Origin of the sequence: Aeromonas sobria, assembly GCF_050266975.1 — a bacterium.
GTDB classification, from domain to species: Bacteria; Pseudomonadota; Gammaproteobacteria; order Enterobacterales; family Aeromonadaceae; genus Aeromonas; species Aeromonas sobria_B.
In genome coordinates, this window is sequence record NZ_JBKISU010000006.1 from 1 (window position 1) to 113,360 (window position 113,360).

The following is a 113,360-nucleotide window of genomic DNA, read 5'->3' on the forward strand; positions in this document are numbered from 1 at the left end:
TGAAGTTTTTTGCCTGGCGGCCATAGCGCCGTGGAACCACCTGATCCCATGCCGAACTCAGAAGTGAAACGCGGTAGCGCCGATGGTAGTGTGGCATTCGCCATGCGAGAGTAGGACACTGCCAGGCTTCAATTAAGCAATCACAGCGATGTGGTTGGTCGCGATACGACGTCAGGTCGTGTTGGACAGAAGATTTAGATAGCGCACACAGTGCGGTCTTTACCGGTTAGTGTGCTGATATGGCTCAGTTGGTAGAGCGCATCCTTGGTAAGGATGAGGTCCCCAGTTCGACTCTGGGTATCAGCACCATTATTAAGTAATACAGCTTTTGCCTGACGGCAATAGCGCCGTGGAACCACCTGATCCCATACCGAACTCAGAAGTGAAACGCGGTAGCGCCGATGGTAGTGTGGCATTCGCCATGCGAGAGTAGGACACTGTCAGGCACCTATTTAGAAGAGGCCTCCCATACGGGAGGCCTTTTTGCTTTCTGCCCCTTGGCCCCTCATTCGGACTGCGTTTTCCTCCTCCCTTTTCCAGCCTTGCCGGGTGGAGTAAGCTGAGCCCTTCTCAATCCGGGCCATGCCCCTGCGTTCTCGCTTCATTCGGGATGAAGCGACTCTGATGGAGACTGTTTGTGCGTCTTGATCCCTTTACCTGTGTGCTGATCCTGGTGGTTGCCCTGGCCTCCCTCTTTCCTTGTGAAGGTGAGGCGGCCGTCTGGTTTGGCCTGCTGACCAAGCTGGCGGTGGCGCTGCTGTTCTTCATGCACGGCGCCAAGCTGTCGCGCCAGAATCTGCTCTCTGGCCTGGGCCACTGGCGCCTGCATCTGGTGGTGATGGCCAGTACCTTCCTGCTGTTTCCGCTACTGGGGTTGTTGCTTACCCCCTTGGTCCCCCAATGGCTGAGCCCAGCCATCTACCTCGGTTTTCTTTATCTCTGTGCGCTGCCGGCAACGGTGCAATCGGCGATTGCCTTCACCTCGATGGCGGGAGGCAATGTCTCGGCCGCTGTGTGCAGTGCCTCGGCGTCCAGCATACTTGGCATCTTCCTCTCCCCCATACTGGTTGGCCTGATGATCGATGTGCAAGGTGCCGAGGTGGACACCTGGCACTCCATCCAGTCCATCATGGTGCAACTGATGCTGCCCTTCGTGGTAGGCCACCTTTCCCGCCCCCTGATCGGGCGCTGGGTCGACAGCCACAGGCCGCTCATCGGCAAGCTGGATCAGAGCTCCATCCTGTTGGTGGTCTATGTGGCCTTCAGCGAGGCTGTGGTGCAGGGGATCTGGCATCAGGTAGGTTGGTATGACTTGGGCAGCATAGTGCTGTTGAGCTGCCTCTTGTTGGCCCTGATACTGGCCTGGAACGTCTGGATCAGTCGGCGTCTCGGTTTTTGCCGGGCAGACGAGATCACCATCGTCTTCTGCGGCTCCAAGAAGAGCCTGGCCAATGGCGTGCCCATGGCCAACGTCATGTTTCCGGCCGCCAGCGTCGGCGTCATGGTGCTGCCGCTGATGATCTTCCACCAGATCCAGCTGATGGTGTGCGCCGTGCTGGCGCGGCGTTACCGCGAGCAGGAGGCCGTGCCCCAGGTCTTGAGCCAGAAGGAGTAAGACGCCCGGATAAAACAGAGGGAGGCCATGGGCCTCCCTCTTTCGTTTACCGCCCGGTCAGCGCTTGCGCCAGACGGTCAGCTGGGCCAGGGTGTGCTGATGTTTGCGGGCCGTCTCGCGGATGACGAAGGGGACATCCCTAGGTGGGACCAGCTCCTCGAACTCGGCCGCCAGCAGTCGCTGCAGCGCCTGGTAGGTGGTCAGGGCCTCGCCATTCTCCCGTACGCCCCCGAGCCAGTTGGCCTTGGGGGTGTACTCCTCGAGCCAGGTGTAAGGGCTGGTGAGCAGCAGCAGACCGCCGGATCGCAATCTGGGTGCGATGTCGCGCAGGAAGCGGGCCGGCTCTCGCAACCGGTCGACAAGGTTGGAGGCGAGCACCAGATCGTAATGGTCGTACTTGGGCTTGAGATTGCAGGCATCCCCCTGACTGAAATGGATGCGCGCCGCCTGGGCTGGGCCCAGATCGTGATGGGAGAGCCGCGCCTCGCAATACTCCATCAGATCACCCTCCAGCGTCATGGCGTAGCGGAAGCTGTCCTGTTTCGCGAGGCTTAAGGCGACATCGATGAAGCGGGCCGAGTAGTCCACCCCGTCCACATGCTGGAAGTGGCGGGCCAGCTCGAAGCTGGCGCAGCCTATGTCGAGCGCCCTCTGGCGGTTGCTGCACAGTTCGCTGGCGATATCGGCCAGGGTCTTGGCGTAGTTGGCCACGCCAAAATGGCTGGGACCGTACTGGAAATCCAGATATTGGGCGACTAAGGCATCGGTTTCGTAAGGGTTCACTATGACGGGTTCCTGATGGCGGGAGACCAGGTAGCGGAAACCCGCATGCTGGAAGAAGTGGCGACGAAAGGCATAGCGAGCCGATTTGAGCGCCTCGTTGCCGGTGGAGATCCAGCTTCCCCCCTTGATCAGGGTGTGCTTGCCGTCGAAGGTGGGGGTGGAGAAATCATCGTAGAGGGGGTGCACCCGAAAACCTTCGAAGCCATCGATGGCGCTGCTGGTCCACTGCCAGACGTTGCCGACCAGATCGCAGAACTCGCCCTGGGGGAAGAGATCCACCGGGCAGGGGGAAGCGAAGCCGGCCAGGTTGATGTTGCCAGGTGCCCTGTGCCAGTCGGGCTGATCCCCCGGCACCCCTTCCCTGAGCAGAGCCCACTGGGCCTCGCTCGGCAGCTGGATGGGCAGCCCGGTCTTGGCCGATTTCCAGCGACAGAAGGCGGCGGCCTCGAGCTGGTTCACCTCGACGGGCCAGTCCCAGGGCATGGCCACAACCTCCGTCATCAGCCTCAGTTGCAGCCGGTCTGGATCGGCGGGGCCGCCGAGCCAGAAGCTGGGCATCTGGGCCCCGGCGTATTGGCGCCAGCCCCAACCCTCCTGATCCCACCAGGCTTGCGTCTGATAACCGCCATCCTGCACGAAGGCAAGGTATTCGCCATTGCTCACCAGCAGGCGGCTGGCCTGGAAGGCCTCGATGTCGAGGCTGCGAGTGCCATATTCGTTGTCCCAGCCATAGGTATCATCGCGCTTGCCGAGTTCGACCGTGCCTCCCGCCACCGGCTGCAGCGGATTGGCTGGCACCTGGTCTCGTTGGTGACGCGCCTGCCGGCAGGGGGGCCAGTGAGGCTGGTCGCGTACCCAGGCCAGGGGCAGCTGGCGGATCAGCACGCTCGAGGTCTCGAGATGGATCCGCTCGTGCTCTACCCCCATCAGGATGACCCAGGCCGGGCTCTGCCAGTCGATGGGCAGGGTGACGGGCATGTGGGTGATGACCTCGATGACGCGGCTGCGCACCTTGGCGCGGTAGGCTCGCAGGCGTTCGACCGAGGGCCAGTCATAGTGCGCCTCGTCCAGGTCGTCCCAGCTCATCTCATCGACGCCGATGGCGACCATGGCCTCGATCTGGGGGTCGATGCGCTGGTCGATGAGGCGGGCCGCCAGCAGCTTGTTGATGAAGAAGGCCGCCGTGTGGCCGTAGTAGAAGATGAGGGGGTGGCGCAGGGAGATGGCCTTGTTGAACCAGGCTCTGGGATCGGCCAGGCAATCAAACAGGCTGTCGTAGAGATCGAAGGTCTGGCAGAAATAGCCGAGAAGTTCGCGGCGCTTGGCTTCCGGATCCGTTCCGCTCAACAGCGGGGTGCGGGTCGGTTCGGGCAGCTCGCTGGCGGCGGTGCTGAGGCTGGCTGGGATCACGCTCTGACTCCTTGTCTGGATTGGCTTCTCGAAAGAGAGCTATATACGTATCAGATGTCAGTAATGGGTCAATCGACTGAGCAAGGTCACCACAGGGGTGGTGTCGGCCCTTGAGCATAGTCAATGGGTGACGGGGCCGGCGCCCACCCGGGCCCACAGTGCCTGACTCAGCTCAGCTCGGTGGGGTCGATATCCAGGCTCCAGCGCACCTTCTTGGTCTCGGGCCAGCCATCCAGCTCCTTGACTGCCCAATCCAGCAGCTGGGCCAACGGCGCCCGGCTGGGCCCCTGCACCAACAGTTGCATGCGAAACTTGCCCGCCTTGCGCTCCATGAAGCCGCTGATGGGCCCCAGCACCTGCACCTGGGGATAACGGGCGCTGCGCAGGGTATCGGCGAGACGGGTGAGGAACAGTTGCACCTCGTCCCGGCCGTTGGCCTCGGCCCGAAACAGCCCCTGGTAACTGAAGGGCGGCAGCCCCAGCAGGCGGCGCTCCTTGAGCGCCGTGTCGGCGAAGTGGCCGTAACCGTTCTGGGTCAAGTCCTGCAGCAGGGCGTGCTCCGGGTGGTGGCTCTGCAACACCACCAGCCCGGGCTTGCTGGCGCGGCCTGCCCGGCCCGCCACCTGGGTGTAGAGCTGGGCCAGCTTCTCGGCGGCCCGAAAATCGGCACTGAATAGCGCGCCATCCACATCCAGCAGACCCACCAGGGTGACATCCGGGAAGTGGTGGCCCTTGGCCAGCATCTGGGTGCCGATCAGGATCTTGTACTTGCCCGCCTTGATGTCGCCGAGATGGGTCTCCAGCTCCCCCTTGCGGCGGGTGTTGTCCCGATCGATACGCACCACCGGATATTGCGGGAAAACCGTGGTGAGCAGCTGCTCCAGCTGCTCGGTGCCCACTCCCGAGCCGATGAGCTCACTGCTGCCGCACTCGGGGCAGCTATGAGGCAGCGGGCGCACGCTGTCGCAGTGATGACAGTGCAGCCGTCGCCCGGCCTGATGCCAGGTGTACCAGGCATCACAGCGTTCACAGGCGGCGCTCCAGCCGCACTGGTGGCAGATGAGGGCCGGGGCATAGCCGCGGCGGTTGAGAAACAGCATCACCTGATTGCCCGCCACCAAGTGCTCTGCCATCAGCTGCTCCAGCTGGGGGGAGAGTCCGGCCTGCAGCCGCACGCTCTTGATGTCCAGGATCACCTGACGAGCGGTCTGGGCGTTGCCGGCGCGCCGGGTCAGGCTGAGGTGGTGGTACTTGCCGGTGCGGGCGTTGTGCAGCGTCTCCAGCGACGGGGTGGCAGAGCCAAGCAGTATGGGAATGCCGGCACGATGGGCCCGCATCACCGCCAGATCCCGCGCGTGATAGCGAAAACCGTCCTGCTGCTTGAAAGAGCCGTCGTGCTCCTCGTCGATGATGATGATGCCGAGGTTCTTGAAGGGGGTGAAGACCGCGGAGCGGGTGCCGATCAGGATGGCGGCGCCGCCGTCGCGGCAGGCCAGCCAGGCATCGAGCCGCTCCCTGTCGTTCATGGCGGAGTTCATCGCCACCACGGGCACCTTGAAGCGGCGGCGGAAGCGGTTGATGGTCTGGGGGGTGAGGCCGATCTCCGGCACCATCACCAGGGCCTGCCTGCCCGCCTTGAGCAGGGGCTCGAGTATGCTCAGGTACACCTCGGTCTTGCCGGATCCCGTGATACCGTCCAGCAGAAAGGCGCCGAATCTGTCGCTCTGGCTGGTGACGGCAGAGACCGCCAGCGCCTGCTCGCCGTTGAGGCGCAGTCCTTCTCCTGGCTCAAAATGGGTTGCCCAGTCGCCGTCATGGCTCGGCTCCAGGCTGCGCTTCTCCAGCAGGCCCTTCTTCTCCAGGGCGGTGAGGGCGGCGCTCGAGATCTCCTCCTGCTTGAGGGCGGAGGGGGTCTGGGGTCCCTTGCGCAGCAGGGCGAGGGCCTGCTGCTGCTTGGCGGCCCGCTTGAGCTCGTTGAGATCGATGGCCATGCCCGCCTCGATGGCGAACCAGAACTCCAGCTCCCGGTAGGCGGCGGGCTCCCCCTTGCGCACCAGTACCGGCAGGGCATGGGGCAGCACTTCCCCGAGCGGATGCTGGTAGTAGCCGGCGCTCCAGGCCATCAGCGCCAGTATGTCGGGCCCCAGCACGGGGGCGCTGTCGAGCACCCTCTTCAAGGGCTTTAATTTGTTGCGGGGCACCTGGCTCTCGGCCGGGTGATCCACCACCAGGCCGACCAGGGTCTGGGGGCCGAACGGGATCTCGACCCGGCAGCCGGGGGCGGGCAGGGGGAGGGGGGAGAGATAATCGAAATGGCGGCGGAGGGGAACCGGCACTGCGACACGAACCAGATCAAGCGTTTGCGATGAATCCACCAAAGATTGCCTATTTTTTCTGCGAAGCCACTTGCCTGCCATCAGGCATTTCCTATATTATTCGCAGCCTTTGAAACTGTGTTCAACAATCGTGTGGTGTCCGACAGAAGATCGGATAGCGACACGGCCTGATAATTGAGGTTGTCCATGAAAGCTGGTATCCATCCCGAGTACGTAGCCATCACCGCCAAGTGCTCTTGCGGTAACGTCATCAACACTTTCTCTACCCTGGGTAAAGATCTGAACTTGGACGTGTGCTCCGCGTGCCACCCCTTCTATACCGGCAAGCAGAAAGAAGTGTCTAGCGGCGGCCGTGTAGACAAGTTCAACAAGCGTTTCGGTGGCCTGACTGCCAAGAAGTAATGCTACTTCTGACGAATTCTGAAAAAGGTGCCCATCGGGCACCTTTTTTGTTGCCTGGCGTTCTGTATCGGGTCGGATTGCCCTAAGGTGGTGGCTCAGCCAAGGGGAGAAGCACGCATGCGTACATGTCTGGTCATGGGGGCCGCCGGGTATATTGGTTCCCACCTGGTGCCCTATTTGCAGGGGTTGGGTCACAGGGTGATTGCCGGGGCGCGCCACCCCTGCCGCCTGCCCGCCGGGGTCGAATTTCGCCTGGCCGACGTGCTCGAGCCAGGCAGCCTGCCCGCGGCCCTGACCGGGGTGGATACCGTTTTCTATCTGGTTCATGCCATGGGGGCGGGCGCCAACTTCCATCGCCTCGAGCAACAGGGGGTGAAGAACTTCGCCGCCGCCGCCCGCGCCGCCGGGGTGCGCCGCATCATCTACCTGGGGGCCATTCAGCCCAGGCAGTGCAACAGCCGCCACCTCAACTCCCGCCGCCACTGTGGCGAGCTGTTTCGCAGCGCAGGGGTGCCCACCGTGGAACTGAGATCCGGCATCATCATAGGTCCGGGCTCTGCCGCGTTCGAGGTGATGCGGGATCTGGTGTTCAACCTGCCGATGATGGTGACCCCCAAGTGGGTACGCTCCCGCACTCCCCCCATTGCGCTGTCCAATCTGCTCCACTATCTGGGCGGGTTGGTGGAGCTCGACGGGGTGGATGGTCAGGTGTTCAACGCCGTGGGGCCCGAGCTGCTCAGCTACCAGCAGCAACTGCAGACGTTCGCCGCCCATATCGGCAAGCGCTGCCCCATCATCCCCATCCCCTTGCTGACGCCGCGCCTCTCCGCCTGGTGGTTGCAGTTTGCCACCTCTGTGCCCCAGCCCATCGCCAAGGCGCTGGTAGGGGGACTCAAGCATGATATCCCCGCCGAAGATGGCCCCTTGCGGGCCCTGTTGCCCCAAAAGTTGCTCGGCTTCGACGAGGCGCTGACGGAGAGCCTGGCCCTGGAGCAGCGACTCGGTGCCGAGCAGCAGGGGGAGGAGACGCCCCTGGGGCTGCGCTGGCGCCATCCCGAGTATGGCTTCTATGACAGGGTCGCCTCTGGCAGCGCGCTCTCTCTGGCGCCGCCAGAGGCGCTCTGGCAGGTGTTGCAAGGACTGGGAGGGGAGCAGCGTTACTTCTACATGAACAGCCTCTGGGCCATCCGGGAGTGGATGGACGCCGCGGTGGGCGGCCCGGCCCTGACCCGGGGGCGCACCAACCCGGACCGCTTCGTGAAGGGGGACATGCTCGACTCCTGGCAGATCATCGGGGTCGAAGAGGGGAGCCGCCTGGCCTTGCTGTTCAACATGAGGGCGCCAGGGGTGGGGCGGCTCGAGTTCATCATTGCGCCGGAGCCCTCAGGCCTGACCCGGGTGACGATCAGGGCCCACTGGCATCCCCAAGGCGCCTGGGGGCTGGCTTACTGGCTCGCCATGCTGCCGTTCCACCTCTTCATCTTCCAGGGGATGACGGAGGCGCTGGCCCGCCAGGGGGAGGCGCTGGTCGGCATTCCCGTGATGGACTGAAACCGCATCTACCACCAAGGGGTTAGTTTTCGTCAGCACACTACTCTGTTGAGTGGCCACTTAACAGCGGGTTGGCGATATTTTCTGCTGGGAAAGCCCGGAGCTTTTCTTTATGATCCTAGCCCCTCGCCTCAGGCGAGCCACCCTTTCCCTACTTATTCAAATATTGCCTCGGGGTCCCCATGTCCGATCTGCGTCAGCAAGCGCTCGATTATCACGCCCAACCCATTCCCGGCAAGATTGCCATCGCCCTCACCAAGCCCGCCGAGACCGCCCGCGATCTGGCGCTGGCCTACAGCCCGGGCGTGGCCGAGCCGGTGCGCGAGATCGCCGCCAACCCGGATGATGCCTACCGTTACACCGGCAAGGGCAACCTGGTGGCCGTCATCTCCAACGGCACCGCCATTCTGGGGCTGGGCAACCTGGGGCCGCTGGCCTCCAAGCCGGTGATGGAGGGCAAGGCCCTGCTGTTCAAGCGCTTCGCCGGCATCGACGCCATCGACATCGAGGTCAAGCACGAGACCAGCGCCCAGTTCATCGACACGGTCGCCGCCATCGCCGACACCTTCGGTGGCATCAACCTGGAAGACATCAAGGCCCCCGAGTGCTTCGAGATAGAGCGGGCGCTGATCGAGCGCTGCGACATTCCCGTGTTCCACGATGACCAGCACGGTACCGCCATCGTCACCGCCGCCGGCCTGCTCAATGCCCTGGAAGTACAGGGCAAGCTGATCGGCGACAGCCGCATCGTCTGCATGGGGGCGGGGGCCGCCGCCACCGCCTGCATGGACTTGCTGATCACCTGCGGGGCCAAGCCGCACAACATCTTCATGCTGGACCGCCAGGGGGTGATCCACAGCGGTCGCACCGATCTCAACCCGTACAAGCAGCGTTTCGCCAACGACACCCCGCTGCGCACCCTGATGGAGGTCATCGACGGGGCGGACGTGTTCGTCGGCGTCTCCGGCCCGGACGTGCTGCCCGCCGAGGCGGTGGCCCTGATGGCCTCCAATCCGGTGATCTTCGCCTGCTCCAACCCGGACCCCGAGATCAAGCCCGCCCTGGCCCACGGGGTGCGCAGCGATCTCATCATGGGCACGGGCCGCTCCGACTATCCGAACCAGATCAACAACGTCATCTGCTTCCCCTTCATCTTCCGCGGCGCCCTGGATGCCCGTGCCAGCCGCATCAACGATGCCATGAAGGTGGCGGCGGTGGAGGCGATCCGCGCCCTGGTCAAGGAGCCGGTGCCGACCGAGGTGCTGACCGCCGCCGGGGTGGAGGCGCTGACCTTCGGCAAGGATTACGTCATTCCCAAGCCGATGGATGCCCGCCTGCTGCCCCGGGTGGCCCGCGCCGTGGCCCTGGCGGCGGTGGAATCCGGTGTGGCCCGCATCGCCCTGCCGGCAGACTATATGCAGGAGTGACAGGACGGGGTCAGGGTGAGTGACCCCCAGATCCGCCGCCGACCGGCATGAAGAAGGGGCCCCGTCATGGGGCCCCTTCTCGTATCTGGATTCGGGTCGTCTGGGGGTCAGCCCTTGCGGCGCAGGTAGACACCCGCCTCCATGTGATGGGTCCAGGGGAACTGGTCGAACAGGGCGAGCCGGGCCACCTCGTGGGTCTGCCCCAGGGCCTGCATGTTGTCGATCAGGGTGTCCGGGTTGCAGGAGATGTAGAGGATGTTGTCGTACTCCTGCACCAGGCGGACCGTGTCCTCATCGAGGCCGGCGCGGGGCGGATCGACGAAGATGGTGTTGCACTGGTAACTGGCGAGGTCTATCCCCTCCAGCCGGTTGAAGCTGCGCTCGCCGCGCATCGCCATGGTGAACTCCTCGGCGGACATGCGCAGTATGATGAGGTTGTCCACCCCGTTGGCGGCGATGTTGTACTGGGCCGAGGCCACGCTCGGCTTGGCGATCTCGGTGGCCAGCACCCTGCGAAAGTTCTGGGCCAGGGCGATGGAGAAGTTGCCGTTGCCGCAGTAGAGCTCCAGCAGATCACCCTCGCTACCTCGGGTCACGTCCAGGGCCCAGCCCAGCATCAGCTGGTTAATCTCGGCATTGGGCTGGGTGAAGCTGTTCTCCACCTGCTGATAGATGAGCTCGCGCCCCTGTACCTTGAGGGTTTCGACCACAAACTCGTCCCCCAGGCAGATCTTCTGCTTGTGGGCGCGGCCAATGATGCGCACGTCGAAGCCCTGGGCCTGCAGCTTGGCCCGCAGCCCTTCGGCCGCGGTCTGCCAGTCGCCATCGAGGCGGCGATGGTAGAGCAGGGTGATGACGAGCTGGCCGGAGAGGGTGGAGAGATAGTCTATCTGGAACAACTTGAAGCGCAGCGCCTTGACCGGCCGCAGCTGGTCCAGCAGGGGCGGCATCACCCGGTTGATCAGGGCGCTGGCGGCCGGGAACTGATCCACCCGGATACGCTGGCGGGTCTCCTGATCGAACATCACATGATAGAGATCGTCATCCTCGTGCCAGAGGCGGAACTCGGCGCGCATCCGGTAGTGCTCGGCGGGAGAGGCGTGGACCTCGATGGCGGGGGGATTGAAGCCGGCAAACAGGGCCTGAAGGCGCTGCGCCTTGGCCGCCAACTGGGCCTGATAGGCGGCCGGGGTTCGCTCGGATGGGGTCATGACATACCTCTGATGCACGCCGGCGGGGCCGGACAGAAACCTGGGGGTGACTCAAGGCCACCCAAAGGGGCCTGATTTTAAAAGTCAGGGGTAGATTGTCCAGTTTTTTATGGTCAAGAAGTCGCCAGCCGGGCCGATAAGCGGCTAACGGGGATTGCACGAGGAGATGGCGATGCGGCTGGATGGCATGGGGGCGGGTCAGCCCAAAGGGGTGAAAGGGGAGGCGCGCAACGACGAGGTGCGCCACGGCAGGGAGAGCGAGGCCAGGGGCAAGCCGGAGCGCGCGCGCGAGACCGGCGGCAAGGGGCTGGACGAGGAGGTGATCCTGAGCCGGGCGCCACGCTGGGCCCAGGCCCTGGTGCAGCAGGCGTTGCAGTTCCATCTGCAGCTCAACGGCAAGGGCTATCAGGCGCCCAGGGCCGAGCCGCCGGAGGAGATCACCCCGCAGACCCTGTTCGACTTCCAGGCGGTGGCGGACAATGTGCTGCAGTTCGTCAGCGGCCGCCTCGGCGCGGCGCGGGCCGACGGCAAGTCCGATGACCAGTTGACCGAGATGATGGCCCAGGCCCGCAAGGGGGTGGAGATGGGCTTCGCCGACGCGCGCAAGCAGCTCGGCGACACGGCGACCGACAACGAGGACGTCAAGACCGGCATCGATCAGAGCTACAAGCTTATCCAGCAGGGGCTGGACGAGTTCGAGCAGACCTTCTTCGGCCAGGTCTCCGACCTGGAGGAGTCGTCGGCGGAGATGGCCAGTCGCCAGCAGGGGATCCTGGAGATAGAGACCAGGGAGGGGGACAAGGTGCTGCTGCGCTTCAACGACAGCTGGCAGCTCAAGTCCCGGGAGCAGGGGGATGCCAGCCAGTTCAGCCTCAAGCTGAGCCAGAGCTTCAGCTTCTCCCTCGAGGGGAACCTGGGAGATGCCGAGCTGGCGGCCATCGGCGATCTGGTCAAGGGGCTCGACTCGCTGGCGGACAGCTTCTTCAATGGCAAGCTGGATCAGAGTCTGGATGCCGGTCAGTTGCCCGGGCTGGACGACGGCCAGCTGGTGGCCTACTCCCTGCGCCTCAAGCAATCGAGCCGGCTGGGTCAGCATTATCAGGGCAACAGCGCCCTGCAGCAGCGCCTGGCGCCCCTGGCGGACTACCTGCCCAGGCTGGCCGACTGGCAGCAGCAGGCCGACGGCGTGCTGGCGCAGAGCCAGCAGCAGGCGCTGACCCCGGCCGTGCTGGCGGCGCGGGGCGATGACGGGGAAGAGGGCGCCCGCTTCGTCGCCACCAATCGCCGCCTGCTCGATGCCTATCGGTTATTGGGAACGGCTTGAGTCCGGATGCCCCCCGTCGCCTGTTTGATATCTGGCGTCAGGCAGGCACGGTAGGGGCCCTGCCTTTGCCGGCCGGGTGCCCCTGTTTGCCTGGGACGCCCCCGGCTGGCACACTGCGGCTTTCCCCGCGAGCGAGAACCCCATGGATCAGCAGCCCGAATCCGGCCCCGACGAGGCGCAGGCCAGCGCCCCTGCCGCGCGTCAGCGCAGCCACAAGCGCCCGAAAGACATACGGGAGCTCTGCTACCCCTTCATCTACGAGACCCAGTTGCAGTGTGACTACGAGATAGCGACCGACGAGCTCTGCTGCCAGGTGGGGGCTGTCATGGCCATGCTGCCGACGCCCCTTGGCGAGGGGGAAGCCGCCATCTTCGCCGATCTCGATACCCTGCAGCGGCTCATCTACAACCTCAACGGCTCGGTGCGCGGCAGGCTCGGCATCTTCGAGGAGGATCTGGACTGGCTCAAGGGGCGCTATGACGCCTACAACGAGGCGAGCCGCGGCCGGGTGACCGGCTTCGTGCTGCCCCGTGGCCCCCAGCCGATCCCGGCCTTGCACCTGTGCCGCTGCGCCAGCAAGAAGGTGGTGCGCCTGCTGGTGCGCCTCGAGGAGAGCGGCGTCGGCCATGATCCCATACTGGCCCGCTTCGCCAACCTGCTGGCCAACTTCTTCTTCGTGCTCACCGTCTACCTCAAGCAGGCATGGGATGTGACCGAGGTCCCCTACGTCAGCATCAACTACTGAGGGGGCCTGCTCGAGCAGGCAAGTGCCGCTCTGCTCCATGCTGACCGTTTACCTCAAGCAGCTGTGGCAGGTGGACGAGGTGCCTTGCGTCAGCATCAACGACTGATGCAGCCGACCCGGATGGGGTGAGCAAACCAAAACCGGAGCCTTGCGCTCCGGTTTTGGTTGTCAGCTCGACAGCAGCACCCGGGCCGAGTTGGCCGGGATGGTGAGTTGCACCTCCCCCTGCACCACCTCGAACTTGTCGCCGTTGAAGGTATCGGTGAAGCGGCTGGCGGGGCTGGCGGTCTGCCACAGGGGGAGGCTGATGGTGCGGGGCTCGGTGGGGTGGCGGTTGCAGGCCACCACCACCTGATCGCTTTGCAGGGTGCGGGCGAACACATAGCTGTGGGCCCCGGCGTAGAGGGTCTGGGCGTCGCCCCGACGCAGGGAGGGACGCTGGCGACGGATCTGGGTCAGGCGGCGATAGTGCTCGTGCAGCACATGGTCCCAGGCCGTGCTGTCCCAGGGGAAGCAGCGGCGGCAGTCCGGGTCGTTGCCACCGGACAGGCCCACCTCGTCGCCGTAGTAGATGCAGGGGGCGCCGATATAGGTGAGCAGCAGGGTGGCGGCCAGCATCATGCGCTGCCTGTCCTCCCCCAGCAGGTGCAGGAAGCGGGCCGTGTCATGGCTGTCCAGCAGGTTGAGCTGGGCCAGCTGGTTCTTGAACGGGATGTGGGCCCGGGCCTGCTTGAGCCAGCCATCGAGCTCGGCGGCGCTGATCCTGATGGGGTGGTAGGCGATGTCCTGACCTGCCAGGAAGGCGCGGATCGGGTGGGCGAAGCCATAGTAGTTCATGGCGCCATCCTCCTGATCCCCCTGCAGCCACTGGCTCGCCTCGAAGAAGTGCTCGCCGAGCACATAGGCCTCCGGGTTCTCCTGCTTGAGGGTGTGGCGAATGGCGCGCACGTGACCAGGATTGCCCTCGGCGGTGCCCCGCTCTCCCAGCATGTGGATGACGTCGAAGCGCCAGCCGTCTATCTGGTAGGGCGGGCGCATCCAGTAACGCAATATGGCGTCCTCGGCGCGGTAGACGGCGTCCTGCACCTGTTCGCTGGCAAAGTCCAGCTTGGGCAGGCTGCGGATCCCCTTCCAGCTCACATAGTCCCCCTCCTGATCGAAGGTATAGAACTTGCGAAACGCCGAATCCGGATTGCCCATGGCGCCCCTGGGCGGGCAGAACCAGGGGTGCTGGGTCGAGGTGTGGTTGACCACGGCGTCCAGGATGATCTTCATGCCGCGCTGGCGCAGGTGGCGGGTCAGCTCGGCCAGCCGATCGTTGCTGCCCAGATGGGGATCTACCCGGTAGTAATCCTGGGTGTCGTACTTGTGATTGCTCGGCGAAGCGAAGATGGGGTTGAGGTAGAGCGCCGTCACCCCGAGGGACTGCAGATAGTGCAGTTTGCCGTCGATGCCGGCCAGATCGCCGCCATAGAACTCGCTGCTGGCGGTGCCTTCCCCCTGCTGGCTGACCGGCTCGCCCCAGGCCTTGCTGATGACGGCCTTGCCGCCGTACTCGTATTCGTGATGGCGCACGCTCAGGGAGGGATCGCCGTTGCAGAAGCGGTCGGGGAAGATCTGGTAGAACACCTGATCCTGCACCCAGGCCGGCGGCTGGTGGCGGGCGTTGAAGCGAAAATGTTGCTCGCGGGGGGGCATGGCGGGGCTGATGCCGGCGCCGTGCAGCCACCACTGGCCCTCATGGGTGAGGCACTTGAAGCAATAGAGTTGCAGATCCTGGCCCGGGGCCAGGGGCAGTCTGGCCTGCCAGATCCCCAGCCGCTCCCGGGTCGCCACCCGGGTCATGGCCAGCAGGTACTCCTCGTTGTCCGGCTCGTGGCGCAGCCAGACCTCGCGGATCCGGGCCCCCTCTTCGCAGAACAGGGTGAGTAGCAGGGAGTCGGACTCCTCCTGGAACCAGGGGGCCGCCTGAGGGTGAAACAGAAACGGGATATCTTGGGTCATGTCGTTCATTGGGTCAGGAGTTCGTCGAGGGGGTTGCCCTGCTCGTGAAGGGTCTCGAGTTGCGCGGCCAGCCGGCTGGTATCCAGCCCCAGGGGCTCGGCCAGGGGCATGGGGAAGCGGGCGATGATGGTCTGGGCCGGAACCCCGGCATGCCAGGCGAAGGAGACGAAAACCGCCAGCCGGATCAGCACGGCATCCCGGCTGACGGGCTGGTGGGCCAGGGGGTCGAGCTGCTGTGCGATGGCGGTGACGAAGGCGGGAGCCAGTTGCCAGCGCCGGGCCAGTTCGGCGCCGAGCTGGGCATAGTCGTAACCCAGCATCTGGCGCTGGGCATCGACCCGGCTGGTCCCCTGCTGCACCGCCAGATGGATGAGCTCGGCCTCGTCGGGCAGGGTGCTCTGGATCAGCAGCTCGCCGATGTTGTGGATGAGGGCGCAGGTGAAGGCGGTCTCGGGATCCATCTCCCTGGCGTGCTGGGCCAGGAGCCGCGCTATGGTGGCGACCCGGAAGGTCTCGGTCCAGAAGGCATGCTTGTCGAAGCTGGGCGGCGCCTTGAAGCTGCCAATGATGCCGGAAGCCACCACCAGGGAGCGCAACCGGTTGAAGCCGAGCCGGATCACCGCCTGTTCGATGGAGGTGATGTCGTGGCCCCGACGCAGGGCGGCGGAGTTGGCCAGCCGCAGCACCTTGGCACTGATCACCTGATCCATGGCGATCCGGGTGGCAATCTTGTCTATCTGGGCGTTCTCGTCGCCGAAGCTCTGCATCAGCTCGTGAAGCAGCTGGGGTATGGTGAGCAGTTGCTTGATCTTGTCAAACAGGTGATCCATCGACATGGGGGCCGCCTCCGTTGCGTGCACTGCCCATATTGTGCCACAGGCAAGGGCCCTGTTCCCGTTTGTGGCGTCCCTTTCGTGCGCCTGGGGCGGTTTAGTAGACCCAGTCCCGCAACTTGTATTCCAAACGGTGCCGTTTTCCCTGCAGGATCAGCCGCTGGGTGTCTCCCGTCAGGGTGGCGCCCTGTTGCAGGGTGTCGAGCACCGCCTGCTCTATGGTGTCGAGGGGGGGCGGGCAGGCCATGCTGGTGCTGCCCAGGTTGGTGACTTTGAGCCTGTCGCCCTTGAGGTGGCCCTGGCCGAAGTAGCGGTTGCACCCTGCGATGCCGTTGACGGTGAAGTGCTCGCCTATCTCGAAATCCGGCCGGTTGCGGGCGGGGAGCGCAATGGCCTCATCATCGAGTCTGTCCAGCACCCAGTGATGGTGCATCAGGTCCTGGCGGCTGAACTGGGGGGCCGAGCTGCAACCGCCGAGCAACAGCAGGGCGAGCACCAGCAGCAAAAATCTGTACATGGGAGGGCTCCGGTAGTGGGAGCCTCAAGGATAGCGCCGCCGGGCCCGGGGCGGCAGGGGCCGGGGGCGCCCCCCCGACCGCTTCTGTCGCCCCGGGGCGTGGGGGGAGTCAGCAGGGTCGGAATATGGGGCAATCTGGCGCCGATGGGGCCTGGTTCTCGGTCAATGACTGCCGGCCCGTGACTTCCGGCCCATGATTTCCGGCCTGTGACCTTCGGCCAAAGAAAAGAGGCGGCGACCCGGGGCCGCCGCCTCTTTTGGATGGGGCTCTGGGCGGTGTCAGCCCCGGGGGGCGCCAAACAGCCGCTCGGCATAACGGGCCAGCCCCGAGGCGACCGAGCCGAAGTCATCGCCGCCATCCACCGGCAGGCTGGGCAGCTTGTCGTTGATATAGGCCTTGATGAGGGGGGAGCGGGCGCTGCCTCCCGTGATGAAGACGCGGTCAGGCGCCACCCCGGCGGCCTGGATGGCGTCATCCATCAGCTCCCCTATCTTCTCCAACAGGGGGGCGGACGCCTGGGCCAGCTGATCGCGGTGCAGCTCGGCATGCAGCCCCCGCTCCAGCTCGGTGAGCGGCTGCTGGCAGCTTTCCTGGTCCGAGAGCTGGATCTTGCCCTGCTCGGCGCGCCAGACCAGCTGGTGGCTGAGCTTGTGGGCTCGTAGCCGGGCGAGGCGGGGCAGCTTGCTGTCGGGGGCGCTGTCGAGCTGCAGATCCTGCAGGGAGCGCGCCGTCTCCAGGCTGTAGAAGCGGCCCTGGGCGCTGACGTCGTTGATGGCGGCCGCGTCCCAGAACAGCGGGTGAGGCAGCGGCTTGCCGGTCTTGAGGGTCTCGTGCATGCCGAGCAGCGGCATCATGCCCTCGACGGTGAGGCGGATGTCGAAGTCGTTGCCGCCGATGCGCTGGCCGCTGTGGCCGAGCAGATCGTCGTCGCGCTCGAGCCGGTGGCGGTGGCTCGGCCCCATCCGCAGCATGGAGCAGTCCGTGGTACCACCGCCGATATCCACCACCAGCACCACGGCATCCTGGGTGAGGCGCGCCTCGAACTCGAAACCGGCCGCCACCGGCTCATAGAGAAACGCCACCCGCTCGAACCCGGCCAGACGGGCCGCCTCGCCGAGGATGGCGATGGCCTGGCGGTTACTCTCCTCCCCGGCCAGCCCCTGGAAGTTGACCGGGCGACCGATCACGGCGCTGCGTACCGGCTGGCCGAGCTGCTGCTCCGCCTGCTGGCGCACATGCAGCATCATGGCGCAGACGATGTCCTCGAACAGGGCGATCTGGGGCGGCTTGAGACCATAGGCGCCGAGGAAGGACTTGGGCGACTTGATGTAGTAACCCTCGTCCGGCGCCTCCAGATAGCGATCCAGGGCGGCGGCGCCGAAGCTGAGCTCGTCGATGAGCCCCTCGTCGCGCATCTGGCGACGGACCGACTGGGCGCGCTGCACCACGGGGCCCCGCAGCTTGAGGTAGCTCTGCTGCTGGGCCGGGCAGAGGCCTTCGGCCAGCAGGCCGGCGATGGCATCCCGGTGCGGGGCGTGCAGGGTGGAGGGCAGATAGTGGGAGGCGCCGAGGGGCAACAGCCTGGGGTTGCCCTGCTCCATCACGGCGACGGCGCAGTTGGATGTGCCGTAATCGAATCCGATAAACATGGGGGGCGGGCTCCTGTGCAAAAAGGGGCCGGACAGCCTAACGAATTGCGCCGACTCTCACAAGTCGGCGCAGGATATTGGGAGGACTGGACTGGGCCAGTGTCAGCGGCTGGATCAGGACTCGACCTCGTTGTCGCTGCTGCCCTGGCTTTCGATTGCCTGGATGTTGCCGAGGGTAGTGTCGGCCACAAGGGACGTGCTCAGGACTCGACCTCGTTGTCGCTGCGTCCATCCTGGCCGATAGCCTGGATGTTGCCCAGGGTGGTGTCGGCGATGGCGTGCAGGGCTTCGCGGGTCAGGAAGGCCTGGTGACCGGTGAACAGTACGTTGTGGCAGGCCGACAGGCGGCGGAAGACATCGTCGGTGATCACCTCGTTGGACTTGTCCTCGAAGAAGAGATCCTCCTCCTCCTCGTAGACGTCCAGCCCCAGGGCGCCGATGCGGGAGGTCTTGAGGGCCTCGATGGCGGCGTTGGCATCGAGCAGGCCGCCCCGGCTGGTGTTGATGATCATCACACCGTCCTTCATCTTGGCGAAGGCCTCCTTGTTCAGCAGGTGGTAGTTCTCCTTGAACAGGGGGCAGTGCAGGCTGATGACGTCGGACTGGCGCAGCAGGGTATCGATGTCCACGTACTCGGCGCCGAGATCGATGGCGGCCTGGTTCGGGTAGGGGTCGCTCACCAGCAGGCGCATGCCGAAGCCCTTGAGGATGCGCAGGGTGGCGATCCCTATCTTGCCGGTGCCTATGATGCCGGCGGTGCGGCCGAACATGTTGAAGCCCACCAGCCCTTCCAGGGAGAAGTTGGCGTCCCGGGTACGCTGATAGGCCTTATGGATGCGGCGGTTGAGGGTCATCATCAGGCCCACAGCGTGCTCGGCGACCGCCTCGGGGGAGTAGGCGGGCACCCGCACCACTTTCAGCCCCAGCTCCCTGGCGGCGACCAGATCCACGTTGTTGTAACCGGCGCAGCGCAGGGCGATGACCTGGGTGCCATGCTGGGCCAGCTCGGTCAGCACCTCCCGGTCGGCGTCATCGTTGACGAACAGGCAGACCACGGGGAAGCCGTGGGCGAGACGGGCGGTCTTGGCCTCCAGCCGCACATCGAAAAATTCCAGGTCGAAGCCGTACTGCTCATTGGCCTGGTGAAAGTGTTCCTTGTCGTAACTCTTGGTACTGAATAGGGCGACGCGCATGGCGGTTCTCCAACAACGTGAGGGTTGTGGTTAATTTACAACAAGGCGGCGGGCGCGGCACCAGAAACCGGCGCCGGACCGCCCCCGGGGCGAGCGGCCATATGCCGGGGGCGGCGGCTGCCCCGACTCACTCCAGCTCCACCGGCGGGCGGAAGGTCATCTCGTGCATCATCACGTCCTCCGGCAGGGTGAGCAGATGGACCAGGGTGCGCGCCACGCTGGCGGGCTGCATGTATTGCGGCCTGGCCTGGGGGCGAAAGCCGGTGTCGGTGCCGCCCGGATAGAGGGTGGTGACCCTGATGCCGTGGGGCTGGGCCTCCTTCATCATCACCTGGCTCAGGCCGGCGAGGCCCTGCTTCATGGCGGTGTAGACCCCCATGGTTTCGCTGCTGCGCTTGGCGACCGTGCTCACCACGTTGATCAGGTAGCCACGGCCACGGGGCTGCATCGACTTGAGGGCCTCCCGGGCCAGCAGATAGGGGGCGCGCAGGTTGATGGCGTACTGCTGGTCGAACTCCTCCAGACTGGTCTCCACCAGGGGGGCTTTGCGGCTGTTCATGCCGGCGTTGTTGATGAGCACGTCGATGGGGCCGAGGGCCTGCTCGGCACTGGCGTAGAGCGCGAGCAGGGCGGCGGGGTCGGCCAGGTCCGCCGTCTCCCCCAGGCAGCCCGTCGCCTGCTTGAGGCGGGTGAGGGCCTCCTGGTTGCGACCGGTGGCAAACACTTGGTAGCCAAGCCGGGTCAGCTCCTCGACCAGGGCATAGCCTATGCCGCTGGTGGCGCCGGTCACCAATATGGTCCGATACATCTGCAACTCCCTCCGTGTGAATGTGACAGGCCCGGTGGCTCAGCCCCAGGGCATGATGGGCACGGCGCTGACCGCGCTCTTGTAGGAGCCATCGATCAGCTTGGTGCTGTAAGTGAGATAGACCAGCCCATTGCGCTTCTCGTCGTAAAAGCGCACCACCTTCTGCTCCTTGAACACCAGGGAAGTGTTGACGTCGAACACCTCCTCCCCCTGCCTGAGCTTGTCCGGCACGGCGATGGGGCCGGTCTGGTGGCACGAGAGGGAGGCGTGGGAGGGGTCTTCGGCCAGGCCGAGGCCGCCCTTGACGCCCCCTGTCTTGGGGCGGGCCAGATAGCAGGTGACGCCGGCGATGTCCGGATCGTCGAAGGCCTCGATCACTATCTTGTGGTTGGGGCCGAGCAGCTTGAAGGCGGTGCTCACCTCGCCGACGGTGTCGGCCTTGCCGTGGGCCAGGGCGGGCAGCAGCAGGGCACAGGCCAGCAGAGTGTTCAGGAAACGCATGGGTCTCTCCATATCGGCATCAATAACGGATGGGCAGCGGTCGTTACTGACCTTGGCTGGGAGGATAGTCCCAGTAGTGGGCCGGTATGCTGCGCAGCAAGGGGGTCATGTCGGGGTTGGCCAGCTGTATGGTGGTGCGACCGGCCAGGTTGGCGTTGGCCAGGGCGGTGCGGATGGCCGGACTCTCCCGAAAGAAGCGCAGGAAGCTGCCGTCGGCATAGGCGGACTCCAGCCCCCGGGTCAGCGCCTTGGCCAGCTTGGGATGGCGAGGGCTGACGAAGAAGAACTCGGCGAAGGGGTAGCGGATCAGCAGGTGCTGCTCCACCACCAGGTTGGGATATTGGCTGGCGAGCTCCCGCTGCTCGGCGAAGATCTCCACCAGGCTGCGGGGGAAGAAGTCGAGCCGGCCGCCATCGTTCATCAGCCGAAACAGGTTGCTGAAGCGGGTCATGTAGGTGGGGATGCCCGCCTCCTGATAGACCCGGTTGTCGGCCCAGCCGATGCCCTGGGCGGCCCGCATCTTCCTGAGCTGCTCCAGGTTCGTTATCTGGCTGAACTTCTCCTGATCCTTCTCGTGGATGAAGGCGATGCGCAAGCCTTCGAGACCGCGAAACAGCGGCACGGGCACGGGCAGCAGGGCCGACTCCAGGGCGCTGGACGTCCCCATCCAGAACACATTGATCTGTTTGCCCTCTCGCAGCTGCTGTTGCAGGGTGAACTGGTTCAGATCCACATCGACCTGCTCTATCCGAAACGCCTGGCCGGAGTGGCGCAGGGCGAGATCCAGCAACTTGAGTTGATAGTCGCCGTCCAGCTGGTTGACGGGGCGTTTGGGGATCTTGACCACGAGGTCTTGCGCCTGCGCCAGCAAGGGCAGGCACAGACACAGGGTGATGAGCCATTTCACTGTCTGCACTCCTGAAACAACCTGAAAATAGTCCGGAGTCTAACAGAATAACGGGTCAGCGCCTCGTGCCAGGGCGGCGGTATGGGGCAAATCGGGAGGGGGTCGGGTGAGGATGGCCAAATGGCCAGGCCCCCGGCGGGCAGCCGGGGGCCTGGCGCGCATCAGGCGACGCGGCGGAACACGTGAGTATCGTTGAACTCCTTGGTGCTCTGGCACTCGAGGCAGTAACGGGACTCCGGGCGAGCCTGCAGACGCTTGAGGGCGATCTGCTCGCCGCAGGACTCGCAGTAGCCGAAGTCACCTTCGTTGATGCGACGCAGCGCCGCCCTCAGCTTGCGCAGGTGCAGCTTGTCGTGCTCGATGCGATTGAGTTCCAGGCGGCGGGCCTCTTCGATGCTGGCCCGGTCAATTTCATCGGCCATCTCGTTGGTATCGGTGGCGATGGCCTGGCTGGCCTGGGAGTTGAGGCGCTCTTCGAGCTCGGCAATGTGCCCCTCTATCTGTCCCGTGTAGTAGGCCAGTTGGTCTTCTGTCATGAAATCACACATAAGGTTTACCAGTCAGTTTCTAACCCAATTTTCCGTAGTTATGGGGGCGGTCTGCATCCAGTCCAAGCCCTGTGTCCTCGATTTACCGCAGATGGCGACGAAAAGCGTGCAAATCAGGGCGGGCCTTGTACCAAAAAAACGCCGGCAAGCAAAGCGCAGTGCGCGAAGAGTGTGCGCCCTTGCAAATAATCGGCGGGGAGAAGACGGGTTCTGACTGAGGATGGCGGGCTGCGACGAGCCGCGTCGGCAGGGAGATGCGCCCCTGTCTGTTCGAGGCTGGGTGTTTAGTATTTTGTATCGATTTGGCCGTTATTCAGACAATGACTTGTGCTTTTTTAAACAGAGCACCTTGACAGGCGCCACAGCGGCGGGCTTTTATGGAGGCGGACATTACATATCTGCAACAGGGGTGTTCCATATATTAGACACCCCTGCCAATGGCAACCGTCAAGTCGGGGTTTAACATGGACAGTATCAAGGGTTGGATGGATGCCAACCGCATCACGGAAGTGGAGTGCCTGATCCCGGATTTCACCGGCAACGCCCGGGGAAAGATCATTCCGGCCAGCAAGTTTCTGCGTGAGGGGGGCATGCGCCTGCCCGAAGTCATCTTCATCCAGACCGTCACCGGCGACTACCCGGACGACGACAGCATGATAGATCCGCTGGAGCGGGACATGCACCTCTTCCCCGACCCCAACACCATTCGCTTCGTGCCCTGGGCGCTGGAACCCACCGCCCAGGTGATCCACGACTGCTTCGACACCAGCGGCAACCTGATCGACATAGCGCCGCGCTCCGTGCTGCGCCGGGTGCTCTCCTGCTTCGACAAGCAGGGCTGGAAGCCGGTGGTGGCCCCCGAACTGGAGTTCTACCTGGTCAAGCGCAACGAGGATGCCGACTATCCCCTGGTGCCGCCCATCGGCCGCAACGGCCGCCCGGAGACGGCGCGCCAGTCGTTCAGCATCGATGCGGTCAACGAGTTCGACCCCATCTTCGAAGACATGTACGACTACTGCGAGGCCCAGAATCTGGAGGTGGACACCCTGGTGCACGAGTCCGGCGCCGCCCAGATGGAGATCAACTTCCTGCACGGGGACGCCATCGATCTCGCCGATCAGGTGTTCCTGTTCAAGCGCACCATGCGCGAGGCCGCCCATCGTCACGGCATCTACGCCACCTTCATGGCCAAGCCCATGAGCGACGAGCCGGGCTCCGCCATGCACATCCATCAGAGCCTGGTGGATGGAGACGGGCGCAACCTGTTTGGCACCGAGGATGGTGGCCACACCGAACTCTTCCTGCATTTCATCGCCGGCTTGCAGAAATACACCCCGGCGGTGACGGCCCTGCTGGCGCCGAACGTCAACTCCTATCGTCGTCTCACCTTCGGCGAGAGCGCCCCGCGCAACGTGCAATGGGGGGTGGAGAACCGCACCTGCGGCCTGCGGGTGCCCTATTCGGATGCCAACGCGCGCCGGGTCGAGAACCGCTTCGCCGGGGCCGACGCCAACCCTTATCTGGCCCTGGCCGCCACCCTGGCCTGCGGCTATCTCGGCATTCAGGAGCGGTTGCAGCCCCTGCCCGAGATGAAGACCAGCGCCTATGACCTGCCCTACAGCCTGCCCCGTACCCTGGAGGAGGCCCTGAGCCATCTGGAACAGTGCGAGCCCATCAAGGAGATGCTGGGGGAGCGTTTCGTCCAGGCTTTCGTCGCGGTCAAGCGCAAGGAGTACGAGACCTACTTCGGGGTGATCAGCCGCTGGGAGCGAGAGTTCCTGCTGCTGAACGTCTGACCCTGCTTTGGGGGAGGCCACGGCTTCCCCTGCTCATATCGAAGGAACCGAGGAGCAATTCATGTCCAATACCAGGGAGTGGCAGCAACAGGATGCCAGCCACCATCTACACCCCTTCACCCATTTCCAGGCCCTGAACCAGAAGGGCAGCCGCATCATCACGGGGGCGCAGGGGGTCTATCTCGAAGACTCCGAAGGGCGCAGGATCCTCGACGGCATGGCAGGCCTGTGGTGCGTCAACCTGGGGTATGGCCGCCAGGAGCTGGTGGACGCCGCCACCCGCCAGATGCAGCAGCTGCCCTATTACAACCTCTTCTTCCAGACCAGCCACCCGCCCGCGGCGCAGCTCGCCACCCTGCTGGCCGAGGTGACACCGGCCCATCTCAACCATGTCTTCTTCACCGGATCGGGCTCGGAGTGCAACGACACCGTACTGCGCATGGTGCGCCATTACTGGGCCTGCCAGGGGCAGCCGGACAAGCAGGTGATCATCAGCCGCCACAACGCCTATCACGGCTCGACGGTGGCGGGGGCCAGCCTGGGGGGCATGAAGGGGATGCATGCCCAGGGCGGCTTGCCGATCCCGGGCATAGAGCACATCGACCAGCCCTATCACTTCGGTGAGGGCCAGGGGATGAGTCCCCACGAATTCGGGCTGGCGCGAGCCCGCCAGCTGGAGGAGAAGATCCTGGCGCTGGGGGTGGACAAGGTGGCGGCCTTCATCGGCGAACCCATCCAGGGTGCTGGCGGCGTCATCATTCCGCCCGACAGCTACTGGCCCGAGATCCAGCGCATCTGTGACCAGTACGGCATCCTGCTCATCGCCGACGAGGTGATCTGCGGTTTCGGCCGCACCGGCCACTGGTTTGCCAGCGAAGGGTTTGGCATCAAACCGGATCTCATGTGTCTGGCCAAGGGGATCACCTCCGGCTATCTGCCGATGGGGGCCGTCATGGTGGGTGACAGGGTCGCCGAGGTGCTGATCGAGCAGGGTGGGGAGTTCAATCACGGCTTCACCTACTCCGGCCATCCGGTCGCCTGCGCCGTGGCCATCGCCAACATTACCCTTATGCAAAACGAGAGCATAGTTAAGCGAGTGCATGATAATATCGGCCCCTATTTGCAGCGGCGCTGGCGCGAGTTGGCCGGTCATCCCATCGTCGGGGAAACCCGGGGCAAGGGCTTGGTTGCCGCGCTGGAAATAGTGCAGGACAAGCAGACGAACACCCGCTTCCCGGCCTCGGCCAATGCGGGGATGACATGTCGAGAGTTCTGCTTTAACAATGGCTTGGTGATGAGGGCAGTCGGCGATACCATGATCATATCGCCCCCCTTGGTCATCACCGAGGAACAGGTTGATGAGTTGATCGATCTGGCCAGGCGCAGTCTGGATCTGACGGCGCAAACGCTGGCAGGCTAGCTTGCCTCTGGCCAGATGGTCGTGCGCATACATTTGCTTAGGAGACAAGGATGATGTCTTTCAAAACGGGAATGCTGGCCGCGTCCATGGCGCTGGGGATGTTCAGTGCCGGGGCCATGGCCGATGACAAGGTTCTGCACGTCTATAACTGGAGCGACTATATCGCGCCGGATACGCTGGAGAACTTCCAGAAGGAGGCGGGCATCAAGGTGGTCTATGACGTCTTCGACAGTAACGAAGTGCTGGAAGCCAAGTTGCTGGCGGGCAGTTCGGGTTATGACATAGTGGTGCCGTCCAACCCCTTCCTGGCCAAGCAAATCAAGGCGGGTGTGTTCCAGAAGCTGGACAAGGCCAAGCTGCCGAACTGGCAGCACCTGGATACCTCCCTGCTCAAGGCGCTCGAGCCGAGCGATCCGGGCAACCAGTACTCCATTCCCTACCTGTGGGGCACCATCGGCTATGCCTACAACATCGACAAGGTGAAGGCGGCCCTGGGGGCGGATGCGCCGGTGGACTCCTGGGATCTGGTGTTCAAGCCCGAGAACATGGCCAAGCTGAAAGAGTGCGGCGTCTCCTTCCTGGATTCACCGACCGAGATGCTGCCGGCTGCCCTGAAATACCTGGGCTTCAAGCCAGACAGCCAGGATCCGAAGGAGCTGAAGCAGGCCGAGGCGTTGTTCCTCTCCATTCGCCCCTATACCGCCTACTTCCACTCCTCCAAGTACATCTCGGATCTGGCCAACGGCAACATCTGCGTGGCCGTCGGCTACTCGGGTGACCTGCAGCAGTCCAAGGCGCGGGCGGTGGAAGCCAACAACGGCGTGAATCTGACCTACACCATCCCGAAAGAGGGGGCGGGCAGCTTCTTCGACATGATCGCCATCCCGGCGGATGCCAAGAACACCGAGGCTGCTCACACCTTCATCAACTACCTGATGAAGCCGGAAGTGATCGCCAACATCACCAACTTTGTGCAGTTCCCGAACGGCAACAAGGCGGCGACGGCACTGGTGGACGAGGCTATCCGCACCGATCCGGGCATCTACCCGAGTGACGAGACCCTGGCGAAGATCTACACCTTCCCGGATCTGCCGGCCAAGGTACAGCGCGTGATGACCCGCAGCTGGACCAAGATCAAGTCCGGCAAGTAACCGCAATGCCCCTCCCGGTCCGCCGTTTGGCCGGGAGGGTACCCACGGGAGTGGGCAGACATAGACGCCGTATGGATGCGGAATCTCAATTTCCAAGGACATAAAGGAGTTAAGACGTGCATATTTCCAAGATGATAACCATGACCCTGACGCTGGGGTTGGCAAACGCGGCACTGGCCCAGCCTGTGGTGCATTTTTACAACTGGTCTGACTATATCGGTGAGACCACCCTCAGTGACTTCCAGAAGGCGACCGGCATCGATACCGTCTATGACGTGTTCGATTCCAACGAGACCCTGGAAGGCAAGCTGCTGACAGGGCGCACCGGTTACGACCTGGTGGTGCCGTCCAACAACTTTCTCGCCAAGCAGATCAAGGCGGGGGCTTTCCAGAAGCTGGACAAGTCCCAGTTGCCCAATATGGTCAACCTGGAGCCGACCCTGATGCGTCAGCTCGACAAGGCGGATCCGGGCAACCAGTATGCGATCCCTTATCTGTGGGGCACCAATGGCATCGGCTATAACGTCGACAAGATCAAGGACGTGCTGGGGGTCGACAAGATAGACTCATGGGCCTTCCTGTTCGAACCGGAGAACATGAAGAAGCTGACCCAGTGCGGGGTGGCCTTCCTGGACTCGGCCGACGAGATGATCCCGGCCGTGCTCAACTACCTGGGCAAGGATGCCAACAGCCATGATCCCGCCGACATCAAGCTGGCGGAACAGAAGCTGCTGGCGGTCAGGCCCTATGTCACCTACTTCCACTCCTCCAAGTACATCTCGGATCTGGCCAACGGCAACATCTGTGTCGCCGCCGGCTTCTCGGGAGACGTGCTGCAGGCGGCCTCCCGGGCCGAGGAAGCGGGCAAGGGGATCCAGATCGCCTACAGCATTCCCAAGGAAGGGGGCAACCTCTGGTTCGATATGCTGGCGATCCCGAGCGATGCCAGCAATGTGAAGGAGGCCCATGCCCTGATCAACTATCTGCTCACCCCGGAGGCGATCGCCAAGGTGAGCGATTATGTGGGCTACGCCAACCCCAATGCCAAGGCGGGACCCTTCATGGATGAGAGCGTGCGTGACAATCCGTCCGTGTACCCGCCCCAGGCGGTGCTGGAGCGGCTCTATGTGCAGGAGGCACATCCCCGCGCCATACAGCGGCTGATGACCCGGAGCTGGACAAAAATCAAGTCCGGCACTTAACCATGGCGCCCGTCCGGGCGCCAATTGCTTTTTGGATCGACCCTCTGGTCACTATTTCAAGTCGGGAGTGAGTGGTAATGGCAATAGCCTCCAGTGCCTATAAGAAAGCCCTCGAGGGCAGCCAGCAACCCAAGGAGGTGCTGGTAAAAATTGACAGGATCAGCAAGCAGTTCGATGAGACCCTGGCGGTCGACAACGTCTCGCTGACCATCAACAAGGGGGAGATCTTCGCTCTGCTCGGCGGATCGGGTTCCGGCAAATCCACCCTGCTGCGGATGCTGGCCGGCTTCGAGCGCCCGACCGAGGGACGGCTCTTTCTCGATGGGGTCGACATCACCGACATGCCGCCCTATGAGCGCCCCATCAACATGATGTTCCAGTCCTACGCCCTGTTCCCTCACATGACGGTGGCCCAGAACATCGCCTTCGGCCTCAAGCAGGATGGCCTGGCCAAGGCGGAGATCGACGCCCGGGTGGAGGAGATGCTCAAGCTGGTACAGATGAACCAGTACGCCAAACGCAAACCGCACCAGCTCTCCGGCGGCCAACGCCAGCGGGTGGCCCTGGCCCGCTCCCTGGCCAAGCGTCCCAAGCTGCTGCTGCTGGACGAACCCATGGGGGCGCTGGACAAGAAGCTGCGCTCCCAGATGCAGCTGGAGCTGGTCGAGATCATCGAGCGGGTCGGGGTGACCTGTGTCATGGTGACCCACGATCAGGAAGAGGCCATGACCATGGCCGAGCGCATCGCCATCATGCACCTGGGCTGCATCGAGCAGATCGGCAGCCCCATGGACATCTACGAGACCCCGGCCAGCCGCCTGGTGTGCGAATTCATCGGCAACGTCAACCTGTTTGACGGTCTGCTGGTGGAGGATGAGCAGGACCATGCCACCATCGCTTGCGCCGATCTGGAGCAGCCCATCTACGTGGGCCACGGCATCAGCTCCCGGGCCGAGAACAAGAAGGTGACCTACGCCCTGCGTCCCGAGAAGCTGCTGATGAGCACCCAGAAACCGGCCGATCTCGAGCATCCCGACTTCAACTGGACCAAGGGGCTGGTCTACGACATCGCCTATCTCGGTGGTCACTCCGTTTATCACATCCAGTTGCCCTCGGGCAAAATCGTGCAGGCCTTCATCGCCAATGCCGAACGCCACGGCAAGCGGCCAACCTGGGATGATCAGGTGTTCCTCTACTGGGAAGATGACAGCGGCGTGGTGCTGCAATCATGATGGCATTGAGACGACTGAAGCGATTGGGGGGGCGCCGGTTGGTGATTGGCATCCCCTTCTTCTGGCTGTTCCTCTTCTTCCTGCTGCCCTTCATCATAGTGGTGAAGATCAGCTTCGCCGAAGCGGACGTGGCCATACCGCCCTACACGGATGTGGTGAGCTGGGCCGATGATCAGCTCACCATCTTGCTCAACCTGGGCAACTATGTGCTGCTCGGCGACGATGAGCTCTACCTGGCCGCCTATCTGGGCTCCCTCAAGATGGCCTTCTTCAGCACCCTCATCTGCCTGCTGATCGGCTATCCCATGGCCTATGCCATCGCCCGGGCCAACAAGGAGAACCAGACGGTCCTGCTGTTGCTGATCATGATGCCGACCTGGACCGCCATCCTGATCCGGGTCTACGCCTGGATGGGCATTCTCAGCAACAACGGGCTGCTCAACGGCTTCCTGCTGAGCATGGGGCTGATCGACGAGCCGTTGCAGATCCTCAACACCAACCTGGCGGTCTATATCGGTGTGGTCTACTCCTATCTGCCCTTCATGATCCTGCCGCTCTACGCCAACCTGGTGAAGCATGACATGAGCCTGCTGGAGGCGGCCTCCGATCTGGGATCCAGCAACATCAACAGCTTCTGGAGGATAACGGTTCCCCTCTCCAAGAACGGCATCATCGCTGGCTGCATGCTGGTGTTCATCCCGGTGGTGGGCGAGTTCGTCATCCCCGAACTGCTGGGAGGCCCCGAGACCCTGATGATCGGCAAGGTGATGTGGCAGGAGTTCTTCAACAACCGCGACTGGCCGGTGGCCTCTGCCCTGGCGGTGGTGATGCTGGCGGTGCTGATCGTCCCCATCATTCTCTTTAACCGCAACCAGGCCAAAGAGCTGGAGGGCAAGGCATGAAACGCATCAATTTTCCCAGCCTGATGCTGGTGGTGGGTCTGCTGTTTATCTACCTGCCCATGGTCATCATGGTGATCTACTCCTTCAACGCCTCCAAGCTGGTGACCGTCTGGGGGGGCTGGTCGCTGAAGTGGTATTTCGGCCTGCTCGACAACACCCAGCTGATGACGGCCGTGATGCGCTCCCTGGAGATCGCCTTCTACACCGCCATCGCCGCCGTGGCACTGGGGACGGTCGCCGCCTTCGTGCTGACCCGGATCCCGAATTTCAAGGGTCGCACCCTGTTTGGCGGCATGGTCACCGCCCCTCTGGTGATGCCGGAGGTGATCACGGGTCTGTCGCTGCTGCTGCTGTTCGTGGCCATGGCCCAGCTGGTGGGCTGGCCCGCCGAGCGAGGCATGATGACCATCTGGATCGCCCATACCACCTTCTGCACCGCCTATGTGGCCGTGGTGGTATCGGCGCGGTTGCGGGAGCTGGATCTCTCCATCGAGGAGGCGGCCATGGATCTGGGGGCCAAGCCGTGGAAGGTGTTCTTCCTGATCACCATCCCCATGATAGCCCCCTCCCTGGCGGCGGGCGGCATGATGTCCTTCGCCCTGTCGCTGGATGATCTGGTGCTGGCGAGCTTTGTCTCAGGCCCCGGTTCCACCACGCTGCCGATGGAGGTGTTCTCCGCGGTGCGTCTGGGGGTCAAGCCCGAGATCAACGCGGTGGCCAGCCTCATCCTGCTGTCGGTGTCGCTGTTCACCTTCACCAGCTGGTTCTTGATGGCCCGCGCCGAGAAGCGGCGCCGGGCGGAAATCTCCCAGATGCTGCAGATGCAGTCGGTGACCTGAGTCTGATAATATCCGCATTCTCTCGTCAATCAGGAGGATGAGAATGCGGATATCCCTCTTTCGCGGCCATGGCTCGGAGCTGGCCCCGACCCTCACCAGCGCCATCCACAAGTCCATCATCACGGATCCCGTTTTCTGCTCCTTTTTGGGGCTGGACGGAGACGAGCAGAGCGACCAACGCCACCACGGCGGCATCGAACGCGCCCTGCACTATTACCCTGCGGAACACTATCTCTGGTGGCAGACCTGGCAGCAGGCCATGGCGCTGCCCGAACCCGCCATCGCCTGGCAGCCGGCCGCCTTTGGCGAGAACCTGTCCGGTCTCGGCCTGACCGAGGAACAGGCCTGCATCGGCGATGTCTACCGGCTTGGCGAGGCGCTGATCCAGATCAGCCAGCCAAGATCCCCCTGTTTCAAACTCAATCTGCGCTTTGGCTATGGCCAGCTATCCCAGGTGATGCAGCTCAGCGGTCGCTGTGGCTGGCTGCTGCGGGTGCTGGAGGAGGGCAGGGTGGCGCCCGATGCCGATCTGACCCTGGTCGATCGTCCCTATCCTGGCTTGAGTGTGAAACGCTGTGCCGACATCCTGTTCAACGGGGTGCGCAACGAAGACGATCTGCTGCTGCTGACCGACACCCAGGCCCTGTCGCCGGGCTGGCGGCAGCATGCGGCCCACTGGCTGGAGCACGGCCGGGTGGCGGATTGGAGCCGCCGACTGCTGGGGCCGGCCGAGTTCCGTCTGCCGCAATGAGGCAGCGCCAAGTTGCGGAGCGGACAGGTTTTTCCCCTCAATGGCCAGGATCGCCCAATAGTTGAGCGAATGGCGCTTTTTTTGCGGCTTAACTGAAAAAAGACTTGTGCCGAGTGCGGGGTTTAGGTAAATTCTCGCCCCGCAGACATCGGTGTGTAGCGCAGCTTGGTAGCGCACTTCGTTCGGGACGAAGGGGTCGGAGGTTCGAATCCTCTCACACCGACCATATTAGAAAAGGCCGCTCAACAGAGCGGCCTTTTCGCATTCAGACATCCGGCGCGGCCCGGTTCTGGGTCGCCGTCTGCTTCCTTTGTAGGCGGGGCGGCTAGCCACAAAAAAGCGGGCCACCGCTCGGTGGCCCTGGGTGAGATCTGTTGCTGATCCCGTGATCTTTCAGATTGTCACTAGCTCGCTATGGGTCTTGTCTATGGTGCCCTCCTTGCGCGCCGGGCGCTCTCTCAGATATGCCAATGACTGTGCTGCAACGCCTTGAAGCTATGTTGTGGTTGCAGAGCCGCGTGTTTGGGATACTCGTTGATGAACTGTTCAATACCCTCCATCAAGCGTAACCGCAAGGAAGAGACGGGCTCGTGCCAGGCTTGCAGACAGAGGTAGCCAGGGATCAGCAAGGCCTGGTATTGCTCCTTGAGATCGTCGGGCCAAGGCTCGATATCGGAACTGGGGTGCAACAGGTAGTGAGCGGCAGGGGCGCGGGCATAGATGAACTGAATATGGGCCAAATCGCGTTGGCACAGCGTTTGACTGCCGATATGGCAAGTCAGATAGCGTCCTGTGTTCAGATCCAAGAAGTGACCACGTTGCCGGCAGGCGATGATGCGGTACCAGGGCAGTTGAGCGTCCGGGGCATAACCCTCGAGCTCCTGTTCAAGCCAGTGACGACATTCGGGTGTCTGCACCTCGTTGCGCATGGATTCAAGTTGCTGCAACAAGACACTGGGTGAAGCGACCGCCAGACTCGCACTCATCAATCTCTCTCCCTATCTGCATCACAATCCCGACCTCCAGTATGGACCGGATGATGGCGAGGGGGTAATTAATCCAATGATTAAAGATTGATTAAAAGCTCGGTTTTTATGCAGTCTCGGCGTTTAGCCCACCAGGTAGGTGCCGGTACCGAAGGCGATGTGGGTGCCCGCTTCGTTGTGCAGCTCCATGCGGGCGACGGCCACCTTGCTGCCGGCGCGGATGATGTGGGCGGTGGCGATGAACTCGCTGCCGCGGCCGGGTCGCAGGTAGTCGACCCTGAGGTCTATGGTGCCGAGGCGGGAGAAGCGCTCCTTGAGGTAGCTGGGGGAGAACTCCTCCAGCTCGTCGATGCAGGAGGCGGCGACTATCATGCCCCCCGCCACGTCCAGCAGCGTGGCGGTCACGCCGCCGTGCAGTATGCGGTGAAAGGGGTTGCCGACCAGCTTGTCATCCATCTTGATGCGCAGCTCGACCCTGTCGAAATCGTAGTGGGTCACCTCCATGCCGATCAGCTTGTTGAACGGCATCCGTTCGGCAAACAGGTTGGCAATGCCACTGAGCGCCATCTTCTTCATCATCTGCTTCATCGATCCATCCCTGGTCAAGCCGAGTAAAAACTCCAACCAGTCTGCAACACATTGTTAACAGTCGCAATGGCAGGTTTATTGTGGGCGGCGGCTGCTTTAGAATGGCGACCCCAAAGGAGAGCCCATGACCGTCATCGCCGACACCTTGCCCGACCCTCAGCCAGAGAATCCCCTTGCCCTGCTGCAGGCGGTGTTCGGCTATCAGCAGTTTCGGCCGGGTCAGCTGGAGATCATCGAACAGATAGTGGCGGGGCGCGATGGCCTGGTGCTCAAGCCGACCGGCGGCGGCAAATCCCTCTGCTACCAGATCCCGGCCCTGTTGCGACCCGGTCTGGGGGTGGTGGTCTCCCCTCTCATCTCCCTGATGAAGGATCAGGTCGATACCCTGCGGGCCAACGGGGTGGCGGCGGCCTACATCAACTCGGCCCTGAGCCGGGAGGAGCTGATCCAGCACTTTGCCGCCATGCGCCGGGGCGAGATCAAGATTGTCTATGTCTCCCCCGAGCGGCTGCTGCAACACGAGTTCATGGACAGGCTGGCCGAGCAGCCCCTCGGCCTGTTTGCCATCGACGAGGCCCACTGCGTCTCCCAATGGGGTCATGATTTTCGCCCCGAATATGCGGCCCTGGGCCGGCTCAAGCAGTGGTTCCCCCAGGTGCCCGTGGTGGCCCTCACCGCCACCGCCGACGAGGCAACCCGGCGCGATATCCTGCATCGCCTCGAGCTGCAGGATCCCTTCGTCCACACCGCCAGCTTCGACCGACCCAATATCCGCTATAGCCTGGTGGAGAAGTTCAAGGCGGCGGAGCAGCTGCTGCGCTATGTCCAGGGCCAGAAGGGCAACTGCGGCATCGTCTATTGCTCCAGCCGCAACCGGGTGGAGGAGGTGGCCGAGCGCCTGGTTCGCCACGGCAGCAAGGCGGCTCCGTACCATGCCGGTCTGCCCCTCGAGCAGCGCCAGCGTACCCAGGAAGATTTCCTCAAGGATGACGTCGAGATAGTGGTGGCGACGGTGGCGTTCGGCATGGGGATAGACAAGCCCAACGTGCGCTTCGTGGTGCACTATGACGTGCCCAAGAATATCGAATCCTACTACCAGGAGACGGGCCGGGCCGGGCGCGACGGTACCCCGGCCGAGGCGCTGCTGCTCTATGATCCCGCCGACATCGGCCGGGTGCGCCGCCTGCTCGACAACATCGAAAACCCCCAGCAGCTGCAGGTGGAGCAGTACAAGCTCAACGTGATGGCGGCCTTCGCCGAGGCGCAGACCTGCCGCCGCCAGGTGCTGCTCAACTACTTCGGCGAGTACAACGACAAGCCGTGCGGCAACTGCGACATCTGCCTGGATCCCCCCAAGAGCTATGACGGCACCGAAGACGCCCAGAAGGCGCTCTCCTGCGTCTGGCGGGTGGGGCAGGCCTTCGGGGTAGGCTATGTGGTGGAAGTGCTGCGCGGGTCGCTGAACCAGCGTATCAAGGACCACGGCCACGACAAGCTGTCCACCTATGGCATCGGCAAGGATCAGAGCCACGAATACTGGATGAGCGTCATTCGTCAGCTGATCCACAAGGGGCTGCTGACCCAGAACATCACCCGCAATCTGGTGTTGCAGCTGACGGAGGCGTCCCGCCCCGTGCTGCGCGGCGAGGTGACGCTGGCCCTGGCGGTGCCGCGCCTGCAGCCTATCTCCAGCCGCAAGGAGAAGCGCAGCGGCCTGTTGGACAACGCCAACTACGACAAGCGGCTGTTCAAGGAGCTGCGGGCCCTGCGCAAGCAGATCGCCGAGGAGGAGGAGGTGCCTCCCTATGTGGTGTTCAACGACGCCACCCTGGTGGAGATGGCCCAGCTGATGCCCATGACCGAGGCTGAAATGCTGGCAGTCAACGGCGTCGGCCAGCGCAAGCTGGAGCGTTTTGGCGAAGCCTTTATGGATCTGATCATCGACTACTACCGCCGCTAGGGGGTCAGTTGGGGATGGTTGGGTCAAGAGGAATGCCGATGACACAGAGCGAGCTGCAGGCCCTCGCTGGCGTCGGCCAGCGCAAGCTGAAGCGTTTCGGCGAAGCCTTTATGGATCTGATCATCGACGGCTGCCGTCGGTAGGAAGAGTCAGTGCGCCCGGCAGTCGGGCGCACGCTTCACTTCAAGCTGGCGTAATAGGCCGCCAGATTCTCCATGTCCGCCTCGTTCAGCATCGCCATGAAGGGGACCATCAGCGGTTCCTGACGGCTGCCATCCTTGAAGGCCTTCAGTTGCTTGAGCAGATAGGCCGAGTGCTGGCCGGCCAGATGGGGATAGACGGGGACGCTGGCCCTGCCATCCGCCCCGTGACAGGCGGCGCAGACCGCCGCCTTGGCCTTGCCCGCCTCGATATCGGCCGCCCTGGCATGCTGCCCCCACGCCAGTGCCAGCAAGGGCAGGGCATATACCCATCTTTGCATCTTCTTCTCCTTGATATGAAATAGAACCATCGCCCGTTAGCCGGAACCGGCCGACGGCGGTATAACAGAGTGACACGAGCATACGCAGGGACGAATCGCACCACCATGAAGCTGATCAATAGTTTTGCCACCGAATTGCCCTGGGCCTGCGAGCCGGTGGCGCCCCAGCCCCTGGCCAACGCCCGCCTGCTGCACCTCAACCGCCCGTTGCTCGGCGAACTGGGGCTTGACGAGGTGAGCGATGAACAGTGGCTGGCCTGCTGCGGCCAGGCCAGGCCCCTGCCGGGCATGCAGCCGGTGGCCCAGGTCTATGCGGGCCATCAGTTCGGCGGCTACAGCCCGCGCCTGGGAGATGGCCGCGCCCTGCTGCTGGCAGAGCAGCAGGGCCCCGATGGCCAGCGCTGGGATCTGCACCTGAAAGGGGCGGGCAAGACGCCGTTCTCCCGCTTCGGCGACGGCCGCGCCGTGCTGAGATCCAGCATTCGCGAATACCTGGCCTCCGAGGCGCTCCATGCCCTCGGCATCCCCACCACCCGCGCCCTGGTGCTGGTGGGCAGCGACGAGCCCGTCTATCGCGAGACGGTGGAGACGGGGGCGACCGTGCTGCGCACCGCGCCGAGCCACCTGCGCTTCGGCCAGTTCGAATACTTCGCCTGGAGCGGCCAGGGGGAGAAGATCCCCTTGCTGATCGACTATCTGCTGCGCCACCACTTCCCCGAACTGGAGAGTGGCGCCGAGCTGTTTGCCGAGGTGGTGCGCCGCACCGCGCGGCTCATCGCCAAGTGGCAGGCGGCCGGGTTTACCCATGGGGTGATGAACACGGACAACATGTCCATTCTGGGGCTGACCCTGGATTACGGCCCTTACGGCTTCATCGACGGTTACGAGCCCGATTTCGTCTGCAACCATACCGACAGCGGTGGCCGCTATGCCCTCAGCCAGCAGCCGGCCGTGGGCTACTGGAATCTGCAGAAGCTGGCCCAGGCCCTGGCGGATCATGTGGACGGGGAGGCCCTGGCAGCGGCCCTCGGCCAGTACGAGCATCAGCTGATGCTGCACTACTCCGAGCTGATGCGCGCCAGGCTGGGGCTGCTGACCTGGGAGGACGAGGATCCCGCCCTGTTCCGTCAGATGTTCCAGCAGCTGGCGGCGGGCAAGATTGATTACCACCTCTTCCTGCGTCGCCTCGCCCTGGTCGAGGCGAGTGGGCCCTGGCCTGTCTCCCTGCTGGCGTTGCTGCCGGATGCCGCCTCCTGGCAGGGCTGGCTCGACGCCTATCGGGCGCGCCTGGCCCGGGAGGGGAGCGAGGATGCGGCCCGCAAGGGGCGGATGAATGCCGTCAATCCCAAGTACGTGCTGCGCAATGCCCTGGCCCGGCAGGTGATCGAGGCCGCCGAGGGGGGCGACATGGCGCCGTTTGAGCGGCTTTATGCGGCGTTGCAGCATCCCTATGACGATCAGCCCGAGTTCGAGGCGTTCGCCACCCCGCATCCTGACTGGTATCTGGGGGAAGCACTCTCATGCAGCAGCTGAGCCCGGGGCGGACAAGAGGAGGAGAGCCATGTCAGTGCACTGGCAGGTGACGGGCAGGGATGAGGAGGCCGGCATACTGCTGCTGGGCCATCCTGCTCTGGATTGGGACAGCTTCCCCGTCCTGGCACAGGAGTTGCTGGCCGAGTGGGAACTGATCCCCTTGCAGCGGGACAGCGGCGCCGATCGCCACTGTTGGCAGCTGGCGTTCGAGGCGTGCCGCCTCTGGCTGCACTTCGAGCATCACAGCGACTGCTGGCTGAGTGCCGACGACGAGGAGGGGAGGGCGACCCTGAGCTGGTTGGCCAGACAGCACAAGGATTGAACTATGGCGTTGGGGGCGTATAATGCCGCCCCTCAATTAGCGCCATGGTGGCGCTATGGGTTCCCTAACCCCATTAACCAAAAAGGTCACAATATGAATCTGACCCCTGCTCAGCACCAGACGGCGCTGACGCGCCTCGCCTTGTTCCACATCCTGATCATCGCCAGCAGCAACTATCTGGTGCAGCTGCCGATCACCCTCTTTGGCTTTCACACCACCTGGGGGGCGTTCAGTTTCCCCTTCATCTTCCTGGCGACCGATCTGACGGTACGGATATTCGGCCCGGACCTGGCCCGCGCCATCATCCGCAGGGTGATGCTGCCGGCGCTGGCGGTCTCCTATGTGCTCTCGGTGCTGTTCTTCGAGGGCAGCTATCAGGGGATGGGTCAGCTGGCGGAGTTCAACCTCTTCGTTGCCCGGATAGCGTTGGCCAGCTTTATGGCCTATCTGGTGGGCCAGTTCATGGACGTGGTGGTGTTCAACCGGCTGCGGCAGCGCGGGGCCTGGTGGGTGGCACCGGCCGCCTCGACCCTGATCGGCAACCTGGTCGATACCCTGGCCTTCTTCAGCATCGCCTTCTGGCGCAGCACGGATCCCTTTATGGCCGAGCACTGGGTCGAGATAGCGACCGTGGACTATGTCTTCAAGCTGCTGATAAGCCTCGGCCTGTTCGTGCCCCTCTATGGCGTCCTGTTGCGCTATCTCAGTCGCAAGCTGGTGGGCCCTGCCCATGGGGAGGGGTTGTCGGCAACCTCCGGCATCTGATCGTCGACTGACGACTCAGGCATGGATATTGACCACCCCCAGGGTGGTCAATTTTTTTGCAAGATTGGAAAATAAGAGTTGCCAATTTAAATGAGAATGATTATTGTTAACTTGCGTTCCGGGATAGGCCCCATTCGTTCCAACATGGTGACTTCTTGTGAAAGCACGACATTGCTCACATTGCTTCCAGTTATAGGGCCAGTATTTCTGGCCCTCTTTTTTTGCCCCACTTTTGCTGTTTCTCCCTCTTTTTCCGCCGTCTTCCCATAAAAAATGGGAGCCAGCGGCTCCCATCTCTTCCGGCCGGACAAGGCCTATTCGATATCCAGCGGATCCGGGGAGAGGATCACCCCAGTGGTATCTGCGTAGAGGTGGTCATCCGGCAGGAAGGTGACGCCGCCGAAGTTGACCGGCAGATCCGTTTCACCCACTTCCTTGCGATCGGCACCGACCGGGATGGCGGCCAGGGCCTGGATGCCGATATCCAGATCTTCCAGCACGTCCACCTCGCGCACGCAGCCGTAGCAGACGATCCCTTCCCACTCGTTTTCCGCCGCCGTGGTGGCGATTTCGCCGTCGATCAGCGCCCGGCGCATGGAGCCGCCGCCATCGATCAGCAGCACGCGGCCGACGCCGTTTTCCTTGACCATCTCACGGATCAGGCCGTTGGATTCGAAGCATTTGACCGTGGTGATGACACCACCGAAGGAGGCGCGTCCGCCGAAGGAGCAGAGCATGGGCTCGAGTACATCGACCATGTCCTGATAGATGTCGCAAAGTTCTGAAGTGTTGTATTCCATTGTGTCAGTCCACCGCTGGAAACAGGTGGATCCAGTATAAGGACTGAGCCTGGCATTTCAATGAATATTCCTTGAACAACAAGTGGCTGGCGCGCACGCCACCCGGATGCTGGCGCCGCGCCTTGCCTCTATCGAGGCCTCATCAGGCCGATGCCCTCCGCCCCGGGGCCACTTCCCCAAACCAGGCGAGCTGGTCGGCCAGGGTCACCACCGAGCCCACCATGATGAGGGCCGGGCTCTCGACGCCTTGCGCCAGCGCGGGCAGCTCATCGAGGGTGCCGCGAATGACCCGCTGGCTGGGCTGGGTGCCGCGCTCGATGAGGGCCACCGGGGTGTCGCCCCCCTTGCCGTGGGCCATCAGTTGCTCGCGGATAGTGGCGCAAGAGGAAAGCCCCATATAGAACACCAGTGTCTGTTTGTCTCTGGCCAGCAGCGGCCAGTCGAGATCCTGGGCGCCCCCCTTGCCGTGGGCGGTGACGAAGCGCACGCTCTGGGCGTGATCGCGGTGGGTCAGGGGAATGCCGGCATACGCCGCGCAGCCGCTGGCCGCGGTGATCCCCGGCACCACCTGAAAGCCGATGCCGCTGCCGACCAGCGTCTCCAGCTCCTCGCCGCCCCGGCCGAAGATGAAGGGGTCGCCACCCTTGAGGCGCACCACTCGCTGCCCCTTCTTCGCCTCGTCCAGCAAGAGCTGGTTGATCCCCTCCTGCGGCACGCAGTGGTTGCCCGCCTGCTTGCCGACGAAGATACGCCTGGCATCCCGGCGCACCAGCGCCATCACCTCATCCGAGACCAGCCGGTCATAGACCACCACGTCCGCCTGCTGCATCTGGCGCAGGGCGTGCAGGGTGAGCAGGCCGGGATCGCCGGGGCCAGCCCCGACCAGGATCACTTCCCCCTTGGCACCGGCATCCTCGGCAAACAGAGCGTCGGCCAGCTGGTTGGCCGATGCCTTGTCACCCCGTGCCAGCGCCTGACCGAGGCGGTCGGCGCCAAGCAGCCGCTCCCAGAACTGGCGCCGCTCCCCCATGGTGGCGAAGCGGGCCTTGACCCTGTCTCTCAGGCCGCCGGCAAAGGCCGCCACGGCGCCGAGATGCTGGGGCAGCAGGGCCTCCAGCTTCTCCCGCAGCAAACGAGCCAGCACCGGGGCCTTGCCGCCGGAGGAGATGGCCACCATCAGCGGCGAGCGGTCGATGATCGACGGCATGATGAAGCTGGAGCGCTTGGGGTCATCCACCACGTTGGCAAAGATCCGCGCCTGATTGGCACTCTGGTAGATCAGGGCGTTCACCTCGCGCCGATCGGTGGCGGCCACCACCAGCCACTTGCCCGCCAGTTGTTCCGGCACAAATTCACCGGCCAGCCACTCGATGCTGCCGTCGGCAGCCAGTTCCGCCAGCTCGGGAGCGAGCTCGGGCGCCACTACTGTGAGCTGGGCACCGGCATCCAGCAGCAGGCGCGCCTTGCGCTCAGCCACCTCGCCGCCACCGACCAGCAGCACGGGTTTGTTGTCGAGTCGGCAAAAGATGGGCAAGTAGTCCATGGGGCCTCCTGATCAGGCGGTTTGGGTCTGGCTGGCTGTGGTGCTGGCGTCGCTTACCGCGACCGGGCGCTCAGCCTTGGGGGTGGCATACCAGTAGCCGAGGCCCATGAAGAGGGCGCCGGAGACTGTGTTGCCGAGGGTCACCCACAGCAGGTTGTGGCCTATGCCCCCCAGGGTGTAGGCCTCGGAATGGGCGCCGAACCAGGAGAGGGCGAACAGGGTCATGTTGGCGACCGAGTGCTCGTAGCCGGAGGCGATGAAGGCCAGCAGGCACCACCAGATGGCGATGAACTTGGCGGCACCCTCGGTGCGCAGCGCCATCCAGATGGCGAGGCAGACCAGCCAGTTGCACAGCACACCCTTCATGAACAGGGTCAACGCCGGTGCCTGGGTCTTGGCCAGCGCCACCTTGTGCGCCAGGCTGCCCGCGTCCGGCAGCAGGCTGCCACCGTAGGAGTAGATGAGCGCCACCGCGATGGAGCCGAGCAGGTTGCCGGCCCAGGTCTGGGGCAGGATGCGCAGCAGGTCGCTCATGGCTATCTTGCCCGCTTTCACCCCGAAGGTGAGGAACATGGTGTGGCCGGTGAACAGCTCGGAGCCGGCGATGATGACCAGGGTCAGGGCGATGCCGAAGGTGGCCCCCATCACCAACGGACGGATGGCCGGATCCACCAGGTTGCCCAGGGTGAAGATGAGGATGATGCCAAGGCCTACATAGGCCCCCGCCATGGCGGAGCTGAGCCAGAAGCCCAGCTTGTCACTGCGCTCGAAGCGGTTGATGCGGGCCGCGTTGGCGGCGCACTTGTTGATGGTTTCCGTATACATCTTTTGAGTCCTTGAAAGGGCTGCCCATGGGCAGCCCGGGCATTTTTTACCCCCTCCCTGCCTCCCCCTTGTTAAGGGGGAGGTGTTTTTTTGGGGTGGGGTCTGATGTTAGACTGCGACCCAGACCTGCTGGTCGCGTACTTCAACGGGATAGCTTTGCACCGACATGGCGGCGTTCTCGAGGCAGTGGCCGTCGCGCAGACGGAAGTGCTGCTTCTTGAGGGGGCTGGCGACCCAGAGCTCACCCTCGTGTTCACCTATGATGCCGCGCGACAGCACGTTGGCGGCGAAGAAGGGATCCCGGTTGTCGATGGCGAACACCTCGGCCGCCGCGCTCGGGCGGAACAGGGCGATCTGGCGGCCCTCAAGGAGGGCACAAACACCGGTTCCCGGCATGATGTCGTTGAGTTGGCAGGCAAGTTTCATCGCTTAATCTCCACGTCGAGTTGGCAGTTAAGTTTCATCATTTGGTTTCCACCTCGATCTGGTAGACGGGGATGCGCTCGGCCGGGGTCGCCGGTCTGTGCTGGTCGCGCTCGCTGACGAACTGGATGTCCGGGTCGCGCTTGTCGCTGTTGATGAAGTGGCTGAAGCGCTTGAGCGCCTCCTCTTCACTGAGGGTGCGCGACCATTCGCACTCGTAGCTGTCGATGAGAGTCTGGATATCGCGCTCCAGCGTGTCGGCCAGCCCCAGCTTGTCGTCGACGATCACCTCGCGCAGGTAGTCGACGCCCCCTTCCAGATTGCCGAGCCAGACCGAGGTGCGCTGCAGTTTGTCGGCGCTGGTGACGTAGAACATCATAAAACGGTCTATCAACCGGACTAACGTCTCGCGGTCCAGGTCGGAGGCCAGCAGATCGGCGTGGCGCGGCTTCATGCCGCCGTTGCCGCCCACATAGAGGTTCCAGCCCGCGTCCGTGGCTATGATGCCGACGTCCTTGCCCTGGGCTTCCGCACATTCGCGGGTACAGCCGGAGACCCCGAACTTCATCTTGTGCGGGGTGCGGATGCCCTTGTAGCGATTCTCGAGGAAGACCCCGAGGCCGACGCTGTCCTGCACGCCGAAGCGGCACCAGGTGCTGCCGACACAGGTCTTGGCCATGCGCAGCGCCTTGGCGTAGGCCTGACCGGTCTCGAAACCGGCCGCCAGCAATTTCCGCCAGATGGCGGGCAGGTCATCCTTCTGGGCACCGAACAGGCCGATGCGCTGGGCACCGGTGATCTTGGTGTAGAGCTTGTAGTCGCGGGCCACTTCGGCCACCGCCAGCAAGCCTTCCGGGGTCACCTCGCCACCGGCCATGCGCGGGATGACGGAGTAGCTGCCGTCTTTTTGCATGTTGCCGAGGAAGATGTCGTTGGTGTCCTGCAGCTGGGTATTGAGCGGGCTCAGCACATAGCCGTTCCAGCAGGAGGCGAGGATGGAGCCGACCGTGGGCTTGCACACCTCGCAGCCATGGCCGTGTCCGTGCTTGGCCAGCAGCTCGTCGAAGCTCTTGATCCCCTCCACCTTGACCAGGTGGAACAGCTCCTGACGGGAATGGGGGAAGTGGGCGCAGAGGTGGTTGTTGACCTCTATGCCCTGCTTCACCAGCTCGGCGTTGAGCACCTGGCTGATGAGCGGCACGCAGCCGCCACAGCCGGTACCGGCCTTGGTGTGCTGCTTGATGGCGGCGAGCGTGGTGTGGCCCTCGGCCACCGCCTGGGCGATGTCGCCCTTGGAGACGTCGAAGCAGGAGCAGATCTGGGCGGTGGACGGCAGGGCATCCACCCCCAGGGTCGGTTTGGCACCGGCGTAGGCGGGCAGGATCAGGGTATCCGGGTGGCTCGGCAGCGGCAGGGCGTTGAGCATCATCTGCAGCAGGTTGCCGTAGTCATCCACGTCACCCACCAGCACGGCGCCGAGCAGGCGGCTGTTGTCTTCGCTCACCACTATCTTCTTGTAGACCCCGGCCTGATCGTCCTGGAACACATAGCTGTGGCTGCCGGGGGGGCGGCCGTGGGCATCGCCGATGGAGCCGACGGAGACGCCGAGCAGCTTGAGCTTGGCGCTCATGTCCGCCCCTTCGAAGCGGCTGTCGCCACCGAGCAGGTGGTCGACGGTGATCTGGGCCATCTTGTAGCCGGGCGCCACCAGGCCGAAGAAGCGACCCTGCCAGGCGGCACACTCGCCGATGGCATAGATGTCGGGATCCGAGGTGAGGCAGTGATCATCGATCAGCACGCCGCCGCGCTCGGCGATGGCCAGTTCGCTATAACGACCCAGGGTGTCTTGCGGGCGTATGCCGGTGGAGAAGACAACCACATCCACGTCAAGGGCGCTGCCATCTGCGAAGGCGAGGCGGTGTTTCGCCTGCTCACCGCCGTGCATCAGGATTTGGCTGGTGCTCTTGCTGGTGTGTACCTGCACCCCCATGGACTCTATCTTGCGGCGCAGCAGCTGGCCGCCCTGACCGTCGAGCTGCTCGGCCATCAGTACCGGAGCGAACTCCACCACATGGGTCTCGAGGCCCAGCGCCTTGAGGGCGCCAGCGGCTTCGAGGCCAAGCAGGCCGCCCCCGATCACCACCCCGCTCTTGCCGCTCCTGGCGGCGCTGCGGATGGCTTTCAGATCTTCGATGGTGCGATAGACGAAGCACTCGTGGTGCTGGCTGCCCTGGATGGGTGGCACCCAGGGGTAGGAGCCGGTGGCCAGCACCAGCTTGTCATAGCCGACCACAGTGCCCTTGTTGGAGTGCACCTCGCGGGCCGCCCTGTCGATTTTTTTCACCGCTTCGCCGAGCAGCAACCGGATGCCGTGCTTCTCGTAGAAACCGGGTTTGACGAGGGAGAGATCTTCGCTGGTGTGGTGGGAGAAGTAGGAGGAGAGATGGACACGATCGTAGGCGGGACGCGGTTCTGCACCGAAGACGGTGATCTCGAACCGGTCCGGATCGGATCGCTCGATCAACTCTTCGATGAAGCGGTGCCCCACCATGCCGTTGCCGATGACGGCCAGCCTGACTTTGCTCATGATTGCCTCTGATTTGGAGTAATAAAACATCATTTTGAAGCTAGGCTACCCAGTCGGCGGGGGCGGTCGATTGATGCAAATCAAGTGTCTATTTATATATCTCGTTAGGGGTAATTTCGATGCAATTCAATACTATATAAAAATAGGTATACCAGTTGATGATTTCTGCACTGGTCTGGGGCGAGGTATGGCGAAGAGAAAGGGCGGTTTACTGAGCGCAGGACAGTGAAAAGGCCTGCCCAAAAAAGACCGGTCTCGTGCTGGCGAGACCGGCATCGGCGAACAAGGGGGCGGTTCAGGCGATATGGCGGCGGAACATGGCCAGCGCCAGGGACAGGGAGACACCGGCGATGGCGAGCAGGGGCCAGAGCAGGGGCCAGGCCGCCGACCAGCCGAGATCCTTGAGGAAGACCCCCTTGAGCAACAGGATGAAGTGACTGAGGGGATCCACGGCCGCCAGCCACTGGAACAACAGCGGCATGTTCTCGATGGGGGAGACATAGCCGGAGAGGATCACCGCCGGCACCATGAAGGAGAAGACCCCGAGAAACGCCTGCTGCTGGGTCGAACAGAGGGACGAGACGAAGAGCCCTATCCCCGCCAGCGCCAAACCGTAGCAGACCATGCCCGCCATCAGCAGCGTAGTGCTGCCGCCAAACGGCACCTGATAGAGGAAGCGGGCCGCCAACGCGACTATGGTGCCCTGGCCCACCGCCACCAGAATGCCTGGCACTGCCTTGCCCGCCATGATCCAGCCCGCGGTGAGGGGGGAGACCAGCAGCTGATCGAAGGTGCCCTCTTCCCGCTCCCGCGCCACCGACAGGGCCGTGACGATGAGGCAGCCTATGGTGGTGATGATGGCCACCAGGGAGGGCAGTATGTGCCAGCTGAACTCGATGTTGGGGTTGTAGAGGTGGCGCACCGTGAGCTCCGGCAGCCCCTTGCCCTCGCTCTGCCAGCGGGCGATCACCTGATTGATGTAGCCCGCCGCCACCTGACCCCCGTTGGAGCGGCGCCCGTCGATGATCAACTGCACCTTGGCGGTGTCGCCGCGCGCCAGGCGGCGGGAGAAATCCTGCGGGATGATGAGACCGATCAGGGCCTGCTGCCCAGTGATGGCATCTGTCATCCCAGCCTCGCCCGCCACCGGCATCACAGTGGTGAAGGCGGGCATGTGGGTGAGGCGCTCGATGAGCTCCCGGCTCTGCGCCCCCCCATCCTGGTCGTAGATGGCCAGGGTGTTGCCGGTCACCTCCAGGGTGGCGGCGAAGGGGAAGAGGGCCGTTTGCAGCAGCACCGGCATGATGAGCAGGAAGCGCCCCTGGGTATTACCCATCAGGGCCTGCAACTCTTTTCGGATCAGCCACCAGAGTCGGATCAGCATGTTTACTCCAGGGTGCGCCGCGTCTTGCGGGCAGTGAGGGCCAGCCAGAAGGCGGCCAGCAGCAACAGGCAGACGCCGTTGACCAGCAGGATGGAGAGCACGTTGCCCGCCTGGTAGAGGGTCTGCAACGAGCTCGCGAAGTAGCGGGCCGGAATGAGGTGGGTGATGGCTCGCAACAGGGGCGGCATGCTGGCGATTTCGAACACGAAGCCCGAGAGCATCATGGCCGGCAGAAACGCAGCCGTCAGCGCGGCCTGGGCGGCGTTGAACTGGCTGCGCATCACGGTGGAGAGAAAGAGCCCGAGCCCGAGGGCGCTGCCGAGAAACAGGGTAGTGAGCACGAACAGGGAGATCAACGAGCCGCGCCAGGGCACCCCCATCACGGCCACCGAGAAGAGCAGGCAGATGAGCATGGCGGCGATGCCGAGCCCGTAGTAGGGCAACAGCTTGGAGAGCAGCAGCTCTGTCTTGGTCACCGGGGTGGCGAGCAGCGCCTCCATGGTGCCGCGCTCCCACTCCCGGGCTACCACCAGGGAGGTGAGCAGGGCGCCTATGATGGTCATCACCACGGCGATGGACCCGGGCACCAGGAAGTTGCGGCTCACCAGGGCCGGGTTGAACCAGGCGCGGCTCTCCACCGCCACCGGCAGGGAGACTCCCTCCCTGACGAGCCACCCCTGCCAGATCCCCTGCACGTAGTTGGTGACGAAGTTCGCCGTGTTGGGTTCGGAGCCGTCGGTGAGCAGCAAGACCCTGGGGGTGGCGCCGCCCTGGCCAACCATGGCGCGGGAGAACCCCTCGTCGATCACCAACAGGCCGCGGATCTCGCCGCGCTCAAGGCTCCCCAGCAGCGCCTCCTTGCTCGGACCGCCCTGCACCTCAAGGGCGTTCGAGCCGCGCAGGGCCTGCTCGAGACGGATGGCCGGTGCGCCGCCGTCGGTGCGCCAGATGCCGAGCCGCAGGTGGTCCACGTCCAGGTTGATGGCGTAGCCCATCACCACCAGCAGCACCACAGGCATGATGAAGGCGATGAGGATGCTGCTGGGGTCGCGCACTATTTGCAGGGACTCCTTGTGGCACAGGGCCAGCAGACGGCGGCGGTTGATGCTCATGCGTCCTCCTCGCTGGCCCGCTCGACTAGGGTGATGAAGGCCTCTTCCATTGTGGGTAACGAAGAGGTTGGCAAGGAGGGGGGGTTGCCTCCGGCGGCACTGGCCTTGAGTTCGTCCGGGGTGCCGAGCGCCAGCAGGCGACCTCGGTAGATGAGGGCGATGCGGTCGCAATACTCCGCCTCGTCCATGAAGTGGGTGGTGACCAGCACTGTGACCCCGTGATCGGCCAGGGCGTTGATGTGGGACCAGAACTCCCGCCGGGTCACAGGATCGACCCCCGAGGTGGGCTCGTCGAGAAACAACAGCGGCGGCTCGTGGAGCAGGGCGCAGGCGAGGGACAGGCGCTGGCGCAGGCCAAGGGGCAGGGATTCCGTCTGCTGGCCGAGCCAGGGGCCGAGGGCGAACGCCTTCACCATGGCGTCGATGCGCGTCTGCTGCTGGCGACCGAACAGGCCGTAGATGCCGGCGAAGAACGACAGGTTCTGGGCCACGGTGAGCTGCTTGTAGAGGGAGAACTTCTGGGCCATGTAGCCGAGGTGCTGACGCGCCGCCGAGGGGCTGCGGGCCAGATCGATGCCGGTCACCAGCGCCTGCCCGCTGCTTGGGCGCAGCAGGCCGCACTCCATCTTGAAGGTGGTGGACTTGCCCGCGCCGTTGGGGCCGAGCAGGCCGAAGATCTCCCCCCGGCGCACCGCGAAGCTGACGTCGTCGGTGGCGGTGAAATCGCCGAAACGCTTGGTGAGGCGGCGGGCCTCGATCACCGCCTCCTGGGAGACCCCCTCGGGCAGGCTGGCCTCGCGCATCAGCTGCGCCAGGCTGGATTCCCCACCGGGGCCGCCCCCCAGCAGATCGATAAAGGCATCCTCGAGCCGGGCAGGGGTCGGTACGAAGGCGCCCTCCGAGAGGCCGAGCTCCGCCAGGGGAGGCGGCATCAAGTCGGGGTACAGCAGCAGACGCACCCGCTCCCCCGCCACAGTGCCGTCCATCACCGCCGGGTGGGCCAGGGCGCGACGCAGCAGGGCGCGCCGCCCACGGCCATCCAGTTCTCCTGCCTCCAGCAGCCAGCAGCGGCTCGCCATGGCCCCCATGAGTGTCGCCGGGGTGCCGCTGGTGCGCACCTCGCCGTCCGCCATCAGCAGCACGTGGTCGCACAGCTCGGCCTCATCGAGGTAGGCTGTGCTCCAGAGCACCGTCATGCCTCCCTGGGCCAGCTCGCGCACCATCTGCCAGAGGGCGCGGCGGGAGATGGGATCGACCCCGACCCCGGGTTCGTCCAGCAGCAGCACATCCGGGGTGCCGAGCAGGGCGCAGGCCAGCCCGAGCTTCTGCTTCATCCCCCCCGACAGCTTGCCCGCCGGCCGTGCGGTGAAGCGGGCGAGATCGGTGAAGGCGAGCAGGCGCTCGAAGGTGGGGCTGCGCTCCGGCTCCAGCACCCCGCGCAAGTCAGCATAGAGGTTGAGGTTCTCCTGCACGCTGAGATCCTCGTAGAGCCCGAACTGCTGGGGCATGTAGCCGAGCCGCTGACGCAGGGCATCCCCCTCGCGTACCGGATCCAGCCCCAGCACCCGAATTTCGCCAGCCTCCGGCACCAGCAGACCGGCCAGCAGGCGCAGCAGTGTGCTCTTGCCAGCGCCGTCGGGGCCCACCAGTCCGGTGATGCCGCCACTGGGAATGGTGGCCGAGATGGCGTTGAGGGCGACCCGATCGCCGAAACGCTTGGTGAGCCCCTCGAGGGAGATGGCGCTGCTCATGGGGCCAGCCTGACGGTGACCGGCATTCCCTGGCGCAGGGCAGAGTCAGGATCCTGCACCACGATGCGCAGCCGGTAGACCAGGTGGGTGCGCAGATCAGGCGTCTCCACCGATTTCGGGGTGAACTCGGCGGTGGGGGAGACAAAGCCCACCACCCCCTGATAGGGCTGGTCCGGCCGCGAGTCGGTGGTGAGGGTCACGTGGGCGCCGCTCGGGAAGTGGCCGAGCCAGGGCTCCTCCACATAGGCGCGTACCCAGACAGGCGCGGTCAGTGAGAGGTTGAAGGCGGTGGCTCCCGGCTGCACCATGCTGCCGGTTTCGACGGCCCGGGTCAGTATGATGCCGTCGCTCGGCGCGATCAGGCTGGCATCCGCCAGCGCCAGTTCGGCACTGGCGAGCGTCGCCTTGGCCCCTTGCAGCTGGGCATCGGACTGGGCTATCTCCTCCGGACGGTAGCCGGTCTCGAGCTGGCCGAGCTGCTCGCGGGCGGCGCGCACCTGGGCCCGGGTCTGATCCCGCTGGGATCGGGCGCTGTCGAGCTGACCGCGGGAGATGGCACCGGTGGCGGCCAATGCGCTCTGGCGGCGCCACTGCTTGTCGGCCTCCAGGGCGGCGGCGTCTGCGGCGGCCAGGGCGGCCCGGGCCCGATCCGTCTCTTCCCTGCGATAGCCTTTGTGGATCAAGGCGTTGGCGGCGGCGATCGCGGCCAGGTTGGCGCGGGCGCTGTCGCGCTCGTGGGTGAGGGGCATGGGGTCGAGACGGGCCAGCGGCTGGCCCGCTGTCACGCTGTCGCCTTCATCCACCAGCACCTGCTCGACGCGGCCCCCGACCCGAAAGGCCAGGTTGACGTCGCGAATATCGACGTTGCCGTAGAGGATGGAGCCGTCGGCCGGGCGGCCCTGCCACCAGAGGTAGCCACCGATGACGGATAGCAGCAGGACCAGGATGGCGATGCGTTGTTTCATGCGGGATCTCCTTCGGGGCGGCCCTGCCACCCGAGGTAGCCACTGAGCAGGGACAGCAGCAGGGCCAGGATGGCGATGCGTTGTTTCATGAGGGATCTCCTTCGGAGCGGCGCAGGCCGTGCAGGGCCCACGTCAGGCGTTGCCGGGCGGCCTCGGGGTTGTCTATCTGGGACAAAAACGGCGCCGCCTCCGGGGGCAGCCAGCCGAGCTGGCGACCGCCGCCGGCGATCACCAGGGGCAGACCGACGGAGCCCATGATGAAGATCATCAGCTGCAACGGATTGCCCGCCACCAGGGATCCTTCCGCCTGCGCCTTCTGGACCTGCTCGAGCAGCAGCAGGGGGTGGCGGCGCGGCAGGCTCAGCAGAAAGCGCTGGGCCGCGCGCTCGCCGGCCAGGGCATCGCCAAACAGGTGGTTGATGAAGCTGCGCTGGCGCGCCACCAGACCGATCAGGGCTTCCATGGTGGTTTCGAACGCCGCCAGGGCGCTGGGGTAAGTGCCTTTGGCCGCCACCGCCTTGAGCTCATCAAAGAGGGGGGCGTACCAGAGCTCCACCAGCTCGTCGATAAAGGCGTCGCGGTGACCGAAGTGATAGACGAAGGTGCCGAGATTGACCTCGGCCGCCGCCGCCAGCTCGCGTACCGTGAGGCCGCGCAGCCCCTTGTCGGTGGCGATAGCCAGGCCCGTATCGAGCAGTTTTTGACGAGTGGGGTGCATCTAACAAGGCTCCTGCTGCACAGATTTTGATCTGAATTATACGCTCGTATAAACCCGAGGGAAGGGGGCGGGTCGATCTTTTTTTGAACAAGGGGCGGGCGGCGCCTCGCGGCTCTGCGTGAAGGAGGGAAAAGGCGGGTGCAGCGGGCCGGAACCCTCGGGATCCCGGGCGGCCGCACCGTGCTCCCCGCCCGGCAGGAGGTGGATTTGCCTGCCGCCGGGGGGCGATCAGCTGTTCCTGGTGTCCTCTCCATAGGGGGCCTGGGTGCAGGTCTCGCGGATGAGGGTGCGCAGCCAGCGGTGAGCCGGATCGGCGTCCTGGCTGGGGTGCCAGATCAGGGCGACCCGGATCCCTGCCAGCGGAAAGGGCAGGGGCAGGGTCACCAGATCGGCGTGCAGGGCGGCGCAGTGTCGCTCGGGCACGGTCGCCACCAGGTCGCTGTCCCGCACCAGGGCCAGGGCAGTGTTAAAGCCGGGGACCAGGGTCGCCGCCGCGCGTGCCAGCCCGAGGTGCGCCAGGGCCTCGTCGATAGGGCCCTGCTCCAGCCCGCGCCGTGACACCAGAATGTGGCGGGCGGCGGCATAACGGGCGGTGGTCAGGGTACCCTCGCACAGGGGGTGGCCCGGCCGCACCACGGCGACGAAGTGGTCCTGAAACAACGCCTGGGTACGTAGCTCGGGCGCAGTCTCAGCACCTATGACGCCGGTTTCGAAATCCAGTTCGCCGCGGCGCAGGGGGCCGCTCTCCTTGTCGGGTTTGGCCAGGAAGTGCAGCCTGACCCCGGGGGCCTCGGCGGCGAGCCGGGCCAGCAGGGCAGGACCGACCGCCTCCACGAAGCCGTCGCTGGACCTCAGACGAAAGGTGCGTTCCAGGCTCGCAGGATCCACCTCCTGCTGGGGGCGCAGCACGGCGTGCGCATCCTGCACCAGCTGGCTGACCTGAGCCCGCAGGGCCAGGGCCCGCGGCGTGGGCACCAGACCCCGACCCGCCCGCACCAGCAGCGGATCCCCCGTGGTCTCCCGCAGCCTGGCCAGGGCCCGGCTCATGGCGGAGGGGCTCAGGGAGAGTCGTCTGGCGGCACCGGCCACGCTGCCCTCGTCCAGCAGGGCATCCAGGGTCAGCAGCAGATTGAAGTCGGGGGTATTCATGGCATAGCCCTCGCCGAGCCGGGATCCCGGGTGATGGACCCATGACGGTCGGTTGGCTTCATCATACGCAAGAATTCCTCTCTTTATATGGCGTCTTGTGCAGCTATAAGTTGCAAGTCGTGCGTCTTCCGCCTGCTCATGCCCCCCGCTAGCCTTGTGGACATCATCCTCTGCCGAAGATCATGCCATGTCATCACTCAATTCTCTCCCGACCCCTGCCACCCGCCGCCTCGGCCTGCTGGCGCTCGGCCTCGCCACCCTGCTGCCCATGCTGGGGGGGAGCCTGGCCAACATGGTACTGCCTGCCCTGGGGCAGGCTTTTGCGGTGCCCTTTGCCAGCTTGCAGTGGGTGCTGGTGGCCTATCTGCTGGGGATCACCTGCCTGACTGTGGTGGCCGGTCGACTGGGGGACAGGTTCGGTCGGCGTCGCCTGCTGCTCCTGGGGCTTGGGCTCTTTGCGCTGGCCTCATTGCTGTGCGCCCTGGCGCCGACCATAGGCTGGCTGATCGCGGCCCGTGCCCTGCAGGGGATCGCTGCGGCCTGCATGCTCTCCCTGGCGCTGGCCATGGTGAGCCAGCTGGTGCCGCCGGCGCGGCGGGGCTGGGGCATGGGGCTGCTCGGTACCCTGTCGGCCTGCGGCACGGCGCTCGGCCCCTCCTTTGGCGGCCTGCTGACGGCCAGCTTTGGTTGGCAGGCCCCCTTCCTCTTGCTGGTGCCCCTCAGCCTGCTGGCACTGGGCTGCGCCCGGCTCGGTCTGCCCCGGGACGACTGCTCGCCACAAGAAGAGGGGATGAACCTCGCGAGCCTGTCACTGCTGGTGGCGGCGCTGCTCTGCTACGGCCTGGCGCTGACCCTGGGGGGTGCCCTGGCCCTCTGGTGGGGGGCGGGGGCCCTGCTGGTCACGGGCTCGTTCGTTCGCCGCGAGCGCCGCGCCCCTGTGCCCCTGCTGCCGCTGGCGTTGCTGGGGGCTCCGGGGCTTAGCAACGGCCTTCTCGCCAGCGCCCTGGTGGCCAGCGTCATGGTGCTGACCCTGCTCATAGGTCCCTTCTACCTGAGGGGGGTCTTCGGCCTTGGTCTCGGGACTGTCGGCCTGATGATATCGGGCGGGCCCCTGCTGGCGGCCCTGACGGGTATGCCCGCCGGCTGGCTGGTAGACAGGCTGGGTGCGCGGCAGGTGGTCCGGCTGGGGCTGGCAGTCATGGGGGCTGCGGCCCTCGGTCTGGCCGGGGCTGCTGGGCAGTTCGGCCCGCTCGGCTATCTGTTGCCCATACTGCTGCTGACCGCCGGTTATGCCCTGTTCCAGACCGCCAACAACAGTGCCGTGGTGGGGGAGGCGAGTGAGCAAACCCGGGGCGCCGTGGCCGGTCTGCTGACCCTGTCGCGCAATCTGGGTCAGCTGACCGGGGTGGCCGGGCTCGGTGGCCTGTTCGCCGCCCTGGCGGGGCAACCCGATCTCGCCTTCGCGACGGCGGACGAGCTGGCGTTCGCGACCCGATCCACCTTCGTCCTGACGGCCCTGCTGCTGATGAGCGCACTCTGGCTGGCCGGTGGTTGGCGAGGCGAGAGGCTGGCCAGGGCCTGAGCCGAAACCCATAAAAAAACGCCTCCGGGAGGGGAGGCGTTTGTCTAACGGGAGGGGGCGAGCTTACAGAATGTAGCGGCTCAGATCCTCGTCCTCGATAAGCGCCCCAAGGTGGGCGTTGACGTAGTCGGTATCGATGACGAAGGTCTCGCCGGATTTTTCGGAGGCGTCGTAGGAGATGTCTTCCATAAGCCGCTCCATCACTGTGTGCAGGCGGCGGGCACCTATGTTCTCGGTGCGCTCGTTGACCTGCCAGGCCGCCTCGGCCAGGCGGCGGATGCCATCCTGGGTGAATTCGATCTTCACCCCTTCGGTAGCCATCAGCGCCTGGTACTGATCGGTCAGGGAGGCGTTCGGCTCGGTCAGGATCCGCTCGAAGTCATGGGTAGTCAGGGCGGTCAGCTCGACCCGGATCGGCAGGCGGCCCTGCAGCTCGGGGATGAGGTCGGACGGACGGGCCACCTGGAAGGCGCCGGAGGCGACGAACAGTATGTGGTCTGTCTTGACCATGCCGTGCTTGGTGTTGACGGTGCAACCCTCGACCAGCGGCAGCAGGTCGCGCTGCACCCCTTCACGGGAGACATCGGGGCCCGAGCTCTCGCCGCGTTTGCAGATCTTGTCGATCTCGTCGAGGAAGACGATGCCGTTGTTCTCGACCGCGGCAATGGCCTTTTGCTTCAGCTCTTCCGGGTTGACCAGACGGGCCGCTTCCTCTTCGATCAGCGCCTTCATGGCCTCTTTGACCTTGATCTTGCGCTTCTTCTTCTGCTGCTGGCCGAGGTTCTGGAACAGCCCCTGCAGCTGGCTGGCCATCTCTTCCATGCCCGGCGGGGTCATGATGTCGACGCCCATGGGGGTGGCGGCCAGATCCAGTTCGATCTCCTTGTCATCGAGCTGACCTTCCCGCAGTTTCTTGCGGAAGATCTGGCGGGTGTTGGAGTTGTCGGCCTTCTCCTCCTCGCCCCAGCTGTTGCGGGGATTGGGCAGCAGGGCGTCGAGGATGCGCTCCTCGGCGGCCTCCTCGGCGCGGTATTTCATCTTCTCCATCTCGGTCTCGCGCACCAGCTTGATGGCGACGTCGGTGAGATCGCGGATGATGCTGTCCACTTCCTTGCCCACATAGCCCACTTCGGTGAACTTGGTCGCCTCCACCTTGATGAAGGGGGCGTTGGCCAGCTTGGCCAGACGACGGGCGATCTCGGTCTTGCCGACCCCGGTCGGGCCTATCATCAGGATGTTCTTCGGGGTCACCTCGTGGCGCATCTCTTCATTGAGCTGCATCCGGCGCCAGCGGTTGCGCAGGGCCACGGCCACCGCGCGCTTGGCATCGGCCTGACCAATGATGTGACGGTCCAGCTCGTGGACGATTTCTCTCGGGGTCATCTCGGACATGATGGAGTTCCTGTATCCGGGGCGGGCAGGGCCCACCCCTTGGAGAATGAGTTGGCTGACGGGCGCCCTTACTTGGCGCTGTAGTCCAGCACTTCGATGGTGTGGTTGCCGTTGGTGAAGACGCAGATGTCGCCCGCAATCTTGAGGGACTTCTCGACGATGGATTTGGCATCCAGCTCGGTGTTTTCCAGCAGGGCGATGGCGGCGGACTGGGCGAAGTTGCCGCCGCTGCCGATGGCGATGAGGTCATGCTCCGGCTGCACCACGTCACCGTTGCCGGTGATGATGAAGGACTTGTGCTCGTCGGCGACCGCCAGCAGGGCTTCGAGGCGGCGCAGGGCGCGATCGGTGCGCCAGTCCTTGGCCAGCGCCACGGCGGCGCGCTCCAGGTTGCCCTGATGGGCCTGCAGCTTGGCCTCGAAGCGCTCGAGCAGGGTGAAGGCGTCGGCGGTGCCGCCGGCAAACCCGGCCAGTACCTTGCCGTTGTAGAGACGATGAACCTTGCGGGCGTTGCCCTTCATGACGGTGTTGCCGAGGGATACCTGGCCATCCCCTCCGATCACGACTTGGCCGTTGCGGCGGACTGAAACTATGGTCGTCACTTTACTTACCTCGCTTGAGCCGATTCACGGCCATGACTGTGCATGAGAAGAGAGATGGGGTTGCCGATTGTGCTTTTCAACCCTGATCCCGTCGGGAGGTGACACCCGGGAGCTGGATCGGCAGGATGGGTTTCAAGAGGGCCGTGGCTGGATAAAAAAAGGCGGCAGTGTGTCGCCACACCGCCGCCTTTCTTGTTGCGAGATCTCAGCCCTTGCGGGAGATGCAGCCGCTGATGCCGGAGCCTTGCAGCTTGCGGTTGGCCGCATCGACGGCGGACTTGCCGTTGAAGGGGCCCACCATCACCTTGTAGACGGCGCCATTGGCGCCATTGACCACCTGCAGGCTGGAGGAGAGGCCGGCGCCGAAGGCGATGCGCGCCTTGAGGGACTCTGCGGAATCCTGTGAGCGCAGGGCGGCGCACTGCATCATGTAACGACCGCCGTCGGCTGCCGCCGTCGTGGCGGGCTGGGCCTTGGCGGCCTGGGCACGCTCCCGCTCCAGTTCGGCGCGCAGTTCCCGCTCCATCCGCTCCCGTTCGGCCTTGCGATCGATCACCTGCACCTGGGCGCTGGCGACCGGCGCACCGGTCGGCTTGGGCTGATAGGGCTGCACCTGGCCGATGGGGGTGCCTGGCTGGGGTATGCTGGTCTCCACCGGCTTGGGCAGCTTGTCCGGTTGCAGCGTCACCGTCTCGGCGGGCGGAGGGGGCAGCACGCCGGGCTGGGGCGGCGGCTCTATGATGTCCACCTGCTTGTTCTCGAGCCGCTCGATATAGCTCCACTTCTCCTGGGGCAGTTCATGTCCCTTGGCCTTGGGCTTGTTGGCGCGCACCTGCTCTTCGATGGTGGGGGCGTCCGCCCCCTTGCCATTGATGAGGTAGAGGAAGGCGCCAAAACCGGCGACCAATACCCCCGCCAGCAGGACGGGGATCAGCGGAAAACGGCGGCGAGGCGGCGCCTTCTTGGCATTGCGACCACCGGCCCGTCTGCGCGAGCCACTCCCGACATAATCCCGTGTCGCCATGAATTACATGCGCTCCAGGGTGTGGATACCCAGCACGCCCAGGCCCAGTTTCAGCACCTTGGCGGTGGCGGCGCACAGCAGCAGACGGCTCTGACGGTCTTGCGGCTCGACCCCGTCCTTGTTGATCGGGCAGGCTTCGTAGAAGGTCATGAAGTTGCCGGACAGCTCGTACAGGTAAGTACAGAGCAGGTGGGGCATGCCGCGCTCGGCCACGCCGTTGACCGCGTCGGAGAACTGGATCAGCTTCTGGGCCAGGGTCAGCTCGGCATCCTCGTTGAGCTGGATGCTGCCGCTGAGCTGGCTGGCATCGACGCCGGCCTTGCGGAAGATGGACTGGATCCGGGTGTAGGCGTACTGCAGATAGGGTGCAGTGTTGCCTTCGAACGACAGCATCAGATCCCAGTCGAAGATGTAGTCCGTGGTGCGGTTCTTGGAGAGATCCGCATACTTGACCGCCCCCATGGCGATGGCGTGGACCACCTCGGCCTTCTCGTCGGCGGACAGATCGCTGTTGCGGCTCTCCAGCAGGGCGCTGGCGCGCTCTTCTGCTTCGTTGAGCAGGTCGACCAGCTTGACGGTGCCGCCGGAGCGGGTCTTGTAGGGACGGCCATCCTTGCCCAGCATCATGCCGAAGGCGTGATGCTCGAGGGGGACGGATTCCGGCACATAGCCCGCCTTGCGGGTGATGGTCCAGGCCTGCATCAGGTGCTGGTGCTGGCGGGAGTCGATGAAGTACATGACTCGATCGGCGCCCAGGGTCTCGTAGCGGTACTTGGCGCAGGCGATGTCAGTGGTGGTGTAGAGGAAACCGCCGTCGCTCTTCTGGATGATGACGCCCATGGGCTCGCCATCCTTGTTCTTGAACTCGTCGAGGAAGACCACGGTGGCCCCCTCGCTCTCGACCGCCAGCCCCTGGGCCTTCAGGTCGGCGACGATCTCCGGCAGCATGTCGTTGTACATGGACTCGCCCATGATGTCCTTGTTGGTCAGGGAGACATTGAGGCGGTCGTAGTTGCGCTGGTTCTGGGCCATGGTCATGTCGACCAGCTTCTTCCACATGGTGCGGCAGTACTCATCACCGCCCTGCAGTTTCACCACATAGTTGCGGGCGCGCTCGGCGAAGGCGTCGTCTTCGTCATACAGGCGCTTGGCCTGGGTGTAGAAGGCTTCCAGATCCTTGAGCTCCATGTCGGAGGCGTGCTCGTTCTCCATCTTCTCCAGATAGGCGATCAACATGCCGAACTGGGTGCCCCAGTCGCCGATGTGGTTGGCGCGGATCACCTTGTGGCCCAGGAACTCCAGGGCGCGGGCCGCCACGTCACCGAGGACTGTGGAGCGGATGTGGTGCACCGCCATCTCCTTGGCCACGTTGGGGGCAGAGTAATCCACCACCACGGTTTGCGGCGTCGGCAGCTTAACGTTGGCGTTGGCGCTGGCCACCATGGCATCGACCTGACCGGCCAGCCACTGCTGGTTGAAGAAGAAGTTGATGAAGCCGGGGCCGGCGATCTCGACCTTGGCGACGAGATCCGAGACGGGCAGGTGCGCTATGATGGCCGCAGCCAGCTCGCGGGGGTTCTTGCCCGCCGGCTTGGCCAGCAGCATGGCGAGGTTGGTGGCCAGGTCGCCGTGAGCCTTGTCCTTGCATCGATCTACCAGCACGCGGGCTTCCAGCTCCGCCGGCAGGATGCCCGCGGATTTGAGATTGGCTACCGTCTGTTCAAGTAGATGATGAATATGCTCTTTCATGACTGACCACCGAGGTTATGCGTCGAAATATGACTGATATATAAGGGCGTGAATTTTACCCGCATCGGGCCGAGAAAACTATAGGAATGACCCTCCACTGCTGGGGCGGCGGATATTTCACTGCGTGGCGCGCAGGTTTGCAGAATATTGCGTTGTCGCCTGCGACTTAACCATTTCTACTGCATATGGAAGCAGCTTGTCCAGGCTATTTTCCCCTAATACCAATGGGGTTTTTTATTCCCACTTGGTCTGAATGATCTGGCCCGTTTCCGTAGTCGTATCAGAAGAAGACACACGAAACTGGATACCGACATGCAACTGGCGCTCTTCCCCCTCTCTGCTCATCTGCTGCCCGGCGGCGTCATGCCCCTGCGCCTCTTCGAGCCCAGATACCTGCGGATGATCGCCGAGGCCCAGGTTCGGGAGTTCGCCCTCTGCATGCTGGACCCCCGCCAGCCCGATGCGCTGCGCAACATGTATCCCATCGCCACCCGGGTGCGGATCATCGACTTCGACCGCCTGCCCGACGGCCTGCTCGGCATCAAGGTGCAGGGGGTGGATCGGCTGCGGATCCGGGATCTCTGGCAGGAGGGGGATGGTCTGAGGGTGTGTGACGCACAGCCGCTGCCGCCCTGGCAGGGTGGCCGCCTGCCCCAGGATCAGCGCAATCTGGCCCAGGCCCTGCGGGAGGTATTCAGCGACTACCCCGAATATGCCGCCCTCTATCACGAGCCGGCCTGGGACGATGCCTGCTGGGTCGCCCAGCGCTGGATCGAGGTGCTGCCCATCCCGGCGGAGCAGAAGCAGTGGCTGATGGCCTGCGAGGATTATCGTCCCGCCCTGCGTCTGCTCAGCAACCTGCTGGTCACCAGTCACTGATCCGGCCCGGTGATCCGGGTCTCGTTTCCGAGCGTATAGCTGGGTACGTTTGCATTCAGGGTTAGGCGCCATGGCATATACTGGCCAATCACAATCGGTTCACAGCAGGATCTCGCCCCAGATGGACACAGCCCCAGGCACCCCGGATCTGAAGACTCAGCTGATCCGGGTCGCCGAGACCGCCGACAAGGTGGCCTTCGCCGCCCTGTTTCACCATTTCGCCCCCCGGATCCGTCACTACGGCCTGCGCCATCTCGGCAGCGAGGCCAATGCCATGGAGCTGGTGCAGGAGACCATGATGCTGGTGTGGCAGAAGGCGCGCCTCTATCACCCGGACAAGGGCGCCCCCAGCACCTGGATCTATACGGTGATGCGCAACCAGTGCTTCGACATGCTGCGCCGCCGTCGCGCCAGCAAGGAGGATCTCTGCGCCGAAGAGCTGTGGCCGCTGCTGGAGTTCAGGGCGCAGGAGGAGTCCCTGAGCGGTGGCGAGGATGCGGTGCTGACCCGCCAGATGGCGCACCATGTCGGCGCACTGCCCGAGCCCCAGCAGCAGGTGGTGCGTGGCATCTATCTGCAGGAGCTCTCCCAGCAGGAGCTGGCGGACAGGCTCGGCGTGCCCCTTGGTACCATCAAGTCCCGCCTGCGGCTGGCATTACAGAAACTGAAAGAGCAAGTGGAGCAAGGCCATGATTAAGATCCATCCGACCGACCCCATGTTGCGTGCCTTCGCCGCCGACGAGCTGCCCTTGCCCCTGGCCGTCGGGGTGGCCGCCCATTGCGAACTCTGTCCCGAATGTGCCCTGCGCCTGCGAGCCCACGAAGAGGAGCTGGCGAACGCATACCTGGCGAACGATTCGTGGGCGAGCGATGCGCCGGCGCCGCCCGCGGCGGCGGACGATCCCGCCGAAGCCGGGTTCGATGCCATGCTGGCGGAGATACTGCAACAGCCGGTGGCGACGGCGACCGAACTCGCCCAGATTGCGCCCCCCCTGCCCGTGTTGCAGGTAGGGGGTCACTCATACCGCCTGCCCCGGGTGCTGGCCCGTCACCATGCGCCCAAGTGGCGCCATGTGGGCGCCATTCGCCAGCACAGCCTGCCGCTGGACGAGATGGGGGCCCGCGCCAGCCTGCTCCATATCGAGGCCGGTGGCCGCATCCCCGAGCATACCCACAAGGGCTATGAGCTGACCCTGCTGCTGGCGGGCACCATCGAAGATGGCGACACCTGCTATCAGGCGGGGGACTTCATCTGGCGCGACGCCCGCCACGCCCACAGCCCGCACACCCCGGATGGCTGCCTCTGCTACACGGTGCAGAATGCCCCGGTACAGTTCACCAAGGGGCTGTCACGGTTGCTCAACGGCATCAGCCAGCACCTCTACTGAGCACCATGACGCCATAGAAAAGGGACCATTTGGTCCCTTTTCTCATTCCATGACGGGCGGCCGGTCAGGCGACAAACACCAGATAGACGACGAAGGCCAGCAGGAAGCGGTAGATGGCGAACGGGATGAAGTCGAGGCGACGGATCAGGGCCAGGAAGGTCTTGATGGCGACCATGGCCACCACGAAGGCGGTGACGAAGCCCACCGCAAACATGGGGAAGTCGGCCATGGAGAGGAAGTCCCGGCTCTTGTAGAGGTCCAGGCCGCTGGCCGCGATCATCATGGGCACCGCCATGATGAAGGAGAATTCGGCCGCCGCGTGGCGGCTGATGCCCATCAGCATGCCGCCGCTGATGGTGGCGCCGGAGCGGGAGAAGCCGGGCCAGAGTGCCAGACACTGGAACAGGCCGATACCGAACGCCTGCTTGTAGCTGATGTCGTCCAGGGTCTCGGCGGTGACGGCGGGGCGGAATTTCTCGGCGATGATCAGCAGGATGCCGCCCGCCACCAGGGCGTACATCACGGTCTCAGGGCCAAACAGATGGGCCTTGATCCAGCCGTGGATGGCGAGCCCGACGACCACGGCGGGCAGCATGCCGAGGATGACGTGCACCAGGGCGAGGGTGGCATGATCCTGGGTTGGTTTCTGACCGAAGTGAATGCCGATGAGCCCGAACAGCCGGCGCCAGAACATGACGACGACCGCCAGGATGGAGCCCAGCTGGATCACCACCTCGAAGGTGGCGGCCTTGGGCCCTTCGAAGCCCAGCAGATGGCCGACGATGATCATGTGGCCGGTGGAGGAAACGGGCAGGAACTCGGTCAGGCCTTCCACTATGCCCAGCACGAAGGCGACAAACAGGGCGTAGGATTCGGTCATGGTACAGATCTCTTGATGGATGGGAGCCGGATAAAATCAGCCCCGAGCAGGGTCGGGGCGGCCAATGATGGCGGAAAATCCCGCGGGCAACCAGAGAATATTGGGGGGACCGCTGCCGTTGACCGCCCTTGTCTGGCGGCCGGCCCCTCTCCATGGTGCAGGGCCAGGCCGCTGCGGCTTGAGTGAAATTGCCCCTGGCCTTGTCGCCGCCCCGTCACCTTCTGACCGGTCAGTCATGCCAGCTGGTCGCAGTTTGAGGATCCTTTCGTGCTGCTAATCCAGCGCAGACAGGATTCTTTGTTGCAGTTCCTCCTCCAGTGGCGGCTGCCCCAGGGCGTCGACGGCGCTCACAATCTGCTGCGGGCGGCTGGCGCCGATCAGGGCGCAGCTCACCACGGGATCGCGCAGCACCCACTGCAATGCCAACTGGGACAGGGACTGGCCCCGCTGCTGCGCCAGGGCGTGCAGGGTGCGGATGCGGGCCAGCCTCTCCGCCGTGAGCTGATCCGGTGTCAGGAAGGGGCTGGCGCTGGCGGCGCGGGAATCCGCCGGGATCCCGCCCAGGTAGCGATCGCTGAGCAGCCCTCCCGCCAGGGGCGAGAAGGCGACCACTCCCATGCCGTGTTCGCGGCAGACCGGCAGCGTCTGCGCCTCTATGTCGCGTTGGAGCAGGGAGTATTTGAGCTGATTGACCAGGCAGGGGGTGCCGAGCTCCGCCAGCCGGGTCGCCGCCTGGGCAGCAAGCGGGGCCGGGTAGTTGGAGAGGCCGACATAGAGCGCCTTGCCCTGGCGCACCATGAGCGCCAAGGCCTGGCAGGTCTCCTCCAGCGGGGTGCGGGGATCCGGCCTGTGGTGATAGAAGATGTCCACATAGTCCAGCCCGAGGCGGCGCAGGCTCTGGTGCAGGCTGGCAAACAGATACTTGGCGCTGCCGCCATCGCCGTAGGGGCCGTCCCACATCAGGTAACCCGCCTTGCTGGCGATGATGAGCTCGTCCCGATAAGGGGCCAGGCTCCCCTTGAGCAGCTTGCCGAAGGTCAGCTCGGCCGATCCCGGCGGCGGCCCGTAGTTGTTGGCGAGATCGAAGTGGGTGATCCCCAGATCGAACGCCTGGTGCACCATGGCCTTCGCCCCGGCGGGATCGCTCCCGGCGCCGAAGTTGTGCCACAGACCCAGGCCGATGCCGGGCAGGCGCAGGCCGTGGCGACCCGCGGGGCGATAGGACTGGCGCTGGTAACGATCCGGCGCGGCCAAGTAGTGCTCATCCATAAAGACTCCTTGCTTGGGGTGGGTTCATGACTCTGCCCGCCTTCCGGCGGGGAAGGGCGGTCTAGTCGGCGGCGATAAAGCGATAGCGAGTCTGATGGCGATAGCGCTGCCCCGGCAGCAGCCAGGGATCGCCGAGCTCGAGCCGGTTCGGGCTGTCAGGCAGCTGCTGGGCCTCCAGACAGAAGCCGTCGTAATCCCGGTAGGGTCGGCCGTGGCGATCCGGCGTGCCGGTCAGCCAGTTGCCGCTGTAGAACTGCAGGGAGGGCTGATTGGTATGGACCTCCATCGCCAGCTGGCGATCCCCTGAGATGACCCGGGCCGCCCATGGCTGCTCCCCCTCGCCCCCATTGAGCAGGAAGGCGTGATCGTACCCCTTGGCCAGCCGCTGCTGGGGGTGGCTCAGCCACTCCTGGCCGATGGGGCGGGGGGCGCGCAGATCGAAGGGGCCCTCCACCGGCGCCATGGCCAGCGGCAGGCTCTGTTCATCCGTGGGCAGGTAGTGGTCTGCGTTCAGGCTGAGGGTGTGATGGCGGATGTCGCCGCCGCCGTCCAGGTTGAAGTAGGCGTGGCTGGTGAGGCTGACCGGGGTCGCAGCGTCCGTGCTGGCGCAGAAGTCGACCACCAGATCCCGCTGCTCCAGCCGGTACTCCAGGGTGACCCTCAGATTGCCGGGAAAGCCCTGATCCCCGGCCCTTGAGAGCAGGGCCAGCCTGATCCTGTCCGCCTCCTGCTCCTTGATCTGCCAGGTGCGGCGGTGAAAGCCGTCGCCCCCGCCGTGCAGGCAGTTGGCCCCCTGATTGGCGTCCAGGACCCAGCATTCGTCCCCTCGCACCAGGCGGGCGCCACCGATGCGGTTGGCAAAGCGCCCCGCCACGGCACCCAGCCACACCTGCTGGGTGAGGTAGGCCTCGTCGGCGCAGCCCAGCAGCACCTCCCGTCGGCCCCCCGCCACCGGCAGGGTGAGGGAGGTGAGGGTGGCGCCAAAATCGAGACCGCGCAGGCGCAGCCCCTCTTCGTTTTCCAGCTCGAATGACGTCATGGGGCTGCTCATCGTCTGCCCGCCCCGGCGCTGGCGGAACAGACGTAGCAAGCCGCCTCCAGCCCCGAGATGGCCGGGTATTGCGCCTCCACGGCGGCGATGACCGCAGGCACCTTCTCCGGGCGCAGCAGGGCCACCACGCAGCCGCCGAAGCCACCGCCCGTCATGCGCACGCCCCCTTCGCGGCCGATCTGCTCCTTGATGATCTGCACCAGGCCGTCGATGGCGGGCACGGTGATTTCGAAGTCATCGCGCATGGCGGCGTGGGACTGGCCCATCAGCTCGCCAAGGCGGACCAGATCCCCTGAGGCAAGCGCCTCGGCGGCGGCCAGGGTGCGGGCGTTTTCTCCCACTATGTGGCGGGCGCGGCGGTAGCAGGCCTCGTCCAACCCGGCCTTGTCTGCCTCCAGGCGGCTGGCGTCGAGGTCGCGCAGTGCCGCAACCCCGTAGTGGTGGGCGGCGGCTTCGCACTGCTGGCGACGCAGGTTGTATTCGCTGTCCACCAGGCCGCGGCGCACGTTGGAGTTGACGATGAGCACGGCGAGATCCATCGGCATGGGGATGAGACGAGTCTCCAGGGAGCGGCAATCGAGCAGCAGGGCATGGTCCGCCTCGCCGCAGGCGGAGATCATCTGATCCATGATGCCGCAGTTGCAGCCGACAAACTGGTTCTCCGCCTGCTGGCCGTTCTGGGCAAGTTCGGCCTGGCTGATGGCAAGCCCCAGGGCCTCCTTGAAGGCTTGGCCTATGGCCACCTCCAGGGAGGCGGACGAGGAGAGCCCGGCCCCCTGGGGCACGTTGCCTGAGACCACGAGATCCAGGCCGCGCAGGACATGGCCGCGCGCCTGCAGGTGCTTGACCACGCCGCGGACGTAGTCGCTCCAGCGCTGGTGGGGGTGATGGGTTATCGGCTCATCCAGGGCGAACGCGTCCTGCTCGCAGCCGTAGTCGGCGGCGATCACCTGCACCAGGTTGTCGCCGCGCAGGCCGATGGCGACACAGGTTTCGTAGTCGATGGCGCAGGGCAGCACGAAGCCGTCGTTGTAGTCGGTGTGCTCGCCGATGAGGTTGACCCGGCCCGGTGCCCGGACGCTGAGATCCTGGGGGCGGCCGTGGTGACGGATGAAAACCTCTGTCACGCGTTCAAACGGGGTCATGGTCATGCTTGGGCACTCTTGTAGTGGAGGGGGCTCAGGGCGCGGAGCCGCTCGGCTGCCTGCTCCGGTGTGAGGTCACGCTGGGTCTCGGCCAGCATCTCGAAGCCGACCATGAACTTGCGCACGCTCGCTGAACGTAACAGGGGCGGGTAGAAGTGAGCGTGCAGCTGCCAGGCCTCGGGGCAATCGGCGCGCGGGGGGGCGAAGTGCCAGCCCATGGAGTAGGGGAAGCTGCACTGGAACAGGTTGTCGTAGCGGCTGGTGAGCTCCTTGAGCGCCACCGCCAGATCCTGTTGCTGCTCCCGGGTGAGATCCAGCAGGGAGGGCACATGGGCCTTGGGCAAGAGCAGGGTTTCGAACGGCCAGGCGGCCCAGAAGGGCACCACCGCCAGCCAGTGGGTCGTCTCCACCACGATGCGGGTTCGGTCCGCCAGCTCCCGCGCCACATAGTCCAGCAGCAGGGGGCGGCCGTGTTCGGCCAGCCAGGCCTGCTGGCGCTCCTGCTCCCTGGCTATCTCGTTGGGCAGGAAGTCGCTGCCCCAGATCTGGCCATGGGGGTGGGGGTTGGAGCAGCCCATGACGGCCCCTTTGTTTTCAAACACCTGCACCCATTCCCACTGGGCAGAGAGTTCGGCCACCTGGCTCATCCAGCGGGTGATCACCCCCTCGATGGCGGGCAGGGGCAGCTCGGGCAGCGTCTTGCCGTGGTCCGGCGAGAAGCAGATGACCCGGCTGGTGCCCCGGGCCGCCTCCAGTTGCAGCAGGGGGTCCGGCGCCGCGTCGGTGGCCGGGGTGTCCTGCATCAGGGCGGCGAAGTCGTTGGTGAAGACGAAGGTGCCCTGGTAGTCAGGGTTGATATCGCCGCTGACCCGGGTGTTGCCGGCACAGAGGAAGCAGTTGGGGTCGTGGGATTGGGTGGGCGCCTCGCTTATCTTCTCCACCTGTCCCTGCCAGGGGCGCTTGGCCCTGTGGGGAGAGACCAGCACGTACTGGCCGGTGAGAGGGTTGAAGCGGCGGTGGGGGTGATCAACCGGATTGAACATCATCACTCCTCATTCGCTGATGACATGTATGGGGTGGTCGGGAAGCGGGCGCGCTCGCGGGCGGCGCCTCTCCTCCCCCGGCAGTGTGAGGTGGGTGATGACCCGGGCTGCCGCGGTCGTCCGTGGTCAGCGTCTTCATCCCTGCCCTGTGCTTGACGGGTGTGAGCAGGAGTCTAGCCGAGCCATCGATGGGCAAACTGTGAGCTGGTTAGCAAATTTGTGTAAACGATTACACTTGTGTTCGGCGAAGCGTCATGAACATGAACCTTGCTTTCCCTGCCATCAAAGGGTTTGGGGGGGATCATGGCCGGCTCGCGCGCAGTGAAAAGCGTGAAACCAGTATGAGTTTCACCCAGGAGCTTGCCCCCTTGGCCTGGTCTCGACCGCCACGGTTTCACGGGGAATGAGCGGCTCCCCAAGGCGAGCGCCCCGTCGCGGGTGCGGCAGGTCATGGTCGCGCCTGGCCATCCCTCCCAGGCCGACGCGCGGGCCCTGATCAGGGGGATTGGTACCCTGGCGGATGCCGGATGGGTGGAGTCGGGCCCGAACGAGGAAGAGGAGGCAGGTGCCACAGTCAACCTGCTCAACCCGATCGCCAACGGGCTGCTCGCCACGGTCGTGCTGGCCTGTGGCGATGGGGCCGTCCTGGTGCTGGCGGGCAACGGCCACAGGATGCCGGAGGCGGTCTCGGTGGCGGGATTCGATGACATCTCTATCTCCATGCCAGATGGCCAAGCTCTACCCCATCGAGCCAATGGCATGCCAGGCGGTCAAGTGGGGGCGGCCACTGGCGGCCGGGGAAGCACAGACGTTGCAGAGCGCAGCTCTGCCTCGGCGCGGATCCATCGTCACTCGACCGCCCCGCCCGGATGGTGCGTCAACACTGGCGCAGACTGCGGCGGGTTCTGCGTCGCCCCCTCGTCTCGCCCTGCTCCGTCGGGGGTCGGGTTCTGCGTCGCCCCCTCGTCTCGCCCTGCTCCGTCGGGGGTCGGGCTCTGCGTCGCCCCCTCGTCTCGCCCTGCTCCGTCGGGGGTCGGGTTCTGCGTCGCCCCCTCGTCTCGCCCTGCTCCGTCGGGGGTCGGGTTCTGCGTCGCCCCCTCGTCTCATCCTGCTCCGTCGGGGGTCGGGTTCTGCGTCGCCCCCTCGCCTCACCCTGCTCCGTCGGGGACAGGGGCGTCTCTCTCCCTTGCCCCGCCTGTGTCCGTGGATGGTTTCCAGGTTCAGGTAACCAAATGTAATCGTTTACATCTTTGTGAGAAAGATCCCCCTTTCCCTCGGACAACTCCACTACACTGCGGCTGTTTTACGAACGATCCAGGGAGAGAGGAAGCATGCTCAGGGAGATATTGGTGCGCCGGGACTGGCAGAACCAGGGTGTCACATCGGTCAACCGACTGGCGGCCCATACCCCCCTCGCCAGCTGGCGTGACGAGGCGGCGGCGCGGGCCGATCTGCCATCTTGCTCCCGTTTGTCCCTCGATGGCGACTGGCGCTTCTCCTGGTTCGAGGCCCCGGAGCGGGTGCCCGAGCAGTGGGTTCATCAGGATCTGGTTGATGCCTGCCTGATCCGGGTGCCGGGCAACTGGCAGCTGGACGGGGCCTATCCGGGCACGCACCCCGTCACCGACGGTCCCATCTACACCAACATCAAGTATCCCTTCCCCTGCGATCCGCCCCGGGTGCCGGCAGAGAACCCCACCGGCTGCTACTCCCGCGAGTTCGAATTGCCTGCCGAGTGGCTGGCCGGTGGCCAGACCCGGATCATCTTCGATGGGGTGAGCAGCGCCTGCCATCTGTTTTGCAACGGCAACTGGGTCGGCTACTCCCAGGACAGCCGATTGCCCGCCGAATTCGATCTGACCCCCTATTTGCACGGCGGTCGCAACCGGCTGGCGGTGCTGGTGTTGCGCTGGTCCGATGGCTCCTATCTGGAGGATCAGGACATGTGGTGGCTGTCGGGGATCTTCCGCTCCGTCAGCCTGCTGCACAAACCGGCCCGTCATCTGATGGACGTCCGGGTCACTCCTGTGCTGGATGCCTGCTATCGGGACACTCGCCTCAAGATTGAGCTGCAGGGGGCCCACGTGGCCGGTCTGTCGGTGACAGCCAACCTCTATGACGGTGACGAGCGGGTGGCGACCCTGTGCCAGCGGATCGGCACCGGTGTCATCGATGAAAAAGGGGCTTACGACGATCGCGCCGAGCTCTGGCTCGAGGTGGCGGCGCCACGCAAATGGAGCGCCGAGACCCCCCACCTCTATCGCCTGACCCTGACCCTGCTGGATGAACAGGGGGAGCCCATCGAGAGCGAGGCCTGCGACGTGGGCTTTCGGGCGGTGGAGATAGAGGGCGGCCTGCTGCGGCTCAACGGCCAGCCTCTGCTCATTCGTGGCGCCAATCGTCATGAGCACCACCCCGCCACCGGGCACGCGGTGACCCCGGCCGACATGGAGCAGGATCTGATCCTGATGAAGCGGCACAACTTCAACGCGGTGCGCTGCGCTCACTACCCGAATCATCCCGCATTCTACCGGCTCTGCGACCGGCTCGGCCTCTATGTGGTGGACGAGGCGAACCTGGAGACCCACGGCATGAGCCCCATGGGACGACTGGCGCGAGATCCCGGCTGGAGCGGCGCCTTCCTGGAGCGGGTGACCCGCCTGGTGGCGCGGGACTTCAACCACCCCAGCGTCATCATCTGGTCGCTGGGCAACGAATCCGGCTATGGCCCGGCCCACGATGCCATGTATGCCTGGGTCAAGGGCACGGATCCGAGCCGCCCGGTGCAGTATGAGGGGGGCGGCGCCGACACGGCGGCCACCGACATCATCTGTCCCATGTATGCCCGCACCCATCAGGATCAACCCTTCCCGGCCGTGCCCAAGTGGGCGCTGGCCAAGTGGATCGGCCTGCCCGGCGAGCAGCGCCCGCTGATCCTGTGCGAATACGCCCATGCCATGGGCAACAGCCTGGGGGGCTTTGCCGAGTATTGGCAGGCGTTTCGCGATCACCCCAGGCTGCAAGGTGGTTTCGTCTGGGATTGGGTCGATCAGGGGCTGGACAAGTTGACCGAGGATGGCCGCCACTTCTGGGCCTATGGCGGCGACTTTGGCGATCGGCAAAACGATCGCCAGTTCTGCATCAATGGCCTGCTGTTCCCCGACCGCAGCCCCCATCCCGCCCTGTTCGAGGCGAAGCGGGCCCAGCAGCCCTTCGTGCTGACTCTGCTCGAACGCCAGCCGCTGACGGTGGCGATCCGCAGCGAATATCTGTTTCGCGAGACGGACAACGAGCGGTTGCGGTGGCGGCTGTGCGAGAACGGCGTGGTGGTCAGCGAGGGGGAGTGCGCGCTCGCCCTGGCGCCCCTGGGCAGCGTGACGCTCACCCTGCTGGAGCACTTGCCCACCTTTGCCGCAGGCACTCTCGCCTGGCTGGATCTGGCCATAGTGCAGAGTGCGGCCACCCCCTGGTCCGAGGCGGGGCACGAGGTGGCGCGCCAGCAATGCATGCTGCCGACGCCCCTGGCACTGCCCCTGACCCGGGCTCCCGCCTCTTTGAGGGAGCAGCCGGATCACTGGCGGGTCCAGACTGCCGCCAGCACCTGGCGGCTGGACAAGGCGAGCGGCCGCATCTGCAGCTGGCAGAAAGCGGGCCGTGAGCGCCTGCTGGGGGCCATGGCAGATCACTTCTATCGGGCGCCGCTCGACAACGACATCGGCACCAGCGAGGCGGATCATCAGGATCCCCACTCCTGGATCGCCCGCTGGCAGGCGGCGGGATTGCCTCATCTGCAACACCGTTGCCTCGGCACGGTGCGGGAGGGGGAGGCCAGCCTGCGGGTGGAGCATGGCTACTTCGTCGGCGAGCAGCTGCTGATCCTGAGCCGCTGGCGCCACAGCTTCAGCCAGGATGGGGCCATGGCGATCGCCATCGAGGTCCAGGTGAGCGAGGCGATCCCCTCCCTGCCTCGCATCGGCGCCCATCTCTGGCTGGCCGATGAGGTCGAACGGGTCGATTGGCTCGGGTGCGGCCCCCATGAAAACTATCCGGATCGCCTGCTTGGCGCCGATCTCGGCCGCTGGCAGCTGCCCCTGGCCGAGCTGCACACCCCCTATATCTTCCCCACGGACAACGGCCTGCGCTGCCAGGTGCGTGATCTGAGACTGGGGGATCTCAGGGTGGAGGGAGAGTTTCACTTCAGCCTCAGCCCCTATCGCCAGGCCCAGCTGGCCGAGGCGCGCCATCAGAGCGATCTGGTGGCGGAGGGTGGGCTTCATCTGTGCCTGGATGGCTTCCACATGGGGGTGGGGGGCGATGACTCCTGGAGCCAGAGCGTGCGCCCGGAATATTGGCTGACGCCAGGGAGATACCATTGGAACTGTGTACTAGGCTGAACGGGGCCATGAATGGCAACAGGCAGGGAGGCGTGCGAGATAAAATAAATATAACTATTTGTTTTATATCAAATAACACCTTGTGTAACAGAGTGTAAACGTTTTCATTTTGTCGTCAGGATCACAGAAAGGATCATAACAACCCGATTACATTAACGTCACACCGGTTCAGTGGGTGTACCGCTTTCCTACAAAACAGATAGACACATCGGAGCATAACAATGAGAAAAATCACGACAGTCGCCGCCCTGCTGATGGGACTGACCGCAGGGACCAGCGCCCAGGCCGACACTCGTCTGGGCGTTACCGTCTACAAGTACGACGACAACTTCATGGCGGTAGTGCGCAAGGCCATCGAGAAGGAGGCGGCAGCCAACCCCGGGGTGGAGCTGCTGATGAACGACTCCCAGAATGACCAGTCCAAGCAGAACGACCAGATCGACGTGCTGCTGGCCAAGGGGGTGAAGGCCCTGGCCATCAACCTGGTGGACCCGGCGGCGGCCCCTGTCGTGATTGAGAAGGCCCGTGCCGACGAGATCCCCGTGGTGTTCTACAACAAGGAGCCGAGCGCCGCCGATCTGGCCAGCTATGACAAGGCTTACTACGTGGGTACCGACTCCAAGGAGTCCGGCATCATCCAGGGTCAGCTGATCGCCAAGCATTGGGCCGCCCATCCCGAGTGGGACCTGAACAAGGATGGCGTCATCCAGTTCGTGCTGCTCAAGGGTGAGCCCGGCCACCCGGATGCGGAAGCCCGCACCTCCTATGTGGTCAAGACCCTGAACGATGGCGGTCTCAAGACAGAGCAGCTGCACATGGATACCGGCATGTGGGATACCGCCATGGCGAAAGACAAGATGGACGCCTGGATCTCCGGCCCCAACGCCAACAAGATCGAAGTGGTCATCGCCAACAACGACGGCATGGCGATGGGCGCGGTCGAGTCACTGAAAGCCCAGGGCAAGACTGCCATCCCCGTGTTCGGCGTCGATGCCCTGCCGGAGGCCCTGGCCATGGTCAAGAGTGGTGCCATGGCGGGTACAGTGCTGAACGATGCGGCCAACCAGGCCAAGGCCACCTTCGATCTGACCAAGAATCTGGGTGAAGGCAAGGCGGCGGGTGAAGGCACCAACTGGAACATCGTCGACAAGGTCGTGCGCGTTGCCTACGTGGGTGTGGATAAAGACAACCTGTCTCAATTCGAGTAATCCCCTCCTCCAGGGCAAGGGCGACCCCCTTGCCCTCTCTTCAACCAGATGTGATGGCTGATATGACAACACAGCAACAATCAGAATGGCTGTTGGAGATGATTGACGTCAGTAAGAGTTTTCCCGGCGTCAAGGCACTCGATAATGTCAATTTACGGGTCCGTCCTCATTCTGTGCATGCGTTGATGGGCGAGAACGGGGCGGGAAAATCCACCTTGCTCAAGTGCCTGTTCGGCATCTATGAGAAGGATCAGGGCAAGATCTTCTTCAAGGGACAGGAGGTCAACTTCACCTCCTCGAAAGAGGCGCTGGAGAACGGCGTCTCCATGGTGCACCAGGAGCTGAACCTGGTGTTGCAGCGCACCGTGATGGACAACATGTGGCTCGGCCGCTACCCCACCAAGGGCTGGTTTGTCGATCACCACAAGATGTATGACGACACCAAGCGCATCTTCGACGAGCTGGACATCGACATCGACCCCAAGGTCAAGGTGGGCACCCTGTCGGTCTCCCAGATGCAGATGATCGAGATCGCCAAGGCGTTCTCCTACGACGCCAAGATCGTCATCATGGACGAACCCACCTCCTCCCTGACCGAGAAGGAGGTCAATCACCTCTTCAAGATCATCAACAAGCTGAAAGAGAAGGGCTGCGGCATCGTCTATATCTCCCACAAGATGGAGGAGATCTTCCAGCTCTGTGACGAGATCACCATATTGCGGGATGGCCAGTGGGTAGCGACCCAGCCGCTTGAGGGCATGACCATGGATCAGATCATCGGCATGATGGTCGGTCGCGAGCTGACCCAGCGCTTCCCGGAAAAAACCAACCAGCCCAAAGAGGTGATCCTCGAAGTCGAGCACCTGACGGCCAAGAACCAGCCCTCCATCCAGGACGTGAGCTTCAACCTGCACAAGGGGGAGATCCTCGGCATCGCCGGTCTGGTGGGGGCCAAGCGTACCGACATCGTCGAGACCCTGTTCGGCATTCGCGACCACAGCGCGGGGATCATCAGGATCCATGGCAAGGTGGTGGCGAACCATACGGCCCACGAGGCCATCCTGAACGGCTTCGCCCTGGTGACCGAGGAGCGTCGCTCCACCGGCATCTATTCCCGGCTCGACATCGCCTTCAACTCCCTGATCGCCAACATGGACAGCTACAAGGGCTCCATGGGGCTGCTCAGCAACAACAAGATGAAGAGCGACACCCAGTGGGTCATCGACGCCATGCGGGTCAAGACCCCGACCCAGCAGACCCAGATTGGCTCCCTCTCCGGCGGCAACCAGCAGAAGGTGATCATCGGCCGCTGGCTGCTGACCCAGCCGGAGATCCTGATGCTGGACGAGCCGACTCGCGGCATCGACGTGGGCGCCAAGTTCGAGATCTACCAGCTCATCCTGGAGCTGGCGAAGAAGGACAAGGGCATCATCATCATCTCGTCCGAGATGCCGGAGCTGCTCGGCATCACCGACCGCATCCTGGTCATGAGCAACGGCCGGGTCGCCGGGATCGTCAACACCAAAGAAACTGACCAGAGCGAGATACTGCGCCTGGCATCTCTGTACCTCTAGAGACAGGAAGACATTTATGGAGTCGGCTAAAAATTTCAATCTGATGCAGGCGCTCAAGGAAAACGCCATCTATTTGGTGCTGCTGGTGCTGCTCATGGTCATCGTGATCCAGGAGCCCTCCTTCCTCAGCCTCACCAACCTCAGCAACATACTGACCCAGTCCTCGGTGCGGGTCATCATCGCCCTCGGGGTGGCGGGCATCATCATCACCCAGGGGACGGATCTCTCGGCCGGGCGCCAGGTCGGCCTGGCGGCCCTGATCGCCGCCACCATGCTGCAGGCGCTGACCAACGTCAACAAGGTGTTCCCCAGCCTGGGGGAGGTGCCGATCCCGGCGGTGATCCTGCTGGTGTGCGCCGTGGGGGCCCTGATTGGCCTGGTCAACGGCCTGATCGTCGCCTACCTGAACGTGACGCCCTTCATCACCACCCTGGGCACCATGATCATCGTCTATGGCATCAACTCCCTCTACTTTGATTCGGTGGGCGCGTCGCCGGTGGCCGGTTTCGATCCCCGCTTCTCCAGCTTCGCCCAGGGCTTCATCCGGATAGGCAGCTTCAAGCTGTCGTACCTGACCTTCTATGCGGCCATCGCCAGCGTCTTCGTCTGGGTGCTGTGGAACAAGACCCGTTTTGGCAAGAACATCTTCGCCATCGGCGGCAACCCGGAAGCGGCCAAGGTCTCCGGCGTCAACGTGGCCGTCAACCTGGTGGTCATCTATGCCCTGGCCGGGGTCTTCTACGCCTTCGGCGGCATGCTGGAGGCGGGCCGGGTCGGCAGTGCCACCAACAACCTGGGCTTCATGTACGAGCTGGACGCCATCGCAGCCTGCGTGGTGGGCGGCGTGTCGTTTGCCGGTGGGGTGGGGACGGTGGCCGGTGTGATCACCGGGGTGCTCATCTTCACCCTGATCAACTATGGCTTGACCTATATCGGGGTCAGCCCTTACTGGCAGTTCATCATCAAGGGCGGCATCATCATTCTGGCGGTGGCGCTGGATTCCATGAAGTACGCCAAGAAGAAGTAAGCATTGGCAGAGAGGGTCGGACATGTTCCGGCCCTTTCTCTTTGGAGGGACCCACCCCATGGCATTCAAAGTCAAAATCTACGTCCTGCTGCTGCTGGCCATTCTGGTCACCATCGGCACCGCCTGGCTCAGTGTGAATCACTTCATCAGTGGTTACATCCGCACCCAGTCCACCCAGAACATCAATGAACAGATAGCCCTGGTCAAAGAGAAGCTGGCGGGGGACATCAACCAGAAAATCCTGCTGGCGGCCAACCTCAACTTCGGGGTGACCAATGTCAAGAAGACCCTGGAGGAGACCGGCTTTCATAACATCGTCAAGGTGATCGGCGACATGGCCTTCGACGTGAACGGCGTCATCGACGACAAGGCCAGGGTCGATGCCCTGCGCAAGCTGATCCCCGAGGCCGGCAACCGGATCACCGTCAGCCCGCTGCAACAGCTGGATGGCAAGCCGGTCATCACCATATTGGTGCCCAGGGGCGCCGATTCCGCCTACCTCTATTACCTCGACATGAGCGAATTCCAGCGTCTGCTGGAGGAGATGAGCGGGGAGGGGCGCTCCTTCGCGCTGGCCGACAGCCAGGGCCAGCTGCTCTACAGCAGCAAGCCTCAGGGGGAGAGCGAGTCTCGCCCCAACCAGCTGGATATCCGCGGCAGCCAGTGGACCCTGACCGGCTATGTGGATCTCGACCATATCCGCGCCATGACCCAGGCCATCAATGGCAAGATCACCCTGGCCCTGCTCGCGGTCGCCCTGGTGGTGATGGTGCTGGCCATGGTGGCGCTCAATCTGGCCTACCGCCCCATCCTCTCCCTCAAGGGGCTGGTGCTGGCCCTCAGTGAGGGAAATGGTGACCTGACTCGCCGCCTGGCGGTGACCAGCAAGGATGATCTCGGCCAGATCTCGGACGGTATCAACCGCTTCATCGCCCAGTTGCAGGAGATGATGCTGGCGGTGAGCCAGGCCAGCGGCCAGCTCCATGACGACATCGGCGGCCTGACCGGCCAGACCCGAACCGCCCAGCAGTTGCTGATGACCCATGTCAACGAGACGGAGCAGGTGGTGACCGCGGTCAACGAGATGAGCGCCACCGCCGTCTCCGTCTCCCGCAGCGCCGCCGACACGGCGCACCTGACCATGCAGAGCGAGCAACTGGCGAACGCGACGCGGGAGGTGGTGGATGGCGCCATGAACAGCGTGATGGCGCTGGTGGCGGAGGTGGAGGCGACGGCAGGATCGGTCCAGGCCATGCAGCAGGAGGTGCAGCAGATAGGCTCGGTGCTGGGGGTCATTGGCAGCATCGCCGAGCAGACCAACCTGCTGGCGCTCAACGCCGCCATCGAGGCGGCCCGGGCCGGTGAACAGGGCCGTGGTTTCGCCGTGGTGGCCGATGAGGTGCGCTCCCTCGCGGGCCGCACCCAGCAGAGCACGGCGGAGATCCAGGCCATGCTGACCAGATTGCAGCGGGGCAGCGCCAGCCTGGTCGATGCCATGTCAATGACGCGTCAGCGTTGCCAGAGTGCCGCGGAGAACACCACCCGGGTCAATGACTCGCTCGATGTGATGATGGGGGAGGTGGTGGAGATAAATGGCCTCACCACCCAGATTGCCACCGCTGCCGAGCAGCAGAGTGCGGTGGCCGAGGAGATCAATCGCAACATGACGGCCATCGCCGAGGTGATCCGCCAGCTCAAGGGCAATGGCGAGGCCACGGTGGCGAGCGCGGGGGCGATGCGGCAGACCTATGACCGACTGGGCCAGATAGTGGCGCATTTTCGACTGGCGTGAGGCAGCAGCCCCCATGGGGCGGGTGTCGGCAACAGGAGACGGGGAGGGCGGCGCAGGCAGCCCTTTTCATTGGCGCCCGCTTTATCGGTATCGCGGCAAGGAGGAGGCGGTAAAAAAGACAAAAAGATGGGGGCGACTCGCGTCGCCCCCGATAGTCTTATCGTTCATATCCGTGAACGAAGTTGCTCCCTGCAATCCCTGACTATACCTCTTCCTTTAGGTTTCCCCTTCCCAATCCTTTGGGGTGTCCTTTAGCCATCATGGCCAGACGAGTCATCCATTCCCGTCGCACTTTCTCCGTCCTGGGAGGTGTCCTTTACCACATCCTGTGGTGAGTCCATTTGCCTAACCCTGGCAGCCAATCTTCCTGATTGACTTCGACTGCGTCCGTGCAGGAGTAACTATAAGGATTTTCGACCCGCCCACAACGCCATACTGAAAAACGTTTTGATGGATTCGTTCTCATTGGTCGAAGAGATGCGCTTTATCGCAACAGTATCATATGGTTAATGATTTAAGCTGGCGCTTTTAACACGCATCAATCCGATTATGACAGGCAAGTGTCAGGGCGATCTCTCTCGTTATTGATGGCGAATATCTCACAAATCCCTCGCCGCCACCCAAGCCGGGTCAGGTTGCCTGGACTCACTCAGGATGGCGCAGAGGCGCCGGGCAAAAGAGGATGGCAGCGATCGGGACAGGGGAAGGGTTGGGGGCATCGCGGCAAGGGGCCGCAGCAGACCGCCAGCATGGTCCGGGTCTGGCGCCGAAACGGCGGAGCGGAGAAAGGGAAAGGGAGGTTGGGGGGCAAGAGAGGAGGCGAACCTCCCCTTGTCTTGGCTAGTAGTGCTGGCGCCCGCCGTGCCAGATGCAGATGTACTCGGGCACCAGCATCTGCGGCTTGTTGTCCACATGGCAGACCACCAGCGGCATGGCCTGGGCGCCATCGGCTCGGGCCAGGGTGGGGGTCATGGGCACAACCAGGGCGACGAGCAGAAGCAGGGGTTTGATGTTCATGGAGCTCTCCTTGATGACATTGATGACGGAAGCGTTAACGTCATATGGATACCGTTGTGATCCGGATCACTTTTTTAGTTAAGTTGAGGCGGCCCTCACCGCAAGGATTTGGCATAAATTCAACTAATGAAAAAAGTTTCAAAATAGTTGAGGGGAGCGTCGCGAAGCGTCGTGCCGGCAAGATGCGTTTTTCTTGCATAGCCAGCCGCGAAGGCCCTTGGTGACTGGGGCGGATACACCCTTCCCCGCTGGCTTGATTCCTTTGCCTTGATCCAGGACAAGAAAATATCTATGCATCAAACCCCATCGGGATGACTTTTTATCCCGGCGTCTTCCTCATGATCCTCAATGAAAAATGCAAAGGCTTGCATATAAAGCTGTGCATCTCGCCAATTGACATCTAATTGATTGTATTTAAAGGAAGATGATATCTTTTGTGGCCTATTGAATACTGGTTTGCCGGAGGGGGATGGCCGCGAAGAAAAGAATAAAATAATGAATAAATGCATATGAATGCGAAGGGGGTGCCGGACGAATTGACAGTTATGTCGGTGGGTTCAAACAAACATACTGCATTTTATTCAGTCTGGACTGAATGTGACCCATCTCTAAGTTTTGGTGTTTTCGCAGGCCTAACCTCTATCTCGAAAGGCATAGGCAGGATAGAACACAAGCCAAGTACCCTATATAAAGAATATCCCGCCTGAGCCATGAGAAAGAATAGAAGGAGTCTATTCAATCACTCGCATGGACCCCAAGAGACGGAATATAACCATGAGCAAATTTTATGTAGGTTCTGAAGTTGGCCAACTGCGCCGTGTCATGTTGCATCGCCCCAATCTCAGTCTCAAGCGCCTGACGCCTTCCAACTGCCAGGATCTGCTGTTCGACGATGTCCTCTCCGTCGAGCGGGCCGGTGAAGAGCATGACAAGTTCGCCCAGGTGCTGCGGGATCAGAATGTCGAAGTCTTCCTGCTGACCAAGCTGCTGGCCGAGACCCTGGATGTGCCGGAAGCCAAGACCTGGCTGCTGCAACATCAGATCTCCGATTATCGTCTCGGGCCTTCCCTTTCCAATGACGTGCGTTGCTTCCTGGCGGACATGCCCCATCACGAGCTGGCCCGCATCCTCTCCGGCGGCCTCACCTACGGCGAGATGCCGTTCAGCGGCATCAACATGGTGGTGGGCATGCACGCCCCGACCGACTTCATCATAGAGCCGCTGCCCAACCACCTGTTCACCCGCGACACCTCCTGCTGGGTCTATGGCGGCGTCTCCATCAACCCCATGGCCAAGGCCGCCCGCCGTCGGGAGACCAACCATGTGAAGGCCATCTACCGCTGGCATCCCCAGTTCGCCGGTCAGGATTTCATCAAGTACTTCGGTGACGAGGATCGCGACTATGACAACGCCACCATCGAAGGGGGCGACGTTCTGGTCATCGGCCGCGGCGCCGTGCTGATCGGCATGTCCGAGCGCACCACGCCGCAAGGGGTCGAACACCTGGCCCGCAGCCTGTTCAAGCATGGCCAGGCCAGGCAGGTCATCGCCATGGAGCTGCCGAAACACCGCAGCTGCATGCACCTGGATACCGTCATGACCCACATGGATATAGACACCTTCTCCGTCTATCCGGAAGTGATCCGCAAGGATGTGAACTGCTGGAGCCTGACCCCGGGCGGCGCCACCGGCATGAAGATCAAGGAGGAGGGCTACTTCGTCACCGCCATCGAGCAGGCGCTGGGGGTGGATCAGCTGAAACTCATCACCACCGGCGGTGACAGCTTCGAGGCCGAGCGCGAGCAGTGGAACGATGCCAACAACGTGCTGACCGTACGCCCCGGTGTGGTGGTGGGTTACGAGGGCAACACCTACACCAACGAGAAGTACGACAAGGCCGGCATCACAGTGCTGCCCATCTCGGGCAACGAGCTGGGCCGTGGCCGCGGCGGTGCCCGCTGCATGAGCTGCCCGATGGAACGTGACGGCATCTGACAAGACGGCGTGGCGCCGGCAGAGGCGGGCGCCACTTCTCCAGCGAAACGAGAACCAGACCATGAAAAAACCAACAGTCGTCGTCGCCCTGGGAGGCAATGCCCTGCTCCGCCGCGGTGAGCCCCTCGAGGCCGACATCCAGCGCAAGAACATAGGGACCGCTGCCAAGACCATCGCCCGCATCGCCGAGCAGTACAATGTGGTGCTGGTGCACGGCAATGGCCCGCAAGTCGGCCTGCTGGCCCTGCAAAACAGCGCCTACACCAAGGTCTCTCCCTATCCCCTGGACGTGCTGGGGGCCGAGTCCCAGGGCATGATCGGCTACATGCTGATCCAGGAGCTGAAAAACCTGATGCCGAGCCGCAACGTCACCGCCCTGCTGACCCAGGTGCAGGTCGATCCTGAGGATCCGGCCTTCGCCAACCCGACCAAGTTTATCGGTCCCGTCTATGAAGAGGCCGAGGCCCGCGCCCTGGCGGCCGAGAAGCAGTGGAGCGTCAAGGCCGACGGCAACTTCTTTCGCCGGGTGGTGCCCTCCCCGCTGCCCCGGCGTATCGTCGAAGGCGATGCCATCGAAACCCTGATCGCCCAGGGCCACCTCATCATCTGTACCGGGGGTGGCGGTATTCCGGTGACCTGGGACGGAGAACGGCTGACCGGTATCGAGGCCGTCATCGACAAGGACATGTCCGCCGCCTACCTGGCCAAGCAGATCAAGGCCGATGCCCTGCTGATCCTGACCGATGCCGATGCCGTCTACCTGGATTGGGGCAAACCGACCCAGCGCCCCCTGCGCACCACCAGCCCGGCCGAGCTGGCCGGCATTCCGTTCGATGCCGGCTCCATGGGGCCCAAGATAGAGGCATCCTGTGAATTCGTGACGGCGACCGGCGGCATGGTCGGCATCGGCTGCCTGGAAGATGGTCTGGCCATCCTCAGGGGGGAGGCCGGCACCAGCATAGTGGCCAATCTTGCCATCCCCGCCTGAGGGGATCGCTGACCCGACATCTGTCGACCTCGAGTGCGCAGCCCAGGCTGCCACCCGGAACAATTTGAATGAATAGAGAGAGAACTCATCATGGCTTTTAATCTGCGTAACCGTAACTTCCTGAAACTGCTGGACTTCACCCCGCGCGAAATCCAATACATGATTGACCTCGCCATCGACCTGAAAAAAGCCAAATACGGCGGCTACGAGCGCAAACACCTGACCGGCAAGAATATCGCCCTCATCTTCGAGAAGACCTCCACCCGTACCCGCTGCGCGTTCGAAGTGGCGGCCTTCGACCAGGGCGCCCAGGTCTCCTACCTCGGCCCAAGCGGTTCCCAGATTGGTCACAAGGAGTCGATGAAGGACACTGCCCGGGTGCTGGGGCGCATGTATGACGGCATCGAATACCGTGGCTACGGCCAGGAGATAGTGGAAGAGCTGGGTGCCCATGCCGGCGTGCCGGTCTGGAACGGCCTGACCAACGAATTCCACCCGACCCAGATCCTGGCGGACTTCATGACCATGCTGGAGCACGGCAAGGGCAAGCGCTTGGATCAAATTAAGTTCGCCTACCTGGGTGATGCCCGCAACAACATGGGCAACTCCCTGATGGTGGGCGCGGCCAAGATGGGCATGGATATCCGTCTGGTGGCACCGAAAGCCTTCTGGCCGCAAGAGGAACTGGTCGCCCAATGCCGCCTGATTGCCGAAGAGACAGGGGCGCGCATTCACCTGACCGAAGACGTGAAGGAGGGGGTGCTGGGGGCCGACTTCCTCTACACAGACGTCTGGGTTTCCATGGGTGAGGCGAAGGAAGCCTGGGATGCCCGGGTGAAACTGATGACCCCCTATCAGGTCAACATGGACGTCATCAACGCCACCAAGAACCCGGATGTGAAGTTCATGCACTGCCTGCCGGCGTTCCACAACGACGAGACCACCATGGGCAAGGAGGTGGCGGACAAATACGGCATGAAAGGCCTGGAGGTGACCGAGGACGTGTTCGAATCCGATCACTCCATCGTCTTCGACGAGGCCGAGAACCGGATGCACACCATCAAGGCCGTGATGGTGGCGACCCTGGGCGACTGAGGCCGCAGTAGTGGTGCCGGGGGGCGACCCCCGGTTTTACAACCATGTGACAGCGGAACTATACCTCTAACCCTACCCGCAGCCTGCATGGATACCACCCCACAGAAGGATGTTGGACCATGACAAAATTCAAGTTCCCGTCAGCCTACACCATATTGTTTGTGCTGATCGCGTTCGTCGCCGCCCTGAGCTGGATAGTGCCGGCCGGCAAATATGAAATGGCCATGAACGAAGCCCTCGGCAAGGAGGTGCCGGTGGCCGGTACCTACCAGCTGGTGGAGGCCAATCCCCAGGGGATCGTCGACGTGCTGCTGGCACCCATCGATGGCCTCTACAATCACGACACCTATGAGGCAGGCGCCATCGACGTCTCCCTCTTCATCCTGATCATCGGCGGCTTCCTTGGCATAGTGACCAAGACAGGGGCCATCGATGCCGGTATCGAACGGGTCACCTACCGCCTGCGTGGCCGCGAGGAGTGGATGATCCCCATACTGATGGCGCTGTTCGCCGCGGGTGGCACCATCTACGGCATGGCCGAAGAGTCGCTGCCGTTTTACACCCTGCTGGTGCCGGTGATGATGGCCGCCCGCTTCGACCCCCTGGTCGCCGCCGCCACCGTGCTGCTGGGCGCCGGGATCGGGACGCTGGGCTCCACCATCAACCCGTTTGCCACCGTGATCGCCGCCAACGCCGCCGGCATCTCCTTCACCGACGGCATCTGGCTGCGGATCGCCATGCTGGTGGCCGGCTGGCTGCTGTGCGTGGCCTATGTGATGCGCTACGCCAAGATGGTGCGAAGCGATCCCAGCAAGTCCCTGGTGGCCGACAAGTGGGAAGAGAACCGCGCCCACTTCCTCGGCAACAAGAGCGACGAGATGCTGGAGTTCACTCTTACTCGCAAAATCGTGCTGGGGATCTTCGTCGCCGCCTTTGCCGTGATGATCTACGGGGTGGCCGTGCTGGGTTGGTGGATGGCCGAGATCTCCGGCGTCTTCCTGGCGTCCGCCATCATAGTGGGCCTCATCGCCCGCATGAGCGAGGAGGAGCTGACCACCAACTTCATCGACGGTGCCCGCGACCTGCTGGGTGTGGCCCTCATCATCGGCATCGCTCGCGGCATAGTGGTGGTGATGGACAACGGCATGATCACCCACACCATATTGCACAGCGCGGAGGGCCTGGTGACCGGCCTCTCCACCGTGGTGTTCATCAACGTCATGTTCGCGCTGGAGGTGGTGCTCTCCTTCCTGGTGCCGTCCTCTTCCGGTCTGGCGGTGCTGACCATGCCGATCATGGCGCCCCTTGCCGACTTCGCCAACGTGGGCCGCGAGCTGGTGGTGACCGCCTATCAGTCTGCCTCCGGCCTGGTGAACCTGGTGACCCCGACCTCAGCCGTGGTCATGGGGGGCCTGGCCATCGCCAAGGTGCCCTATGTGCGCTGGCTCAAGTGGGTAGCGCCGCTGCTCGGCATCCTGACCGTGCTGATCGTGGTCTGCCTGAGCCTGGGGGCCAGTCTCTGACGGCCGCCAGTCATGGAGAAGGGAGCCATAGGTTCCCTTTTTTGTTGCGCCACTGGCGATGCCGGACAACACAGAGGCGACCCTGGGTCGCCTCTGTGTTGTCATGGTGCTGCCTTGGCGGCGCAGGGCCCGGCTAGCGGGCCTGGGCCAGGGTGCGCAGCACGGCCTCGTGGGCCTGACGGGTGCGGCTGACGTGGCGCGGGGCGACCAGCACCACATCGTTGCCGGCCACGGCCCCCAGGATCTCGGGGTTGGCGTGGCGATCCAGCAGGCGCGCCACCACGGTGGCGGCCCCCGGGGTGGTGTGGATCAGCACCAGCTGGCGGTTGTGGTCCACGGAGCGCACCATGTCGTGCACCGAGCGGCGACAGCCAGAGGGCTCCAACTGATCCTCAACCAGGGTGTAGACCTTCTTGCCGCTGGCGTTCTGGGCCTTGGCCACGCCGAGGCGGCGCAGCAGGCGGGAGATGGTGGACTGGCTGATGTCGGCGAACCCCTGCTGAGCCAACTCGGTGCGGATCTCTTCCTGGGTGCTGAAGCAGTGCTGGCCGACGATGCGACGACAGGCATCGAGCTGCGCCGTGTCGGTTTCCTGCTCCGCCGGATGGGGATGGGTCTTGACCAAGGTGGATATCCTTTGGCGTTATCATCAGCGAGATCTGCGAACGGGTGCGGTGACACTGGCGGGATCGACTGACGAGAGCGTATAGGGTAGTGGATCCATGGTGCTAACCATGGCAGAGGTGGCAAATTATAACCAATGGGCCAACGCAGGCTGTGACCCGCATCAAAAATGGGCCCCTCGGGGCCCAATATCAGATCCGTACGTGCTCGCCTCGCAGGCGCCATCAGTAGCGCTCGCTGACGATGTCCTGGGTGAAGGACTTCTCGCAGTATTTGCACTTCATCCGCACAGCCCCTTTCACCTCGCGCACGCTGAAGTAGCTGTCCACCGGCTCGTTGTGGGAGATGCAGTTGGAGTTGGGGCAGTGGAAGACCCCTGCGATGAACTCCGGCAGGGCCAGCTGGTGTTTCTTCACCACATTGAAGTCTTCGATGATGTTGACGGTCGCCTTGGGGGCGAACAGCGCCAGCTGGTTGGCCTGTTGTTCGGTCAGCCGGGTGTTCTCGATCTTGATGAGGTCCTTCTTGCCGAGCGCCCCGGATTTGAGGTTGAAGCCGACGGTGATCCGCTCCTGGGTCTCGATCAGCTGGAACAGCTTGAGGATCTTGATGCCCTGGCCGGCGGGGACGTGGTCGATGACGGAGCCGTGACGGATGGCTTCGACTTGCAGTTGGTTCTTGTCGGACATGATATTCCCTCGGCTCAGACAGTTTCGTTCAGTACCAGTGCCAGCAGTGCCTGGCGTGCATAGACCCCGTTTTCCGCCTGCTGGAAGTAGTAGGCGTGGGGGGTCTTGTCGACGGCCACTTCGATCTCGTCGACCCTGGGCAGGGGATGCAGGATCTTCATGGTGGGCTTGGCCCCCTCCAGGGTCGCCAGCTCCAGCACGAACTTGGCGGCCATGTGCTTGTACTCGGTCTCGTCGAAGCGTTCCTTCTGCACCCGGGTCATGTAGAGGATGTCGAGCATGGGCATCACCTCCTCCATGGTCTCGTGGACGCTGAACTGGATGCCTTTTTCTTCCAGCTCCTCGCACAGGTAATCCGGCATCGCCAGCGCCTCGGGAGAGATGAAGAAGAAGCGGCAGTTGAACAGGCTCAGGGCCTGGGCCAGGGAGTGGACGGTGCGGCCGTATTTGAGGTCGCCGACGAAGGCGACGTTGAGGCCGTCCAGGCGCCCTTGCGTCTCATGGATGGAGAAGAGGTCGAGCAGAGTCTGTGTCGGGTGTTGGTTGGAGCCGTCACCGCCGTTGATGACCGGCACCCGGGAGAACTCGGAGGCGAGGCGGGCGGCCCCTTCCTTCGGGTGGCGCATCACCACGGCATCGGTGTAGGAGCTGATGATCTTGATGGAGTCGGCCAGGGTCTCACCCTTCTTGGCGCTGGTGTTGCCGCCGTCGGCGAAGCCGATGATGTTGCCCCCCAGGCGCTGCACCGCGGTCTCGAACGAGAGGCGGGTACGGGTGGAGGCCTCGAAGAAGCAGCTCGCGATCAGCTTGTCTTTCAACAGCAGGTTGTTGGGCTCGGCCTTGAGCCGCTGTGCGGTTTCGACCACCAGTTCCATCTCGGCGCGGGACAGGTCCGAGATGGAGATGACGTGTTTGTTATAGAGTGGATTGGTCATCGTCTGCATTCCCTTTGACATCAATGGAGGGTTTTCTGGCGCAAAAAAAAGCCCCTGAAACAGGGGCTCTTTTCAAAAAAAACGGGGGATCTGCGGGGCGGGAACCGGAAACAACGGGGCCGCTCTGGTGCGCTCCACCCGTCTGCAAGGCTGCTTTTTTCATCAAAAACGGCATCGTCCTGTCCCGACTTTTTTCAAAACCGCACCGATTATAGGGCTGGTTTTTGAATTGTCAAAAATTTATTTTTCTGGCACTTTAGCGGCAAAAAAACGTTTAACTGTTGTGAACGGGTCGACAAATCCAGATCTGGTGGCTGGGTTGCAGGGGCGCTCCTTCGGCGACCATGGCGCGCAGATAGGCCAGCCTGTGGTGTCCCTCCAGCAGGCAATAGGGTTGTGGCAGAGGTTGGCCGTCCGGATAACGGCCGCCAGGCTCGGGGGCGAGCACTATGATGGGTTCGGGCCAGCTGCCCCGGCTCAGCATGTCGGCGCCCAGCCAGGAGCGGCGCACATAGCGGTTGTGGCAAAACAGCTCCTGCCAGCGCGCTATCACCTCCATATGGCGGGAGCCTATCTGGCTCACGACGCGGGCCGTATCCCAGACCTGGCACTCGAAGCCGTGGCAGGCGAGATCGAGAAAACTCCAGTTGGACTCAAAGCCGCGCCAATGGCGGTAAATCCATTGGGCCAGCACATTCTCGGGAATGGCCGGCACCAGGGGGGCAACCCGGGCCAGATAGTCGGGCAGAGACTCTGTCTTGCGCTCATCCCTGAAGTTGAGCGGGGCCAACAGCTGCAATAGTCGATAGTTGAGCATATGCGTACCTCCCTGCTCACCCTCTACCCTAATCCCTATTCTGCGGCTTTCCTAGTTGGCTCCGGCTGCAAATACAGCCAGTTATCCTCGATAGGGTGGCAAAATCGACCTCGTTGTACAGCAATCGTGCAATCGCGCCACAATCCTGAAAAAAGCCTTTACCTTTGATCTCGGCTTTGTATAATTCGCCTCGTTTGTTGCAGGGGCGTAGTTCCAATTGGTAGAACAGCGGTCTCCAAAACCGATGGTTGGGGGTTCGAATCCCTCCGCCCCTGCCAGATTCAGAAAAGCCAGCTCATTGAGCTGGCTTTTCGCACTTCTGTGCTTAGCTGATTGTTCCCCTCGCATGACAGCCCAGGCGGGTGCCCTGGGCCTGAGCTCAGCCCCCTTGGTCATCGAGGGCCGCCGCCAGGGCCTGCTCGCCGATTGGCCCCTTGTCTGCATCGCCCGTCTCCCCTTGGGTGTCGCCCGAACCTGATACCCGTTGAGGGCGCCCTATACACCTGAGTGGGTGAGATGGAGCCACCCTTCAGCCATCGCCTTATCTTCCTTCTTCTGGGCAAATCGAATGGTGAGGTGGGCCACGATAGCCTGAGGCAATGGGGTCGATACCTTGCACAGCATTGACGATAGGACTCCGACTTGTCATCCCAGGCACCTTGGCTGGGGAGTGCCGAGCACTCGTCCGCCCCTGGTCACCATCACGATTGGGCGGTGGGGACGTCAGGGCGGTGAGAGATGGGGCGGGGGCGAGATTTTCGTGACTCACGGCAGATCCTGTTGCAGAGGATCAGGAAACTGAGGTGACTGACTAAAGTCCAGCGATGCCGTCGCCGATATCCTCTAGCAAGATGGGGGTGTTTCTGGCCTCCCGTCATCACAAGGATCCGTAGTCATGACACTCTCTTTGCGCGGCAAGTTGCTCGCGACCAGCCTGGGGGTAGTGCTGCTGATGGCAGCCCTGCTCGGCATCGTCGCCTTCCACACCCTCAAATCCCGCACCATGAGCGCCATCCAGAGCGAGGCGGTCAACTATGGCCATGCCCACTCGGTGGCCATCGGCAGCTGGATGACGGATCGCAAGCACGCGGTCGAGGCCCTGACCGCCGTCATCGCCGACAATCCCCAGGCGACCCTGGTGCCCCACCTGAAGCAGGCCTATACCTCGGGCGGCTTCGGTCTCACCTACTTTGGCTCCACCCAGGGGGTGATGACGCGCCAGGACCCTTCCCTCAACACCGGCGACTACGACCCTCGCGAGCGCCCCTGGTATCAGGACGCGGTCAAGGCGGGCAGGCTGATCGTCACCGCCCCCTACGTCAGCGTGACCATGCAAAAACTGGTGGTGACCCTGGCCGAGCCGGTGCGCCATCAGGGCGAGCTGGTGGGCGCCGTGGGGGCCAACCTGGCCCTCGACACGCTGATCGACGAGGTGCTGGCGATGAAGGTGCAGGGGGAGGGGTACGCCATGCTGCTCGACAGCAGCGGCCTCATCGTCGGCCACCCGAACAAGGATCTGGCCCTCAAGCCGGTGGCCGAGCTGGCGCCCGGGCTCTCTGCCGCCACCTTCCGCCAGTGGGGCGAGAGCAGCAACCAGCTCCATGGAGCCACCATAGACGGGCGCGAGGTACTGATGTCGGTGCAGGGGGTGCCCGGCACTGACTGGCTGCTGGCCATGGTAATGTACAAGGAGGTGCTGGAGGCACCCTTCGCCACCCTGCTGTGGCAGCTGGTGGGGCTGACCCTGGTGCTGCTGCTGGTGTTCAGCGCCCTGCTCATCGCCATGTTCAACTACCTGTTCGCGGATCTCGGCCGGGTCTCCAAGGCGCTGGCCGACATAGCCCATGGCGAGGGGGATCTCACGGTGCAGATAACGGCCAACAGCAAGGATGAGGTGGGGCTGCTGGCCCAGAACTTCAACCAGTTCGTGGCCCGGCTGCACGGCATCGTCAGCCGGTTGCGTGACGTCACCACCGAGCTGGCTGCCCAGTCGCGGGCCCAGGCGGCGGGGGCCCAGGCGCGCAGCCAGCGGGTGCGCCAGCAGCAGGACGAGATCGTCATGGTGGCGACCGCGGTGACCGAGATGGCCTCCGCCACCCAGGAGATAGCCGGCAACGCCGAGTTTGCCGCCACCACCTCCGGCGACGCGGTCAGGCTGGCGGTAGCCGGTCAGTCCCAGGTCGGCCAGAGCCAGCGCAGCATCACGGGTCTGGCGGACGAGGTGGCCGATGCCAGCCAGACCATCCATGAGCTGGATGGCCATGCCCAGAAGATCAGCGGCATCCTGGCCACCATCAGCGGCATCGCCGAGCAGACCAACCTGCTGGCCCTGAACGCCGCCATCGAGGCGGCCCGGGCCGGTGAGCAGGGCCGTGGTTTCGCCGTGGTGGCGGACGAGGTGAGGGTGCTGTCGCGCCGCACCCACGACTCCACCGCCGAGATCCAGCAGATGATAGAGGCGCTGCAGCAGACCACCCGCCGCGCCGTGGGGGGCATGGAGACCAGTCGTCAGCTGGCGGGCACCAGCGTGGAGGATGCGGAGGCCGCCAACCAGAGCCTGGCGCGGATCAATGAGGCCATCGGCTCCATCAGCGACATGGCGACCCAGATAGCGGCGGCGGCCGAGGAGCAGACCTCGGTCACCGGCGAGATCAGCCGCAACACAGAGAACATCCGCCACGTCTCCCAGGCATTGGCGGAGCAGGCGCGGGAAGAGGCCGCCCAGGCCGCGGAGCTCAAGTCTTTGACCGAGCGGCTGGAGCAGGAGGTGGGCCGCTTCCGGCTCTGATCATCCCGCCATTCCAGCAACGACAAGGGCAGCCCGCAGGCTGCCCTTGGTTATTTCACGACAGACTCAGGGAGCCTGCCTGACCCAGATAAGCTGGTCGGTGGCAAAGCCCAGCTCCCTGGCCTTGGCAATCAGCGCATCCACCTTCTCCCTTGGCGGCTGGGGGGAGCGGGCGAGGATCCACAGGTAGTCGTGGCTGTAGCTGGTCACCAGGGAGAGCTGGTAGTCGGGGTCCAGATCGATGACGTTGTAGCCGCCGTAGAAGGGGCCGAAGAAGCTCACCTTGAGCCGCCCCTCGTCCGGCTTGCCCACGAAGTAGGCCTTGCCCTCGGCCTCGCGCCAGACGCCCTGCTCGTCCTGCCCCCGGTTGATCACCCTGACACCGCCGTCATCCCGCAGGCTGTAGCTGGCGCTCACCCGCTCCAGCCCGCGCTCGAAGCTGTGGTCGAGGCGGGCGATTTCGTACCAGGTACCCAGGTAGCGGTCGAGCTGGAAGCCGGTGACGGGGCGGATGCCATCGGCGAGGCCGGTGCAGGCGGTGGCGAGCAGGGCCAGAACGAGCAGGATCGGTGTGCGCATGTCATCCCTCCACGATACGCAGTTGCCCGGAGCGAAAGCGCGCCGCGTGTTCGCTCGGGGTGTTGCCAAAGAAGCGTTTGTATTCGCGGCTGAACTGGGAGCCGCTCTCGTAGCCGACCTTGTCCGCCGCCACCCCGGCCTTGAGGCCGTCGTGCAGCATCATCAGCCGCGCCTTGTGCAGGCGCAGGGTCTTGATGTACTGCAGTGGGGAGGTGGCGGTGGCCGCCTTGAAGTGGTGGTGGAAGGCCGAGACGCTCATGTTCGCCTCCCGGGCCAGCTCCTCCACCGTCAGGTTCTCGGTAAAGCGCTGCTCCATGATACGCAGCACCCGGGCTATCTGGCTCACCTGGCTGTGACGGCTGGCCATGGCCAGCAGGGCGGGAGCGCCCCCTTCGTGCAGGGCGTGGAACAGGATCTCGCGCACTATCTGGGGCCCCAGCACCCGGGCGTGGAGCGGCTTGTCCATCACCTCGATGAGGCGCTCCACCGCGCACAGCATGGTTTCGGAGAGGGGCACGGAGACCACGCCGCGACCCGGCTCCGCCGGGGCGGGGGCGGCGTCCCCCATCTCCAGCAGCAGGGCCTGCAGCGCCGCCACGTCGATCTCCACCGAGAGTCCCACCAGGGGGGACTCGGGGGAGGCGAAGCACTCGCACTCGCAGGGCAGCGGCAGGGTCATCATCAGGTAGTGCTCGGGGTCGTAGCGGAAGGTGAAGTCCGAGAGATAACCCACCTTGTGCCCCTGCAGGATGATGATCATGCGCGGGCGGTAGAGCACAGGGATGCGGTCGTGGTGCTCGGTGGTGTAGATGAGGTGCACGCCGGGCACGGGGGCGGCGGTGATCCCCGGGTGTGGCGCCAGGGCGGCGAGCCGGCTGGCGAGGGCGGACTGCTGGGTCGCCGCGACGGGCTGATTTGTACTCATTTATCCAGGCTCAGTAGAAATAGGCAAGAAATCGGCAGAAAGTTCCCTTGATGGTAGGTGGTTATAAGAGAAAAATGCAACCCATACCTTACCGACTACGATCACCCCGGGAGATCCCATGAACAACTTCATCCTGCACACCCCCACCAAGGTGCTGTTCGGCAAGGGCCAGGTGGCCCAGCTGCGCGGCCAGATCCCGGCCGACGCCCGTGTCCTCATCACCTACGGTGGCGGCAGCGTGGTGCGCAGCGGCCTGCTGGCGCAGATCCGCAGCGAGCTGGCGGGCCTGACCCTGTTCGAGTTCGGCGGCATCGAGCCCAACCCGGCTTACGAGACCCTGATGGGCGCCGTCGAGCTGGCCCGCGCCGAGCGCATCGACTTCCTGCTCGCCGTGGGCGGCGGCTCAGTGCTGGACGGCACCAAGTTCATCGCCGCGGCCGCTCACTACGATCCGGCCAAAGACCCCTGGCACATCCTCGAGACCGTCGGGGGTGAGGTGGCCTCCGCCATTCCCCTGGGCAGCGTGCTGACCCTGCCGGCCACCGGCTCCGAGATGAACATGGGCGCGGTGATCACCCGCAAGAGCACGGGTGACAAGCAGCACTTCTTCTCCCCCTTGGTGATGCCGCGCTTCGCCGTGCTCGACCCCGTGCTCACCTACACCCTGCCCGCCCGTCAGGTGGCCAACGGCGTGGTGGATGCCTTCATCCACACCCTGGAGCAATACCTCACCTACCCGGTCAACGCCAAGGTGCAGGATCGCTTCGCCGAAGGGCTGCTGCTGACCCTGGCCGAGGAGGGCCCCAAGGCGCTGGTGGAGCCGGAAGACTACGACGTGCGCGCCAACATCATGTGGAGCGCCACCCTGGCGCTGAACGGCCTGATCGGTGCCGGTGTGCCCCAGGACTGGGCCACCCACATGCTGGGCCACGAGCTGACCGCCCTGCACGGCCTGGACCACGCCCAGACCCTGGCGGTGGTGCTGCCCGCCCTGCTGCAGGCCAAGCGTGAGCAGAAGCGCGCCAAGCTGCTGCAATACGCCGAGCGGGTCTGGGATCTGCGCAGCGGCAGCGAGGCGGAGCGCATCGACGGCGCGATCAAAGCCACCCGCGACTTCTTCGAGCGGATGGGGATCAAGACCCGGCTGCGGGATTACGTGGCGGACGCCAAGCTCGATACCTTGCTGGCCAAGCTCGAAGAGCACGGCATGACCGCCCTCGGCGAGCACGGCGACATCGACCTGGCCCAGAGCCGGCATATTTATGAGGCCGCCTGGTAAGAGGCGAGCGTGGATCCCCGGCTCTGCCAGGGGTTGAACCAGGGGACCCGAGCCCGCCCGATGGCGGGGGCTGGGTCCCTCTGTCGTTACAAAAAGGTTACTTTTTCCCCTTTCGGTTCATCAGATGCGCCAACGGCAGATTTCATAAGAACAAAAAGCGCTAAGATAGAGGGCCGGCAAAACATTTTTTTTGACTGGTTGGATCACTTTTTTCAGCGCTTTTTGCTGGTATTAAGCCTCTAATTTGGTACGTTTTTTTTAATCAGGGTCCAGGATGGGCCGAATTCTTTACCCGCCCGCCCGGGACCGTGGTTGTAATAAAACTCCAAAATTTGATACTAATCACCTTCGCACCTGAAAAGCGGGGGCCTGACCATGACAGGAGGTTGCGGGAGAGCCTGCTGATTTTCATAACAAAGAGTCCTTGGCCTGCAATTTGGCCGCGCCTTGTTTCGCCAGAAATGAGACACTAGGTCGCGATTAATTATTAACCATCAGGGAATAGTCATGCAGATTGGAATACCGAGAGAGAGTCTCGCCGGTGAGACCCGGGTCGCAGCGACCCCGGCCACCGTCGAGCAGCTGAAAAAGCTCGGCTTCGAGGTGGCTGTCGAGGCCGGCGCCGGCCAGCTGGCCAGCTTCGATGATGCCGCCTTCGAGGCGGCCGGTGCCAGCGTGGTGCCGAGCGTCTGGCAAGCCGACCTTGTCTTCAAGGTCAACGCCCCGACCGATGCCGAGATCGCCGAAATTAAGGATGGTGCCACCCTGGTGAGCTTCATCTGGCCCGCCCAGAATCCCGAGCTGGTCAAGAAGCTGTCCGCGCGCAACATCAATGTGATGGCGATGGACATGGTGCCGCGGATCTCCCGTGCCCAGTCCCTCGATGCCCTCTCCTCCATGGCCAACATCGGCGGCTATCGCGCCGTGGTCGAGGCCGCCCACCAGTTCGGTCGCTTCTTCACCGGCCAGATCACCGCCGCCGGTAAAGTCCCGCCCGCCAAGGTACTGGTGATCGGTGCCGGTGTGGCCGGTCTGGCCGCCATCGGGACCGCAGGTTCCCTCGGTGCCATCGTGCGTGCCTTCGACACCCGTCTGGAAGTAGCCGAGCAGATCGAGTCCATGGGTGGGGAATTCCTCAAGCTGGACTTCGGCGGCGAGGATGGTTCCTCCTCCGATGGTTACGCCAAGGTGATGAGCGAAGAGTTCATCGCGGCCGAGATGGCGCTGTTTGCCCAGCAGGCCAAGGAAGTGGACATCATCATCACCACCGCCCTGATCCCGGGCAAGCCGGCACCCAAGCTGATCACCAAGGAGATGGTGGACAGCATGAAGCCGGGCTCCGTCATCGTGGACATGGCGGCCCAGGCCGGCGGCAACTGCGAATACACGGTATCGGGTGAACTGCATGTCACCGACAACGGCGTCAAGGTGATCGGTTACACCGATCTGCCGGGTCGTCTGCCCGCCCAATCCTCCCAGCTCTATGGCACCAACCTGGTCAACCTGATGAAGCTGATGTGCAAGGAGAAGGACGGCCAGGTTGCCATCGACTTCGACGACGTGGTGCAGCGCAACATGACGGTGATCCAGGCCGGTGACGTGACCTTCCCGCCCCCCGCCATCGCCGTCTCCGCCGCGCCGCAGAAGCCTGCCGCCAAGGTCGAGGCCAAGAAGGCCGAAGAGAAGAAGCCCTCCAACAAGAAGTTCGTGTTCGGTGCCCTCGGCATCGCCGCCTTCGGTTGGGTGGCCGCGGTGGCACCTGCCGCCTTCCTCTCCCACTTCACCGTCTTCATCCTGGCCTGCGTGGTCGGTTACTACGTGGTGTGGAACGTCTCTCACGCCCTGCACACGCCGCTGATGTCGGTCACCAATGCCATCTCCGGCATCATCGTGGTCGGCGCTCTGCTGCAGATTGGTCAGGGTTCAACGCTCGTCACCGCGCTCTCGTTTGTCGCCGTGCTGATTGCCAGTATCAACATCTTCGGTGGCTTCACCGTCACTCAGCGCATGCTGAAGATGTTCCGTAAGGATTAAGGGGGTTTAACGTGTCTCAAGGACTGGTAACAGCATCCTATATCGTTGCCGCCGTGCTCTTCATCCTCAGTCTCGCGGGACTGTCGAAGCAAGAAACGGCCAAGCATGGCAACCTGTTCGGTATCGCGGGGATGGCCATCGCCCTCATCGCCACCGTACTCAACCCGGAAACCAGTGGCGTGCACTGGATAGTGCTGGCCATGGTCATCGGCGGCGCCATCGGCGTGCGTCTGGCGCTCAAGGTCGAGATGACAGAGATGCCCGAGCTGGTGGCCGTGCTGCACAGCTTCGTGGGCATGGCGGCGGTGCTGGTGGGCTTCAACAGCTTCATCGACCTGCACCCCTCCGCGCCCGCTGAAGTCGTCGTCTCCGTCGGCTCCAACCTGGATGCGACCCTGGCCGCGGCCCGGGCGGCGTTCGAGCAGGCGGCCCAGGCCGTACAGGCCGAGCACCTCTCCGGCGCCATGCTGAACATCCACCTGGTGGAAGTCTTCCTGGGCGTCTTCATCGGTGCCGTGACCTTCACCGGTTCAGTCGTGGCGTTCGGCAAGCTGCGCGGCCTCATCTCTTCCAAGCCGCTGATGCTGCCGCACCGCCACAAGCTGAACCTGCTGGCGGTGCTGGTCTCCCTGGCGCTGCTGGTCTACTTCGTCAACGTCGGTGGCTCCACCATGGCGCTGATCCTGATGACCCTGATCGCCTTCGCGTTCGGCTGGCATCTGGTCGCCTCCATCGGTGGCGCGGACATGCCGGTGGTGGTCTCCATGCTCAACTCCTACTCCGGTTGGGCGGCGGCGGCGGCGGGCTTCATGCTCTCCAACGACCTGCTGATCGTGGTGGGTGCCCTGGTGGGTTCCTCCGGTGCCATCCTGTCTTACATCATGTGCAAGGCGATGAACCGCTCCTTCATCTCCGTCATCGCCGGTGGCTTCGGCTCCGACGGTGTCGCCTCCACGGCGGATCAGGAGATGGGTGAATACCGCGAGACCAACGCCGAAGACGTGGCCGACATGCTCAAGAACGCCCACTCCGTCATCATCACCCCGGGTTACGGCATGGCGGTGGCGCAGGCCCAGTACCCGGTGGCCGAGATCACCCACAAGCTGCGCGAGCGCGGCGTCAAGGTGCGCTTCGGTATCCACCCGGTTGCCGGTCGTCTGCCGGGCCACATGAACGTGCTGCTGGCGGAAGCCAAGGTGCCGTACGACATCGTGCTGGAGATGGACGAGATCAACGAAGACTTCGGCGATACCGACGTGGTGCTGGTGATCGGTGCCAACGACACCGTCAACCCGGCTGCGATGGAAGATCCGGGCAGCCCCATCGCCGGCATGCCGGTGCTGGAAGTGTGGAAGGCGCAGAACGTCATCGGCTTCAAGCGCTCCATGAACACCGGCTACGCCGGTGTGCAGAACCCGCTGTTCTTCAAGGACAACACCCAGATGCTGTTTGGCGATGCCAAGGCCAGCGTCGAGGCGATCCTCAAGGCGCTCTGATCGCCTGTTTCGCAACGCATATCCAGGGGGGCTCAGGCCCCCCTTTTTCATCTCCGCACGCCCCCCGCAGCCCATGGTATCGCTCATCCTCCCGCCTCGGGCATCACCAGGTAGTCAGGTGACGCCGGCGTCGCCAGCCGGCCGTGGCAATCGCTCAAAAGTCGGGCATAATGCCTGCCATCCGCGCGGGACGACTCAACTAAATTTGAGATTTTCCGCAATAATAGATGTTTGATGAGATGCAACAGGGGCAGCGCCCGACCATGGAGCACACGCAGATGAAGTCACAATGGATCGAATTTATTGCCCTGCTCAAGCGCGAAGTGGTGCCTGCCCTGGGCTGCACCGAGCCCATGTCGGTGGCCCTGGCCGCCGCCAACTGCCGCAGGCTGCTGGGGCAGGATCCGACCCGCATCAGCGTCTGGGTCAGTGGCAACCTGTTCAAGAACGGCATGGGAGTCGGGGTGCCCGGCACCGGCATGATAGGCCTGCCGGTGGCGGCCGCAGTCGGCATCACGGGGGGCAACCCGGATGCGGGGCTGGAGGTGCTCAAGGGCCTCACCCCGGCGCAGGTGGACGCCGCCAAGGCGCTGCTGCCCCTCATCAAGGTGGATGTGAAGGACGTGCCCGATGTGCTCTACACCGAGGTGCTGGCCGAGGCCGATGGCCACAGCGCCCGGGTGGTGATCTGCACGGATCACACCCGCATCGTGTTGATGGAGCGCGATGGCGAGGTGCTGATGACGCAAGCCAGCGCGCCCGGGGTGCAGATCCAGCCAGCCAGGTCAGCCAGGCCGGCTTTGACCCTGAAGGAGATAGTCGAGTTTGCCCTCGAGGTACCGCTCGCCGAGATCGCCTTCATCGCTGAGGCGGCCACTATGAACCAGGCCCTGGCGGACGAAGGCTTGCAGGGCTATGGCCTGAGCATCGGCAAGATGCTGACCGATCAGGTGGAGCGCAAGCTGCTCTCCGACGATCTGATGACGCTCGCCATGCGCTTGTCGTCTGCCGCATCGGACGCGCGCATGGATGGCGCCATGCTGCCCGCCATGTCCAACTCGGGCTCGGGCAATCAGGGCATCGCCGCCACCATGCCGGTGGTGGCCGCCGCCCGCTTCCTCGGCTCCAGCGAGGAGCAGCTGACCCGGGCACTGGTGATGAGCCATCTGGTGGCCATCTACATCAAGATGTACCAGAACAAGCTCTCCGCCCTGTGCGCCGCCAGCACGGCCGCCATGGGGGCCGGCGCCGCCATCACCTGGCTGCTGGGGGGCAGGTTCGAGCAGATAAGTCACTGCATCAACAACATGATTGGGGATGTGTCCGGCATCATCTGCGACGGCGCCGGCAGCGCCTGCTCCATGAAGGTCTCCACCTCCACCTCGGCGGCGGTGAAGTCTTCCCTGATGGCGGTCAACAACCTGAGGGTGCCCCAGAGCGAGGGCATCGTCTCCGACGACGTGGATCAGACCATCGCCAATCTGGGGCAGCTCTCCAGGCAGGGCATGCTGGACACCGACATCGAGATCATCAACATCATGCGGGCCAAGCAGCGCAACTGAGCTCGGCGGCTGGAGCAGAGGGGCGGCAGAACGGCGCCGCCGCCCCAGCGTCAGGCAAAAAAAAACCGATGACCATGGTCATCGGTTTTTTGTCGGGAGTGCGGCGCCATCACCCCTTGGCGTGGCGGTTCTCCGGGTAGTTCTTGGCCAGCACCTCACGGGCATGCTGGGCCAGGGTCGGCATCTTGAGGGTCTCGTAAGACTCGATCATGATCTCGAGCGCCGCTTCGGTCTCGGGCGTGTCCGGGTAGGTCTCGACCACCTGCTTGGCCCGGTTGGCGGCGGCGATCAGGGCATCACGCTTCACGTAATACTGGGCGACGCTGAGATCGTAGCGGGCGAGACGGTTTTTCAGGCCAATCATGCGGGCGCGGGCATCGGCGGCATAGCTACTGTTGGGGTAGTTCTGCAGCAGTGTCTTGAAGTCCTGGAACGCCTGGCGAGCGTAGGAGGGATCCTTGTCATCCCGATCGATGCCGAAGAAGTCCTGGAAGAAGTTGTAATCCGCCGCCATGTTGGTCAGGCCGCGCATGTAGAAGACGTAATCGATGTTCTTGTGCGCCGGGTTGAGGCGGATGAAACGGTCGATATTGGCGGTCGCCTGGGCGGTGTCATCCTGCTTGTAGTAGGCATAGATGAGGTCGAGCTGCACCTGGTTGGAGTAAGCACCGAACGGGTATCTGGAGTCCAATGCTTCCAATAACTCGATGGCATTCACATAGTTGCCGGCATCCAGCTTGAGGCGTGCTTTCTGGTACAGGGTTTCCGGCGGTTCGTCGGGAACCTTGGGTTTGGTGCTGGAACAGCCAGTGATCAGGGTAGCGACCAAGGCGAGCGACATCAGCAGGTGAGACTTCTTTCCCATCAACAACATCCGGTCCATTTCCACGAAATTGGCAAAGTATCCGTTATGCTTGGCTAAAAGAAAAGCTAGAATACCCGGATTATTTCGAATTGAAACCCCCGCTCAAGAGACCATACATGAGCCAGCATATTGAATTAACAGGCGAATTCCAGGATCACCAATTCGGGCAGCGACTCGATCAGGCTCTGGCAGAAATATTTCCCGACTACTCCCGCACCCGGATCAAGGAGTGGATCCTGCAAGACAGAGTGACCCTGGATGGTCAGGTTGCCAACACACCAAGGGAGAAAGTCATCTCCGGGCAGCAGGTCCATGTGACGGTCGAGCTGGAAGATGACACCCGCTGGGATGCCCAGAACATAGCCCTCAACATCGTCTTCGAAGACGAACACATTCTGGTGATCGACAAGCCGGCCGGTCTGGTGGTGCACCCGGGGGCGGGCACGCCGGACGGTACCGTGCTCAACGCCTTGCTGCATCGCTACCCCGACATCGCCGAGGTTCCCCGTGCTGGCATAGTGCACCGTCTGGACAAGGACACCACGGGTCTCATGGTAATCGCCAAGACCATTCCCGCCCAGACCCACCTGGTGGAGGCGCTGCAGGCGCGCCAGATCACCCGTGAGTACGAGGCGGTCGCCATCGGCCACATGACCGCAGGGGGCACGGTTGACGCCCCCATCGGCCGTCACCCGACCCAGCGTACCCACATGGCCGTCATTCCCAACGGCCGTGATTCCGTGACCCACTATCGGGTGCACGAGAAGTTCCGCGGCCATACCCGGCTGCGGCTGCGGCTGGAAACCGGCCGAACTCACCAGATCCGGGTTCACATGGCGCACATCAAGCACCCGCTGGTCGGTGACCCCGTCTATGGTGGTCGCATGCGTCTGCTGCGTAACGCCACCCCGGAGCTGACCGCCGCGCTGCGAGGCTTCCATCGCCAGGCCCTGCACGCCACCATGCTGCAACTGGCACACCCCATCACGGGTGAGGTGATGCAGTGGCACTCCCCCACCCCTCAGGACATGGTGGACTTGATGGAGGCGATGCGCGCCGATACCCTGGCCAACCCGGATGATCTGATCTGGGGTTGAGGGTCCGCTTCGCGGCGATCCCGTGAGCATGGCGGCGGGGCACCCAGTGGGTGCCCCGCTTTTTATGGCAGCAGGCAGAGGCAGCATAAAGGAGTGACAGATGAAGACCATTCAACCGGACTGGCCCGCCCCGGCGCGGGTGCGAGCCCTCTCCACCACTCGGGACGGTGGCCTGAGCGAAGGGGCCTTCGCCGGCCTCAATCTGGGTGCCCATGTGGGGGACGAGCCGACGCGGGTCGCGGCCAACCGGACCCGATTGCAGCAGGCGGCGGGGATCCCGGCCCCTCTCAACTGGCTCAACCAGGTGCATGGCATCGCCGTGCATCGGCTCAGCAAGCGGTATGAGAGTGCCCCGGATGCCGATGCCGCCTGCGCCCACGAGGCCGGACTGGCCTGCATCGTCATGACAGCAGACTGCCTGCCTGTGCTGTTTTGCGACCGGGCCGGTACCGTGGTGGCGGCCGCCCATGCCGGTTGGCGCGGGCTGCTGGGCGATGAAGAGGGTGGCGTGCTGGAGGCGAGTATCGCCGCCATGGGCTGTGCGCCGGACCAGATCCTGGCCTGGCTCGGCCCCGCCATAGGCCCTGCTGCATTCGAGGTGGGGGGCGAGGTGCGCGATGCCTTCATGGCGGTGCAGGCCGAGTCGGCTGATGCCTTCGTGCCCTCGGCCAACGAGGGCAAGTGGCTGGCGGATATCTACCAGTTGGCCCGGCTGCGCCTGGCCCGCGCCGGCGTCACCGCCATCTATGGCGGCGAGTTCTGCACCTTCAGCGATAGTGATCGGTTCTACTCTTATCGCCGCGACGGCCAGACCGGCCGCATGGCATCGCTGATCTGGCTGGCAGAGTAGTTGTCTCTGGGGACTGCCTCCCGTGCAGAGCGCAGTTCTACTGCCCATGTCGTCGTGACGGCCAGACGGGGCGCATGGTTTCCCTCATCTGGTTGGCCCGCTAAGCACCAGTTAGGCATCCGAAAAGTAATACCCCGCACCTCTCATGACCAAATCCGCGCGAGAGGGGCGGGGATCCTGCCTTCTCCCCGCCTTGCAGAAAAAATAACCAGCCCCGCCCCTTGAAATAACCCGCACGGGCCTCATCTTCCTGATCAGAAAGTTCTGTTGTTTGCCGCACAAGCGGTGTCCGTTTTCAAGGGGGAGTGCAATGCGCCTCGATCGCCTGACCAGCAAATTCCAAGTTGCCATTTCCGATGCCCAGTCTCTCGCGCTGGGTCGTGACCACCAATTCATCGAACCCGTCCATCTGATGGCCGCCCTGCTCAATCAGGATGGCGGCTCCATCCGTCCGCTGCTGACCCTGACCGGGCTCGACATCAATGCCCTGCGCTCCCGTCTGGGGGAAGAGCTCGACCGCCTGCCCAAGGTGAGCGGTGTCGAAGGGGACGTGCAACTGTCCAGCGGCCTTGGTCGTCTACTCAACGTCTGCGACAAGCTGGCCCAGCAGCGCAAGGATCAGTTCATCTCGTCCGAGCTGTTCGTGCTGGCGGCCCTCGACGAGAAGGGCAACCTGGGGGAGCTGCTGCGCGCCCAGGGCCTGACCAAGGAAAAACTCGAAGCGGCCATCGACAAGGTCCGTGGTGGCAAGAAGATCGATGATGCCAACGCCGAGGAGAACCGCCAGGCGCTGGAGAAGTACACCATAGATCTCACCGAGCGGGCCGAACTCGGCAAGCTCGATCCGGTGATCGGGCGGGATGAAGAGATCCGCCGCACCATCCAGGTGCTGCAGCGCCGTACCAAGAACAACCCCGTGCTGATCGGTGCCCCCGGCGTCGGCAAGACTGCCATCGTCGAGGGGCTGGCCCAGCGCATCATCAACGGCGAGGTGCCGGAAGGGCTCAAGAACAAGCGGGTGTTGTCCCTCGACATGGGGGCCCTGGTGGCCGGTGCCAAATATCGCGGCGAGTTCGAGGAGCGGCTCAAGGCGGTGCTGAGCGATCTCGCCAAGGAGGAGGGCAGCGTCATCCTCTTCGTGGACGAGCTGCACACCATGGTCGGCGCCGGCAAGGGCGAGGGTGCCATGGACGCGGGCAATATGCTCAAACCGGCCCTGGCGCGCGGTGAGCTGCACTGCGTCGGTGCCACCACGCTCGATGAGTACAGGCAGTACGTGGAGAAAGACGCCGCCCTCGAGCGCCGTTTCCAGAAGGTGCTGGTGGAGGAGCCCTCGGTGGAGGACACCATCGCCATACTGCGCGGCTTGAAGGAGCGCTATGAGCTGCACCACCATGTGCAGATCACAGACCCCGCCATAGTCGCGGCGGCCCAGCTCTCCCACCGCTACATCGCGGATCGCCAGCTGCCTGACAAGGCCATCGACCTTATCGACGAGGCGGCGGCCAGCATACGGCTGCAGATCGACTCCAAGCCCGAATCCCTGGACCGGCTGGAGCGGCGCATCATCCAGCTGAAGCTGGAGCAGCAGGCGCTGATGAAGGAGGACGACGACGCCAGCCGCAAGCGCCTCGATCTGCTCAACCATGAGCTGACCGAGAAGGAGCGGGAATACAACGAGCTGGAAGAGGTGTGGAAGGCCGAGAAGGCCGCCCTTGCCGGTACCCAGCACATCAAGGCTGCGCTGGAGCAGGCCCGTCAGGATCTCGAGGTGGCGCGCCGCGCAGGCGACTTGGCCCGCATGTCCGAGCTGCAATATGGCCGCATTCCCGAGCTGGAGAAACAGCTCGACCTCGCCACCCAGGCGGAGATGCAGGAGACCAGCCTGCTGCGCAACCGTGTCACCGACGTGGAGATCGCAGACGTCTTGGCGCGCTGGACCGGCATTCCGGTCGCCCGCATGCTGGAAGGGGAACGGGACAAGCTGCTGCGGATGGAGGATCAGCTGCACAGCCGGGTGATCGGCCAGGAAGAGGCGGTGGACGCCGTCTCCAACGCCATCCGCCGCTCCCGGGCCGGGCTGTCCGATCCGAACCGCCCCATCGGCTCCTTCCTGTTCCTCGGCCCGACCGGGGTGGGCAAGACAGAGCTGTGCAAGGCGCTGGCGGAGTTCCTGTTCGATACCCAGGACGCCATGGTGCGCATCGACATGTCCGAGTTCATGGAGAAGCACAGCGTGGCCCGGCTGGTGGGGGCGCCTCCGGGATACGTGGGCTACGAGGAGGGGGGTTATCTGACCGAGGCGGTACGCCGTCGCCCCTACTCGGTGATCCTGCTGGACGAGGTGGAGAAGGCGCACCCGGATGTGTTCAACATCCTGCTGCAGGTGCTGGACGACGGTCGCCTGACCGATGGTCAGGGTCGCACCGTCGATTTTCGCAATACCGTGGTGATCATGACCTCCAACCTCGGCTCGGATCTCATCCAGGAGCACTACGCGGAGAAGGACTATGAGGAGATGAAGGCCCTGTTGATGGAGCTGCTGACCCGCAGCTTCCGCCCGGAGTTCATCAACCGGATCGACGAGACTGTGGTGTTCCACCCCCTCGGCGAGGATCACATCAAGTCCATCGCCCGCATCCAGCTGGGGAGCCTGATGGGCCGCCTGGAGTCCCAGGGCTTCGAGGTGGAGGTGAGCGAGGAGCTGCTGACCAAGCTGGTCCACGCCGGTTTCGATCCCGTCTACGGGGCGCGGCCCCTCAAGCGGGCAATCCAGCAGAAGGTGGAGAACCCGCTGGCCCAGGCCCTGCTCAGCGGCCGGGTCATCCCCGGCAAGAAGTTGCTGCTGGGGGCCGACAGCAACGGGCTGACCATGACCCAGTGATGGATCTCCCCTGCGTGTCCACAACGCCAGCCTTCGGGCTGGCGTTGTCATGTCTGGTGGCGGTAAGGCAAAAAAAAACGGCAATCCTAAGATTGCCGGGAGGAATGTATTCAATGCGACCTTGCGTGGGTTGAGCGGGTCGCAGGGGCAAGCCCCGGTTTCGCAAAGGGCCATCCAGGATGACCACTCTGCTTACAGCCTGTGCGGACTGCGCTCTTTCAGTCCGCACCGCCACACACCTGTCAGGGCTGACCCGCGAGCCAGACCGATGAAATCAACTCGTTTACAGCATGCCTGGAATGGTGGCTTTCATCTCGGCCGACCAGACACGTGTGTCTGCTGCCCGATGTGCTCCTTTGTGAGAAGGCTCACTGCGTTGACCGGCTTAGAGCATGCCCGGAGGAATAGCGGCTTTCATCTCGGCCGGCCAGACACCGACCTGTGCCTGTTTGTCGATATGCTCCTTTACGAGAAAGCCGACTTACAACATGCCCGGGATGGCAGCCTTCATCTCGGATGGCCAGACACCTACTTGTACCTGACCGATATGTTCTTTTTGCAGCAGCAGCATGGCCAGACGGGATTGGCCTATGCCGCCGCCTATGGTTTGCGGCATCCGCTCCGCCAGCAGATCCTGGTGCCAGTCGTATTGCAGGCGATCCTCGTCTCCCGTGATGGCGAGCTGGCGGCGCAGGGCCTCGGCGTCCACCCGGATCCCCATGGAGGAGATCTCGAAGCTGTCTTCCAGCACAGGGTTCCACACCAGGATGTCGCCGTTCAGACCCGCCAGACCCAGTTCGCTCTCGCTGCTCCAGTCGTCGTAGTCCGGGGCGCGCACGTCGTGGCGTTCGCCGTGGGACAGCGCACCGCCGATGCCGATGAGGAAGACGGCCCCCAGCTCCTTGGCGATGGCCCGCTCGCGCCCCTTGGCGTCGAGGCTCGGGTAACGGCTCAGCAGCTCTTCGCTGTGCAGGAACTGGATCTCCGCCGGCAGGAAGGGGGTCAGCTCGTGTTCGGCGCAGACCGCGCGCTCGGTAGCCTTGATGGCGGCCCAGATGCCGCGCACCGTCTCCTGCAGATAGGCGAGATCCCGGCGCTCGCCCGGCATCACCTTCTCCCAGTCCCACTGATCCACGTAGACGGAGTGGATGGGGGTGAGCCTGTCTTCATCCGGGCGCAGCGCCTTCATGTGGGTGTAGATGCCTTCACCCGGGCCGAAGCCGAAGCGGCCCAGGGTCTGGCGCTTCCACTTGGCCAGCGAATGCACCACTTCGTAGCTGTGCTCGGGCAGGGTCTTCACCTTGACCTGCACCGCATGCTCGTGGCCGGAGAGGTTGTCCTGGGTGCCGTCGCCGACCCGGCTCAGAATGGGGGCTTGTACCTCCATCAGGCCGAGTTGCTGGGCGAGTTGGCGGGAGAAGATCTCTTTGACCAAGCTGATCTGCTGCTGGCTGCGAATGTAGTGCTGTTTCATGCTGAATACCTGTTGCGAACCGGTTGAATGCGGTGATTCTTCAACAGATGGCACACAAAATTCAATATTCGATAATAGAAATAGGCTTTGCCTGTTTTTTTCTACAAAATAACCCGGTCATTAATGAGATATCCTCAACGGGAGTGTAAAAAAGTGCCAGAAAATTATCGGATCGATAATCTCGATCAGGCCATCCTCAGCGCCCTGATGGAGAATGCGCGGATCCCGTATGCCGAGCTGGCCAAGCAGCTGGCGGTCAGCCCGGGCACCATCCATGTGCGGGTGGAGAAGATGAAGCAGGCGGGGATCATCGAGGGGACCAGGGTGCAGGTGAATGCCAAGCGGCTGGGGTATGACGTCTGCTGCTTTATCGGCATCAACCTCAAGAGTGCCAAGGATTACCCCTCGGCCCTGGCCAGACTGCAGGCGCTGGACGAGGTGGTGGAGGCCTACTACACCACGGGCAATTACAGCATCTTCATCAAGGTGATGACCCGCTCCATCGACGAGTTGCAGACGGTGCTGATCCACAAGATCCAGACCATAGACGAGATCCAGTCCACCGAAACCCTGATCTCGCTGCAAAACCCCATCCTGCGGGACGTGAAGCCCTGAGGGGCAGCGCATGGGGGGTTGTGCGAGATCCAGGCCTCATGCGAGACGTTGATCTCGCTGCAAAACCCCATCCTGCGGGACGTGAAGCCCTGAGGGGGCAGCGCATGGAGGGGTGTGCGAGATCCAGGCCTCATGCGAGACGTTGATCTCGCTGCAAAACCTGACATTGAGAGACGTGAAGCCCTGAGGGGGCAGCGCATGGAGGGGTGTGCGAGGTCCAGACCTCATGCGAGACGTTGATCTCGCTGCAAAACCTGACATTGAGAGACGTGAAGCCCTGAGGGGGCAGCGCATGGAGGGGTGTGCGAGGTCCAGACCTCATACCGAAACCCTGATCTCGCTGCAAAATCCCATCCTGCGAGATGTGAGGCCCTGAGTGTCGAGCAAGATCCCTCTCCCCTGTGAAACCCTGAGTCGGGCATAAGGGACGCGCTGGATGCTGGAAACGCCGTATCGGGATCGCTGGGCTCAGGGCTCGATATAGGGGATGCCGTACTTGTCGTAGATGGCCTTGAGGCGACCGTCATGCTTCATGTGCAGCAGCTCGGCATCGTAGGCCGCCATCAGGGCCGGGGTGTCGGCATCGGCCCTGGCCTTGCACCAGACATGGTAGTAGGGGCTGCTCTTGAGGGGTTTGGGCAGGTAATCGACCCGATCGCTCAGCCCCTCTTCACGGATCTGGCCGAAGGCGGTGACCAGGGACATGGGCACCAGGTCGATGCGCCCGGCCACCAGCTTGCGCAGTTGCAGCTGGTTGAGGGGGATCTCCTGAAACTGGTAGCCGGGGGCATGCAGCATGGCGCTGAGCTCGGGGGTGTAGGCGTAATCCCGGGTGAGGCCGATACGCCAGGGTTTGAGATCCTCGATGGACTGATACTGGATGCGCGCCATGTCTGCCTTGCGAACGAAGAAGTGCCAGCTGTGGCGGATGTGAGACTGCTTCGGATAGAGGAGGTAGGCTTCCCGTCCGGGCTGGAAGGAGTGGCTCATCAGCAGATCGTAGCGCCCCGTCCTGGCATTGCGGGTGAGGCGGGCGCTCGAATCGGTCAGGATGATCTCGATGGGCATCCCCATGGCGGTGAAGATCTCGGTGAGCAGCTCGACGTCCATGCCGGTCGGGCGCTGCTTGGCGTCGAGGTACTTGAGCGGTGGCTCCAGCATGCCGCCAATCACCAGCGTTTTGGCGCCGAGGGCGCAGGGCAGCAGCAGCCATAACAGGAACAAGATCCGCAATCAGCTTCTCCAAAAGCCACGGGGGCGGCGCCTTGGCCGCGGTGGTAGAGATCATATCGACCATCCCTGGTCGATGCTTGAGTCCCGAACTCAGGTCTGCTGGCACCCCTTGAGCTGCTGATTGAGCACCTGCATCACCTGGCGGCGGCTGATGATGCCGATCACCTTGCCCTGCTCGACCACGGGGTAGATGCGAGGCTTGGCCCCCGTCATCTGGCGGGCCAGATCCAGGATGCTCTCGTCGGGGCCGATGGAGAGGGGGGTCTTGCTCATCATGTCCTGCACCTGGGTGCGGGTATCGCAGTGGTAGCTGCCGGTCAGCAGGCTGGGGATGCAGTCCTGCTCGGAGAGAAAGCCAACCAGCTGATGCTGGTCATTGAGCACGGGCAGACCACTCAGGCCGGAGGCGTACAGGCTGTCGAGGGCGGCGGCCAGCCCCTGCTGGGGGCTGAGGGAGTGGCTCAGGCGGCTCATGTGATCGCGTACTTGTAACATATTGATTGCTCCACGGTTCTGGTTGCCTGCACTATGAGACAGCCGCTTCGCTGGCACCAATGGGTGGTGCCGCAGGGATTGATAGACAATATCATTGGCGATGGAGTGAAGATGCGATCGGCCGGGCAATTTTGTGACAAATGGCACCAGTCGGCTCAGGGATGGTGAGGAGGGGTTATGCGTGCCTTGGTGACGGGAGCGGGTCGACGACTCGGGTTTTATCTGTGCGAGCAGCTGGTGGCGGCGGGTTGGCAGGTGACGGGGCAGTATCGCTCCGAGCGCCCGGAGCTGGCGCGGCTGAGGGCGCTCGGGGTCGAGCTTATCCAGGCCGACTTCACCCGGCCCGGGGAGGTGGCCGCCCTGGCCCATGCCACGGCGCGCCATGAGGATCTGGGGCTCATCATCCACAACGCCTCGGCATTCGAGCCCCTGGCCGAGGATCCCGCCGAGCAGCTGGCCCAGTTCGATCGCTTCTACCGGGTGCACATGGCGGCCCCCTTCCAGCTCAACCAGGTGCTGGCCCCCAGGCTGGCGAGCAATGTCAACGCCAGCATCATCCAGATCACCGACATCTACATTCACGGCCCTGCCCCTCGCTTTGCCAACTATGTGGCGACCAAGGCGGGGGCTCACTCCCTGGCCATGAGTCTGGCGCGTCAGCTGGCCCCGGCGGTGCGGGTCAACACCATAGAGCCCGGCCCCATACTGTTTCTCGACGAGCACGATGAGGCCTGGCGCCAGCAGGTGCTGGCCAGGACGCCGCTGGCGCGGGAGGGGGGGCTAGAGCCTATCTGGCAGGCGGTGCAGCTACTGCTGGGCAATCACTACATGACGGGGGCGAGCATCAAGGTGGACGGTGGCCGCTCCCTGGCCATCATCTGATCCCTGACTGAGGTAGACCGGGGCCTGGCCTATGGTCACCCCGCAGGGGCTCAGCACCACTTTCTGGACGTTGGCAGGCTGCTCGCCATAGAGCTCGGCCAGCAGATCCTGGAGGTAGGCATCGACCTCGGCGGCGTGAAAGTCGTCGTCGTCGCCCATGGCCAGGATGTCGATGTCGAGCGGCCTGTCGTGCACCTTGCACAGGGGATCGCCGCGATTGCGGCCATGGGCCTGCTCCATGGCTATGAACTCCGCCTTGAGGCTCTGGGGGGCGCTCTCGCTCTCGATCACGAACAGACAGTTGAGAAAGTCGTGGCGCGACTGCATGCCCACCGGCTTGGTCTTGATCACCGAGCTCAGCTGTAGACGCCGAAAACGCGCCAGCAGTTCGCCGAGCGCACGATCGACATGCCGTTCGGGTTCGAGGTTGGATCCTATGCTACACAGATAGAACATGGCGCTATCCCTTGCGTTGAGGCTCATCTGAAAATGGTTATCTGGCTCACGTTAATTACCTTAACTATGCATTAACATCAATCCGATATGTTGTGATCGGACTCTGATTGAGCAACTCAGGAGGGGTTATGAGTGCAGAAATGAAGTGGGCTGTGGTGACGGCGACGGGGGCCCTCGCCCTGGTGTTCATCATCAGTGCCGTCTCCGTATTTTCTGCCTAGTCAGGCAGCTGTGATTCAACCGGCCCCTGGGCCGGTTTTGTTTTTTGTGCGACTGCGGATATGCTTGCCACCCCAATGATGAGCTGAGAGTGCAAGATGACAAGGGTAAGACCGCGCTCACTGTTACAAGTGGTCCTGATGGGCTTCGCGCTGGTGCTGATGCCGCTCGGCGGCATGATCTGGCACGACACTCGCGCCCTCGAACACCTGAGTCAGCTCACCAGTGACGAGATGGAGCGGGCGGTGCGCGACACGCGGCGGGCGACCCTGCTCACCAGTCTGGCGGTGGATCTGGAACGCACCCTGCGCCGTTACGCCGTGCTCGGGGACAATCGCATCCTCGCCAGCTATCAGCAGCAGCTCGGCCACTATCGCGGCCTGCTCAAGGAGCACCAGGCTTCCATCCCCAATGCCCCCGTCTACGGCCAGCTGGACGAGCTGATCGGCTGGCTCGATGGCCTGCAGGATCTGGCTCGGGCCAAGGCCGAGTCGACCAGTTTGCGCTTCGAGGATCTCAGCGAGGCGAACATGCAGCTGGAGGTGGCGACCCGCAGCCAGGTGGATGAGCATGTGCTCAGGGTGCGGCTCGCCATCGATGCGCTCATGAAGGAGATCTGGTGGGTCAGCGGCCTGGTCGCCGTGCTCAGCCTGCTGTTGATCCTGCTGTTCACTTACCTGATCATCCACCCGGTGCGCCAGATTGAGTCGCGAATCCTCAGCCTGGGCGCCGGAATAGAGCCGGACAAGAAACCGGTCGATGGCCCGGCCGAGCTGGTGGTGCTGGGGGAGCGGATCGGCTGGCTGCACGACAAGTTGAAGGAGCTGGAGCAGCAGAAGTATCAGTTTTTGCGCCATGTCTCCCATGAGCTGAAGACGCCGCTGGCGGTGCTGCGGGAGGGCGCGGATCTGCTCTGCGAGCAGCTGGTGGGGCCCCTCACCCCGGATCAGCAGGAGATCTGCCAGATGCTGGAACAGAACAGCCGCCGTCTGCAGACCCTGATCGAGCGACTGCTCGACTTCAACCGCCTGAGCCAGCAGGAGGCGTTCGAGCGGGTGCCGGTGGCGCTGACGCCGCTGCTCGAGTCCCTGTGCGCCGAATACCGGCTGGCGCTCGAATCCAAGGGGAGCAGGGTGCAGCTGCCTGAGCGGGAGCTGACTCTGCTGACCGACCCTTACCGGATGCGGCTCATCATCGACAACCTCTTCACCAACGCGGTCAGCTATGGCGCCCGGGGTGGCCAGATCTGGATCCGCTGGGGCCAGGATGGGCAGCAAAGCTGGCTGGAGGTGGCCAATGAGGGCCCCACCATCCCCCAGGATGAACGTGAACGTATCTTCGAACCCTTCGAGCAGGGCAGTATCGCTCGTGAGGGCGTATTGAAAGGGTCTGGCATGGGGCTCTCCATTGCCCGTGAGTCGGCCATCAGCCTCGGCGGCGAGCTGAGTCTGGTGGACGATGGCCAGGCCGCCGTCTGTTTCCGGTTGACGCTGAAGTGATACCTATGATCAAACGACTGATGTTTCCCGCCCTGCTGGCGGGCATGTTGACGGGGTGCGGCCTGCTGCCGCGCCAGGAGCCCGCCTCGGTCACGGATGCCGAGCTGACCCAGCGCATGGAGTTTGCCAACAAGGAGATGCAGGTGCGCCTGCAATATTCCGACTGGTTGCTGGCCAGTCAGCCGCAACAGCGGGAGCAGGAGCGTGAGCGGCTGCGCAACCAGCCGGATCTGGAGAGCCGGGTCAGCCTGGCCATGGTCAACAGCCATCCCGCCGAGTCGGTGGCGAGCCGCCGCGCCGGACTCGATGCCCTCAAGGGGTTGCAGCCCGAACTCGGCCTGGACGCCCAGGCCTTCCTGCGCAGCTGGATTGCCCTGGGCGAGCAGCTGCTGGCCCGCGACAGCCGGCGCGACGACCAGAGCCAGGAGGTGCAGCGGCTCAAGCGGCAGATAGAGCAGCTCTCCGCCATCGATGAGCAGCTCAACCGACGCAAGTATCAGGAGTCGGGGAGTGCCTTGCCATGAGCCGTATCTTGTTGGTGGATGATGATGCCAGCCTGCTCAAGCTGATGGGCATGCGGCTGCGCAGCCAGGGTTACGAGGTGGACACCGCCGACAGCGCCGAGGCGGCCCTCGATCGGTTGCGCCAGCGGCGGGCCGATCTGGTGCTGAGCGATCTGCGCATGGGAGGCATGGATGGACTGGCGCTGTTCGAGAAGATCCAGGCCCAGTGGCTGGGGATGCCCGTCATCATCATGACGGCCCACGGCACCATTCCCGATGCCATTCAGGCGACCCGCTCCGGGGTGTTCAGCTTCCTGACCAAGCCCATCGACAAGGACGAGCTGCTGAGCACCATAGAGCATGCCCTCAGCCTGACCCGTCCCAAGCAGACCTGGGAGTGGCAGTCCCAGATCCTGACCCGCAACCCCCAGATGGAGCAGATCCTGATCCAGGCCAGCACCATCGCCGGCATGGAGGTGCCCGTGCTGATCCTGGGACCGTCCGGTGCGGGCAAGGGGCTCATGGCCCAGACCCTGTACCAGGCCAGTAGCCGGCGGGATCGGCCGTTCCACGCCATCAACTGTGCGGCCTTCTCCTGGGAGGTGCTGGATCGGGAGCTGTTTGGCGAGGATGGCCGCTCCGGCCTGTTCGACCAGGCCAGGGGCGCGACCCTCTTCCTCGACGAGATAGGCAACCTGTCGGCCTCGCTGCAGGCCAAGCTGTTGCAGGTGCTGCAGGAGTATGGCCAGGGGACGCCCGAGGTAAGGGTGATCAGCGCCAGCCATCAGGATCTGGTGGCGGCCATGGACGAGGGGCGGTTTCGCGAGGATCTCTTCTATCGGCTCAACGTCGCCAACATTACCCTGCCGCCCCTGTGCAACCGCAGCGAGGACATCCCCCTGCTGGCCAGACAGGCGCTCGATGGCTACCGGGCGCGCCACCCAGACTGTCTGGCGATGGGCTTCTCCCCCGAGGCGCTGGCCATGCTGGCCAGTGCCGCCTGGCCGGGCAACGTGCGCCAGCTCTCCAGCCTGGTGGAACAGCTGGCAAGCCTGTGCAGCAGCCCGGTGATCGGGGCCGTCATGGTGGAGTCCGCCCTGAGCGGTCACAGCGGCGGCATCCCCTCCTTCAACGAGGCCAGGGCCGAGTTCGAGAAGGAGTACCTGATCCGCCTGCTGCGTACCACAGAGGGCAATGTCACCCTGGCCGCCAACATGGCGGGACGCAATCGCACCGACTTTTACAAGCTGCTCAACCGCCACCATATAGAGGCCGCCAACTTCAAGCCCAAGGGGTGAGGGAGGATCAGGCCGAGGGGCTGGTCTGCCGGGCGGATGGGGCCGGCCGCTGGCTGCGGTGCGACAACCAGAGGCCGCTCGCCTTCATCAGGTAGCCAAACAGGGCGCCCAGCACCAGGGAGGGCAGGACCAGGCGCCACTCTCCCGCCGCGCCAAAGGTGGCGCAGCAGCCGGCGAAGGTGCCGGGAATATAGGCCAGCCACTGCTGCCTGGCCTGCATGCACATCAGGGTCGCCACCACCCCGGTCATCAGATAGCCCGCCACGCCGGCTCCCCACCAGGACTCCCCATGAATGAGCAGCAGAGCCCAGAGCATGCCACTGGCATTGCACAGCAGGGTCTGACCCAGGGCGCGCACGCCGCCCTGGGAGGCGAAATAGCTGGTGCAGCCGAGGAAACCAACCCAGGAGAGGAGACCGAGCGCCACGGCCAGCCAGCCCCAGAGGGCGGAGAGCAGGCCCGTGGTGAGGGCAATGGCAAGCAGCGGAGACATGGCGATACACCCCTGGCAATGTGGAAAGGGCGGGAGAATACCCCTGTGCAAAGCAGCGGCAAGGCGGGGCGCAGCGAGCCGTGATCCAGATCACGCTTCGACCGGCAGGAATACGCTTGCGCTCGCGAAAAAGATTCACTGGCCGACCCCTCCTGGCTGCACCATAGTTATGGGCCCCGTCGCCTCGAAGGAGTGAGTCTCATGTCGTCAAACGTCCTGGTTCCCCTGCTTGTCTTCGTCATGCTGTTTCTGGTCGGCACCCTGTGCAAGGGGCTCCCTTACGCCCCATGACCCGCTCGGTTGCCTTTTTTGTCATGGGATGAAAGGGATCTGGCGGTGACGCGGTCTCATCATTAACACCTCATCCCGACGGGAGCCCTGCATGCTGATCAAGTCTTCTTCTTCCCATCATCCGACCGAGGCCGATGTCACCCCGGAGCAGGTCTACCGGGACCGGCGCCTGGTGCTCAAGGGGCTGGGGCTCGGGGCCGCCAGCCTGGCCCTGCCCGCCCAGGCCAGCCTGCTCGATTTGTTCAAGGGCGACGCCGCTCCGGCCCCGGCAGGCAAACCCCTCAAGGCCAGTCCGGCGCCGCGCCCAGAGGGCCTGGTGCTGACCCCCTATGACAAGGCGACCAGTCACAACAACTTCTACGAGCTGGGCACCGGCAAGGGGGATCCGGCTCGCAACGCGCACTACCTCAAGACCGAGCCCTGGACCCTGAAGGTCGGCGGCGAGGTCGAGCGCCCCTTCACCCTGGATGTGAAGGATCTGGTGGACAAGGGGCCCCTGGAGGAGCGCATCTACCGGCTGCGCTGTGTCGAGGCCTGGTCCATGGTGCTGCCCTGGAGTGGCATCTCCCTGGCCGACATCATCAAGCGGGCCGCCCCCACCAGCCGTGCCAAGTTCGTGGCGTTCGAGACCCTGTATGATCCTGATCAGCTGCCGGGGCAGGCTTCCCGCTCCCTCGGCGGCGGCATCGATTACCCCTATGTGGAGGGGCTGCGCATCGACGAGGCCATGCACCCGCTCGCCTTCCTGGCGGTCGGCCTCTATGGCAAGACGCTGCCGGGGCAAAATGGCGCCCCCATCCGGCTGCTGGTGCCCTGGAAGTACGGCTTCAAGAGCATCAAGAGCATCGTCTCCATCCGGCTGGTGGAGGCGATGCCACCCACCACCTGGAACCTACTGGCGCCGAACGAATATGGCTTCTACGCCAACGTCAATCCAGAGGTGGATCACCCGCGCTGGAGCCAGGCCAGCGAACGCTTCATCGGCGAGGGGGGGATCTTTGGCGCCAAGCGCCAGCCCACCCTGATGTTCAACGGCTACGGGGAGGAGGTCGCCTCCCTCTATCAGGGCATGGATCTGCGCAAATGGTATTGAGACTGACGCTCTGCCCGAATGGTCTCTTGCCCCCTTCTCCCCTGGCGGGAGAAGGGTTGGGGATGAGGGGTGGGAAAAACATAACGGGAACAGCGATATGACGCCGAGACTGAAAACAGCCCATATCAATGGCTTGCGCCTGCTGGTGCACCTGGGTGCCTTGGGGAGTCTGCTCTGGCTCGGCTATGCCGTGCCGGCCGGCTTGCTGGGGGGGGATCCGGTGCAGGGGCTGACTCACTATCTCGGCAAGGGGGCCCTGCATCTGCTGCTGCTCACCCTGCTGGTCTCGCCGCTCGCCAAGCGCTGGCGCCAGGGCCAGCTCGTCAAGCTGCGCCGTCCTCTCGGGCTCTGGTGTGCCACCTGGGCGTCATTGCACTTCATGGTGTGGTTGGGGCTGGATCTGCAGTTCGACTGGGGGCTGATCGGCGGCGAGCTGGTGAAGCGCAGCTACATAGTGGTGGGGGCCATCGCCCTGCTGCTGTTGCTGGCGCTCGGCATCACCTCGATCCCGGCCCTGCTGCGGGCCATGGGGCCGAGTTGGCAGCGGCTGCACAACTGGATCTATGCCGTGGCCCTGCTGGTGCCTGTGCACTACTGGTGGTCGGTCAAGAGCGGCTGGCAGGAGCCCCTCATCTACCTGTTGCTGGCCCTGGCGCTGCTCTGGCCGCGGCGGGACAGGCTGCTCAAGCCCTGGCGCGGCCGCCCCAAGGGGCAGCGTCGCGACAAGCTCAATGCAAGAGAGGCCTGATGGCCTCTCTTGCATTGGCGGCTGGGGAGGGGGCGGCCCTTACTGCGGCTCCTGGCTCAGCAGCTCGCCGCTGCGGGCATCCACCACCAGGCGCACCCGCCGGGAGGCGTCGTCCAGGGCATCGACCTCGAACCGATCTTCGGTCAGGGTGACTTCCCGGATATCGTGATACCCTTTCGCCACCAGCAGTTTCATCAGTTCTGCCATCTCGAGCCGCCCCTGCTGTGCCCCCGCCCAGAGCGGTGTCAGGCTGAGCAACAGGGCCAGTATGGGGAAAATCGTGCGCGGGATCATATTCATTCCGGATTCAGGGCTGGCAGACTATAACCGCGATCATGCTAGGTTTCTGGAGATGAATCCCCCATGAATAGAGCCCTGGGTCTGTTTGCCCTGTTGTGCTCCCTGGCTGCCCATGGCGAGCCGAGCGAGGCGCAGCTGCAACAGGCGGTCAGCGAGGGACGGGTGAAACCCTTCCACGAGGTGATGGCGGCGGCGGCCCATCTGCCGGGGCGGGTGCTGCGGGTCGATCTGAGCGAACAGGATGGGCGCTGGCTCTACGAGCTCAGGATGATCGATCGGGAAAACAGCGTCATCAAGGTCGGTTACCGCGCCGATACCCTGGAAATGGTGTGGCTCAAGGGCCATCATCTCGAACATCTCTTCATTCCGCCGGCGCCCGTCGCCGAGTGACATCCCATTCATTGGACCCAATCTATGCGCATTCTGATCGTTGAAGATGAAAAGACCCTGGCCAACCAGCTGGCCGAGCAACTGCGACAGTCCGGTTTCGTCACCGATCTCTGCCACGATGGCAACGAGGCCGGTTTCCTCGGGGAGACGGAACCCTATGACGCCATCATCCTGGATCTCGGCCTGCCGGGGCGCGATGGCCTGAGCATCCTCAAGGAGTGGCGCAGCAAGGAGATGACGACCCCAGTGCTGGTGCTGACCGCCCGTGGCCAGCTGCACGAGAAGATAGAGGGGCTCAACGCCGGGGCCGATGACTACCTCACCAAGCCGTTCCAGGTCGCCGAACTGGTGGCCAGGGTCCATGCCCTGGTGCGCCGCGC

At 63.8% G+C, this 113,360-nt stretch carries 99 protein-coding genes, 3 tRNA genes and 2 rRNA genes (1 of these 104 running past the window's edge); 55 read left to right on the forward strand and 49 right to left on the reverse strand.

The annotated features are described in order from the left end of the window. Positions 1-12 precede the first annotated feature (12 nt). From rrf (ACLHZ1_RS04730) to ACLHZ1_RS04745, 4 genes are all read left to right on the forward strand, one after another. Positions 13-127, forward strand: a 5S ribosomal RNA gene (gene rrf, locus ACLHZ1_RS04730). Positions 128-233: 106 nt separating this feature from the next. Beyond that, positions 234-309, forward strand: a tRNA-Thr gene (locus ACLHZ1_RS04735). Between the two features lie 22 nt (positions 310-331). Continuing rightward, a 5S ribosomal RNA gene (gene rrf / locus ACLHZ1_RS04740) occupies positions 332-446 on the forward strand. A gap of 191 nt (positions 447-637) precedes the next feature. After that, entirely contained in the window at positions 638-1,615 is a 978-nt protein-coding gene (locus ACLHZ1_RS04745) for a bile acid:sodium symporter family protein (RefSeq protein ID WP_427261174.1), read from the forward strand. 57 nt (positions 1,616-1,672) lie between these two features. Here the strand turns inward: ACLHZ1_RS04745 and ovoA are convergent, their stop codons facing one another. Both ovoA and priA read right to left on the reverse strand, forming a co-directional pair. After that, complete coding sequence (gene ovoA / locus ACLHZ1_RS04750; protein ID WP_427261175.1) at positions 1,673-3,808, reverse strand: 5-histidylcysteine sulfoxide synthase; 2,136 nt, start codon at positions 3,806-3,808, stop codon at positions 1,673-1,675. A gap of 167 nt (positions 3,809-3,975) precedes the next feature. After that, positions 3,976-6,183 (reverse strand): primosomal protein N', encoded by a 2,208-nt coding sequence (gene priA, locus ACLHZ1_RS04755; RefSeq protein WP_427261176.1) that lies wholly within the window; start codon positions 6,181-6,183, stop codon positions 3,976-3,978. 147 nt (positions 6,184-6,330) lie between these two features. On the opposite strand from priA, the gene rpmE reads away from it, so the two are divergent. The 3 genes from rpmE (at position 6,331) to ACLHZ1_RS04770 (ending at position 9,524) form a co-directional block, all read left to right on the forward strand. After that, complete coding sequence (gene rpmE, locus ACLHZ1_RS04760) at positions 6,331-6,546, forward strand: 50S ribosomal protein L31 (RefSeq protein WP_041998072.1); 216 nt, start codon at positions 6,331-6,333, stop codon at positions 6,544-6,546. 117 nt (positions 6,547-6,663) lie between these two features. Beyond that, positions 6,664-8,097 carry a DUF2867 domain-containing protein gene (locus ACLHZ1_RS04765; RefSeq protein ID WP_427261177.1) on the forward strand — a complete coding sequence of 478 codons (1,434 nt, stop codon included), beginning with the start codon at positions 6,664-6,666 and terminating at the stop codon, positions 8,095-8,097. A gap of 182 nt (positions 8,098-8,279) precedes the next feature. Further along, positions 8,280-9,524, forward strand: a complete 1,245-nt coding sequence (locus ACLHZ1_RS04770) for a malic enzyme-like NAD(P)-binding protein (protein WP_427261178.1) — start codon at positions 8,280-8,282, stop codon at positions 9,522-9,524. A 107-nt stretch (positions 9,525-9,631) separates the two neighbouring features. Here ACLHZ1_RS04770 and trmA read toward each other — a convergent pair whose 3' ends face one another. After that, on the reverse strand, positions 9,632-10,735 hold the full coding sequence (gene trmA, locus ACLHZ1_RS04775; protein WP_408796100.1) for a tRNA (uridine(54)-C5)-methyltransferase TrmA: 1,104 nt from the start codon (positions 10,733-10,735) through the stop codon (positions 9,632-9,634). Positions 10,736-10,907: 172 nt separating this feature from the next. Here trmA and ACLHZ1_RS04780 point away from each other — a divergent pair, with 172 nt between their 5' ends. Both ACLHZ1_RS04780 and ACLHZ1_RS04785 read left to right on the forward strand, forming a co-directional pair. After that, positions 10,908-12,059 (forward strand): DUF5610 domain-containing protein, encoded by a 1,152-nt coding sequence (locus ACLHZ1_RS04780; protein WP_427261179.1) that lies wholly within the window; start codon positions 10,908-10,910, stop codon positions 12,057-12,059. A 142-nt stretch (positions 12,060-12,201) separates the two neighbouring features. After that, complete coding sequence (locus tag ACLHZ1_RS04785; RefSeq protein WP_427261180.1) at positions 12,202-12,804, forward strand: ATP--cob(I)alamin adenosyltransferase; 603 nt, start codon at positions 12,202-12,204, stop codon at positions 12,802-12,804. A 168-nt stretch (positions 12,805-12,972) separates the two neighbouring features. Here ACLHZ1_RS04785 and malZ read toward each other — a convergent pair whose 3' ends face one another. The 9 genes from malZ to ACLHZ1_RS04830 form a co-directional block, all read right to left on the reverse strand. Then, entirely contained in the window at positions 12,973-14,808 is a 1,836-nt protein-coding gene (gene malZ / locus ACLHZ1_RS04790) for a maltodextrin glucosidase (protein ID WP_427261181.1), read from the reverse strand. 5 nt (positions 14,809-14,813) lie between these two features. Further along, positions 14,814-15,644: an HDOD domain-containing protein gene (locus ACLHZ1_RS04795; RefSeq protein WP_427261182.1), complete on the reverse strand. Its 831-nt coding sequence runs from the start codon at positions 15,642-15,644 to the stop codon at positions 14,814-14,816. Positions 15,645-15,738: 94 nt separating this feature from the next. Further along, on the reverse strand, positions 15,739-16,158 hold the full coding sequence (locus ACLHZ1_RS04800) for an META domain-containing protein (protein WP_427261183.1): 420 nt from the start codon (positions 16,156-16,158) through the stop codon (positions 15,739-15,741). A 279-nt stretch (positions 16,159-16,437) separates the two neighbouring features. Further along, on the reverse strand, positions 16,438-17,808 hold the full coding sequence (gene yegD, locus ACLHZ1_RS04805) for a molecular chaperone (RefSeq protein ID WP_427261184.1): 1,371 nt from the start codon (positions 17,806-17,808) through the stop codon (positions 16,438-16,440). Positions 17,809-18,008: 200 nt separating this feature from the next. After that, positions 18,009-19,001, reverse strand: a complete 993-nt coding sequence (locus ACLHZ1_RS04810) for a 2-hydroxyacid dehydrogenase (RefSeq protein WP_408796087.1) — start codon at positions 18,999-19,001, stop codon at positions 18,009-18,011. A 127-nt stretch (positions 19,002-19,128) separates the two neighbouring features. Next, positions 19,129-19,809 (reverse strand): SDR family oxidoreductase, encoded by a 681-nt coding sequence (locus ACLHZ1_RS04815; RefSeq protein WP_427261185.1) that lies wholly within the window; start codon positions 19,807-19,809, stop codon positions 19,129-19,131. A gap of 39 nt (positions 19,810-19,848) precedes the next feature. Then, the gene (locus ACLHZ1_RS04820; protein ID WP_427261186.1) at positions 19,849-20,310 is read right to left on the reverse strand and encodes a CreA family protein; all 462 of its coding nucleotides are present in this window, start codon (positions 20,308-20,310) and stop codon (positions 19,849-19,851) included. Positions 20,311-20,353: 43 nt separating this feature from the next. Next, complete coding sequence (locus tag ACLHZ1_RS04825; protein ID WP_427261187.1) at positions 20,354-21,217, reverse strand: hypothetical protein; 864 nt, start codon at positions 21,215-21,217, stop codon at positions 20,354-20,356. A 161-nt stretch (positions 21,218-21,378) separates the two neighbouring features. Further along, a complete protein-coding gene (locus ACLHZ1_RS04830; protein WP_041998035.1) occupies positions 21,379-21,765 on the reverse strand; it encodes a TraR/DksA family transcriptional regulator in 387 nt (128 codons plus the stop codon). Between the two features lie 464 nt (positions 21,766-22,229). On the opposite strand from ACLHZ1_RS04830, the gene ACLHZ1_RS04835 reads away from it, so the two are divergent. The 9 genes from ACLHZ1_RS04835 (at position 22,230) to ACLHZ1_RS04875 (ending at position 31,284) form a co-directional block, all read left to right on the forward strand. Then, entirely contained in the window at positions 22,230-23,561 is a 1,332-nt protein-coding gene (locus ACLHZ1_RS04835; RefSeq protein WP_427261188.1) for a glutamine synthetase family protein, read from the forward strand. Between the two features lie 61 nt (positions 23,562-23,622). After that, positions 23,623-24,981: an aspartate aminotransferase family protein gene (locus ACLHZ1_RS04840; protein ID WP_427261189.1), complete on the forward strand. Its 1,359-nt coding sequence runs from the start codon at positions 23,623-23,625 to the stop codon at positions 24,979-24,981. Positions 24,982-25,034: 53 nt separating this feature from the next. Next, positions 25,035-26,132 (forward strand): polyamine ABC transporter substrate-binding protein, encoded by a 1,098-nt coding sequence (locus tag ACLHZ1_RS04845; RefSeq protein ID WP_427261268.1) that lies wholly within the window; start codon positions 25,035-25,037, stop codon positions 26,130-26,132. 131 nt (positions 26,133-26,263) lie between these two features. Continuing rightward, positions 26,264-27,334, forward strand: a complete 1,071-nt coding sequence (locus tag ACLHZ1_RS04850; protein ID WP_427261269.1) for a polyamine ABC transporter substrate-binding protein — start codon at positions 26,264-26,266, stop codon at positions 27,332-27,334. A 77-nt stretch (positions 27,335-27,411) separates the two neighbouring features. Beyond that, a complete protein-coding gene (potA, locus tag ACLHZ1_RS04855) occupies positions 27,412-28,566 on the forward strand; it encodes a polyamine ABC transporter ATP-binding protein (protein ID WP_427261190.1) in 1,155 nt (384 codons plus the stop codon). Continuing rightward, a complete protein-coding gene (locus tag ACLHZ1_RS04860) occupies positions 28,563-29,468 on the forward strand; it encodes an ABC transporter permease subunit (protein WP_427261191.1) in 906 nt (301 codons plus the stop codon). Before potA ends, ACLHZ1_RS04860 begins: the two co-directional genes overlap by 4 nt. Continuing rightward, the gene (locus tag ACLHZ1_RS04865) at positions 29,465-30,307 is read left to right on the forward strand and encodes an ABC transporter permease subunit (protein ID WP_427261192.1); all 843 of its coding nucleotides are present in this window, start codon (positions 29,465-29,467) and stop codon (positions 30,305-30,307) included. Before ACLHZ1_RS04860 ends, ACLHZ1_RS04865 begins: the two co-directional genes overlap by 4 nt. Positions 30,308-30,350: 43 nt before the next feature. Beyond that, positions 30,351-31,058 (forward strand): MOSC domain-containing protein, encoded by a 708-nt coding sequence (locus ACLHZ1_RS04870; RefSeq protein WP_427261193.1) that lies wholly within the window; start codon positions 30,351-30,353, stop codon positions 31,056-31,058. A 149-nt stretch (positions 31,059-31,207) separates the two neighbouring features. Next, positions 31,208-31,284, forward strand: a tRNA-Pro gene (locus tag ACLHZ1_RS04875). Positions 31,285-31,516: 232 nt separating this feature from the next. Here the strand turns inward: ACLHZ1_RS04875 and ACLHZ1_RS04880 are convergent. Together ACLHZ1_RS04880 and ACLHZ1_RS04885 are read right to left on the reverse strand one after the other, a co-directional pair. Then, entirely contained in the window at positions 31,517-32,044 is a 528-nt protein-coding gene (locus ACLHZ1_RS04880) for a hypothetical protein (protein ID WP_408796073.1), read from the reverse strand. A 123-nt stretch (positions 32,045-32,167) separates the two neighbouring features. After that, positions 32,168-32,632 (reverse strand): thioesterase family protein, encoded by a 465-nt coding sequence (locus ACLHZ1_RS04885; RefSeq protein ID WP_408796071.1) that lies wholly within the window; start codon positions 32,630-32,632, stop codon positions 32,168-32,170. Between the two features lie 124 nt (positions 32,633-32,756). Here ACLHZ1_RS04885 and recQ point away from each other — a divergent pair, with 124 nt between their 5' ends. Both recQ and ACLHZ1_RS04895 read left to right on the forward strand, forming a co-directional pair. Then, on the forward strand, positions 32,757-34,592 hold the full coding sequence (gene recQ / locus ACLHZ1_RS04890) for an ATP-dependent DNA helicase RecQ (protein ID WP_427261194.1): 1,836 nt from the start codon (positions 32,757-32,759) through the stop codon (positions 34,590-34,592). Between the two features lie 38 nt (positions 34,593-34,630). Further along, positions 34,631-34,735, forward strand: coding sequence for an HRDC domain-containing protein (locus ACLHZ1_RS04895; RefSeq protein WP_427261195.1), 105 nt, complete (start codon positions 34,631-34,633; stop codon positions 34,733-34,735). A 35-nt stretch (positions 34,736-34,770) separates the two neighbouring features. Here the strand turns inward: ACLHZ1_RS04895 and ACLHZ1_RS04900 are convergent, their stop codons facing one another. Further along, entirely contained in the window at positions 34,771-35,073 is a 303-nt protein-coding gene (locus tag ACLHZ1_RS04900) for a c-type cytochrome (RefSeq protein ID WP_427261196.1), read from the reverse strand. 105 nt (positions 35,074-35,178) lie between these two features. Here ACLHZ1_RS04900 and ACLHZ1_RS04905 point away from each other — a divergent pair, with 105 nt between their 5' ends. The 3 genes from ACLHZ1_RS04905 (at position 35,179) to ACLHZ1_RS04915 (ending at position 37,693) form a co-directional block, all read left to right on the forward strand. After that, positions 35,179-36,606, forward strand: coding sequence for a protein adenylyltransferase SelO (locus ACLHZ1_RS04905; RefSeq protein ID WP_427261197.1), 1,428 nt, complete (start codon positions 35,179-35,181; stop codon positions 36,604-36,606). A 28-nt stretch (positions 36,607-36,634) separates the two neighbouring features. Beyond that, positions 36,635-36,928, forward strand: a complete 294-nt coding sequence (locus tag ACLHZ1_RS04910) for a DUF3630 family protein (protein ID WP_427261198.1) — start codon at positions 36,635-36,637, stop codon at positions 36,926-36,928. A 93-nt stretch (positions 36,929-37,021) separates the two neighbouring features. Beyond that, a complete protein-coding gene (locus tag ACLHZ1_RS04915) occupies positions 37,022-37,693 on the forward strand; it encodes a 7-cyano-7-deazaguanine/7-aminomethyl-7-deazaguanine transporter (protein WP_427261199.1) in 672 nt (223 codons plus the stop codon). Between the two features lie 314 nt (positions 37,694-38,007). Here ACLHZ1_RS04915 and rraA read toward each other — a convergent pair whose 3' ends face one another. The 11 genes from rraA to ACLHZ1_RS04970 form a co-directional block, all read right to left on the reverse strand. Next, on the reverse strand, positions 38,008-38,493 hold the full coding sequence (gene rraA / locus ACLHZ1_RS04920) for a ribonuclease E activity regulator RraA (protein WP_041998003.1): 486 nt from the start codon (positions 38,491-38,493) through the stop codon (positions 38,008-38,010). A 142-nt stretch (positions 38,494-38,635) separates the two neighbouring features. After that, the gene (cysG, locus tag ACLHZ1_RS04925; protein ID WP_427261200.1) at positions 38,636-40,036 is read right to left on the reverse strand and encodes a siroheme synthase CysG; all 1,401 of its coding nucleotides are present in this window, start codon (positions 40,034-40,036) and stop codon (positions 38,636-38,638) included. A 12-nt stretch (positions 40,037-40,048) separates the two neighbouring features. Beyond that, a complete protein-coding gene (gene nirC / locus ACLHZ1_RS04930; RefSeq protein WP_427261201.1) occupies positions 40,049-40,861 on the reverse strand; it encodes a nitrite transporter NirC in 813 nt (270 codons plus the stop codon). Between the two features lie 108 nt (positions 40,862-40,969). Continuing rightward, positions 40,970-41,287: a nitrite reductase small subunit NirD gene (nirD, locus tag ACLHZ1_RS04935; protein ID WP_042649184.1), complete on the reverse strand. Its 318-nt coding sequence runs from the start codon at positions 41,285-41,287 to the stop codon at positions 40,970-40,972. 37 nt (positions 41,288-41,324) lie between these two features. Continuing rightward, entirely contained in the window at positions 41,325-43,871 is a 2,547-nt protein-coding gene (gene nirB, locus ACLHZ1_RS04940) for a nitrite reductase large subunit NirB (RefSeq protein WP_427261202.1), read from the reverse strand. Between the two features lie 295 nt (positions 43,872-44,166). Then, complete coding sequence (locus ACLHZ1_RS04945; protein ID WP_139744704.1) at positions 44,167-45,255, reverse strand: ABC transporter permease; 1,089 nt, start codon at positions 45,253-45,255, stop codon at positions 44,167-44,169. Positions 45,256-45,257: 2 nt separating this feature from the next. Next, a complete protein-coding gene (locus tag ACLHZ1_RS04950) occupies positions 45,258-46,367 on the reverse strand; it encodes an ABC transporter permease (RefSeq protein WP_427261203.1) in 1,110 nt (369 codons plus the stop codon). After that, a complete protein-coding gene (locus ACLHZ1_RS04955) occupies positions 46,364-48,118 on the reverse strand; it encodes an ATP-binding cassette domain-containing protein (RefSeq protein ID WP_427261204.1) in 1,755 nt (584 codons plus the stop codon). The genes ACLHZ1_RS04950 and ACLHZ1_RS04955 overlap by 4 nt, the downstream gene beginning before the upstream one ends. Then, the gene (hlyD, locus tag ACLHZ1_RS04960; RefSeq protein ID WP_427261205.1) at positions 48,115-49,083 is read right to left on the reverse strand and encodes a secretion protein HlyD; all 969 of its coding nucleotides are present in this window, start codon (positions 49,081-49,083) and stop codon (positions 48,115-48,117) included. Before hlyD ends, ACLHZ1_RS04955 begins: the two co-directional genes overlap by 4 nt. A gap of 85 nt (positions 49,084-49,168) precedes the next feature. Next, the gene (locus ACLHZ1_RS04965) at positions 49,169-49,801 is read right to left on the reverse strand and encodes a TetR/AcrR family transcriptional regulator (RefSeq protein WP_427261206.1); all 633 of its coding nucleotides are present in this window, start codon (positions 49,799-49,801) and stop codon (positions 49,169-49,171) included. Between the two features lie 228 nt (positions 49,802-50,029). Then, the gene (locus ACLHZ1_RS04970; protein ID WP_427261207.1) at positions 50,030-50,950 is read right to left on the reverse strand and encodes a LysR family transcriptional regulator; all 921 of its coding nucleotides are present in this window, start codon (positions 50,948-50,950) and stop codon (positions 50,030-50,032) included. Between the two features lie 187 nt (positions 50,951-51,137). Here ACLHZ1_RS04970 and ACLHZ1_RS04975 point away from each other — a divergent pair, with 187 nt between their 5' ends. Then, positions 51,138-52,532, forward strand: a complete 1,395-nt coding sequence (locus tag ACLHZ1_RS04975) for an MFS transporter (protein WP_427261208.1) — start codon at positions 51,138-51,140, stop codon at positions 52,530-52,532. Positions 52,533-52,595: 63 nt separating this feature from the next. On the opposite strand, the gene hslU is transcribed toward ACLHZ1_RS04975, so the two are convergent. The 4 genes from hslU to argS all read right to left on the reverse strand — a co-directional run bounded on the left by hslU (position 52,596) and on the right by argS (position 57,299). Then, on the reverse strand, positions 52,596-53,924 hold the full coding sequence (gene hslU, locus ACLHZ1_RS04980; RefSeq protein WP_427261209.1) for an HslU--HslV peptidase ATPase subunit: 1,329 nt from the start codon (positions 53,922-53,924) through the stop codon (positions 52,596-52,598). A 68-nt stretch (positions 53,925-53,992) separates the two neighbouring features. Continuing rightward, positions 53,993-54,526: an ATP-dependent protease subunit HslV gene (gene hslV, locus ACLHZ1_RS04985; RefSeq protein ID WP_005306539.1), complete on the reverse strand. Its 534-nt coding sequence runs from the start codon at positions 54,524-54,526 to the stop codon at positions 53,993-53,995. A 205-nt stretch (positions 54,527-54,731) separates the two neighbouring features. After that, positions 54,732-55,550, reverse strand: coding sequence for an SPOR domain-containing protein (locus ACLHZ1_RS04990; protein ID WP_427261210.1), 819 nt, complete (start codon positions 55,548-55,550; stop codon positions 54,732-54,734). 3 nt (positions 55,551-55,553) lie between these two features. Next, positions 55,554-57,299: an arginine--tRNA ligase gene (argS, locus tag ACLHZ1_RS04995; protein WP_427261211.1), complete on the reverse strand. Its 1,746-nt coding sequence runs from the start codon at positions 57,297-57,299 to the stop codon at positions 55,554-55,556. Between the two features lie 312 nt (positions 57,300-57,611). Here argS and ACLHZ1_RS05000 point away from each other — a divergent pair, with 312 nt between their 5' ends. The 3 genes from ACLHZ1_RS05000 to ACLHZ1_RS05010 all read left to right on the forward strand — a co-directional run bounded on the left by ACLHZ1_RS05000 (position 57,612) and on the right by ACLHZ1_RS05010 (position 59,566). Then, on the forward strand, positions 57,612-58,178 hold the full coding sequence (locus tag ACLHZ1_RS05000) for an LON peptidase substrate-binding domain-containing protein (protein ID WP_427261212.1): 567 nt from the start codon (positions 57,612-57,614) through the stop codon (positions 58,176-58,178). 121 nt (positions 58,179-58,299) lie between these two features. Continuing rightward, positions 58,300-58,875: a sigma-70 family RNA polymerase sigma factor gene (locus tag ACLHZ1_RS05005; protein WP_408796027.1), complete on the forward strand. Its 576-nt coding sequence runs from the start codon at positions 58,300-58,302 to the stop codon at positions 58,873-58,875. Beyond that, positions 58,868-59,566 (forward strand): ChrR family anti-sigma-E factor, encoded by a 699-nt coding sequence (locus ACLHZ1_RS05010; RefSeq protein ID WP_427261213.1) that lies wholly within the window; start codon positions 58,868-58,870, stop codon positions 59,564-59,566. The genes ACLHZ1_RS05005 and ACLHZ1_RS05010 overlap by 8 nt, the downstream gene beginning before the upstream one ends. 64 nt (positions 59,567-59,630) lie before the next feature. Here ACLHZ1_RS05010 and bacA read toward each other — a convergent pair whose 3' ends face one another. The 5 genes from bacA to ACLHZ1_RS05035 form a co-directional block, all read right to left on the reverse strand. Then, on the reverse strand, positions 59,631-60,446 hold the full coding sequence (gene bacA / locus ACLHZ1_RS05015) for an undecaprenyl-diphosphate phosphatase (RefSeq protein WP_427261214.1): 816 nt from the start codon (positions 60,444-60,446) through the stop codon (positions 59,631-59,633). A gap of 273 nt (positions 60,447-60,719) precedes the next feature. Further along, a complete protein-coding gene (locus ACLHZ1_RS05020; protein WP_427261215.1) occupies positions 60,720-61,715 on the reverse strand; it encodes an aldo/keto reductase in 996 nt (331 codons plus the stop codon). 61 nt (positions 61,716-61,776) lie between these two features. Then, complete coding sequence (gene galM, locus ACLHZ1_RS05025; protein ID WP_427261270.1) at positions 61,777-62,766, reverse strand: galactose-1-epimerase; 990 nt, start codon at positions 62,764-62,766, stop codon at positions 61,777-61,779. Next, entirely contained in the window at positions 62,763-63,911 is a 1,149-nt protein-coding gene (gene galK, locus ACLHZ1_RS05030) for a galactokinase (protein ID WP_427261271.1), read from the reverse strand. The genes galM and galK overlap by 4 nt, the downstream gene beginning before the upstream one ends. Positions 63,912-63,913: 2 nt before the next feature. Further along, the gene (locus tag ACLHZ1_RS05035; RefSeq protein WP_427261216.1) at positions 63,914-64,954 is read right to left on the reverse strand and encodes a UDP-glucose--hexose-1-phosphate uridylyltransferase; all 1,041 of its coding nucleotides are present in this window, start codon (positions 64,952-64,954) and stop codon (positions 63,914-63,916) included. Between the two features lie 1,331 nt (positions 64,955-66,285). Between ACLHZ1_RS05035 and ACLHZ1_RS05040 the strand changes: the two genes are divergently transcribed. From ACLHZ1_RS05040 to ACLHZ1_RS05060, 5 genes are all read left to right on the forward strand, one after another. Beyond that, positions 66,286-69,348 (forward strand): beta-galactosidase, encoded by a 3,063-nt coding sequence (locus tag ACLHZ1_RS05040; protein WP_427261217.1) that lies wholly within the window; start codon positions 66,286-66,288, stop codon positions 69,346-69,348. A 221-nt stretch (positions 69,349-69,569) separates the two neighbouring features. Beyond that, entirely contained in the window at positions 69,570-70,556 is a 987-nt protein-coding gene (gene mglB, locus ACLHZ1_RS05045; protein ID WP_408796011.1) for a galactose/glucose ABC transporter substrate-binding protein MglB, read from the forward strand. 53 nt (positions 70,557-70,609) lie between these two features. Further along, the gene (gene mglA, locus ACLHZ1_RS05050) at positions 70,610-72,130 is read left to right on the forward strand and encodes a galactose/methyl galactoside ABC transporter ATP-binding protein MglA (protein ID WP_408796010.1); all 1,521 of its coding nucleotides are present in this window, start codon (positions 70,610-70,612) and stop codon (positions 72,128-72,130) included. 16 nt (positions 72,131-72,146) lie between these two features. Continuing rightward, positions 72,147-73,157, forward strand: coding sequence for a galactose/methyl galactoside ABC transporter permease MglC (gene mglC, locus ACLHZ1_RS05055; RefSeq protein WP_427261218.1), 1,011 nt, complete (start codon positions 72,147-72,149; stop codon positions 73,155-73,157). Between the two features lie 58 nt (positions 73,158-73,215). Then, positions 73,216-74,949: a methyl-accepting chemotaxis protein gene (locus tag ACLHZ1_RS05060; RefSeq protein ID WP_427261219.1), complete on the forward strand. Its 1,734-nt coding sequence runs from the start codon at positions 73,216-73,218 to the stop codon at positions 74,947-74,949. 840 nt (positions 74,950-75,789) lie between these two features. On the opposite strand, the gene ACLHZ1_RS05065 is transcribed toward ACLHZ1_RS05060, so the two are convergent. Further along, positions 75,790-75,966, reverse strand: a complete 177-nt coding sequence (locus tag ACLHZ1_RS05065) for a hypothetical protein (protein ID WP_427261220.1) — start codon at positions 75,964-75,966, stop codon at positions 75,790-75,792. A gap of 774 nt (positions 75,967-76,740) precedes the next feature. Here ACLHZ1_RS05065 and arcA point away from each other — a divergent pair. The 4 genes from arcA (at position 76,741) to ACLHZ1_RS05085 (ending at position 81,567) form a co-directional block, all read left to right on the forward strand. Continuing rightward, a complete protein-coding gene (arcA, locus tag ACLHZ1_RS05070; RefSeq protein WP_427261221.1) occupies positions 76,741-77,961 on the forward strand; it encodes an arginine deiminase in 1,221 nt (406 codons plus the stop codon). Between the two features lie 61 nt (positions 77,962-78,022). Continuing rightward, on the forward strand, positions 78,023-78,949 hold the full coding sequence (arcC, locus tag ACLHZ1_RS05075; RefSeq protein ID WP_427261222.1) for a carbamate kinase: 927 nt from the start codon (positions 78,023-78,025) through the stop codon (positions 78,947-78,949). A gap of 90 nt (positions 78,950-79,039) precedes the next feature. Continuing rightward, entirely contained in the window at positions 79,040-80,044 is a 1,005-nt protein-coding gene (gene argF, locus ACLHZ1_RS05080) for an ornithine carbamoyltransferase (protein WP_427261223.1), read from the forward strand. A 119-nt stretch (positions 80,045-80,163) separates the two neighbouring features. After that, complete coding sequence (locus ACLHZ1_RS05085; RefSeq protein WP_427261224.1) at positions 80,164-81,567, forward strand: YfcC family protein; 1,404 nt, start codon at positions 80,164-80,166, stop codon at positions 81,565-81,567. Between the two features lie 133 nt (positions 81,568-81,700). Here the strand turns inward: ACLHZ1_RS05085 and ACLHZ1_RS05090 are convergent, their stop codons facing one another. From ACLHZ1_RS05090 to ACLHZ1_RS05105, 4 genes are all read right to left on the reverse strand, one after another. Then, complete coding sequence (locus ACLHZ1_RS05090; protein ID WP_427261225.1) at positions 81,701-82,192, reverse strand: arginine repressor; 492 nt, start codon at positions 82,190-82,192, stop codon at positions 81,701-81,703. A 223-nt stretch (positions 82,193-82,415) separates the two neighbouring features. After that, positions 82,416-82,880 carry an aspartate carbamoyltransferase regulatory subunit gene (gene pyrI, locus ACLHZ1_RS05095; RefSeq protein ID WP_427261226.1) on the reverse strand — a complete coding sequence of 155 codons (465 nt, stop codon included), beginning with the start codon at positions 82,878-82,880 and terminating at the stop codon, positions 82,416-82,418. A gap of 14 nt (positions 82,881-82,894) precedes the next feature. Next, positions 82,895-83,815: an aspartate carbamoyltransferase gene (gene pyrB / locus ACLHZ1_RS05100; RefSeq protein ID WP_427261227.1), complete on the reverse strand. Its 921-nt coding sequence runs from the start codon at positions 83,813-83,815 to the stop codon at positions 82,895-82,897. 274 nt (positions 83,816-84,089) lie between these two features. Further along, positions 84,090-84,632 (reverse strand): hypothetical protein, encoded by a 543-nt coding sequence (locus ACLHZ1_RS05105; protein ID WP_427261228.1) that lies wholly within the window; start codon positions 84,630-84,632, stop codon positions 84,090-84,092. Between the two features lie 201 nt (positions 84,633-84,833). Between ACLHZ1_RS05105 and ACLHZ1_RS05110 the strand changes: the two genes are divergently transcribed. Both ACLHZ1_RS05110 and ACLHZ1_RS05115 read left to right on the forward strand, forming a co-directional pair. After that, positions 84,834-84,910 (forward strand) — tRNA-Trp (locus ACLHZ1_RS05110). A 617-nt stretch (positions 84,911-85,527) separates the two neighbouring features. After that, on the forward strand, positions 85,528-87,420 hold the full coding sequence (locus ACLHZ1_RS05115; RefSeq protein WP_427261229.1) for a methyl-accepting chemotaxis protein: 1,893 nt from the start codon (positions 85,528-85,530) through the stop codon (positions 87,418-87,420). 66 nt (positions 87,421-87,486) lie between these two features. Here the strand turns inward: ACLHZ1_RS05115 and ACLHZ1_RS05120 are convergent, their stop codons facing one another. Together ACLHZ1_RS05120 and ACLHZ1_RS05125 are read right to left on the reverse strand one after the other, a co-directional pair. Then, positions 87,487-87,999, reverse strand: a complete 513-nt coding sequence (locus tag ACLHZ1_RS05120; protein WP_427261230.1) for a lipocalin family protein — start codon at positions 87,997-87,999, stop codon at positions 87,487-87,489. 1 nt (position 88,000) lies between these two features. Further along, complete coding sequence (locus tag ACLHZ1_RS05125) at positions 88,001-88,924, reverse strand: AraC family transcriptional regulator N-terminal domain-containing protein (protein WP_427261231.1); 924 nt, start codon at positions 88,922-88,924, stop codon at positions 88,001-88,003. Between the two features lie 118 nt (positions 88,925-89,042). On the opposite strand from ACLHZ1_RS05125, the gene yqhD reads away from it, so the two are divergent. The 4 genes from yqhD to ACLHZ1_RS05145 all read left to right on the forward strand — a co-directional run bounded on the left by yqhD (position 89,043) and on the right by ACLHZ1_RS05145 (position 95,295). After that, positions 89,043-90,203 (forward strand): alcohol dehydrogenase, encoded by a 1,161-nt coding sequence (gene yqhD, locus ACLHZ1_RS05130; RefSeq protein WP_427261232.1) that lies wholly within the window; start codon positions 89,043-89,045, stop codon positions 90,201-90,203. Between the two features lie 507 nt (positions 90,204-90,710). Next, positions 90,711-92,237, forward strand: a complete 1,527-nt coding sequence (locus tag ACLHZ1_RS05135; protein WP_427261233.1) for a Re/Si-specific NAD(P)(+) transhydrogenase subunit alpha — start codon at positions 90,711-90,713, stop codon at positions 92,235-92,237. A gap of 11 nt (positions 92,238-92,248) precedes the next feature. Next, positions 92,249-93,733: a Re/Si-specific NAD(P)(+) transhydrogenase subunit beta gene (pntB, locus tag ACLHZ1_RS05140; protein ID WP_041997926.1), complete on the forward strand. Its 1,485-nt coding sequence runs from the start codon at positions 92,249-92,251 to the stop codon at positions 93,731-93,733. A gap of 263 nt (positions 93,734-93,996) precedes the next feature. Continuing rightward, complete coding sequence (locus ACLHZ1_RS05145) at positions 93,997-95,295, forward strand: serine dehydratase subunit alpha family protein (protein ID WP_427261272.1); 1,299 nt, start codon at positions 93,997-93,999, stop codon at positions 95,293-95,295. 109 nt (positions 95,296-95,404) lie between these two features. Here the strand turns inward: ACLHZ1_RS05145 and ACLHZ1_RS05150 are convergent, their stop codons facing one another. Then, positions 95,405-96,160 carry an outer membrane protein assembly factor BamD gene (locus ACLHZ1_RS05150; protein WP_427261234.1) on the reverse strand — a complete coding sequence of 252 codons (756 nt, stop codon included), beginning with the start codon at positions 96,158-96,160 and terminating at the stop codon, positions 95,405-95,407. A 116-nt stretch (positions 96,161-96,276) separates the two neighbouring features. Here ACLHZ1_RS05150 and rluD point away from each other — a divergent pair, with 116 nt between their 5' ends. The 3 genes from rluD (at position 96,277) to clpB (ending at position 100,991) form a co-directional block, all read left to right on the forward strand. Then, entirely contained in the window at positions 96,277-97,257 is a 981-nt protein-coding gene (gene rluD / locus ACLHZ1_RS05155) for a 23S rRNA pseudouridine(1911/1915/1917) synthase RluD (RefSeq protein ID WP_427261235.1), read from the forward strand. Between the two features lie 100 nt (positions 97,258-97,357). Further along, the gene (gene pgeF / locus ACLHZ1_RS05160; RefSeq protein ID WP_427261236.1) at positions 97,358-98,107 is read left to right on the forward strand and encodes a peptidoglycan editing factor PgeF; all 750 of its coding nucleotides are present in this window, start codon (positions 97,358-97,360) and stop codon (positions 98,105-98,107) included. A 310-nt stretch (positions 98,108-98,417) separates the two neighbouring features. Further along, complete coding sequence (gene clpB / locus ACLHZ1_RS05165) at positions 98,418-100,991, forward strand: ATP-dependent chaperone ClpB (protein ID WP_427261237.1); 2,574 nt, start codon at positions 98,418-98,420, stop codon at positions 100,989-100,991. A 481-nt stretch (positions 100,992-101,472) separates the two neighbouring features. On the opposite strand, the gene asnA is transcribed toward clpB, so the two are convergent. After that, the gene (asnA, locus tag ACLHZ1_RS05170) at positions 101,473-102,465 is read right to left on the reverse strand and encodes an aspartate--ammonia ligase (RefSeq protein WP_427261238.1); all 993 of its coding nucleotides are present in this window, start codon (positions 102,463-102,465) and stop codon (positions 101,473-101,475) included. Positions 102,466-102,618: 153 nt separating this feature from the next. On the opposite strand from asnA, the gene asnC reads away from it, so the two are divergent. After that, positions 102,619-103,080 carry a transcriptional regulator AsnC gene (gene asnC / locus ACLHZ1_RS05175; protein WP_427261239.1) on the forward strand — a complete coding sequence of 154 codons (462 nt, stop codon included), beginning with the start codon at positions 102,619-102,621 and terminating at the stop codon, positions 103,078-103,080. Positions 103,081-103,548: 468 nt separating this feature from the next. Here the strand turns inward: asnC and ACLHZ1_RS05180 are convergent, their stop codons facing one another. Then, positions 103,549-104,313 carry a substrate-binding periplasmic protein gene (locus ACLHZ1_RS05180; RefSeq protein ID WP_427261240.1) on the reverse strand — a complete coding sequence of 255 codons (765 nt, stop codon included), beginning with the start codon at positions 104,311-104,313 and terminating at the stop codon, positions 103,549-103,551. Between the two features lie 90 nt (positions 104,314-104,403). After that, positions 104,404-104,808, reverse strand: coding sequence for a CBS domain-containing protein (locus ACLHZ1_RS05185; protein ID WP_427261241.1), 405 nt, complete (start codon positions 104,806-104,808; stop codon positions 104,404-104,406). A 177-nt stretch (positions 104,809-104,985) separates the two neighbouring features. Between ACLHZ1_RS05185 and ACLHZ1_RS05190 the strand changes: the two genes are divergently transcribed. Further along, positions 104,986-105,690 carry an SDR family oxidoreductase gene (locus ACLHZ1_RS05190; RefSeq protein WP_427261242.1) on the forward strand — a complete coding sequence of 235 codons (705 nt, stop codon included), beginning with the start codon at positions 104,986-104,988 and terminating at the stop codon, positions 105,688-105,690. Here the strand turns inward: ACLHZ1_RS05190 and folK are convergent. Further along, positions 105,616-106,146 (reverse strand): 2-amino-4-hydroxy-6-hydroxymethyldihydropteridine diphosphokinase, encoded by a 531-nt coding sequence (gene folK / locus ACLHZ1_RS05195; protein WP_427261243.1) that lies wholly within the window; start codon positions 106,144-106,146, stop codon positions 105,616-105,618. The two genes, ACLHZ1_RS05190 and folK, sit on opposite strands and share 75 nt — an antisense overlap. A 128-nt stretch (positions 106,147-106,274) precedes the next feature. Here folK and ACLHZ1_RS05200 point away from each other — a divergent pair, with 128 nt between their 5' ends. The 4 genes from ACLHZ1_RS05200 to ACLHZ1_RS05215 all read left to right on the forward strand — a co-directional run bounded on the left by ACLHZ1_RS05200 (position 106,275) and on the right by ACLHZ1_RS05215 (position 109,665). After that, positions 106,275-106,367, forward strand: a complete 93-nt coding sequence (locus ACLHZ1_RS05200) for a YnhF family membrane protein (RefSeq protein WP_427261244.1) — start codon at positions 106,275-106,277, stop codon at positions 106,365-106,367. A 96-nt stretch (positions 106,368-106,463) separates the two neighbouring features. Next, positions 106,464-107,864, forward strand: a complete 1,401-nt coding sequence (locus ACLHZ1_RS05205) for a sensor histidine kinase (protein WP_427261245.1) — start codon at positions 106,464-106,466, stop codon at positions 107,862-107,864. A 5-nt stretch (positions 107,865-107,869) separates the two neighbouring features. Continuing rightward, entirely contained in the window at positions 107,870-108,388 is a 519-nt protein-coding gene (locus ACLHZ1_RS05210; RefSeq protein ID WP_427261246.1) for a hypothetical protein, read from the forward strand. Then, complete coding sequence (locus tag ACLHZ1_RS05215; RefSeq protein ID WP_427261247.1) at positions 108,385-109,665, forward strand: sigma 54-interacting transcriptional regulator; 1,281 nt, start codon at positions 108,385-108,387, stop codon at positions 109,663-109,665. The genes ACLHZ1_RS05210 and ACLHZ1_RS05215 overlap by 4 nt, the downstream gene beginning before the upstream one ends. 7 nt (positions 109,666-109,672) lie before the next feature. Here the strand turns inward: ACLHZ1_RS05215 and ACLHZ1_RS05220 are convergent, their stop codons facing one another. Then, a complete protein-coding gene (locus ACLHZ1_RS05220) occupies positions 109,673-110,158 on the reverse strand; it encodes a DUF1097 domain-containing protein (protein WP_427261248.1) in 486 nt (161 codons plus the stop codon). A gap of 382 nt (positions 110,159-110,540) precedes the next feature. On the opposite strand from ACLHZ1_RS05220, the gene msrP reads away from it, so the two are divergent. Both msrP and ACLHZ1_RS05230 read left to right on the forward strand, forming a co-directional pair. Then, complete coding sequence (gene msrP, locus ACLHZ1_RS05225) at positions 110,541-111,542, forward strand: protein-methionine-sulfoxide reductase catalytic subunit MsrP (RefSeq protein WP_427261249.1); 1,002 nt, start codon at positions 110,541-110,543, stop codon at positions 111,540-111,542. A 97-nt stretch (positions 111,543-111,639) separates the two neighbouring features. Continuing rightward, on the forward strand, positions 111,640-112,290 hold the full coding sequence (locus tag ACLHZ1_RS05230) for a protein-methionine-sulfoxide reductase heme-binding subunit MsrQ (protein ID WP_427261250.1): 651 nt from the start codon (positions 111,640-111,642) through the stop codon (positions 112,288-112,290). Between the two features lie 39 nt (positions 112,291-112,329). Here ACLHZ1_RS05230 and ACLHZ1_RS05235 read toward each other — a convergent pair whose 3' ends face one another. Beyond that, the gene (locus ACLHZ1_RS05235; protein ID WP_427261251.1) at positions 112,330-112,584 is read right to left on the reverse strand and encodes a PepSY domain-containing protein; all 255 of its coding nucleotides are present in this window, start codon (positions 112,582-112,584) and stop codon (positions 112,330-112,332) included. A gap of 69 nt (positions 112,585-112,653) precedes the next feature. On the opposite strand from ACLHZ1_RS05235, the gene ACLHZ1_RS05240 reads away from it, so the two are divergent. Beyond that, on the forward strand, positions 112,654-112,980 hold the full coding sequence (locus ACLHZ1_RS05240) for a PepSY domain-containing protein (protein WP_427261252.1): 327 nt from the start codon (positions 112,654-112,656) through the stop codon (positions 112,978-112,980). A gap of 24 nt (positions 112,981-113,004) precedes the next feature. Continuing rightward, on the forward strand, positions 113,005-113,360 hold the 5' portion of the coding sequence (locus tag ACLHZ1_RS05245) for a response regulator transcription factor (protein WP_408795973.1). 301 nt of this gene lie beyond the right edge of the window; 356 of the gene's 657 nt are visible here — the first part of the coding sequence; the start codon lies at positions 113,005-113,007; the stop codon falls past the right edge of the window.

Bases quoted from the DNA above. Each gene is read 5' to 3' on its own strand.
- rluD (WP_427261235.1), top strand. From the start codon at position 96,277: ATGAGCCAGCATATTGAATTAACAGGCGAATTCCAGGATCACCAATTC.
- ACLHZ1_RS05120 (WP_427261230.1), bottom strand. From the start codon at position 87,999: ATGCGCACACCGATCCTGCTCGTTCTGGCCCTGCTCGCCACCGCCTGC.
- hslU (WP_427261209.1), bottom strand. From the start codon at position 53,924: ATGTCCGAGATGACCCCGAGAGAAATCGTCCACGAGCTGGACCGTCAC.
- mglA (WP_408796010.1), top strand. From the start codon at position 70,610: ATGGCTGATATGACAACACAGCAACAATCAGAATGGCTGTTGGAGATG.
- rraA (WP_041998003.1), bottom strand. From the start codon at position 38,493: ATGGAATACAACACTTCAGAACTTTGCGACATCTATCAGGACATGGTC.
- ACLHZ1_RS04880 (WP_408796073.1), bottom strand. From the start codon at position 32,044: ATGAGTGCGAGTCTGGCGGTCGCTTCACCCAGTGTCTTGTTGCAGCAA.
- galK (WP_427261271.1), bottom strand. From the start codon at position 63,911: ATGACCCCGTTTGAACGCGTGACAGAGGTTTTCATCCGTCACCACGGC.
- pyrB (WP_427261227.1), bottom strand. From the start codon at position 83,815: ATGACCAATCCACTCTATAACAAACACGTCATCTCCATCTCGGACCTG.
- malZ (WP_427261181.1), bottom strand. From the start codon at position 14,808: ATGACCCAAGATATCCCGTTTCTGTTTCACCCTCAGGCGGCCCCCTGG.
- ACLHZ1_RS04950 (WP_427261203.1), bottom strand. From the start codon at position 46,367: ATGAGCATCAACCGCCGCCGTCTGCTGGCCCTGTGCCACAAGGAGTCC.
- rpmE (WP_041998072.1), top strand. From the start codon at position 6,331: ATGAAAGCTGGTATCCATCCCGAGTACGTAGCCATCACCGCCAAGTGC.
- ACLHZ1_RS04835 (WP_427261188.1), top strand. From the start codon at position 22,230: ATGGACAGTATCAAGGGTTGGATGGATGCCAACCGCATCACGGAAGTG.
- argS (WP_427261211.1), bottom strand. From the start codon at position 57,299: ATGAAAGAGCATATTCATCATCTACTTGAACAGACGGTAGCCAATCTC.
- pgeF (WP_427261236.1), top strand. From the start codon at position 97,358: ATGAAGACCATTCAACCGGACTGGCCCGCCCCGGCGCGGGTGCGAGCC.
- ACLHZ1_RS04815 (WP_427261185.1), bottom strand. From the start codon at position 19,809: ATGTATCGGACCATATTGGTGACCGGCGCCACCAGCGGCATAGGCTAT.
- ACLHZ1_RS04975 (WP_427261208.1), top strand. From the start codon at position 51,138: ATGTCATCACTCAATTCTCTCCCGACCCCTGCCACCCGCCGCCTCGGC.
- ACLHZ1_RS05005 (WP_408796027.1), top strand. From the start codon at position 58,300: ATGGACACAGCCCCAGGCACCCCGGATCTGAAGACTCAGCTGATCCGG.
- ACLHZ1_RS04845 (WP_427261268.1), top strand. From the start codon at position 25,035: ATGTCTTTCAAAACGGGAATGCTGGCCGCGTCCATGGCGCTGGGGATG.
- ACLHZ1_RS05000 (WP_427261212.1), top strand. From the start codon at position 57,612: ATGCAACTGGCGCTCTTCCCCCTCTCTGCTCATCTGCTGCCCGGCGGC.
- nirC (WP_427261201.1), bottom strand. From the start codon at position 40,861: ATGTATACGGAAACCATCAACAAGTGCGCCGCCAACGCGGCCCGCATC.
- ACLHZ1_RS05085 (WP_427261224.1), top strand. From the start codon at position 80,164: ATGACAAAATTCAAGTTCCCGTCAGCCTACACCATATTGTTTGTGCTG.
- ACLHZ1_RS04885 (WP_408796071.1), bottom strand. From the start codon at position 32,632: ATGAAGCAGATGATGAAGAAGATGGCGCTCAGTGGCATTGCCAACCTG.
- mglC (WP_427261218.1), top strand. From the start codon at position 72,147: ATGGAGTCGGCTAAAAATTTCAATCTGATGCAGGCGCTCAAGGAAAAC.
- ACLHZ1_RS04770 (WP_427261178.1), top strand. From the start codon at position 8,280: ATGTCCGATCTGCGTCAGCAAGCGCTCGATTATCACGCCCAACCCATT.
- ACLHZ1_RS04905 (WP_427261197.1), top strand. From the start codon at position 35,179: ATGAAGCTGATCAATAGTTTTGCCACCGAATTGCCCTGGGCCTGCGAG.
- nirB (WP_427261202.1), bottom strand. From the start codon at position 43,871: ATGAGCAAAGTCAGGCTGGCCGTCATCGGCAACGGCATGGTGGGGCAC.
- trmA (WP_408796100.1), bottom strand. From the start codon at position 10,735: ATGACCCCATCCGAGCGAACCCCGGCCGCCTATCAGGCCCAGTTGGCG.
- ACLHZ1_RS05115 (WP_427261229.1), top strand. From the start codon at position 85,528: ATGACACTCTCTTTGCGCGGCAAGTTGCTCGCGACCAGCCTGGGGGTA.
- arcA (WP_427261221.1), top strand. From the start codon at position 76,741: ATGAGCAAATTTTATGTAGGTTCTGAAGTTGGCCAACTGCGCCGTGTC.
- ACLHZ1_RS04795 (WP_427261182.1), bottom strand. From the start codon at position 15,644: ATGTCGATGGATCACCTGTTTGACAAGATCAAGCAACTGCTCACCATA.
- argF (WP_427261223.1), top strand. From the start codon at position 79,040: ATGGCTTTTAATCTGCGTAACCGTAACTTCCTGAAACTGCTGGACTTC.
- ACLHZ1_RS05220 (WP_427261248.1), bottom strand. From the start codon at position 110,158: ATGTCTCCGCTGCTTGCCATTGCCCTCACCACGGGCCTGCTCTCCGCC.
- pyrI (WP_427261226.1), bottom strand. From the start codon at position 82,880: ATGTCCGACAAGAACCAACTGCAAGTCGAAGCCATCCGTCACGGCTCC.
- ACLHZ1_RS04810 (WP_408796087.1), bottom strand. From the start codon at position 19,001: ATGCGCGTCGCCCTATTCAGTACCAAGAGTTACGACAAGGAACACTTT.
- ACLHZ1_RS04910 (WP_427261198.1), top strand. From the start codon at position 36,635: ATGTCAGTGCACTGGCAGGTGACGGGCAGGGATGAGGAGGCCGGCATA.
- ACLHZ1_RS05185 (WP_427261241.1), bottom strand. From the start codon at position 104,808: ATGTTACAAGTACGCGATCACATGAGCCGCCTGAGCCACTCCCTCAGC.
- ACLHZ1_RS05035 (WP_427261216.1), bottom strand. From the start codon at position 64,954: ATGTTCAATCCGGTTGATCACCCCCACCGCCGCTTCAACCCTCTCACC.
- ACLHZ1_RS04800 (WP_427261183.1), bottom strand. From the start codon at position 16,158: ATGTACAGATTTTTGCTGCTGGTGCTCGCCCTGCTGTTGCTCGGCGGT.
- nirD (WP_042649184.1), bottom strand. From the start codon at position 41,287: ATGAAACTTGCCTGCCAACTCAACGACATCATGCCGGGAACCGGTGTT.
- ACLHZ1_RS05145 (WP_427261272.1), top strand. From the start codon at position 93,997: ATGGAGCACACGCAGATGAAGTCACAATGGATCGAATTTATTGCCCTG.
- ACLHZ1_RS05010 (WP_427261213.1), top strand. From the start codon at position 58,868: ATGATTAAGATCCATCCGACCGACCCCATGTTGCGTGCCTTCGCCGCC.
- ACLHZ1_RS04895 (WP_427261195.1), top strand. From the start codon at position 34,631: ATGACACAGAGCGAGCTGCAGGCCCTCGCTGGCGTCGGCCAGCGCAAG.
- ACLHZ1_RS05150 (WP_427261234.1), bottom strand. From the start codon at position 96,160: ATGGGAAAGAAGTCTCACCTGCTGATGTCGCTCGCCTTGGTCGCTACC.
- cysG (WP_427261200.1), bottom strand. From the start codon at position 40,036: ATGGACTACTTGCCCATCTTTTGCCGACTCGACAACAAACCCGTGCTG.
- folK (WP_427261243.1), bottom strand. From the start codon at position 106,146: ATGTTCTATCTGTGTAGCATAGGATCCAACCTCGAACCCGAACGGCAT.
- ACLHZ1_RS05240 (WP_427261252.1), top strand. From the start codon at position 112,654: ATGAATAGAGCCCTGGGTCTGTTTGCCCTGTTGTGCTCCCTGGCTGCC.
- potA (WP_427261190.1), top strand. From the start codon at position 27,412: ATGGCAATAGCCTCCAGTGCCTATAAGAAAGCCCTCGAGGGCAGCCAG.
- ACLHZ1_RS04840 (WP_427261189.1), top strand. From the start codon at position 23,623: ATGTCCAATACCAGGGAGTGGCAGCAACAGGATGCCAGCCACCATCTA.
- ACLHZ1_RS04860 (WP_427261191.1), top strand. From the start codon at position 28,563: ATGATGGCATTGAGACGACTGAAGCGATTGGGGGGGCGCCGGTTGGTG.
- ACLHZ1_RS04900 (WP_427261196.1), bottom strand. From the start codon at position 35,073: ATGCAAAGATGGGTATATGCCCTGCCCTTGCTGGCACTGGCGTGGGGG.
- ACLHZ1_RS04830 (WP_041998035.1), bottom strand. From the start codon at position 21,765: ATGTGTGATTTCATGACAGAAGACCAACTGGCCTACTACACGGGACAG.
- ACLHZ1_RS05040 (WP_427261217.1), top strand. From the start codon at position 66,286: ATGCTCAGGGAGATATTGGTGCGCCGGGACTGGCAGAACCAGGGTGTC.
- ACLHZ1_RS04785 (WP_427261180.1), top strand. From the start codon at position 12,202: ATGGATCAGCAGCCCGAATCCGGCCCCGACGAGGCGCAGGCCAGCGCC.
- ACLHZ1_RS05230 (WP_427261250.1), top strand. From the start codon at position 111,640: ATGACGCCGAGACTGAAAACAGCCCATATCAATGGCTTGCGCCTGCTG.
- ACLHZ1_RS05065 (WP_427261220.1), bottom strand. From the start codon at position 75,966: ATGAACATCAAACCCCTGCTTCTGCTCGTCGCCCTGGTTGTGCCCATG.
- ACLHZ1_RS04765 (WP_427261177.1), top strand. From the start codon at position 6,664: ATGCGTACATGTCTGGTCATGGGGGCCGCCGGGTATATTGGTTCCCAC.
- bacA (WP_427261214.1), bottom strand. From the start codon at position 60,446: ATGACCGAATCCTACGCCCTGTTTGTCGCCTTCGTGCTGGGCATAGTG.
- ACLHZ1_RS04945 (WP_139744704.1), bottom strand. From the start codon at position 45,255: ATGCTGATCCGACTCTGGTGGCTGATCCGAAAAGAGTTGCAGGCCCTG.
- galM (WP_427261270.1), bottom strand. From the start codon at position 62,766: ATGAGCAGCCCCATGACGTCATTCGAGCTGGAAAACGAAGAGGGGCTG.
- ACLHZ1_RS05125 (WP_427261231.1), bottom strand. From the start codon at position 88,924: ATGAGTACAAATCAGCCCGTCGCGGCGACCCAGCAGTCCGCCCTCGCC.
- ACLHZ1_RS04965 (WP_427261206.1), bottom strand. From the start codon at position 49,801: ATGCACCCCACTCGTCAAAAACTGCTCGATACGGGCCTGGCTATCGCC.
- ACLHZ1_RS05060 (WP_427261219.1), top strand. From the start codon at position 73,216: ATGGCATTCAAAGTCAAAATCTACGTCCTGCTGCTGCTGGCCATTCTG.
- ACLHZ1_RS05020 (WP_427261215.1), bottom strand. From the start codon at position 61,715: ATGGATGAGCACTACTTGGCCGCGCCGGATCGTTACCAGCGCCAGTCC.
- yegD (WP_427261184.1), bottom strand. From the start codon at position 17,808: ATGTTTATCGGATTCGATTACGGCACATCCAACTGCGCCGTCGCCGTG.
- ACLHZ1_RS04865 (WP_427261192.1), top strand. From the start codon at position 29,465: ATGAAACGCATCAATTTTCCCAGCCTGATGCTGGTGGTGGGTCTGCTG.
- ACLHZ1_RS05205 (WP_427261245.1), top strand. From the start codon at position 106,464: ATGACAAGGGTAAGACCGCGCTCACTGTTACAAGTGGTCCTGATGGGC.
- ACLHZ1_RS05135 (WP_427261233.1), top strand. From the start codon at position 90,711: ATGCAGATTGGAATACCGAGAGAGAGTCTCGCCGGTGAGACCCGGGTC.
- arcC (WP_427261222.1), top strand. From the start codon at position 78,023: ATGAAAAAACCAACAGTCGTCGTCGCCCTGGGAGGCAATGCCCTGCTC.
- recQ (WP_427261194.1), top strand. From the start codon at position 32,757: ATGACCGTCATCGCCGACACCTTGCCCGACCCTCAGCCAGAGAATCCC.
- asnA (WP_427261238.1), bottom strand. From the start codon at position 102,465: ATGAAACAGCACTACATTCGCAGCCAGCAGCAGATCAGCTTGGTCAAA.
- mglB (WP_408796011.1), top strand. From the start codon at position 69,570: ATGAGAAAAATCACGACAGTCGCCGCCCTGCTGATGGGACTGACCGCA.
- ACLHZ1_RS05200 (WP_427261244.1), top strand. From the start codon at position 106,275: ATGAGTGCAGAAATGAAGTGGGCTGTGGTGACGGCGACGGGGGCCCTC.
- ACLHZ1_RS04955 (WP_427261204.1), bottom strand. From the start codon at position 48,118: ATGAGCAGCGCCATCTCCCTCGAGGGGCTCACCAAGCGTTTCGGCGAT.
- ACLHZ1_RS04990 (WP_427261210.1), bottom strand. From the start codon at position 55,550: ATGGCGACACGGGATTATGTCGGGAGTGGCTCGCGCAGACGGGCCGGT.
- clpB (WP_427261237.1), top strand. From the start codon at position 98,418: ATGCGCCTCGATCGCCTGACCAGCAAATTCCAAGTTGCCATTTCCGAT.
- ACLHZ1_RS04850 (WP_427261269.1), top strand. From the start codon at position 26,264: ATGATAACCATGACCCTGACGCTGGGGTTGGCAAACGCGGCACTGGCC.
- yqhD (WP_427261232.1), top strand. From the start codon at position 89,043: ATGAACAACTTCATCCTGCACACCCCCACCAAGGTGCTGTTCGGCAAG.
- ACLHZ1_RS05235 (WP_427261251.1), bottom strand. From the start codon at position 112,584: ATGATCCCGCGCACGATTTTCCCCATACTGGCCCTGTTGCTCAGCCTG.
- ACLHZ1_RS04820 (WP_427261186.1), bottom strand. From the start codon at position 20,310: ATGCGTTTCCTGAACACTCTGCTGGCCTGTGCCCTGCTGCTGCCCGCC.
- msrP (WP_427261249.1), top strand. From the start codon at position 110,541: ATGCTGATCAAGTCTTCTTCTTCCCATCATCCGACCGAGGCCGATGTC.
- ACLHZ1_RS04870 (WP_427261193.1), top strand. From the start codon at position 30,351: ATGCGGATATCCCTCTTTCGCGGCCATGGCTCGGAGCTGGCCCCGACC.
- ACLHZ1_RS05215 (WP_427261247.1), top strand. From the start codon at position 108,385: ATGAGCCGTATCTTGTTGGTGGATGATGATGCCAGCCTGCTCAAGCTG.
- ACLHZ1_RS04915 (WP_427261199.1), top strand. From the start codon at position 37,022: ATGAATCTGACCCCTGCTCAGCACCAGACGGCGCTGACGCGCCTCGCC.
- ACLHZ1_RS05105 (WP_427261228.1), bottom strand. From the start codon at position 84,632: ATGCTCAACTATCGACTATTGCAGCTGTTGGCCCCGCTCAACTTCAGG.
- hlyD (WP_427261205.1), bottom strand. From the start codon at position 49,083: ATGAAACAACGCATCGCCATCCTGGTCCTGCTGCTATCCGTCATCGGT.
- ACLHZ1_RS04970 (WP_427261207.1), bottom strand. From the start codon at position 50,950: ATGAATACCCCCGACTTCAATCTGCTGCTGACCCTGGATGCCCTGCTG.
- ACLHZ1_RS05210 (WP_427261246.1), top strand. From the start codon at position 107,870: ATGATCAAACGACTGATGTTTCCCGCCCTGCTGGCGGGCATGTTGACG.
- ACLHZ1_RS05190 (WP_427261242.1), top strand. From the start codon at position 104,986: ATGCGTGCCTTGGTGACGGGAGCGGGTCGACGACTCGGGTTTTATCTG.
- ACLHZ1_RS04780 (WP_427261179.1), top strand. From the start codon at position 10,908: ATGCGGCTGGATGGCATGGGGGCGGGTCAGCCCAAAGGGGTGAAAGGG.